This window comes from Corynebacterium mastitidis DSM 44356 (assembly GCF_000375365.1).
GTDB classification, from domain to species: domain Bacteria; phylum Actinomycetota; class Actinomycetes; order Mycobacteriales; family Mycobacteriaceae; genus Corynebacterium; species Corynebacterium mastitidis.
Window position 1 is genome coordinate 1 of record NZ_AQXB01000002.1, and the last position, 114,866, is coordinate 114,866.

96 protein-coding genes, 1 tRNA gene, 1 rRNA gene and 2 pseudogenes are annotated in these 114,866 nt (G+C 69.6%); 59 read left to right on the plus strand and 41 right to left on the minus strand.

Translation table 11 applies throughout. The features are described from left to right. Positions 1-59 precede the first annotated feature (59 nt). Positions 60-178 (plus strand): 5S ribosomal RNA (gene rrf, locus B140_RS0102400). A gap of 134 nt (positions 179-312) precedes the next feature. Here the strand turns inward: rrf and B140_RS0102405 are convergent. Then, positions 313-1,251 (minus strand): pseudouridine synthase, encoded by a 939-nt coding sequence (locus B140_RS0102405; RefSeq protein ID WP_018117756.1) that lies wholly within the window; start codon positions 1,249-1,251, stop codon positions 313-315. A gap of 60 nt (positions 1,252-1,311) precedes the next feature. On the opposite strand from B140_RS0102405, the gene B140_RS0102410 reads away from it, so the two are divergent. From B140_RS0102410 to B140_RS0102420, 3 genes are all read left to right on the plus strand, one after another. Next, positions 1,312-2,205 carry a universal stress protein gene (locus B140_RS0102410; protein ID WP_018117757.1) on the plus strand — a complete coding sequence of 298 codons (894 nt, stop codon included), beginning with the start codon at positions 1,312-1,314 and terminating at the stop codon, positions 2,203-2,205. Positions 2,206-2,222: 17 nt separating this feature from the next. Beyond that, positions 2,223-2,483 carry a GlsB/YeaQ/YmgE family stress response membrane protein gene (locus tag B140_RS0102415; RefSeq protein ID WP_040425869.1) on the plus strand — a complete coding sequence of 87 codons (261 nt, stop codon included), beginning with the start codon at positions 2,223-2,225 and terminating at the stop codon, positions 2,481-2,483. A gap of 141 nt (positions 2,484-2,624) precedes the next feature. After that, positions 2,625-3,260, plus strand: a complete 636-nt coding sequence (locus B140_RS0102420; protein WP_018117759.1) for a TetR/AcrR family transcriptional regulator — start codon at positions 2,625-2,627, stop codon at positions 3,258-3,260. 114 nt (positions 3,261-3,374) lie between these two features. Here the strand turns inward: B140_RS0102420 and yidC are convergent, their stop codons facing one another. Then, positions 3,375-4,655: a membrane protein insertase YidC gene (gene yidC, locus B140_RS11680; protein ID WP_018117760.1), complete on the minus strand. Its 1,281-nt coding sequence runs from the start codon at positions 4,653-4,655 to the stop codon at positions 3,375-3,377. Between the two features lie 87 nt (positions 4,656-4,742). On the opposite strand from yidC, the gene B140_RS0102430 reads away from it, so the two are divergent. After that, positions 4,743-5,954, plus strand: a complete 1,212-nt coding sequence (locus B140_RS0102430) for a sensor histidine kinase (RefSeq protein WP_026165903.1) — start codon at positions 4,743-4,745, stop codon at positions 5,952-5,954. A gap of 30 nt (positions 5,955-5,984) precedes the next feature. Continuing rightward, positions 5,985-6,635, plus strand: a complete 651-nt coding sequence (locus B140_RS0102435; protein WP_018117762.1) for a LuxR C-terminal-related transcriptional regulator — start codon at positions 5,985-5,987, stop codon at positions 6,633-6,635. A 60-nt stretch (positions 6,636-6,695) separates the two neighbouring features. Here B140_RS0102435 and B140_RS0102440 read toward each other — a convergent pair whose 3' ends face one another. Then, positions 6,696-7,034, minus strand: coding sequence for a histone-like nucleoid-structuring protein Lsr2 (locus B140_RS0102440; protein WP_018117763.1), 339 nt, complete (start codon positions 7,032-7,034; stop codon positions 6,696-6,698). Positions 7,035-7,210: 176 nt separating this feature from the next. Continuing rightward, positions 7,211-7,846, minus strand: a complete 636-nt coding sequence (locus B140_RS0102445; RefSeq protein ID WP_018117764.1) for a DUF6474 family protein — start codon at positions 7,844-7,846, stop codon at positions 7,211-7,213. A gap of 124 nt (positions 7,847-7,970) precedes the next feature. On the opposite strand from B140_RS0102445, the gene B140_RS0102450 reads away from it, so the two are divergent. Beyond that, entirely contained in the window at positions 7,971-9,452 is a 1,482-nt protein-coding gene (locus B140_RS0102450) for a TM0106 family RecB-like putative nuclease (protein ID WP_018117765.1), read from the plus strand. Here the strand turns inward: B140_RS0102450 and B140_RS0102455 are convergent. Further along, on the minus strand, positions 9,449-11,107 hold the full coding sequence (locus tag B140_RS0102455; protein WP_040425873.1) for a cupredoxin domain-containing protein: 1,659 nt from the start codon (positions 11,105-11,107) through the stop codon (positions 9,449-9,451). The two genes, B140_RS0102450 and B140_RS0102455, sit on opposite strands and share 4 nt — an antisense overlap. A 69-nt stretch (positions 11,108-11,176) precedes the next feature. Between B140_RS0102455 and B140_RS0102460 the strand changes: the two genes are divergently transcribed. After that, a complete protein-coding gene (locus B140_RS0102460; RefSeq protein ID WP_018117767.1) occupies positions 11,177-11,782 on the plus strand; it encodes an LURP-one-related/scramblase family protein in 606 nt (201 codons plus the stop codon). Between the two features lie 92 nt (positions 11,783-11,874). Here the strand turns inward: B140_RS0102460 and B140_RS0102465 are convergent, their stop codons facing one another. Continuing rightward, the gene (locus tag B140_RS0102465) at positions 11,875-12,477 is read right to left on the minus strand and encodes a superoxide dismutase (protein ID WP_018117768.1); all 603 of its coding nucleotides are present in this window, start codon (positions 12,475-12,477) and stop codon (positions 11,875-11,877) included. 201 nt (positions 12,478-12,678) lie between these two features. Here B140_RS0102465 and msrA point away from each other — a divergent pair, with 201 nt between their 5' ends. The 8 genes from msrA (at position 12,679) to B140_RS0102505 (ending at position 17,364) form a co-directional block, all read left to right on the plus strand. Then, positions 12,679-13,332, plus strand: a complete 654-nt coding sequence (msrA, locus tag B140_RS0102470; RefSeq protein WP_018117769.1) for a peptide-methionine (S)-S-oxide reductase MsrA — start codon at positions 12,679-12,681, stop codon at positions 13,330-13,332. Positions 13,333-13,447: 115 nt separating this feature from the next. Continuing rightward, complete coding sequence (locus B140_RS0102475; RefSeq protein WP_018117770.1) at positions 13,448-14,392, plus strand: L-lactate dehydrogenase; 945 nt, start codon at positions 13,448-13,450, stop codon at positions 14,390-14,392. A gap of 57 nt (positions 14,393-14,449) precedes the next feature. Next, positions 14,450-15,157, plus strand: a complete 708-nt coding sequence (locus tag B140_RS0102480; protein ID WP_026165907.1) for a glycerophosphodiester phosphodiesterase — start codon at positions 14,450-14,452, stop codon at positions 15,155-15,157. 4 nt (positions 15,158-15,161) lie between these two features. After that, entirely contained in the window at positions 15,162-16,082 is a 921-nt protein-coding gene (locus B140_RS0102485; RefSeq protein WP_018117772.1) for a DUF5926 family protein, read from the plus strand. Between the two features lie 15 nt (positions 16,083-16,097). Beyond that, the gene (locus B140_RS0102490; protein ID WP_156801624.1) at positions 16,098-16,373 is read left to right on the plus strand and encodes a hypothetical protein; all 276 of its coding nucleotides are present in this window, start codon (positions 16,098-16,100) and stop codon (positions 16,371-16,373) included. Between the two features lie 109 nt (positions 16,374-16,482). After that, positions 16,483-16,836, plus strand: coding sequence for a hypothetical protein (locus B140_RS0102495; protein ID WP_018117774.1), 354 nt, complete (start codon positions 16,483-16,485; stop codon positions 16,834-16,836). Further along, complete coding sequence (locus B140_RS0102500) at positions 16,829-17,056, plus strand: hypothetical protein (protein WP_018117775.1); 228 nt, start codon at positions 16,829-16,831, stop codon at positions 17,054-17,056. Before B140_RS0102495 ends, B140_RS0102500 begins: the two co-directional genes overlap by 8 nt. Continuing rightward, on the plus strand, positions 17,056-17,364 hold the full coding sequence (locus B140_RS0102505) for a hypothetical protein (RefSeq protein ID WP_156801625.1): 309 nt from the start codon (positions 17,056-17,058) through the stop codon (positions 17,362-17,364). Before B140_RS0102500 ends, B140_RS0102505 begins: the two co-directional genes overlap by 1 nt. A gap of 85 nt (positions 17,365-17,449) precedes the next feature. On the opposite strand, the gene B140_RS0102510 is transcribed toward B140_RS0102505, so the two are convergent. From B140_RS0102510 to B140_RS0102525, 4 genes are read right to left on the minus strand one after another with little or no spacing between them, the layout of a single operon-like run. Next, positions 17,450-17,794: a hypothetical protein gene (locus B140_RS0102510; RefSeq protein ID WP_018117777.1), complete on the minus strand. Its 345-nt coding sequence runs from the start codon at positions 17,792-17,794 to the stop codon at positions 17,450-17,452. A 58-nt stretch (positions 17,795-17,852) separates the two neighbouring features. Beyond that, entirely contained in the window at positions 17,853-19,244 is a 1,392-nt protein-coding gene (locus tag B140_RS0102515; protein WP_083912206.1) for an LCP family protein, read from the minus strand. Positions 19,245-19,259: 15 nt separating this feature from the next. After that, positions 19,260-19,982: a CPBP family intramembrane glutamic endopeptidase gene (locus B140_RS0102520; protein WP_018117779.1), complete on the minus strand. Its 723-nt coding sequence runs from the start codon at positions 19,980-19,982 to the stop codon at positions 19,260-19,262. Continuing rightward, the gene (locus B140_RS0102525; protein WP_244874373.1) at positions 19,960-21,213 is read right to left on the minus strand and encodes an amidase; all 1,254 of its coding nucleotides are present in this window, start codon (positions 21,211-21,213) and stop codon (positions 19,960-19,962) included. Before B140_RS0102525 ends, B140_RS0102520 begins: the two co-directional genes overlap by 23 nt. On the opposite strand from B140_RS0102525, the gene pheA reads away from it, so the two are divergent. Genes pheA through B140_RS11685 form a run of 3 tightly spaced genes read left to right on the plus strand, consistent with a single transcriptional unit; the run spans position 21,212 to position 23,200 of the window. Next, positions 21,212-22,135 (plus strand): prephenate dehydratase, encoded by a 924-nt coding sequence (gene pheA / locus B140_RS0102530; protein ID WP_018117781.1) that lies wholly within the window; start codon positions 21,212-21,214, stop codon positions 22,133-22,135. The genes B140_RS0102525 and pheA overlap by 2 nt on opposite strands. Then, positions 22,132-22,794 (plus strand): histidine phosphatase family protein, encoded by a 663-nt coding sequence (locus B140_RS0102535; RefSeq protein WP_018117782.1) that lies wholly within the window; start codon positions 22,132-22,134, stop codon positions 22,792-22,794. The genes pheA and B140_RS0102535 overlap by 4 nt, the downstream gene beginning before the upstream one ends. Beyond that, entirely contained in the window at positions 22,787-23,200 is a 414-nt protein-coding gene (locus tag B140_RS11685; RefSeq protein ID WP_018117783.1) for a GtrA family protein, read from the plus strand. Before B140_RS0102535 ends, B140_RS11685 begins: the two co-directional genes overlap by 8 nt. Before the next feature lie 13 nt (positions 23,201-23,213). Here the strand turns inward: B140_RS11685 and B140_RS0102545 are convergent, their stop codons facing one another. From B140_RS0102545 to B140_RS0102555, 3 genes are read right to left on the minus strand one after another with little or no spacing between them, the layout of a single operon-like run. Continuing rightward, a complete protein-coding gene (locus B140_RS0102545; RefSeq protein ID WP_018117784.1) occupies positions 23,214-23,561 on the minus strand; it encodes a metallopeptidase family protein in 348 nt (115 codons plus the stop codon). Next, on the minus strand, positions 23,558-24,649 hold the full coding sequence (locus B140_RS0102550) for a septum formation family protein (protein WP_018117785.1): 1,092 nt from the start codon (positions 24,647-24,649) through the stop codon (positions 23,558-23,560). The genes B140_RS0102545 and B140_RS0102550 overlap by 4 nt, the downstream gene beginning before the upstream one ends. 5 nt (positions 24,650-24,654) lie before the next feature. Continuing rightward, positions 24,655-25,413: a GntR family transcriptional regulator gene (locus B140_RS0102555; RefSeq protein WP_040425876.1), complete on the minus strand. Its 759-nt coding sequence runs from the start codon at positions 25,411-25,413 to the stop codon at positions 24,655-24,657. 52 nt (positions 25,414-25,465) lie between these two features. Here B140_RS0102555 and serS point away from each other — a divergent pair, with 52 nt between their 5' ends. From serS to glpK, 6 genes are all read left to right on the plus strand, one after another. Further along, positions 25,466-26,722 (plus strand): serine--tRNA ligase, encoded by a 1,257-nt coding sequence (serS, locus tag B140_RS0102560; protein ID WP_018117787.1) that lies wholly within the window; start codon positions 25,466-25,468, stop codon positions 26,720-26,722. A gap of 286 nt (positions 26,723-27,008) precedes the next feature. Next, on the plus strand, positions 27,009-28,130 hold the full coding sequence (locus B140_RS0102565) for an alpha/beta hydrolase (protein ID WP_018117788.1): 1,122 nt from the start codon (positions 27,009-27,011) through the stop codon (positions 28,128-28,130). 96 nt (positions 28,131-28,226) lie between these two features. Next, a complete protein-coding gene (locus B140_RS11690) occupies positions 28,227-30,134 on the plus strand; it encodes a 1-acyl-sn-glycerol-3-phosphate acyltransferase (RefSeq protein WP_040425878.1) in 1,908 nt (635 codons plus the stop codon). Between the two features lie 183 nt (positions 30,135-30,317). Beyond that, positions 30,318-32,048 (plus strand): glycerol-3-phosphate dehydrogenase/oxidase, encoded by a 1,731-nt coding sequence (locus B140_RS0102575; RefSeq protein ID WP_018117790.1) that lies wholly within the window; start codon positions 30,318-30,320, stop codon positions 32,046-32,048. Further along, positions 32,048-32,785: an MIP/aquaporin family protein gene (locus tag B140_RS0102580; RefSeq protein WP_040425880.1), complete on the plus strand. Its 738-nt coding sequence runs from the start codon at positions 32,048-32,050 to the stop codon at positions 32,783-32,785. Before B140_RS0102575 ends, B140_RS0102580 begins: the two co-directional genes overlap by 1 nt. Before the next feature lie 116 nt (positions 32,786-32,901). After that, positions 32,902-34,434, plus strand: a complete 1,533-nt coding sequence (glpK, locus tag B140_RS0102585) for a glycerol kinase GlpK (RefSeq protein WP_018117792.1) — start codon at positions 32,902-32,904, stop codon at positions 34,432-34,434. A 54-nt stretch (positions 34,435-34,488) separates the two neighbouring features. Here the strand turns inward: glpK and B140_RS14280 are convergent, their stop codons facing one another. The 4 genes and pseudogenes from B140_RS14280 to B140_RS13185 all read right to left on the minus strand — a co-directional run bounded on the left by B140_RS14280 (position 34,489) and on the right by B140_RS13185 (position 38,423). Beyond that, positions 34,489-34,764 (minus strand): hypothetical protein, encoded by a 276-nt coding sequence (locus B140_RS14280; protein ID WP_156801626.1) that lies wholly within the window; start codon positions 34,762-34,764, stop codon positions 34,489-34,491. Between the two features lie 279 nt (positions 34,765-35,043). Continuing rightward, positions 35,044-35,334 (minus strand): annotated as a pseudogene (locus tag B140_RS14285) (GAF domain-containing protein); the annotation flags it as partial. Beyond that, complete coding sequence (locus B140_RS0102595) at positions 35,309-36,811, minus strand: FAD-dependent monooxygenase (RefSeq protein WP_026165912.1); 1,503 nt, start codon at positions 36,809-36,811, stop codon at positions 35,309-35,311. The pseudogene B140_RS14285 and the gene B140_RS0102595, both read right to left, overlap by 26 nt. A gap of 79 nt (positions 36,812-36,890) precedes the next feature. Then, complete coding sequence (locus tag B140_RS13185; protein ID WP_083912207.1) at positions 36,891-38,423, minus strand: MFS transporter; 1,533 nt, start codon at positions 38,421-38,423, stop codon at positions 36,891-36,893. Positions 38,424-39,147: 724 nt separating this feature from the next. Between B140_RS13185 and B140_RS0102600 the strand changes: the two genes are divergently transcribed. The 7 genes from B140_RS0102600 (at position 39,148) to B140_RS0102630 (ending at position 44,554) form a co-directional block, all read left to right on the plus strand. After that, on the plus strand, positions 39,148-39,981 hold the full coding sequence (locus B140_RS0102600) for an HAD family hydrolase (protein WP_018117795.1): 834 nt from the start codon (positions 39,148-39,150) through the stop codon (positions 39,979-39,981). Between the two features lie 221 nt (positions 39,982-40,202). Beyond that, positions 40,203-42,284, plus strand: coding sequence for an ABC transporter permease family protein (locus tag B140_RS11695; RefSeq protein ID WP_156801627.1), 2,082 nt, complete (start codon positions 40,203-40,205; stop codon positions 42,282-42,284). After that, positions 42,272-42,922: an ABC transporter ATP-binding protein gene (locus tag B140_RS0102610; RefSeq protein ID WP_018117797.1), complete on the plus strand. Its 651-nt coding sequence runs from the start codon at positions 42,272-42,274 to the stop codon at positions 42,920-42,922. The genes B140_RS11695 and B140_RS0102610 overlap by 13 nt, the downstream gene beginning before the upstream one ends. Before the next feature lie 340 nt (positions 42,923-43,262). Continuing rightward, positions 43,263-43,523: a hypothetical protein gene (locus B140_RS0102620; RefSeq protein WP_026165914.1), complete on the plus strand. Its 261-nt coding sequence runs from the start codon at positions 43,263-43,265 to the stop codon at positions 43,521-43,523. 265 nt (positions 43,524-43,788) lie between these two features. Then, positions 43,789-44,076 carry a type II toxin-antitoxin system RelB family antitoxin gene (gene relB / locus B140_RS13190; RefSeq protein ID WP_083912208.1) on the plus strand — a complete coding sequence of 96 codons (288 nt, stop codon included), beginning with the start codon at positions 43,789-43,791 and terminating at the stop codon, positions 44,074-44,076. After that, positions 44,073-44,339 carry a type II toxin-antitoxin system RelE family toxin gene (locus tag B140_RS13195; protein ID WP_083912209.1) on the plus strand — a complete coding sequence of 89 codons (267 nt, stop codon included), beginning with the start codon at positions 44,073-44,075 and terminating at the stop codon, positions 44,337-44,339. Before relB ends, B140_RS13195 begins: the two co-directional genes overlap by 4 nt. A 26-nt stretch (positions 44,340-44,365) precedes the next feature. Continuing rightward, entirely contained in the window at positions 44,366-44,554 is a 189-nt protein-coding gene (locus B140_RS0102630; RefSeq protein ID WP_018117800.1) for a hypothetical protein, read from the plus strand. A 254-nt stretch (positions 44,555-44,808) separates the two neighbouring features. Here the strand turns inward: B140_RS0102630 and B140_RS0102635 are convergent, their stop codons facing one another. Continuing rightward, on the minus strand, positions 44,809-46,551 hold the full coding sequence (locus B140_RS0102635) for an N-acetylmuramoyl-L-alanine amidase (protein ID WP_018117801.1): 1,743 nt from the start codon (positions 46,549-46,551) through the stop codon (positions 44,809-44,811). 183 nt (positions 46,552-46,734) lie between these two features. On the opposite strand from B140_RS0102635, the gene B140_RS0102640 reads away from it, so the two are divergent. The 15 genes from B140_RS0102640 (at position 46,735) to B140_RS0102720 (ending at position 69,084) form a co-directional block, all read left to right on the plus strand. Further along, a complete protein-coding gene (locus B140_RS0102640) occupies positions 46,735-47,178 on the plus strand; it encodes a VOC family protein (protein WP_018117802.1) in 444 nt (147 codons plus the stop codon). Between the two features lie 140 nt (positions 47,179-47,318). Next, entirely contained in the window at positions 47,319-48,530 is a 1,212-nt protein-coding gene (gene glf, locus B140_RS0102645; protein WP_018117803.1) for a UDP-galactopyranose mutase, read from the plus strand. A 1,270-nt stretch (positions 48,531-49,800) separates the two neighbouring features. Beyond that, positions 49,801-50,028: a hypothetical protein gene (locus B140_RS0102650; protein ID WP_156801628.1), complete on the plus strand. Its 228-nt coding sequence runs from the start codon at positions 49,801-49,803 to the stop codon at positions 50,026-50,028. Positions 50,029-50,268: 240 nt separating this feature from the next. After that, the gene (locus B140_RS0102655) at positions 50,269-52,242 is read left to right on the plus strand and encodes a glycosyltransferase (protein WP_280512653.1); all 1,974 of its coding nucleotides are present in this window, start codon (positions 50,269-50,271) and stop codon (positions 52,240-52,242) included. Continuing rightward, positions 52,232-52,750, plus strand: a complete 519-nt coding sequence (locus B140_RS0102660; RefSeq protein WP_026165916.1) for a phosphatase PAP2 family protein — start codon at positions 52,232-52,234, stop codon at positions 52,748-52,750. Before B140_RS0102655 ends, B140_RS0102660 begins: the two co-directional genes overlap by 11 nt. Then, a complete protein-coding gene (locus B140_RS0102665) occupies positions 52,747-53,730 on the plus strand; it encodes a decaprenyl-phosphate phosphoribosyltransferase (RefSeq protein WP_018117807.1) in 984 nt (327 codons plus the stop codon). Before B140_RS0102660 ends, B140_RS0102665 begins: the two co-directional genes overlap by 4 nt. Positions 53,731-53,879: 149 nt before the next feature. After that, positions 53,880-54,902 (plus strand): alpha/beta hydrolase, encoded by a 1,023-nt coding sequence (locus tag B140_RS0102675; RefSeq protein WP_018117808.1) that lies wholly within the window; start codon positions 53,880-53,882, stop codon positions 54,900-54,902. A gap of 299 nt (positions 54,903-55,201) precedes the next feature. Further along, positions 55,202-56,209: an alpha/beta hydrolase gene (locus tag B140_RS0102680; RefSeq protein WP_018117809.1), complete on the plus strand. Its 1,008-nt coding sequence runs from the start codon at positions 55,202-55,204 to the stop codon at positions 56,207-56,209. A 205-nt stretch (positions 56,210-56,414) separates the two neighbouring features. Next, positions 56,415-58,346: an alpha/beta hydrolase-fold protein gene (locus B140_RS0102685; protein ID WP_018117810.1), complete on the plus strand. Its 1,932-nt coding sequence runs from the start codon at positions 56,415-56,417 to the stop codon at positions 58,344-58,346. Next, positions 58,346-58,897 (plus strand): DUF732 domain-containing protein, encoded by a 552-nt coding sequence (locus tag B140_RS11700; protein ID WP_018117811.1) that lies wholly within the window; start codon positions 58,346-58,348, stop codon positions 58,895-58,897. Before B140_RS0102685 ends, B140_RS11700 begins: the two co-directional genes overlap by 1 nt. A gap of 27 nt (positions 58,898-58,924) precedes the next feature. Continuing rightward, entirely contained in the window at positions 58,925-59,845 is a 921-nt protein-coding gene (locus B140_RS0102695; protein WP_026165917.1) for a cutinase family protein, read from the plus strand. A gap of 83 nt (positions 59,846-59,928) precedes the next feature. Beyond that, on the plus strand, positions 59,929-61,764 hold the full coding sequence (locus B140_RS0102700; protein WP_018117813.1) for a FadD32-like long-chain-fatty-acid--AMP ligase: 1,836 nt from the start codon (positions 59,929-59,931) through the stop codon (positions 61,762-61,764). A gap of 115 nt (positions 61,765-61,879) precedes the next feature. After that, complete coding sequence (locus B140_RS0102710; RefSeq protein ID WP_018117814.1) at positions 61,880-66,778, plus strand: type I polyketide synthase; 4,899 nt, start codon at positions 61,880-61,882, stop codon at positions 66,776-66,778. Continuing rightward, complete coding sequence (locus tag B140_RS0102715; RefSeq protein ID WP_018117815.1) at positions 66,778-68,325, plus strand: acyl-CoA carboxylase subunit beta; 1,548 nt, start codon at positions 66,778-66,780, stop codon at positions 68,323-68,325. The genes B140_RS0102710 and B140_RS0102715 overlap by 1 nt, the downstream gene beginning before the upstream one ends. 237 nt (positions 68,326-68,562) lie before the next feature. Beyond that, on the plus strand, positions 68,563-69,084 hold the full coding sequence (locus B140_RS0102720) for a hypothetical protein (protein WP_018117816.1): 522 nt from the start codon (positions 68,563-68,565) through the stop codon (positions 69,082-69,084). Between the two features lie 101 nt (positions 69,085-69,185). On the opposite strand, the gene B140_RS0102725 is transcribed toward B140_RS0102720, so the two are convergent. Genes B140_RS0102725 through trmB form a run of 4 tightly spaced genes read right to left on the minus strand, consistent with a single transcriptional unit; the run spans position 69,186 to position 73,715 of the window. Continuing rightward, positions 69,186-69,548: a DUF3054 domain-containing protein gene (locus tag B140_RS0102725; protein WP_018117817.1), complete on the minus strand. Its 363-nt coding sequence runs from the start codon at positions 69,546-69,548 to the stop codon at positions 69,186-69,188. After that, on the minus strand, positions 69,545-70,567 hold the full coding sequence (locus tag B140_RS0102730; RefSeq protein ID WP_018117818.1) for a lysylphosphatidylglycerol synthase transmembrane domain-containing protein: 1,023 nt from the start codon (positions 70,565-70,567) through the stop codon (positions 69,545-69,547). Before B140_RS0102730 ends, B140_RS0102725 begins: the two co-directional genes overlap by 4 nt. Position 70,568: 1 nt before the next feature. After that, positions 70,569-72,875 (minus strand): MMPL family transporter, encoded by a 2,307-nt coding sequence (locus B140_RS0102735; RefSeq protein ID WP_018117819.1) that lies wholly within the window; start codon positions 72,873-72,875, stop codon positions 70,569-70,571. A 6-nt stretch (positions 72,876-72,881) separates the two neighbouring features. Beyond that, positions 72,882-73,715, minus strand: a complete 834-nt coding sequence (gene trmB / locus B140_RS0102740; protein ID WP_018117820.1) for a tRNA (guanosine(46)-N7)-methyltransferase TrmB — start codon at positions 73,713-73,715, stop codon at positions 72,882-72,884. A 497-nt stretch (positions 73,716-74,212) separates the two neighbouring features. On the opposite strand from trmB, the gene B140_RS0102745 reads away from it, so the two are divergent. Beyond that, on the plus strand, positions 74,213-76,042 hold the full coding sequence (locus B140_RS0102745) for a phosphoenolpyruvate carboxykinase (GTP) (RefSeq protein WP_018117821.1): 1,830 nt from the start codon (positions 74,213-74,215) through the stop codon (positions 76,040-76,042). A gap of 70 nt (positions 76,043-76,112) precedes the next feature. On the opposite strand, the gene B140_RS0102750 is transcribed toward B140_RS0102745, so the two are convergent. From B140_RS0102750 to B140_RS0102780, 7 genes are all read right to left on the minus strand, one after another. Continuing rightward, positions 76,113-77,225: an esterase-like activity of phytase family protein gene (locus tag B140_RS0102750; protein WP_018117822.1), complete on the minus strand. Its 1,113-nt coding sequence runs from the start codon at positions 77,223-77,225 to the stop codon at positions 76,113-76,115. 70 nt (positions 77,226-77,295) lie between these two features. Next, positions 77,296-77,919: a response regulator transcription factor gene (locus tag B140_RS0102755; RefSeq protein WP_018117823.1), complete on the minus strand. Its 624-nt coding sequence runs from the start codon at positions 77,917-77,919 to the stop codon at positions 77,296-77,298. After that, on the minus strand, positions 77,916-79,142 hold the full coding sequence (locus tag B140_RS12890; RefSeq protein ID WP_156801629.1) for a sensor histidine kinase: 1,227 nt from the start codon (positions 79,140-79,142) through the stop codon (positions 77,916-77,918). Before B140_RS12890 ends, B140_RS0102755 begins: the two co-directional genes overlap by 4 nt. A gap of 10 nt (positions 79,143-79,152) precedes the next feature. Beyond that, entirely contained in the window at positions 79,153-79,920 is a 768-nt protein-coding gene (locus B140_RS0102765) for an ABC transporter permease (protein WP_018117825.1), read from the minus strand. Between the two features lie 15 nt (positions 79,921-79,935). Next, positions 79,936-80,859, minus strand: a complete 924-nt coding sequence (locus tag B140_RS0102770; protein ID WP_018117826.1) for an ABC transporter ATP-binding protein — start codon at positions 80,857-80,859, stop codon at positions 79,936-79,938. Positions 80,860-80,954: 95 nt separating this feature from the next. Next, entirely contained in the window at positions 80,955-81,326 is a 372-nt protein-coding gene (locus B140_RS0102775) for an META domain-containing protein (RefSeq protein WP_018117827.1), read from the minus strand. 8 nt (positions 81,327-81,334) lie between these two features. Continuing rightward, entirely contained in the window at positions 81,335-82,117 is a 783-nt protein-coding gene (locus B140_RS0102780; RefSeq protein WP_018117828.1) for a class I SAM-dependent methyltransferase, read from the minus strand. Between the two features lie 99 nt (positions 82,118-82,216). On the opposite strand from B140_RS0102780, the gene B140_RS13205 reads away from it, so the two are divergent. Then, complete coding sequence (locus B140_RS13205; RefSeq protein WP_026165920.1) at positions 82,217-83,371, plus strand: glycosyltransferase family 4 protein; 1,155 nt, start codon at positions 82,217-82,219, stop codon at positions 83,369-83,371. Here B140_RS13205 and B140_RS11710 read toward each other — a convergent pair. Continuing rightward, a complete protein-coding gene (locus tag B140_RS11710; protein ID WP_018117831.1) occupies positions 83,259-84,839 on the minus strand; it encodes an MmpA family trehalose lipid delivery protein in 1,581 nt (526 codons plus the stop codon). The two genes, B140_RS13205 and B140_RS11710, sit on opposite strands and share 113 nt — an antisense overlap. Next, positions 84,829-85,872 carry a porin PorA family protein gene (locus B140_RS0102795; RefSeq protein ID WP_018117832.1) on the minus strand — a complete coding sequence of 348 codons (1,044 nt, stop codon included), beginning with the start codon at positions 85,870-85,872 and terminating at the stop codon, positions 84,829-84,831. Before B140_RS0102795 ends, B140_RS11710 begins: the two co-directional genes overlap by 11 nt. Positions 85,873-86,016: 144 nt before the next feature. Between B140_RS0102795 and B140_RS13210 the strand changes: the two are divergent. Further along, positions 86,017-86,949: pseudogene (locus B140_RS13210) on the plus strand (acyltransferase family protein); the annotation flags it as partial. A 30-nt stretch (positions 86,950-86,979) separates the two neighbouring features. On the opposite strand, the gene B140_RS14615 reads toward B140_RS13210, so the two are convergent. Next, a complete protein-coding gene (locus tag B140_RS14615) occupies positions 86,980-90,198 on the minus strand; it encodes an alpha-(1->3)-arabinofuranosyltransferase domain-containing protein (protein WP_018117834.1) in 3,219 nt (1,072 codons plus the stop codon). Then, positions 90,182-90,379 (minus strand): DUF2613 domain-containing protein, encoded by a 198-nt coding sequence (locus tag B140_RS0102810; RefSeq protein ID WP_018117835.1) that lies wholly within the window; start codon positions 90,377-90,379, stop codon positions 90,182-90,184. The genes B140_RS14615 and B140_RS0102810 overlap by 17 nt, the downstream gene beginning before the upstream one ends. A 121-nt stretch (positions 90,380-90,500) precedes the next feature. On the opposite strand from B140_RS0102810, the gene B140_RS0102815 reads away from it, so the two are divergent. The 3 genes from B140_RS0102815 (at position 90,501) to B140_RS12900 (ending at position 94,319) form a co-directional block, all read left to right on the plus strand. Beyond that, positions 90,501-91,724 carry a glycoside hydrolase family 3 N-terminal domain-containing protein gene (locus B140_RS0102815; protein WP_051069226.1) on the plus strand — a complete coding sequence of 408 codons (1,224 nt, stop codon included), beginning with the start codon at positions 90,501-90,503 and terminating at the stop codon, positions 91,722-91,724. A gap of 136 nt (positions 91,725-91,860) precedes the next feature. After that, the gene (locus tag B140_RS0102820) at positions 91,861-93,495 is read left to right on the plus strand and encodes a VanW family protein (RefSeq protein WP_018117837.1); all 1,635 of its coding nucleotides are present in this window, start codon (positions 91,861-91,863) and stop codon (positions 93,493-93,495) included. Between the two features lie 23 nt (positions 93,496-93,518). Next, a complete protein-coding gene (locus B140_RS12900; RefSeq protein WP_018117838.1) occupies positions 93,519-94,319 on the plus strand; it encodes a J domain-containing protein in 801 nt (266 codons plus the stop codon). Between the two features lie 36 nt (positions 94,320-94,355). Here B140_RS12900 and B140_RS13215 read toward each other — a convergent pair whose 3' ends face one another. From B140_RS13215 to B140_RS0102840, 3 genes are all read right to left on the minus strand, one after another. Next, positions 94,356-97,247: an FAD/NAD(P)-binding protein gene (locus B140_RS13215; protein WP_018117839.1), complete on the minus strand. Its 2,892-nt coding sequence runs from the start codon at positions 97,245-97,247 to the stop codon at positions 94,356-94,358. After that, positions 97,244-98,251: a pyridoxal-phosphate dependent enzyme gene (locus B140_RS0102835; protein ID WP_026165923.1), complete on the minus strand. Its 1,008-nt coding sequence runs from the start codon at positions 98,249-98,251 to the stop codon at positions 97,244-97,246. Before B140_RS0102835 ends, B140_RS13215 begins: the two co-directional genes overlap by 4 nt. A 161-nt stretch (positions 98,252-98,412) precedes the next feature. After that, positions 98,413-98,483: transfer RNA gene (locus B140_RS0102840), tRNA-Gly, on the minus strand. Positions 98,484-98,573: 90 nt separating this feature from the next. On the opposite strand from B140_RS0102840, the gene dcd reads away from it, so the two are divergent. From dcd to B140_RS0102870, 6 genes are all read left to right on the plus strand, one after another. After that, entirely contained in the window at positions 98,574-99,131 is a 558-nt protein-coding gene (dcd, locus tag B140_RS0102845; RefSeq protein WP_018117841.1) for a dCTP deaminase, read from the plus strand. A gap of 80 nt (positions 99,132-99,211) precedes the next feature. Further along, positions 99,212-100,537, plus strand: coding sequence for a UDP-glucose dehydrogenase family protein (locus B140_RS0102850; protein ID WP_018117842.1), 1,326 nt, complete (start codon positions 99,212-99,214; stop codon positions 100,535-100,537). A 220-nt stretch (positions 100,538-100,757) separates the two neighbouring features. After that, positions 100,758-101,744, plus strand: coding sequence for a GDSL-type esterase/lipase family protein (locus tag B140_RS0102855; protein WP_083912213.1), 987 nt, complete (start codon positions 100,758-100,760; stop codon positions 101,742-101,744). A gap of 13 nt (positions 101,745-101,757) precedes the next feature. After that, positions 101,758-101,910, plus strand: a complete 153-nt coding sequence (locus B140_RS13675) for a hypothetical protein (protein WP_018117844.1) — start codon at positions 101,758-101,760, stop codon at positions 101,908-101,910. Positions 101,911-102,063: 153 nt separating this feature from the next. Then, on the plus strand, positions 102,064-105,297 hold the full coding sequence (locus tag B140_RS0102865; protein WP_018117845.1) for a bifunctional cytochrome P450/NADPH--P450 reductase: 3,234 nt from the start codon (positions 102,064-102,066) through the stop codon (positions 105,295-105,297). 61 nt (positions 105,298-105,358) lie between these two features. Next, positions 105,359-107,044, plus strand: coding sequence for an AMP-binding protein (locus tag B140_RS0102870; protein WP_018117846.1), 1,686 nt, complete (start codon positions 105,359-105,361; stop codon positions 107,042-107,044). A gap of 60 nt (positions 107,045-107,104) precedes the next feature. On the opposite strand, the gene B140_RS0102875 is transcribed toward B140_RS0102870, so the two are convergent. The 5 genes from B140_RS0102875 to B140_RS0102895 all read right to left on the minus strand — a co-directional run bounded on the left by B140_RS0102875 (position 107,105) and on the right by B140_RS0102895 (position 113,913). After that, a complete protein-coding gene (locus tag B140_RS0102875; protein ID WP_018117847.1) occupies positions 107,105-108,355 on the minus strand; it encodes a YibE/F family protein in 1,251 nt (416 codons plus the stop codon). 270 nt (positions 108,356-108,625) lie between these two features. After that, the gene (locus B140_RS0102880) at positions 108,626-109,897 is read right to left on the minus strand and encodes a pyridoxal phosphate-dependent aminotransferase (protein ID WP_018117848.1); all 1,272 of its coding nucleotides are present in this window, start codon (positions 109,895-109,897) and stop codon (positions 108,626-108,628) included. A 124-nt stretch (positions 109,898-110,021) separates the two neighbouring features. After that, a complete protein-coding gene (locus B140_RS11725) occupies positions 110,022-110,633 on the minus strand; it encodes a DUF1707 SHOCT-like domain-containing protein (RefSeq protein ID WP_051069227.1) in 612 nt (203 codons plus the stop codon). Positions 110,634-110,660: 27 nt separating this feature from the next. Continuing rightward, a complete protein-coding gene (locus B140_RS0102890; protein WP_018117849.1) occupies positions 110,661-113,462 on the minus strand; it encodes a (Fe-S)-binding protein in 2,802 nt (933 codons plus the stop codon). Positions 113,463-113,709: 247 nt separating this feature from the next. Further along, positions 113,710-113,913 (minus strand): hypothetical protein, encoded by a 204-nt coding sequence (locus B140_RS0102895; protein ID WP_156801631.1) that lies wholly within the window; start codon positions 113,911-113,913, stop codon positions 113,710-113,712. Between the last annotated feature and the right edge of the window lie 953 nt (positions 113,914-114,866).

Sequence of the window (114,866 nt, forward strand, 5' to 3'; positions counted from 1 at the left end):
CGTCTGCTGTGCAGTGTCTGGCATGACACGCCCCCTGGTTTGGGTGGGGTTGTGGTTGTGTTGGTGGTTGATGGTGGTGGGGAAACGCCCGGTCCCTTTTCGAACCCGGTAGCTAAGCCCATTTCATGCTGATGGTACTGCACTCGTTGGGGTGTGGGAGAGTAGGTTGCCGCCAACACTAAAACTTCATCAAAAGGGTGGGGTAGGGAAACTCGTGATGGTTTCCCTACCCCCCTTTTTTTGTGTGTATAGGTGTGTGCGCGTGCCGGAGGCGCACACCAAGCAAGGGGCAGCAGGGAAACCCCAGCCCCGCTAAACCCGGAACACCCGCTCCTGCCCACTGAGCGGATCGGTAAAGGAAAGCTCCACGGCGCGCAGCCGTAGCGGTCGGTCGAAGTCCTCCGGCCCGGGGTCCACCGCGGGGTACAGGGGGTCGCCCTCGATGGGAACGCCGGCCTGGGCCATGTGCACGCGCAGTTGATGGGTCTTTCCCGTGTGCGGCCGCAGCACATACACCCCCCGGTCTCCCTGGGGCAGGGGGCGAATACTCAGCACGGTGGTGTGTGCGTTGGGCTCCCTGTCCGGCCATACCCTGGCCTGGAGGTCGCCGGGCGTCTTGGTCATGTGGGAGGCCCACCGCAGCCCGGAGGTGGCGCAGAGGTGGGCCAGGTGGGCGTCGTAACGCGCCACGGCCTCGTAGGTCTTGGCCACCCGCCGGGCGGCAAAGAGTTCCTGATAGGCCCCGCGTACCTCGGGGCGCTTGGTGAGCAGGAGCAGGCCGGAGGTGAGCCGGTCCAGGCGGTGCGCAGGTGTGAGGTCGTTGTTGCCGGTGTTGCGGCGTAGCCGCACGGTGGCGGTCTCGGTGATGTGCTCGCCGCGTGGCATGGTGGCCAGGAACGGGGGCTTGTCCACGACCAGTAGGGAGTCGTCCTCGTGGACGATTCTCACCTGGTGGGGCACCGGGGTTTCCGGGGCGGGGGTGCGGTAGAACCACACGTCAGCTCCGGGGCGGAGGACGTCCTCGGGGGCGAGGGGCGTGGCGTCGCGCAGCCGGACCTCGCCCTCGTCGAAGCGCCGCAGGATCGCCTGGGCGTCGTCCTGCGGGTGGCGGTGGCGCTGGGAGCCGATGAGGTGGCTGAGGAACTCGAGCGCCGTGAGGCGGGTGCCCTCGGGGACGCGGGCGCGGGAGGGGTTGAGCCCATCCCGGATGGGGAGGGGCGGGGGTGTCCGGCGTCGTCGAATAGCAGCCATGAGGCCACTGTAGAGGGGTAGGATGAGGGGTGTTGAGTCCAGTTGAGGAAAGGGGACGCGATGAGCGCTGAAGGAATCATCGTCGTTGCGGTTGATGGCTCGGAGGCCTCGAAGGTGGCGGTTCGGTGGGCCGCCAATACCGCCCAGAAACGCGGCATACCGCTGCGGCTGGCGTCGAGCTACACCATGCCGCAGTATCTCTACGCGGAGGGCATGGTGCCCCCGCAGGAGCTTTTCGACGACCTCCAGAACGAGGCGATGGAGAAGATCGACGAGGCCCGCGGCATCGCCCACGAGGTCGCCCCGGAGATCAAGATCGGTCACACCATCGCGGAGGGCTCGCCCATCGACATGCTCCTGGAGATGTCCAAGGACGTGACCATGATCGTGATGGGCTCGCGCGGCCTGGGCGGCCTCTCCGGCATGGTGATGGGGTCGGTCTCGGCGGCGGTGGTATCGCACGCCTCCTGCCCCGTGGTGGTCGTGCGCGCGGATAACCCGGTGGACGAGAACACCAAGTACGGCCCCGTGGTGATCGGCGTGGACGGCTCCGAGGTCTCCCAGCGGGCCACGGAGTACGCCTTCGCGGAGGCCGACGCCCGCGACGCCGAGCTGGTGGCGGTGCACACCTGGATGGACATGCAGGTGCAGGCCTCGCTGGCGGGCCTCTCCGCGGCGCAGCAGCAGTGGGAGGAGGTGGAGGCGGAGCAGCGCGAGCTGCTGGATTCCCGCCTGGCGCCCTTCATGGAGCGCTACCCGAACGTGGAGGTGAGCAAGGTCATCACCAGGGACCGCCCGGTGCGCGCGCTGGTGGACGCCGCGGAGAAGGCACAGCTCTTGGTGGTAGGCTCGCATGGACGCGGTGGTTTCAAGGGCATGCTCCTGGGTTCCACCTCGCGTGCTTTGTTGCAATCCGCGCCGTGCCCCATGATGGTCGTGCGGCCGGATAAGTAGACATAAGGAGTGTCAATATGAGTCTGAGCTTGGGCTTTTTAGGCTGGATCATCATCGGTGGCCTGGCTGGCTGGATCGCCTCCAAGATCAAGGGCACCGACGAGCAGCAGGGCCTGGTCCTGAACGTCCTGGTGGGCGTGGCCGGCGGCCTCATCGGCGGGTTCCTCCTGGACCTCATCGGCGTGGACGTGGCCGGGGGTGGGAAGATCTTCAGCTTCCTCACCTGCCTGCTGGGTTCGGTGATCCTGCTGACGATCGTGAACAAGATTCGTCGCTAGCCCGGCAACCGGGCGGCATCATGCCCGGCCCCTCGTGTGGAAAGCAGCACAGGGGCCGGGCCTCGTTCGTCTCAACGGACAGATTTGTCTATTATGTGGGGGTAAGCAACCCCCGTTGCCCGCAGGAAGGATAGGAGATTAGTGGCCACCACCAAGGGGCGAAAACCGGCGTCAGGTACCTCGCGGCGGCGCAGCCGTCCGAGCCCGAGGGAGCGGCTGCTGACCTCGGCGACCAACCTCTTTACCACGGAGGGCGTGCGGGTCATCGGCATCGATCGCATCCTGCGCGAGGCCGACGTGGCCAAGGCCTCCCTGTACTCGCTCTTCGGCTCCAAGGACGCGCTCGTGGTGGCCTACGTGGAGCAGCTCGACGCCGAGTGGCGTAAGGCGTGGCGGCAGCGCACCCAGGAGATGACGGAACCGGACGCCAAGATCCTCGCCTTCTTTGACCAATACATTGAGCAGATGCCGGGGGAGAACTACCGGGGATCGCACTTTCTCAACGCCGTGTGCGAGTACCCCAAGCCGGAGACGGAGGCGGAGCACAACATCATCCGCGCGGTGATGAAGCACCGCCGCTGGTGCCAGGACACCCTGACTCAGCTCCTCACGGAGCGCAACGGCTACCCCAGCGCCACCCAGGCCGGGCACCTGCTCATCTTCCTCGACGGCGGGGTGGCGGGCTCGCGGGTCTCGCGGACGGTCGAGCCCTTGGAGGCGGCCCGCACGCTGGCCCGCCAGATGCTGGCGGAACCCCCGGCGGATTACTCGATTTAGGGGCTGCGTTCGTTGTCTGGGCCGGGTTTGGGCCACTAGACCGCACCGTCTGCTCCCCTGCCGTGCTCGGGCCCCAGGGGGAGCAAGTTGTGAGGGACTCACTGGGTAGAACCCCTACTCCCCTCGGCGGTGCCGCCCCCCGCTGCCGCGCCGCTCCGTGGGCACCTCCACCCGCATGCGGCCCGCCCACTCGCGGTCGAGGGAGTGCCGCTCGTCGCGCTGCCCCGCGGGCGACGCGGCCGGGACGGCGCCCGCCGCCGTGGCCCCACCCGGGGCTGCCTGCCCGCCGCCCTTGGCGGCCCTCTTCGCGGCCTTGGCCTCGGCGATAATGCCGCGCCGGGTCTCCTTCTTCGCGCGGGCGATGTCCTTGCGGTGCTTTTTCTCCGAGGCGCGCTGCACGCGCCGCAGCTCGGCCTTCTCCACGGCGCGTTTCCGGTGTTCGGAGGAGCCCACGCCCTTGAGCCGCAGCGCCCAGATCTCCCGGCTCTGGGCGCGCTCGCGGTTCCGGATGGCGTGGTGCTCCTCGCGCTGCCGGTGGAAGTACGCGCGGTGATCGGCCTCCAGCGGAAGGCGGCGGCGCAGCAGGAGGTGGATGAGGGCGTTTTGGCTCAGCGTCCAGAGGTTGTTGCCAAACCAGTAGACGATGATGGCCACGGGCAGGGGGCCGAGGAGCCCGGCGGTGACCAGCATGATGGGGATCCAGACGGCCAGCAGCAGGGTGACCTTGTAGATGTTGATCGCCAGGTCGGAGGCGTAGTTGAGGGACTGGCGGCTCCGGTGTAGGGAGAGCGCCATGTTGAGCACCGTAAAGACCACGGCCAGGAGGAGGAAGGGCAGGATGAGCCCGGTGACCTCGGAGCGGGTGGTTCCCAGCTCGGCCAGGCGCTCCGCGGGCATGGCGCGGTAGGCGGGCAGCGGTACCCCGAGGAACGTGGTGTCGAGGAAGGAACTCACGTCCTGGGCGCTCAGGAAGCCGATGCGGTGGTGTTGCGCGTCGAGCCCCTCGGCGGGCCGGGCGATGCGCAGCAGGAGGCGGTAGAGGCCGATGAAGGCGGCGAGCTGGATCAGCGGGGGGATGCACCCGGCGGCGGGCTTGTACTGAAAGCGCTTGCGCAGTCGGCTGGTCAGGGCCATCTCCTCGAGCATGCCCCGGCGGTCGGTGCGCTCGGCGTAGGCGCGGCGCACGGCGTCGAGATGCGGGCGCATGAGCACGGATATGCGGGCCGCCCGGTACTGCATCCAGGCGAAGGGGGCGATGAGGGCGCGCACCGCCACGATGAGGCCCACGAGGCTCAAGAGCCAGGCGTGATGCTCGTTGATTCCCAGCAGAGAATGGAAGAATAGGTGCCACATCTTCATGACCCCCGAGATGGGGAGGACAAAGAGGTTGAGCACGTCCGCCGCCTTTCTTTATGCCTTATGCGCCTCGCGGGGCACATGCCTTGACGCTGGGAAACTGCTGCTAAGCGTACCGTGTGGAGTATGACAACGGTGGAACGCCCGGAGCGCCCGGGGGAAAATAGCCTGACCAATGGCGTTCATGTATTGACCTCTGTACTGCTCATCGTCACGGTCAGCGCCTCGGTGCAGTTGGAGCTGCGGATGGCCGCCGTCAACGTGATTATCTGCGCGCTTTTTGCCTTTCTGTACTTCTTCGGCTCGGACCTGTGGGAGGGCTGGCCCCTGGTGGCGCGGCTGACGTGGCTGCTGGGCCTGTCCGGGCTGTGGGTGCTCATGCTGCCGCTGGCGGACGTCGGCGTGTACCTCCTGCTCTCCCTGTTCTTCCTGTATCTGAGGGTGCTGGACGATTATCGCGGCGTGGTGGCCGTGGTGGTGGCCACGGTGATCTCCATCGGGGCGCAGATCCCCAAGGGGCTCACGGTGGGGGCGGTCATGGGGCCCACGGTCTCCGCCCTGGTGGTGGTGGCCATCTACTACGCGTTCCGCACGCTGTGGCAGGTGAGCGCGGAGCGCCAGGAGCTGATCGAGCAGCTCATGGACACCCGCACGCAGCTGGCCGCCTCGGAGCACGCGGCGGGCATGGCGGCGGAGCGCCAGCGCATCGCGCACGAGATCCATGACACGGTGGCCCAGGGCCTGTCCAGCATTCAGATGCTCCTGCACGCCGCCGAGCGCGATCTGGGAAAGACCGGGCTGAGCGAGGAGGAGTCCGCGCCGGTGCGCACGCGGATCGACCAGGCGCGGCGGAGCGCCTCGGAGAACCTCGCGGAGGCGCGGGCCATGATCGCGGCCCTGCAGCCGGCGGGGCTGTCCTCCACCTCCCTGGAGGCGGCGCTGCGCCGGGTGGCCACGAGCTTCGGCGCGAGCGCGGACATGAGCATCGAGGTGGACATCGAGGGGGAGGTGTACGACCTGCCGATGAGGGTGGAGGCGGTGCTCCTGCGCGTGGCTCAGGGTGCGGTGGGCAACGCGGTGAAGCACTCCGGGGCGCAACGCGCCCGGATCACCGTGACCTATGGGCAGGGGGAGGTGCGCCTGGACGTGGTGGATAACGGGCGCGGCTTCGATCCCCAGGCGGTGGCGCAGCGCCCGGCGGGGCTGGGGCACGTGGGGCTGGACGCCATGCGACGCCGCGCCGAGGAGATAGGCGGGCGGCTCACGGTGGAGTCCTCCCCGGGCGCGGGAACGGCGATGTCGGCGGCTATTCCGGTGGAAAGCGGCATACTAGAATGAAAACCCAGCGCGGAAGGGAATGAGGGATAGATGGGACGCTCGACGATTAGGGTTCTCCTTGCCGACGATCACCAAATCGTGCGCATGGGGCTGCGCGCCATCCTCGACGGCGCGGAGGACATCGAGGTGATCGGCGAGGTGGCCACGGCGGACGCCGCCATTTCCGCAGCCTACGCCGGGGGAATAGACGTGATCCTCATGGACCTGCGCTTTGGCCCTGGGGTGGAGGGGGCCAAGGTCACCACGGGGGCGGAGGCCACGCGCGCGATCAAGCAGGCGATGGCCCGCCCGCCCAGGGTCTTGGTGGTGACCAATTACGATACCGACGCGGATATTCTCGGGGCGATTGAGGCGGGCGCCGTGGGGTATTTGCTCAAGGACGCCCCGCCCGCGGAATTGCTGGCGGCGGTGCGGTCTGCGGCGGAGGGGGATTCCGCGCTTTCCCCCGTGGTGGCGGATCGCCTGATGACGCGCGTGCGCACCCCGCGCACCTCTTTGACGCCCCGCGAGTTGGAGGTATTGGGGCTGGTGGCGGACGGCTGTTCCAACCGGGAAATAGGGCAGCAGCTTATGCTTTCTGAGGCCACGGTGAAGTCCCACCTGGTGCACATTTACGACAAGCTCGGGGTACGTTCACGTACTTCTGCGGTGGCCTGCGCCCGGGAGCAGGGCGTTATTTAGGGGAAACAAAAGCCGGTTTTTGCCCCGGCGGGGTAAAAAACCGGCTTTTTGCGTAAAAAATTAACGGTGCGCCTGATTATAGGCCTCGATGACCTCGGAGGGGATCTTGCCGCGCAGGGCGATGTCCTTGCCCTGGTCAAGGGCCCACTGGCGGATCTCGCGGGCCTTGCTGTTGCGCGCCGCGCCGCTGTTGCGGCGCCCGCTGACCGGGGCGGCGTGCTTGCGCGCCACCGCGAGGTAGGGGCGGAACATCTCGCGGAACTTCTCGGCATTCTCGGCGGAAAGGTCGATGATGTAGTCCGTGCCGTCGAGGGCAAAGCGGACCACGTTCACCTCATGGGATTCCAGCGGAGTGCCGCTCAGATCGTCAAAGTACTGGGTGATTTCCTTGCGTGCCATGGGATAACCCTTCTCGTGCTTGGCCAGAATAACCCAGAGTAGCTGCGCTCTTCCGGCCCATATTGTTCATGGTTGGTACTACTGTACATCGTATTGTGCGTAACTACTAGTTGCGAACCCAAGAACAAGAAGGAGTTATCTATCTACCCAGAAAGTACCGTGGTTACCGTGCGGGATTAGCGTTGTTTGATGCGTCCCTGAATTTCATTAGTCACCTGGTCAATATCGTGAGAGATGCTGGAGTGGGCGCGGCGGCGCTGCTCCTCCGTCATATATTCCGCGTTATCCACGGCGGCGGAAAGCTCTTCCAGCCGGTCCTCCACGTCGTGCACGAATCCAGAGGGCAAACCCGTACCTTCCAGGGATTGCTTGATCCCGTGAATACGGGCCTTCAGGGGCGCGCCATAACCGGAGAACTGCGCCATCTGATCCGTGGTCACGCCGAGCTTCCGGGCGCGGGCGGAGTTCATCTGCTCGCGCAGCGCGGTAAGGCCCCGGTAGATCAGGGGCAGCGCGATGGGCGCGAGCAGCCGGGCGGCGCCCGTCCAGCGCTTGACGTTATCGGCGTTAAACTTCCCCGCCTGAATCTGCGCGAGCTTATTCTCCGCCATCTTGCGCTCGTGCTTGTGCTTGGCCTTCAGCCCCTTGTGCTCCGCCTTCAGCAGCCCCTTCTCCTGCTTGGCCAGGAGCTTCGCCTGGCGCTGCCGCGCCTTGGCCTGCGCCTTGACCTCGGCCTTGGCCTTCGTCTTGGCGGCCTTGATGTGTGCCTTGGAGCGGGCGCGCCGCTTGCTCAAGCTCTTCAGGATTCCCATTCTTCCGTGATCCTTCGCGGTCGTTGATGTTCACCTTTGCCGCCTCAACCTTACCCGCGCGCATGCCCTATGCTCTTATTTCATTGTGGAACAACGGTCGCGGATAACCCCAGCCCCGGTACGAGTGCCGGACCTGCTGGGGTGTGGCTACAAGCAGGTGCAGCGGCGTCGCTTTCCCGCCACGCCGCCCACGGACGCCGCGCGGCACCGGCACCGGCGGCGCCTCGACGCCGTGGCGGCGGTCTTAGCCCTGCTGCCCACCGGCCCGGCCATCGGGGATGCTCGCGCGCGCCGCTTTTGCCGCCTCGCCGTGGACACCTCCGACGCGGACGCCGACCTCGATACCCTCGAGGCCCTGGCCAAGGGGGCCAACCTCGTGGAGGGAGCGGTGTTTACCGGTACCCACGAGGGGGTGCCCTGGGTGGCGGAGGTGGACCTGCTGGCCCTGCTGCCCGACGGCACCTACCTGCCGGTGGCGGTGAGCAATCACCGGGTGGGCCGCCCGCGCGCGGGCGCTCGGGCCGAGGTGATCCCCACCGCCCGCCTGGGCCTGGGCCAGCCGCACCCGGAGGAATACGCCCTCAAGCACCACTCCTCCGATAGCTTCCGCCTGGCGCTCGCCGCCCGCGCCCTGGCCGAGTACGGGCTCGGGGACGGCCGCGCGGGGCTGATCGGGCAGGATCGGCGGCGGGTGTTCCTCCTTAACGCCGGGGTGTTCCAGAGCGCCGTGGACTCCGCCCTGGGGCGGCCCGAGCCCGCCGGGCCCCGGCGGCTCAAGGAGTGCGCGGACTGCCGCTTCTGGGCCCACTGCGAGCCGGAACTGCGCGCGGCCGACGACCTCAGCCTTTTCCTCCCCGGGGATCGGGGCGAGCGATTCCGGCGGCGCGGGATACACACGGTGACCGCCCTGGCGGACGCCGGGCTGGGCGAGGCCTCCGCGCTGGCGCGCGCCTGGCAGCGTGGCACGCCCGTGCTGCGGCGGCCCACCCTGGACGCCCCGCCGCGCGCGGACGTGGAGGTGGACATCGACGTGGAGGCCTACCTGGATCAGGGGGCCTACCTGTGGGGAACCTACGACGGCCGGGACTACCGCCCCTTCGCGACCTGGGAGGGGCTCGGCGGCGAGGCCGAGGCCCGCAACTTCGCGGCCCTGTGGCGGTGGCTCATGGACACGCGGCAGCGGGCCCGCGAGCGGGGCCTGACTTTCCGGGCCTACTGCTACGCCCGCCACGGGGAGAACCACTGGCTGCGCTCCTCCGCGCGGAGGCTTCCCGGTGGCCCCACGGAGCGGGAGGTGGAGGAGTTCCTGCGCGGCCCGGAATGGGTGGACGTCTTTGACTCGGTCAGGGCCTCGCTGGCGGGGCCCTTCGGCCTGGGCCTGAAGGTGGTGGCCCCGCAGGCGGGATTCCGCTGGCGCGACGAGGGCTTTGACGGCGAGGAGTCCGTGAACGCCTACCGGGTGGCGGTGGGGCGGGACCCGGGGGACGCGGAGGCGGCGCGACGGCTGCTCCTGCGCTACAACGGCGACGATTGCCGCGCCACCGCCGCCGTGCGCGCCTGGCTGTGCGAGGGCGCGCCGGGCGCGCGGCCCCTGAGCGGCGCCTAGTCCTCCACGAGGACGTCGAAGTTCATGCCCCTGCTGTGGTGCCCGGCGATGGTGCACCAGCCGGGAACATCGGCGGTGATGATCCCGGCGTCCACCGTCGCCTCCCGGCCCGGGGTGACCCGCCCGGACCTGGCCCCGTTGGTGAGCTTGAGGTCATGGGCCCGGGAGTCCTCGTTGCGCAGCTCGATGACGAGGCGATGGCCCCGGGGCACGGTCACGGTGGCGGGCTCAAAGGCCATGTCGCCCGCGCGCACGGAGACCCGCGTCTCGGGCCCGCTACCCGGCCCGGAGCCGGGAGCCGTCCCGCCGGGGCCCGCGAGGCCGCCGCAGAGGGCCGTGACCAGGGCGAGGAGAGACAGCCCCAGCGCCACCTGGCCGGTGCCGCCGCGGGCGTGCTGAACCTCCGGAACCTCCGGGGTCTCCGGGATCTCGGAGAGCGAGGCCGCCTGAGTGTGCCCGCCCACCTGGGCGCGCACGGCGCGAACCATCAGCGGGAGGAAGGCCGCCAGGCCCAGGACCGCGAGGGCGCTGGCCGCCACGCGCAGCCACGAGTAATCCGCCAGCAACCACAGGGCGAGGCCGCCGTTGGTGAGGGTGACGCGCAGCATGCCGGCGCGGTACGTCTCCCGCAGCCCCCAGGCGGAACGCACCCGCATGGTGACCGGAAGCAGGTAGCTCATCATGCCCACCAGCAGTTGTCCGCCAAAGCCCACGAGAAGGGCGGTGATGGGCGGGGCCGCGTGGGCGCCCTGGCGCAGCACGTCCACGCAGAACCAGACCAGGCACCCGAGCAGCCACGCCAGCGCCGCCGTCACGGACACCGAGCCGTAGGTGGCTGCCTTGGGACCCGCGCTCAGCGCGATCCGGAACCACGGGGCGCAGGCGAGCAGCCAGCCGACGGTGTAGAGCGCCAACCCGGCGAAGAGCACCCAGGGGTGGTCGAGCAGGGCGCCGGGGACCGCCGCGCACAGGCCGCAGAGGTGCAGCCCGAGCACGACCCAGGGATGCGCGCCCGGGGCGTCGCGGCGGGGCGGGCGGCCCCAGAGGGCCGGAAAGAGCACCGCGAGGGTGGCCGAGGCGGCCAGCCCGAGGAAGTCGCCGAGGTTGAGGATCAGGTGCGCCTGCATTAGGCGATCGTGCGTGGCCCCCTCCGGCGAGGAGGCCAGCAGCGCGCCGATGGCCGCGCCCACGGTCAGGCACAGCGCGGAGGCGACGTAGCCGAGCACGCAGGGAAGAAGCGGCGCGCCGCGCCGTCGCCGGGCCTGGGCGCACAGCGCCCAGGCGTGCCAGAGGAGCGCGGCCGCCACGATTCCCGCGCCGAGGTGCGTCACGGCGGTCACGGCGGCGACCTGCCCGGCCAGGGTGCCCACGACGCCGAGGTTGAGCAGCGCTATGCGGCGTAGCTGCGGAGGCCGGGCGGCGTGGTCAAGGCGCTGATCGAGGAAGGACTCGGTGAAGTGCTGGGACCACACCACGATGGAGTTTGTCACCGCCCCCAGAGTGAAGGTGTGAATGAGCACCCAGCGGTAGTCCGGGATGGCGCTGTGCGCCAGGCCCACCAGCACGAGGACGACGAGCCACACCGTCACGGGACGGCTCGCGCGGCGGTGCCACGAGCCGCTCTGCGCCCTCGGCGCTCTCGGTGAGATCCCCATGGCTTCATGCTAGGACTCGGGGGTGGCGTGGGGGTGCGCAGCGGCGCGTGGTGAGGCATCATCGCACTCATGAACGATATTCCCGCCCCGGAGCCCGAGCCCGCGTCCCCCTCGCCCTCGCTGCTGAGCCGCGATCACCTCGTCATGCAGCAGGTGACCGGCCTGATGAGCAACGACTTTGACATCCTCGATCCCCAGGAGAACCCGGTGGGCAGGGTGCTCACCTCCGGCTCCCTCATGGGGCGCATGATGATGGGCCACCGGAGCCTGACCGTCGCGGAGCCGGACGGCACCCCGCTGGTCAACCTCACCGACACGGTGAACCTTCTGCGCGAGACGATGGAGCTTACCCGCCCGGACGGCGCCGCCCTGGCCCACCTGCGGCAGCGCTGGAGCTTCTTCCGCACCCGCGTGGACATGCACCTGGCGGACGGGCGCACGGTGGAACTCACCGGGAACCCCTGGGACTATGACTATCAGTTCGTGGTGGAGGGCGCGGAGGTCGCCCGCGTGACGCGCTCCTGGGGCGGCCTGGGGCGCGCCCTGCTCGGTCATTCCCGCTACAACCTGGTGTTCGCGCCGGGCGTTCCGCAGGAGGTGCACGCGGCGGTGCTGGGCGGGGTGGTGGCGCTCGACCTCATCCGGGCGAAGCGCAGGACGGCGATCGGCAGCTAACAACGACCACGCGCCGCCCTCCCGCGGGCGCGGGGTGGGCGGCGCTGTGTTTGTGCGGTCCGTGCGGACCGTGCGGCTGTGCGCGCGGGGAGTTACTTCTGCGCGGCGGCGAAGCGGGCGGCCACGTCCTCCCAGTTAAAGACGTTCCACACGGCCTTGACGTAGTCCGGCTTCACGTTCTTGTACTGGAGGTAGAAGGCGTGCTCCCACATGTCCAGCATGAGCAGCGGGGTGAGGTTCGCGGAGACGTTGCCCTGCTGGTCGGTGAGCTGCTCCACGACCAGGCGGCCCGCGATGTGGTCGTAACCCAGCACGGCCCAGCCGGAGCCGTGCAGGCCCAGGGCGGCGGAGGAGAAGTGATCCTTGAACTTCTCGAAGGAGCCAAAGTCCCGGTCGATGGCCTCGGCCAGCTCGCCGGTGGGCTCGCCGCCGCCGTTGGGGGAGAGGTTCTTCCAGAAGATGGAGTGGTTGGTGTGGCCGCCCAGGTTGAAGGCCAGGTTCTTGGACAGCGCGCGGATCTGATCCGGGTTGGTGCCCTCCTCGCGGGCCTTCTCCAGGGCCTCCAGGGCGGCGTTGGCGCCGGCCACGTAGGTGGCGTGGTGCTTGGAGTGGTGCAGCTCCATGATCTCCGCGGAGATGTGGGGCTCCAGGGCGTCGTAAGCGTAATCAAGCTCGGGAAGCTCGTAGACAGCCATGAGATGTAAGTCCTTTCGTCTAAATGCCTAAATGCACTGTAGCTGCGCGCGCGGCGCGTGCCACCCCATGATAGGAACTTTCCGCACATCCGCAATGTTTTTGTTCGCTCAAGCAATGGTTCGGGCGCACGCGGGGCGGGAATGCGCCGAGCGCGCCTATCGTTGGGGCTGACAACGGCGACGCGAAAGAGAGGCACGCGCATGGGCTGGCTGATAGGCGGCACCCCCGAATTGCTCGAACCCGGCGAGGCCCTGCCCGGCCGCGCCACCCCGATCCTGGCGGACCCGCCGCCGCACGCGGTGCTGGGAACGCCGCTGACCGGCCCCTGGCGCGCGGGGCAGCGCAGCGTGCTCGTGGGTATCGGCTGCTACTGGGGCGCGGAGAAGATGTACTGGGGGCTTCCCGGGGTGGAGTCCACGTCGGTGGGCTTTGCCGGCGGCGTGACCCCCAACCCCACCTACCGGGAGGTGTGCACCGGGCGCACCAACCACGCCGAGGTGGTGCAGGTGGTCTTTGATCCTGAGCGGGTGACCCTGGAGGAGATCGTGGCGGCGGCGCTGGAGGCGCACGACCCCACCCAGGGATACCGCCAGGGCAACGACGTGGGAACCCAGTATCGCTCCGCCTTTTACACCGAGACCCCCGAGGAGGCGGAGCGGGTGCGCGAGGTCGTGCGCGGCTACGGCGCCCGGCTTGCCGACGCCGGGTTCGGCCCCGTGACCACCGAGGTGTCCGCGCTCGCGCAGACCCCGGCCGGGGCGTACTACCTGGCCGAGGAGGAGCACCAGCAGTACCTGCACAAGGTGCCCGGCGGCTACTGCCCGCACCACGGGACGGGCATCGCCTGCGGGTGAGCGGCGCGCCGGGGAGACGCGCGACACAAAAGCGGAAACAATCCCACTTAAACGGGCATAATGGGAAGGGAAGGTCGCGCGGCTTTACAAGTTCACACACGTAGGGAGACAGGCAGTGAAGCAGACCATCGGCAACAAGGTCGTTCTCATCGGCGCGGGCGACGTGGGGGTGGCCTACGCCTACGCCCTGGTCAACCAGGGGACCATCGACCACCTGGCGATCATCGACATCGACGAGAAGAAGCTCGAAGGCAACGTCATGGACCTCAACCACGGCGTGGTGTGGGCGGGCTCGCGCACCCGGGTGACCAAGGGCAGCTACGAGGACTGCGCGGACGCCGCCCTGGTGGTCCTCTGCGCCGGCGCCGCCCAGAAGCCCGGGGAGACGCGCCTGCAACTGGTGGACAAGAACGTGGCCATCACCAAGTCCATCGTCACGGAGGTCATGGCGCACGGCTTCGACGGCATCTTCCTGGTGGCCTCCAACCCCGTGGACATCCTCACCTACGCCACCTGGAAGTTCTCCGGGCTGCCCACCCAGCGCGTGATCGGCTCCGGCACCGTGCTGGACTCCGCCCGCTTCCGCTACATGCTCGGCGAGCTCTACGAGACGGCCCCCAGCTCCATCCACGCCTACATCATCGGCGAGCACGGGGACACGGAGCTGCCGGTGCTCTCCTCGGCCACCATCGCCGGGGTGTCCATGCGCAGGCTGCTGGAAAAGGACCCCGCGCTGGAGGGCCGCCTGGAAAAGATCTTCGAGCAGACCCGCGACGCCGCCTACCACATCATCGACGCCAAGGGCTCCACCTCCTACGGCATCGGCATGGGCCTGGCGCGGATCACCCGCGCCATCCTGCACAACCAGGACGTGGCGCTGCCGGTGTCCGCCTACCTCGAGGGCGAGTACGGCCAGGAGGACATCTACATCGGCACCCCGGCGATCCTCAACCGCGGCGGCATCCGCCGCGTGGTGGAGCTGGAACTCTCGGAGCGGGAGCAGGAGCGCTTTGCCCACTCGGCAAACACCCTGCGCGAGATCCAGGGGCAGTTCTTCTAGGCTCCTCTCGCCGCCGCTCACCCAGCGCGCCGGGGCGCGGCGGCGTAACCTGTGGGCGTGAAAATCATCGCGCACCGCGGCTACTCCTCCCGTTACCCGGAATCCACGGAGATCGCCTACGCAAAGGCCTTCGAGCTTCCCATCCACGGGGTGGAATGCGATATTCGCCTGACCAGGGACGGGGAGGTGGTGTGCATCCACGATCCCATCCTGGATCGGGTGTCCAACGGCAGCGGCAGGGTCTCCGTGCGCACCCTCGAGGAGCTGGGGCGCCTGGACTTCGGCACCGAGGAGCACCCGCAGCGGGTGCTCACCCTGAACCGGCTCCTGGAGATGGCTAAGGGGTGCGATCACCACCTCTACATCGAGACGAAGCACCCCCTGCGCTACGGGCGCATGCTGGAGGAACAACTGGTGCGCGCGCTGACCTACCACGGGATGCTGCGCGACCCGCGCGTGCACGTGATCAGCTTCGCCGGGGCGTCGATAAGCAGAATGCACGCCCTGGCCCCGCAGGTGGACAGGATCTACCTGCGGCGCTCCTGGCACAGGCTGCTGCACCCCTGCGACCCCACGGTGGGAGCGCCCACCGGCCTGGGGATGTCCATCGAGAGGGCCCGCCAGCACCCGGGTCTCGTGGGCGCGCGCGGCCTGCCCACCTACGTCTGGACGGTGGACGAGCCGGGGGACATGGAGTGGGCGCGGGATCACGGGGTGGACATGCTGGCCACCAATAAGCCGGAACTGGCATTGACGTATCTTTGAGGGCATGGCCAAGAAAAATAAGAAGAACGACGACCTGCCCGAGGGAATGAGCCGCCGCCAGGCCAAGCTCGCCAAGCGCGCCGCCGAGCGCGCGGCCCTGGAGAAGGACCCCCGCCCCTACACCGGCTTCGCCGCAGAGGCGGACCTGGTGGCCCTCCAGGAGTTCGTGCCCTCGGCCACCGCCGCCGTGAAGGTCGCCGGTGCCACCCGCCCCGTGCGCCTGGTGACCGTGCTGCCCGGCGCCGCCGCGGCCCTCGTGCGCGAGGAGAAGCACGGCGGCGAGGCCCTCGTGGCGCTCCAGGTGCAGGCCCGCTCCCACAACCCGGGCCGCGACCTCGCCTACGCTCTGAGCTGGGCGGCCACCGCCGGTCCCGGCGAGACCCTGATGTCCACCGCCGCCGACGGCACCCAGCCCGCCCTGAGCGAGGTGCTCGACCCCGAGGCGGAGCTGGACATCGAGGAGCACCAGGACTTCTCCTGGTGGATCCCCGAGACCATGACCGGCGACGCCACCACCATGCGCGGCCTCCAGGCCGCCAACGAGGCCATCGTGCCCTCCCACCGCGTGAACGCCGAGGTGCCCGGGGCCGTGTGGTGGGTGCACCCCGGCGGGGACAAGGCGCACATCCGCTGGGTGCGCACCGAGGACAACGAGGAGCGCCTGCTCGCCGCCCTGGCGCGCATCGCCGCGCGCGGCGAGCTGGACCTGGGCGAGGGCAGCCGCTTCGCCGGGACCTTCCGCACCCACGGCCTGGTGGTCCCGGTCTTTGACCTTGACCCCCAGCGCGGGCACGAGACCTACGCGGAGGACCTGGCGGCCCTCAACAAGGCCATCGAGGCCGAGGTGGCCAACGAGGCGCAGCTCAACGCCGAGGAGCGCAAGCAGCTACAGAACATCAAGTCCCGCCAGGTGACGATCCGCTAGGAGAAGGGGGCGAGCATGCGGCGAGGAGTGGAAACGATCCGCGACGGGTGCGTGATCGCCTGCTGCCTCGCGGGCCTCGCCCTGTTGGGCGCGCTGGCCGGGGCCGCGAACAACGTGTACGTGGCGCACCGGCACGCGCAGACGATGGACGCCGCCGTGGCCGGGCCCGAGCTGGCCGCCAAGGCGGAGCGGGCCTGGGAGTTCATGCAGGCGGCGGGGTGCTGCGCGGTGCTCCTCGCGGCGCTGGTGGCGGGAGTGATCGCGCTGAACCGGGTCGTGGCGCGGGGGTGATCGGTGCGCATGGGTGAGGCGCGGGCCGGGGTTGTGGAATAAGGAGGTTATCCACAGGGGCGAGGGCGCGGGGCGGCGGCGGAGCCCGGGGCGAGCCATAGTGAGGGGCATGAGTGCTGCGCTGTGGTTGTGCCGGGTGGATGGGGAGGCGGTGATCCGTCTCCTGCAGGTGGTTATCGCCGGGGTGGGCCTGGTGATCGCGCAGCGGGGGCTGCGGAACACGGTGCGGGGCCTGGTGCAGAAGGCCGAGAGCGATAATCGCGCCGAGTGGTGGAAACGGTACACCTGGGCGATGGAAAAGATATACGATGAGCGGGAAGAGGTGACGTCCACGGGGTGGGAGCTTCTCGGGTTTCTCAGTCAGAGCCCCTTGGCCACGGACACCGAGGTGGAAATTATCAATCGATTGGTCATGCGACGCTCTGGTACACGGAATCTGAGGAGGGATGATACCGATGTCTGAATCCTACTTTTGGGAGGGAGAGACCCCGCTTGTGGCGGCGTCGAGGGCCCGCGCGACCATCAAGATTCGGCACCGCCTGGGGAAGTTCCTGCCGCGTTGGTATTACGAGATCGCCGGGCAGCCCGTGCCGCCGGAGGTGATAGAGGCGGAGGAGAAGGGCATTCCCGTGGAGGAGATAGACGCCGTACCGCCGCGGCCGGAGCTTATAGACTGGATCTGATGATAGGCATAGCGGCGAGTCTGGAAATGAACGGCAGAAATCCGATGCTGCCCATGTGGTACGACCTGGTCTGGACCGGGGTGATGGTGGTGTCCTTTGCGGTCTTCATCGCGCTGGTGGTGGACATTGTCAGGCTGCCCGCCTCCGTGACGGAGACCGTGGCCTTGATCCTGCTGGTGCTGCTGGCCCCGGTGGTGGGGTGGGTGGTCTATTTTGTGCTGCGGCCCAGGATCACGGCGCGGCGGAAAGCCCAGGGGGACTGCGTGCAGGAAAAACCGCGCGCGGGTGGGCGCGGCTCTTTGTCATAGCCGCGAGGCCTCACCCCGTACCACGGCTGGGCTCTTCGCTGCCCTAGAGGCCCTGGAGGTCGTGGTGCGCTGAGAGCGGGTGGGATCAGGGCGAGAAGAATTGCCCCTGGAAGCTTCCCGTGAGTTCCGGCCCCTCCGGATACTCCCCGGCGAGGATGATGAGGCCGGGGTATTCCATGCCCAGGAAGTTTTTCCGTGGCTGGGGGAGAATGAGGGCGGAGTGCCGTCCCTTGGCGTGGGCTAGTCGCCAGTCATTGGCCTCGATAACGGAGGCGGCTCCCTCCAGGGCGAAAGATTCCCGCTGATAGTGCTTCTCCCCATCGAAGAGTACCTCCGCCCAGAAGAATACGTAGTAGGTGGGGTTGATGTCCTCCGGCGGGTAGACGTTGTGGCGGACGATAATTTTTCTACATTCATGAGATACGGGCACATCCTTCTCGGTGGGGGGACAAGAAAAGGGGGCGGAACTGGGCCGGAGGGCCTCGGCCCTACCGCAGGGAGGCCCACAGCTCCTCGGCTGCGGCATCGTCCCAGAGCACCACGTTGCCCACGTCGTAGTCCGCGAAGCCCGCGTAGGGCACGGTCACGGTCTCCACGCCCGAGCGCATGGCGAGGGCCACCCGGGCGAGGTTCCACACGTGGTCGGAGGAGCCCACGGTGAAGGAGGAGGCGGTGTCCGAGATCAGGGGGATCATGCGGAAGGGGTTGAGCAGGGTGCCCGCGCTGGTGGTCTGGTTGAGCAGCCCGGAGAAGAACTCCCGCTGACGCTGCACGCGGTCGAGGTCGCCGCCCGCGGTGGCGCGGGTGCGCACGTATCCCAGGGCGGTGGGGCCGTTGACCTTCTGGCACCCGGCCTGGATGGAGAGCTGGGCCAGGGGGTCGTCGATGGGCTCCTCCGGGCAGACCTCCACCCCGCCCACGGAGTCCACCACGTTGGCCAGCCCTCCCATGCCGATCTCCGCGTAGTGGTTGATGCGCAGCCCGGTGGCCTGCTCCACCGTCTCGGTCAAAAGCTGCGGCCCGCCGTAGGTGAAGGCGGCGTTGAGCTTGTCCATGCCGTAGCCGGGCACGGAGACGTAGGAGTCGCGGGGCAGGGAGACCAGGGTGGCCTTGCCGCCACGGGGGATGTGCAGCAGCATCACGGTGTCGGTGCGACCCACGCCGATGTCCCCGCCGGTGCCCAGGCGCTCCACGTCCTCCTCGGTGAGGCCCTGGCGCGAGTCCGAGCCCACCAGCAGCCAGTTGGTGCCCGAGGTCTTGGCCACCTGCTGCTCCGGCAGGGCCTCCACCCGGGTGAGCTTGGCGTCGGACCAGAGGGTGAGCACGATGGTGAGCACGAGGAGGATCGCCAGCGGCCACCCCACGCAGCCGAGGCACCCCATCCGGGGAAGCCGCCTGGCGCCCCGGCCGCCGCCGTGACTACCGCGACCGTTCCGACCCCCGCCGCGCCCGCCCCGATCCGGGCGGGCAGGCGCGGGCTGCGCGGCCCGGGGGATCGGGGGGCGGCGCGGGGGGCGCCAGTCCTCTCCCCACGCCCCTCGGCTCTCCGCCGCGGCGGGCACCGGGGGAACGTACTGGCGGGTGCCGCCCACGGGGGACGCCCCGCGCGGGGGCACCTGACGGGGGGCGGGCGCCTGGCGGGTTGGCGGCACCTCCCGGCGGGGCGGAACGCGGCGGCCGCGCGGCGGGTCCTGGGGAGCCCCGGAGCCGGTGCCCGAGCGGCGGCGCACGGGGCGGCCGTAGCGGTCGGTCAGCGGGGTGCCGTCGGCGCGCAGCACGTAGTCACCCCGGGGACCGGGCCGCGCCCCGGGGCCGCGGCCGTGCTCGCGCCCGCCGTATCCGCGATTCCGGCGATGCTCGTCATAACCCCTGGAATCCATGGGTACCACACTAGATCACAAGCCCAGCCAGCCGAGCCTGCCGCCGAGGAGGGCGTAGCCAACAAAGGCCACGGCGTCGATGAGAAAGTGCCCGATCACCAGCGGCCATACCCGCCCCGTGCGGCGGAAGAACCGGCAGAAAACCAGCCCCATGAGGGCGTTGCCCGCCCCCGCGCTGAGCCCCTGATACAGGTGGTACGACCCCCGCAGCAGCGCCGAGGCCCCCGCCACCGCCCACCAGGGCCACCCGAGCTGGCGCAGCCGGGTGCACAGCCACCACACCACCACCAGCTCCTCCCCGAAGGCGGTGGCGGCCGCCGCCACCAGCAGCATGAGCAGGCTCAGCGGGCCGCTCGACGACGCCGGGACGACCTCCCTGCTCAGGCCCGCGTGCAGCGCCGCCGCGTAGAGCGCCAGCCCCGGAAGGCCGATGACGGCGGCCAGGAGCGCGCCCCGGAGCGGGTCGCGCCGGGCGTAGCCGAGGGGGTGGACGCCATCCCGGGCGAGCAGGAACAGGGCCAGCCCGCCCCAGGAGAAGAGCACGGCGGCGGAACACGCCTGGAGGCCCAGGGCGAGCCAGGGGTGCGCGGACTGCGGCGCGTTGAGGGCCACCTGTTGCTCGGAGAGCGCGGTGCCGGAGGCGAGGGCGTCGAGAAGCCGCAGCGCGGCGCGCACCCCGGCGGTGCCGAAGGTCAGCGCTAGCACGAGGACGATCTCAGCGCGCAGGCGCGACCTCATCGCACACCTCCCGCGCCAGGGCCAGCAGCGCGGAGGGTGGGACCGTTATGGCCCCCAGGTGCACCGAGGCCCCGTCGCCCCCGCAGGGCACGCTCACCGCCGCCTGCCCGTTCATGTTGAACCAGGAGGCCCAGGGGGTCCAGCGGGTCTGCTCCCAGAAGTCCTCCTGCGGGGGCAGGGCGGAGAAGTGCCCGATGCGCGGCGGGTCCCACGCCAGCGTGGGGCTGAGCACCACGTCCGCGTCCGCCAGGGCGGGCATGGTGGCCTGGACGCGCTCGGCGCGGCGCACCTCCTCCGGGCCCAGCGCCGCTCCCCGCTCGCGCAGATGATTGACCATGGCGCTGCCCAGGGCGGCCTCGGGGACGCGCGCCGCCCGCGCGGTGAAGATGGTGCGAAAGGCCGCAAAGACCTCGGGTGCCGCCGCCGGGGCGGGGACCGGGAACACGGCGTGGCCCGCGCGGGAGAGCAGCCGGGCGGCGTGCTCGGCGGCCGCGCCCCAGCGCTCGGCCACCTCCGTGCGGGCAAAGAGCGGCTCGGTGAGCAGCCCCACCCGCAGGCGCGGGGTGTGCTCCGGCAGCGCCACGCCGTGCAGCGCCGCGCTCAGCCCCACGCTGCGGGTGATAAACCCCTGGGTGGCGAGTATCCCGCCGAGGGAATCGTGCGGGGGCTTATAGCCCACCACGCCGCAGGCCGCCGCGGGAATGCGGATGGAGCCGCCGCCGTCGGAGGCGTGGGCGGCGTCCACGAGGCCGCGCGCCACCGCCACGGCCGCCCCGCCGGAGGAGCCGCCGGGGGTGCGCCCCGGCCACCGGGGGTTGTCCACGGCGGGCAGGCCCACGGGCTCCAGGTAGGCCGTCATGCCCAGCTCCGAGGTGGCGGTCTTGCCGGGCACCACCGCGCCGCGCTCCAGGAGGTCCCGCACGAAGGGCTCCGTGCGGGTGGCCAGGCGCGTGCGGGCGCGCGAGCCGAAGGAGGTGGGCAGCCCGGCGACGTCGTAGAGGTCCTTGACCGGGATCACCATGCCGTGCAGGGGGCGGGCGCACAGGCAGGAGGCCCGCTCCAGCGCCCTGGCGCGGGCGCGGGCCCGCTCCACGCACAGGTGGGCAAAGCCGTGCTCGGAGGCGTCGAGGCCGGAGACGGCCCGGGCGAAGCGCTCCACGGCCTCCACCGGGGAGCGCCCTGAGGGATCGGGGGCGTAGGGCATGCCCATCAGGATAGGCTGGGTTCCCATGAGCATCACCGTGGCGTACCTGGGCCCCGCCGGCACCTTCACCGAGGCGGCCCTCTGGCAGCTCGTCCGGGAGGGCGCCTTTGGCGACCCCGCCCCGCGGATCGAGCCCCTGCCCGTCACCAGCCCCGCCGAGGCCGTGGACGCGGTGAGCCAGGGCCGGGCCCGCTACGCCTGCCTGGCCATCGAGAACTCCGTGGATGGCCCCGTCACCCAGGCCTTCGACGCCCTGCGGCGCGCCAGCGTGCAGATCTACCGGGAGACGGACCTCCACATCGCGTTTAGCCTCATGGTCCGCCCCGGCACCGACCTCGCGCGGGTGCGCACCCTGGCCACGCACCCCGTGGCGCACCAGCAGATACGCGGCTGGTTGTCCCTGAACCTCCCGCAGGCGGAGTTCGTGGCGGCCGCCTCCAACGCCGCCGCCGCCCGCGCCGTGGCCGACGGCGAGGCCGACGCCGCCGCTGCCCCCGCGCGCGCCGCCGAGATCTGGGGCCTGGAGATCGCGGCCTCGAAGATCGCGGACGTGCCCGGGGCCCGCACCCGCTTCGTCCTGGTGGGCCCGCGCGGCGTGCCCACCCCGCGCACCGGGCGCGACCGCACCTCCGTGGTGTTCACCCTGCCCAACCAGCCGGGCACGCTCGCCGCCGCCCTGGGCGAGTTCTCCCGCCGGGGGGTGGACATGAGCCGCATCGAGTCCCGCCCCACCCGGGACGCGCTGGGTGCCTATCACTTCTACGTGGACCTCGTGGGGCACATCGACGACACCCCCGTGGCCGAGGCCCTGCGCGACCTCTGGCTGCGCGCGGAGACCCTTACCTTCCTGGGCTCCTGGCCCAACGGTTCCGTCGCCGCCGAGCCCGGCCCCCGCCCCGCCACCCTCGACTGGGTCGCCGCCGCCCGCACCGGAAAGGACCTGCCATGACCTCCCACCTGATCCTGCTCCGCCACGGACGCACCTACAGCAACGCCTCCCGGCTCCTCGACACCCGCCCGCCGGGCGCCGAGCTGACCGAGATCGGCAGGGCGCAGGCCCGGGAGGCGGGGCGCGAGCTGGCCGCGCGGCCGGGACCGATCCGCGAGGTGGTGACCTCCGTGGCGCTGCGCGCCCAGCAGACGGCGATGATCGCGGCCGCCGCCTACGAGGAGGCCCGGGGCCTGGCCCCCGGCTCCCTGCCGGTGACCGTGCGCGCCGGGCTGCACGAGGCCTTCGTGGGCGAGATGGAGATGCGCGGCGACGACGCCGCCCACCGCGCCTACCAGCGGGCCTTCCACGGGTGGTTGCGCGGGGAGGAGGCGGCCCGCATACCGGGCGGCGAGGGCTACCGCGACATCCTCGGCAGGTTCCGGCCGGTGCTGGAGGAGATCGCGGACTCCCTGCGCGCCACCCCGGAGGCGGGCGACGTGGTGGTGGTCAGCCACGGCGGGGCCATCCGCACCGTGGCCACCCACGCCGCCTCCGTGGACCCGGAGGCCGCCTTTGAGGCCTACCTGGCCAACTGCCGGTACGTGGAGCTAGACGCCGCCGGGCGGGAGTTCGGGGCGTGGGCCGTGGCGCGCTGGGACACGCTGCGCGATGCCTAGCGCCAGCCTGTGGCGGTTCATCGCCGTGGGGATCGTCGGCGCCTGCTGCGACTACGGCTCCCGCATGCTGCTGTTCTGGGCGGGGGTGGGCGGGGTACCCTCGCGCGCCGGGAGCTTCCTCGTGGGCAGCACGGTGGCCTACCTGCTCAACAGCGCGGTGACCTTTTCCGGCAGGCGGGATACCGGGGAGGTGGCGCGCGCGGGCGTGGCCTACGGGGCGAGCTTTGCCACGGCGGTGGCGGTGGACGCGCTGTGCCGGGCCTACGCGTACTCGGGGCCGTGGCACGTCACGGCGGCCTGGGTGGCCTCCCAGGCCTGCGCCACGGCGCTGAACTACTGGTTGCAGTCCCGGTGGGTGTTCCGGGGCGGCGGTGATACCCGGGCGCGGCGACGCCCTGGCCTGTAGCCTCCTAGGCCTCCTACCCCCACCCCAGGCGGTGCAGCTGCTCCTCGCTCATGCCAAAGTAGTGGCCCACCTCGTGCATGACGGTGACGTACACCTGCTCCTCCAGGTCCTCCTCGGAGGTGCAGTAGTCCATCAGCGCGCCCCGGTAGAGCGTGATGGTGTCCGGCAGGTGCCCGGTGTGGGTGAACTGGCGGCGGGTCAGGGAGACCCCCTCGTAGAGCCCGAGGGTCTGGGAGCTGCCCTCCCGGTAATCGCGCACGAGGATCACCACGTTGCCCATGCGGTCCGCGAACTCGTCCGGGATGCGCGCCAGGGCGGAGTCCACCAGCTCGTCGAAGCGCTCGTCGCTGACGTCGATCACTGCGGGGTTCCCTCGGCGGCGGGCGCGGCGGCGGGAGCCCCCGCGGCCGGGTTGGTGGCCGGGTCGGAGCCAGGGGCGGGGGCCGGGTTGGCGGCCTCCGGCCTCTCCTCGGGGGCGGGCGGCGCGCCGTTGATCGTGAACTCCCCGGTGGCGCTGCCGCGCAGGGAGTTGAACCCGCTCTCCCCGTGGGCGCTGATCAGCGAGCAGTTGACGCTGTGGGAGCCGCCGATCCAGGACTCCGAGGGGATGCTGCCCCAGTAGATCTGGAGGGTGGTCTTTTCCAGGTTCTCCGGGCCGCCCAGGTAGTCCTCTGCGGCCTTGGTGCACACCTCCCGGAGGTGCTTGTCCTGATCCTCCACGCTGGGCACCCCCTCGGGGAAGGTCTCGAGCAGGTTGACCACGGAGGTGGTCTCGAGCTGGTGGTCCTCGCCGCAGTCCACCACGCCCAGGGAGTTGGAGGCGTTGACGGACACGCACTGGCCCGGCTGCGTCACGCGGGCCTGGTCCTGGCTGCCCACGGTGCCGTGGGTGACCTCGGGGGTGCCGGCGGCGTCGGTGGATTGCAGGCCGCAGAGCATGGTGCGGTCGCCCGCCGCCCAGGCCTCGGCGGGCGGAAGGATGGAGGCGATGGAGTAGCGCCCGGAGGGGTCGAAGCGCCCGTCCAGGTAGCGCAGGGTGGGGTTGTAGCACAGCTCGGAGCGCAGTTGGGCCTGGCGGGTGAGGTCCGGCGGCGCGGCGGCGTCCCCGAACTCGGAGGAGGGGTAGGTGCCCAGGTCCTGGCGGGCGGAGACCTCGAAGCGGTGGTCGCCCTCGCAGGGGGCCTGGGCGAAGTTGCTCACGGAGCCGTCCTCGGCCACGTCCCAGCTCAGGCAGCTTCCCGCTCCGGCGTCGGTGAAGGGGGCGGCCTCCTTCTTCTTGGTCTTGCCGTGTTCCTCGGTGGTGGCGGGTCCGCTGTCCGCCGCGGGGGCGGGGTTATCCTCGCGCTGCGCGGCGTAGCCGAAGGAGGTCAGGCACACGGCGGAGGCCAGCGCGCCGACGAGTCCGGTGCGCACGGCGAGGGAGGTACGCCAGGTCTTAGTAAGGCTCATAACAGTCACCCACTGTAATCGTCTCGGGCGCGGGACACGCGCGCCCGCATCCGGTAGCGGTCCGTACGGTACACCGAGGAGCAGTATTCCACCCGGGCCTCCCCGGCCCGGGACTGCCGCTCGATGCTCAGCAGGGCGGTCTTGGGCGGGACGTCGAGCAGCGCGGCCGCGCCGGGGGTGGCGCCCACGGCGGTGATGGTCTGGGTGGCGTCGGTGATGCGCAGCCCGTAGCGCTGCTCCAGGATGGTGTACACCGAGTGGTAGACCTCGGTTTCCAGCAGGTCGGGGGCCAGCCCGGCGTGGTACCAGGCGTCGTCGATGGCGTAGGGCTCGTCGTTGCCCAGGCGCAGGCGGCGCAGGCGGATGTGCGGCTGGTGTTCGGGGGTGCCGAACCAGCGCGCGACCTCCGGCGGCGGGGTGCCGCGCTCGGCCAGCAGGATGCGGGACGACGCCGCCACGCGCTGCGCCCGCATCTCCGAGGAAAAGGAGGCGAGGTGGGGGCGCGAGACCAGCGGGCTGGGGGCCACGAAGGTGCCCTTGCCGCGCTCGCGGCGCAGCCTGCCCGCCGCCACGAGGTCGCCCAGTGCGCGCCGCACGGTGATGCGGGATACCCCGTAGGCCTGCTCGATGTCGCGCTCGCTGGGGAGCATGTCTCCGGGGGCGAGTTCCGTGGCGCAGTAGTGTTCGAGGATCTCCCGCAACTGGGTGTGCTTGGGGGAGTCTCCGCCGCGCACCTCGCCGGGGGGCAGCGCTGGACGTGACATGGCACTGAGTGTACGTGCTGAGGGGGCGGCCGTTGCCGGTAGGCTGGTGCCTGTGATTGATCTGAAATTCCTCCGCGATAATCCCGATGTTGTCCGCGCCTCGCAGGTCACGCGCGGGGACGATCCCGCGCTCGTCGATGCGCTCCTGGAGGCCGACGAGGCCCGTCGCCAGGCGATTAAGGCGGCCGACGAGCTGCGCGCTGAGCAGAAGGCCTTTGGCAAGAAGATCGGCCAGGCCAGCCCCGAGGAGCGCCCCGCGCTGCTGGAGGGCTCCAACGAGCTCAAGGAGCGGGTCAAGGCCGCCGAGGAGGCGCAGAAGGCCGCCGAGGAGCGCGTGCAGGCCGCGCAGATGCGCCTGGGCAACGTGGTGGAGGGCGCCCCTGCCGGGGGCGAGGATGACTACGTGGTGCTCGAGCACGTGGGGCAGCCCCGGGAGTTCGACTTCGAGCCCAAGGACCACCTGGACCTGGGGGAGTCCCTGGGGCTGATCGACATGAAGCGGGGCACCAAGGTTTCCGGCTCCCGCTTTTACTACCTCACCGGCGACGGCGCCCTGCTGCAGCTCGGCATGCTCACCCTGGCGGCGCAGAAGGCGCGCGACGCCGGCTTCCAGGTGATGATCCCGCCGGTGCTGGTGCGCCCGGAGATCATGAACGGCACCGGCTTTTTGGGCGAGCACTCCGACGAGATCTATTACCTGGAGCGCGACGACCTCTACCTGGTGGGCACCTCCGAGGTGGCGCTGGCGGGCTACCATGCGGACGAGATCATCGACCTTTCCCGGGGGCCGGTGAAGTACGCCGGGTGGTCCTCCTGCTTCCGCCGCGAGGCGGGCTCCTACGGCAAGGACACGCGCGGCATCCTGCGCGTGCACCAGTTCGACAAGCTGGAGATGTTTGTGTACTGCAAGCCGGAGGAGGCCGCCGCGCAGCACCAGGCGCTGCTGAACATGGAGCGCGAGATGCTCTCCGCCGTGGAGGTGCCCTACCGCATCATCGACGTCGCGGGCGGCGACCTCGGCTCCTCGGCGGCCCGGAAGTTCGACACGGAGGCCTGGGTGCCCACGCAGCGGACGTACCGGGAGCTGACCTCCACCTCCAACTGCACCACGTTCCAGGCGCGCCGCCTCTCCACCCGGTACCGGGACGAGAACGGCAAGCCGCAGGTGGCGGCCACGCTCAACGGCACGCTGGCCACCACGCGCTGGCTGGTGGCCATCCTGGAGAACAACCAGCGTGCGGACGGCTCCGTGGTGGTGCCGGAGGCGCTGCGCCCCTTCGTGGGCAAGGAGATCCTGGAGCCGCGCTAGCGGCCCCGGCGGCGCGGCTGGTCCCGCCCGGGAGGCCATTAAGGTACAGAGAAGTTCCCCAATAAATCCCCACCGTATTGCCGGTGGGGATTTATTTTTTACCATAAACAAATATATGTTCTAATACACCCGAATAGGGGTAGGCAAAGGGGGCTTACCAGGACTTTCTAAAGGTCGCCTCGCGGGCGTCGTTTATGAGTGGAGGGGACGTCGTTATGCTTGTCCTGAATGCCGGACGAGTAGTTGTGCGTCACAGGCTGTACGTCAGAGAAGAAAGAGGAAACTCATGATCTCCCAGCGCAGTACGTCCCTCCGCGTTGTTGCCGCAGGCTCGGCTCTGGGCCTCGCCCTGGCGGGCCTGACCCCGGCTGCCGCCGTGGAGCCCCAGCAGGCACCCGCCAACCCGGCCGTGGCCGCCCCGCAGGCCGCCGTGAACGAGGGGTTCTTCACCAGCACCGACGGCAAGGGCACCCAGGTGTACTGGAAGTCCCAGACCGTGCCCAACGCCAAGGGCAACGTGATCGTGGTGCACGGCGCCGCCGAGCACTCCGGCCGCTACGACTACGTGGCGGACCGCCTGCTGGCCGACGGCTACAACGTGTACCGCCTGGACCACCGCGGGCACGGCAAGACCGCCGAGGCGGGCAACTCCGTGGTGCGCGGGCACATCGACGACTTCCACTACCTCGTGGACGACGTCCACACGCTGACCCAGCAGGCCAAGGCGGAGAACCCCAACGTCAAGACCTTCATGCTCGGGCACTCGATGGGCGCCCTGGCCGCGCAGTTCTACGGCATCAAGTACCCCGGCGACGTGGCGGGCATCGTGACCAACGGCGGCGGCGCTCCCATCAACCTCTCCGGGCGCAACGAGGCCGGCCCCGTGGTCACCCCGGAGGAGATCACGCAGAAGCAGCGCGAGCTGGACCCCACCCTCTCCGAGCGGCTGCCGCTGACGCAGCTCACCACCTTCAACACCATGCTGGCCCAGCAGGTGCTGCCGGGCCGCGCGGACGTGCACGTGCCCTCGCTGCCGCTGTCCGATCAGATCCAGGTGCCCAACGCCTTCACCGACGGCGTGGCCTCCGACCCGGAGGTCTCCGCGCAGTACCAGAACGATCCCCTGGTGAACCAGAAGCTCAGCCTGGGCATGGTGCAGCAGATGGCGTTCGCGGGCTTCTACGACGGCGTGAACGCGGACCTCTTTAACACCCCCACCCTGATCATGCACGGCACCAAGGACGGCCTGGTTCCCAGCTACTTCGCGCAGGACTGGTACAACGGCATCTCCTCCCCGGACAAGGAGATCGTGTACTGGGAGGGCCAGATGCACGAGGTGTTCAACGAGCCCGCCAAGGGTCAGGCGATGGACAAGGTTATCGACTGGCTTAACGCACATAACGCCTAAACCGGCGGCAACCGGGCCGCGTTCGGGCCGAAAAACCCCGCACACGCGGCGGAAATGACGCGCCCCGCGCACGCGGGCTGAACTATACTCCACAGCATGGTGCTGCGGGATATGGTTTATCGGGGAATTGTGCGCGTGGGGCGCGTGGTCATCGCCCTCCAGGGCTTGCAGATGCACGTGGAGGGCCAGGAGCGCATCCCGCGCAAGGGGGGCGCGGTGCTGGTGATGAACCATACCGGCTACATGGACTTTGTCCTCGGGGGCTTCCCGCCCTATCGGCGCGGCCGCCTGGTGCGCTACATGACCAAGGCCGCGATCTTTGACAAGCCGGGGGTGGGGGCCCTCATGCGGGTCATGGGCCACATCCCCGTGGATCGCATCGACGGCGCGGCGTCCTTCGAGGAGGCGGTGCGCAAGGCCGCCGAGGGGCAGATCGTGGGCATCTTCCCCGAGGCCACGATCTCCCGCAGCTTCGAGATCAAGAACCTGCGCACGGGTGCCGTGCGCATCGCGCAGGCGGCGGGGGTGCCGGTGATCCCGATGGTGTGCTTTGGCTCGCAGCGGCTGTGGACCAAGGGCGGGAAGAAGAACCTGGGGCGCAGCCGCGCCCCCATCTACCTCTCTCTCCTGGAGCCGTGGGTGCCGGAGGGCTCCCCGGAGGTGGACACGGAGCGGCTGCGCGCGCAGATGCAGGCGGGCCTGGGGGAGGTCTGGGCCCGGTACCGGCGCGACTACGGTGAGTTCCCGGCCGGGGAGTTCTGGGTTCCGGCCCGCTTTGGCGGCGGGGCGCCCTCCCTGGAGGAGGCGCAGCGCGAGGACAGCGCGGTGGAAAAGGAGCGCTACCGCGTGCGCAAGCTCAACGAGGACCTCGCCGGGCTGAGCGAGAAGATCAAGGAGGTCAGCCGCAACCTGGTGGCGGGGGCCTACGAGGCGTACGACTCCGCCCAGGGCAGGCTGGCCCAGGCGCAGGAGGCGCAGCGGGAGCAGAAGGAGAAGGCGCGGGACGAGGAGCGCACCGCGATGATGGTGTGGCTCAAGAACAACATGGACGAGCTGGCCACCGAGGTCTCCCAGGGGGCCAAGGAGGGAAGGGAGCGCATCGCGGCCTCCATGGAGCAGGCGAAGAACAACGCGGCCATGCTCTATTCGCAGCTCTCCAGCAGCGGCTGGGAGCGCTACGAGGGCTCGCGCCTGGACGAGGCGCTCACTCGCCTGGCGGCCCAGTCCAAGCAGATCGTGAGCAAGCTGCCCCACCGGCTCGGCTCGCAGTTTAACGGGATCCCCGCGGCCATCGTGTGCAACATCGAGGGATCGCTGCTGGGCACGGACGGCGCGGTGCACGAGCGCGACGCCGCGGCCCTGCGCCGCGCCGCGAGCGAGGGTGCCAGCGTGGTGCTGACCACCGAGTTTGGCCCCGAGGAGTGGCGGCGCGCCGCCGAGGAGGTGGGGGTGCGCACGGTCGGGGTGTGCTATGACGGCGCGGTGGTGCTGGGCGAGGACGGCGAGGTGCTCAGCCGGAGCTTCTTTGACGGGGAGGCCGTCGAATCCGTGGAGCGCACGGTGCGTGCCCTGGGCGCGGAGGTGTCGTTTGGGTGGCGCACGGACTCCGATAGTGAGGAATATCATAGGGTGATGGGCGTGGTGAAGGTGCCGGGGGAGCGGCTCGGAAAAACCGCCTCTCACCTGGCGAAAGACCTCAAGGGGGTGGCGGAGGTGGTACTCACCCCGCGCCGGGGCTTCCATCTCCTTCCGGCGGGATCAAACAAAGGTCTAGGCGTTTTTCGGGCCCTCGACGCCCTGCACATCACCCCCGAACAGGCGGTGGCCTTCGGGGCGGTTCCCTCGGACATTCCGGTGCTGGAGGCGGTGGGCAAGGCCGTGGCGATGGCCGACGCCCCCTCTGAGGTGCTGAAAAAGGCGAGCAGCGCCACGGCGGTGAGCGACGAGGCCGGCGTGGCCGAGGTATTGACCCCCCTTCTGGACGCGGCCGCCGAGGGGGAGTGATCGGGGAACTAGACACCCCCGAAAAACTCACGTGTATCGCAGGTCAAAGCCGTGATGTGGACATTTTTACCGGGGCTTTTTTGCGCACCTTTTTGATACTGTGAACCCGTATCACGAGCGAGAACACATGGCCTTAAGGCCATCCGCATACTGTGAAAAGAGAGGGTTAGGTAGCTACTACTAATGGCTTCCACAAGCAAACAAACTTTCAATCCCGAGTCCTATGAGAAGGCGTGGAAGCGCTTCGGGGACGAGGAGTTCGACGTCGTGATCATCGGCGGCGGCTCGGTGGGCGCGGGCGCCGCCGTGGACGCGGCGACCCGCGGCCTCAAGGTCGCCGTGGTAGAGACCCGCGACTTTGCCGCCGGCACCTCCTCGCGCTCCTCCAAGATGTTCCACGGCGGCCTGCGCTACCTGGCGATGTTTGACTTCCGCCTCGTGGCGGAGTCGCTGCGCGAGCGCGAGCTGAACATGTCCACCCTGGCCCCGCACCTGGTCAAGCCGCTGCGCTTCATCTTCCCGCTCACCCACCGCATGTGGGAGCGCGTGATGATGTTCGGTGGCTTCACCCTGTACGACCTCATGGGCGGTGCCAAGACCGTGCCCATGCAGAAGCACCTCACCCGCAAGAGCGTGCTCAAGCGCAACCCCGGCCTGCGCGAGGACGCCGTGGTGGGCGGCGTGCGCTACTACGACACCCAGGTGGACGACGCCCGCCACACCATGATGGTGCTGCGCACCGCCGCCGAGTACGGCGCCGTGGTGCGTCCCTCCACCCAGGTCACCGGCCTGGACAAGGTCAACGGCCGCGTGGTCTCCGCCCGCCTGCGGGACACGGACACCGGCGCGGAGACCACCATCCGAGGCTCCGTGTTCATCAACGCCACCGGCGTGTGGAACGACGAGATCGAGAAGATGGCGGGCACCAAGGGCAAGTTCTCCGTGCACGCCTCCAAGGGCGTGCACATCGTGGTGCCCAAGGACGTGCTGGAGGCGGATTCCGCCCTGACCTTCGTGACCGAGAAGTCCGTGCTCTTCGTCATGCCGTGGGGCGACTACTGGATCATCGGCACCACGGACACCGACTGGGCCAAGACGCTGAGCAAGCCGGACCCGGCCCCCACCCGCGCGGACATCGACTACATCCTCACCGAGGTGAACAAGCGCGTGCGCCGCCCCATCGTCCACTCGGACATCGTGGGCGTGTACTCCGGGCTGCGCCCGCTCCTGGAGGGCAGCTCCGACTCCACCACCAACCTCTCGCGCAACCACGCCGTGGCGCGCAACGTGCCGGGCCTGGTCTCCGTGGCCGGCGGCAAGTACACCACGTACCGCGTGATCGGCAAGGACGCCGTGGACCTGGCGCTCCAGGACGTGCCCAAGAAGGTCTCCGAGTCCATCACGGACCAGACCCCGATCCTGGGCGCGGACGGCTACCACGCCCTGTCCAACCAGGTGCCCGCCCTGGCCGCGCGCCACGGGCTGACGGAGAAGCAGATCGAGCATCTGCTGGGCCGCTACGGCTCCCTCTACGAGGAGGTGCTCGCGCCCGCCGCCGAGGACAAGGACCTGCTGTCCCCCCTCCCGGCCGCCGAGGGCTACCTCAAGGCCGAGGCGCTCTACGCCGTGACCCATGAGGGCGCGCTGCACCTGGAGGACGTGCTCGGGCGCCGCCTGCGCGTGTCCATGGAGTACGCGCACCGCGGCCTCGACTCTGCGGAGGCCGTGGCGGACCTCATCGCCCCCGTCCTGGGCTGGGACGAGGCGGCCAAGAAGAAGGAGATCGAGACCTTCCGCGGCCGGATCGAGGCGGAGCTCGCCGCAGAGAAGGCGCTCACGGATGAGGACGCGAACACGATCGTCACCGAGGCCGCCGATTCCCGACATTCCATTGATACCTCCGTGGAGGACTGATGCTTACTGCTACTGATGCTTTCTTGTGGGAGTTCCTCGGAACGACCCTGCTGTTGCTCCTGGGCAACGGCGTGTGCGCGGTGAACGCGCTGCGCACCTCCGGCGGCAAGGGCGCCGGCTGGATCCTTATCGCCTTCGGCTGGGGCATGGCCGTGTACGTGGGTGCCAGCGTGGCTGACGTCTCCGGCGGCCACCTCAACCCGGCCGTCACCGTCATGCTCGCCCTCAAGGGCGCCGTGGCGTGGTCCCTCGTCCCGGCCTACGTGGCCGGGCAGCTCCTCGGCGCCATCTTCGGCGCCGTGCTGGCCTGGGCGGCCTTCAAGCAGCTCTTCGACGCCAACAACGTTGACGAGCGCGGCAACGTCACCGGGGCCAACAAGGACACCGGCGGGATCTTCTTCACCGGCCCGGCGGAGCCGAACAACGCGTGGAACACCGTCACCGAGTTCATTGCCACCTCGGTGCTGCTGATCTTCATCGCCTTCGGCCCCACCGGCGGCGAGCTCGGCCCGCTGACCTACTTCGGCGTGGCCTTCGTGATCGTGGCCATCGGCATGTCCCTGGGTACCCCCACGGGCTACGCGCTGAACCCGGTGCGCGACTTCGGCCCCCGCCTGGCCTACGCCTTCCTGCTGCCCATCCCCGGCAAGGGGAACCCCAACTGGGGCTACGCCTGGGTGCCCGTGGTGGGCCCCATGCTGGCTGCGGTGGCGGTGGGTCTGCTGGCCGCGCTGTAGAGCGGCTAAGGTGATGAGGGAGACCTACGGCGGAAAGCGCAGTAGCAGTAACCCGGCCCCCACCGGGGGCCTACCCGTACAGCACTACGGATAGAAATAACGGAGCAACTGAACCAATGAGCCAGAACAAGTACGTTGCGGCCATCGACCAGGGCACGACTTCGACGCGCTGCATTCTCTTCGACCACGACGGCAACCAGGTTGCCTCGGGGCAGTTCGAGCACGAGCAGATCTTCCCCCAAAAGGGGTGGGTGGAGCACGACCCCGTGGAGATCTGGGACAACACCCGCCGCGCCGTGGGCAGCGCCCTCGCGGACAGCGACGTGGCGAGCCACGACATCACCGCCGTGGGCATCACCAACCAGCGCGAGACCACCGTGGTGTGGGACAAGAACACCGGCGAGCCGGTGTACAACGCCATCGTGTGGCAGGACACCCGCACCAGCGAGCTGTGCGCGGAGCTCTCCGGCGAGGAGGGCCCCGACCGCTGGCGCAAGACCACCGGCCTGCGCATCAACTCCTACCCCTCCGGGCCCAAGATCAAGTGGATCCTGGACAACGTGGAGGGCGCCCGCGAGCGCGCCGAGGCCGGGGACCTCCTCTTCGGCACCATCGACACCTGGCTGCTGTGGAACCTCACCGGCGGCGCCGAGGGCGACGAGGGCGAGCCCGCCGTCCACGCCACGGACGTGACCAACGCCTCCCGCACCCTGCTCATGGACCTGGAGACCCTCCAGTGGGACCCCGAGCTGTGCAAGGCCATGGACATCCCCATGTCCATGCTTCCCGAGATCCGTCCCTCCCTGGGCGACTTCCGCAAGATCCGCGCCCGCGGCTCCCTGCCGGGCGTGCCCATCCGCGCCGTCCTCGGCGACCAGCAGGCCGCCATGTTCGGCCAGGGCTGCTTCCGCCCCGGCGACGCCAAGAACACCTACGGCACCGGGCTGTTCCTGCTCCTCAACACGGGCACCACGCCCAAGTGGAGCGATAACGGCCTGATCACCACCGTGTGCTTCCAGATCGAGGGCGAGCGCCCCGTGTACGCCCTGGAAGGGTCCGTCTCCATGGGCGGCTCCCTGGTGCAGTGGCTGCGCGACAACCTCCAGATCATCCCCAACTCCGGGCAGATCGAAAACCTCGCCCGCGAGGTGCCGGACAACGGCGGCGTGTACATCGTCCCCGCCTTCTCCGGGCTCTTCGCCCCGCACTGGCGGCCCGACGCCCGCGGCGTCATCGTGGGCCTGACCCGCTTTGCCAACCGCAAGCACCTGGCCCGCGCCGTGCTGGAGGCCACCGCCTACCAGACCCGCGAGGTGGCCGACGCCATGGTGGCGGACTCCGGCGTGGAGATCACCGATCTGCGCGTGGACGGCGGCATGACCATGAACGAGCTGCTCATGCAGTTCCAGGCGGACATCCTGGGCACGAACGTGGTGCGCCCGAAGAACATCGAGACCACCGCGACCGGCGCCGCCCTGGCGGCCGGCATCTCCGTGGGCTACTGGGACAGCCTCGACGTGCTGCGCCAGGACAAGGACTCCACCACCGTGTGGAAGCCCAAGATGGAGCAGGAGCAGGTGGACACCCTCTACGCCGAGTGGCAGCGCGCCGTGAAGCGCTCCCTGAACTGGGAGTACGACGCGGACTAGGGTTTTGCCCTCTTGAAAGTGCCGCCGAGCGAGGGGAGCCTCGGAGGCACTTTTCTATCGGGGGATGGTAGCGAGCACGATGCCCGGCGCCGCCGGGAGTAGTGTGTGCTCGGCGGGAAGCTCGGGGAGGGGGCCAAACCCGTGGAGCATGGCCTCCGGCAACTCTGGCCGCTGCGCGGAAAGCCAGGCGAGGACGCGGCGGGAGGAGGCGTCGATGAAAGCGGGTGCGCACCCCTGTGCCTGAGCGGTGTGGTCGAGCACGCTGCGGGCAACGGTGTCCGCGTCGTCGGGAGCAGTTTTCTCGGGTAACGTGACAGAAACGCCTACCACCCGGGTCCCCTCAAAAGTTTTAATGCACCGCATCGTATATTTGTGGACGAATCCGTGCGCGTCAAGGTATTCCCCCGTGCATCGTGAGCCGGGCTGCGCCGTACGAATCTGTTGGGCCAAGCACAGAACATCGGCTGGACGGGAGAGCTGGGATAACCAGTCGGTAAGAGTTTGTCGCGGGGTAAAGGGGTTTTTCTCCTGGGTGACCGTGGTGGGGATGATGGGATCGGTGAGGTCCCATTCCCATGCCTGCGTTTCAGGCTCCCGGGGGAGGCTATCGGTAGGGTCACCGACCCACATCAGTACGCCATGAACGTGGCGGGCAACTCCGAGAACGGGGAAGGCTATTGCCAAGCGAGGCCCCGCAAGATCCACAAGTACCTGAGATTGCTTGAGATTATTGAGCACAGTCTCCACAAGGCGCACCACAGTGGTGCGCACGGAACCGCGAAACTCGTTGGATAGCGGGCGCCATTGCTTCGAGCGATTCCCAATACGCAGCACCGCAGGGGACTTCCCCACGGTGTCTACCAGAAACCAACCCTCAGCCATGCAGCTTTTCCTCGGCATTGACGTTCAATGAAAAGCACGTACGCAGGCAGGATAGCATGGCTGCTTCCTCATCGACGCCGCCTGCCCAAGCAACGTATCCGTCCGGGCGAACCACAATGACGTCGGGAAAATCCTCAGGAAGGCCGCTACTAACGGCAACAGCATCGGTGAACGGAGGGACTGAGAGCTTCCCCAGGGCATCAGGAGAAGCAATGAGAAGAAACTTTCCTCGTTGCAAGAGCCTACCGATGCTGGTGATCTCTCCGGATACCGCGACCTCCAGGTCGGGCATGAACGTTCCATCAAGTGCTGGGTAGCGTTCCAATCCCACGCTGTACTGAGTAGAAACTCCATTGATCCGGTCGGCCAGCCAATCGTGTGTCTCCTCGGAGCAAAGAAGCTCGGCTATAAAGTTCCGGAGAGGGTCATAGATGGGCGCAGGATTCATCATCAGAGATTGCAGCCGGGTGTTATTGATCAACCATTGCCCCGCTGGCTCACGCTCTTGGCCGTATGTGTCGAGCAAATCCTCATCGGCCGCGCCGCTGAGAACGGCGCTGATTTTCCAACCCAAGTTGATAGCGTCAAGGATTCCCGTGTTGAGACCCTGGCCACCAAGAGGATAGTGAATATGAGCGGCATCGCCGGCAAGGAAGAGTCGGCGATCGCGATAGCGCTGGGCGATCCGGCTGTAGTCGCTAAACCGATTGAGGTAGTGCGGAGACTCAAGCTCTACGGGGCTACCGACTACGCGCTCAACTGCGGCGGAGAATTCCTCGGGGGTGACGGGGGCCTTACGATCCGACGCCGGACCATCGAACTCAAAGACGATGAGCCTGCTCTCCCCATAGGGGTTGTAGTTAAGGAGGCTCCATCCCCGCGGAGTGTGTGACCATCCATTAGGTATCTGATCGGGCTGCGGGAGGGTGACCAAACCAAGCATGGCCCGCATGGTGGGAGCATGTTCCTGAAAGAAGAAATCCCCTGATCGCCGGACTATGCTCTGCCCACCGTCTGCGCCGATGACATAGTCCGCACTAACCTCATGGATCTTCCCCTCGGCATCGACGGACCGGACGGATACCCCCGCCTCATTCTGTGAGACATCGGTGACGCAGTGCCCTCGTAGCAGGTGGGCTCCGCAGCCCTCTGCGTGGCGGGTAATCGCACGCTTCAAGTCTGCTTGGGCTATACCCAGCATGACGGGCCCGTCAATCGTCCGTGAGCGGAGCCGTAACCACGGGTATCCCGCGAACTGGAACGGCTCGATTGTGTTCGCTAAGTGATCGTTCGTGCGGCGTGGAGAAGCGACTATCCCGCGCCTAATAAGAGCAGATATGGCTCGTGCATGGTAGGTACCGGCCTTCGGATATTCGCTGACCGTATGACGCTTTTCTAGGACCACGGAAGAGATACTGTGCAGTGCAAGCTCGTTAGCGATCAACATCCCTACAGGGCCGCCGCCGACGATCACTACATCGTAATGATGATTCATGATGGCATGATCCTTTCTAGGTGGAGGCGTGAGAGTCTACGAAGTCTTACTCTTCGTTCATCTCGAAAAATTATTTCCATTAAGGTGTGGTTGATCCACTATCGCTATGGGTGGACTCCGCGTTTGATCTCCGTAGTAGTGCGGTGACCATGACTGATAAAGCTATAGTTAGTGTGAATATGGACCATAGGAGTGAGCTAAACCCTTCCAGCAGCGTTGTTTTTAGAAGGTGTGATGAAACCCCCGGTGTGTCTATACCGGATATTTCCCCGGTAGTAACAGCATTTAATATCGCTTCCTTTTCCTCTTGACTGAAGCTGCTGAGAAGGTATTCCTGGACTCTTAGCCCGATGATCGTGTTTAGTATGCCGCCGAATATTGCAACCGCTATCGCCTCGCTTCCTAGCCGGACGGTGGAGACGAGGCCTGATGCCATTCCCGACTTTTCCTCGGGTACCGATCCGATAGCTTGGCTATCGACGAGGCCCACGCCTAGTCCGAACCCGAGCCCGATCATTAGGAAGGAGATCACTAAGGAGGGTGGGTGTGGGGTCAAGCCCTGGAAGGTGAGCAGAGCGGAACCGATCGAAAAGAAGGAGATGCTGCCGCCGAGGATCGTCCAAGAGGGGATGCCACGGTCGTGAAGTTTTCCGGCGATGAGTGGACCGAAGATAACGGGGGCGGTCATGATGAGCATGGTCATTCCCAGTGCTCCTGGCGATAGCTCCCATGCTCCGGTGAGAAGAATGGGGTAGTAGGTGAGCAGAGTGACAAATCCTATTGCGCCTGCCGTCGGGACGAGGAGAAGCCCGAGGAGCTGTGGTGATCTGAGAAGGCCGAAATCAAGAAGGGGATGCTGGACGCGCCGCTCAATCTGGAGGAATCCAATAAACAGAATGATGCCGAGGAGGAGGGTGGTGAGGGTTCTAGGGGTAGACCATCCCCAAGCGTTGCCTTGAGATATCCCGGTGATGGTGAGGGTAATGGAGGATGTAAAAATAAGCGCCCCCACGTAGTCTATCTTGGTTGCGGTGGGGTTTGGGGCGTCTTTAACGCGAGAGTAAAGGATTAGAGCTATTGATAGGCTCATCGCTGCCGCGCTAAACCAAAATATTCCAGACCATCCCGTCACAGCGATTGTCAGCGATGAGACGGTGGGGCCAAAACCCAGGCCCACTCCGGCGGCTGTGCCAAATAGGGAAAAGGCGCGTGCTGAGGCCTTTCCTGAAAAAGTGATAGCCAACAGCGCTCCCGAACAGGAGAATACGATAGCGGCACCTACTCCCGCTAGGGCGCGGGCGACATCGAGGAACATGAGGTTTGGTGCTACTGCACTGAGCGCTGCCGAGAGGGTGAAGATGAACGACCCGACAATGAGTCCGCGCGTTCGTCCAAAATGATCGGCGAGGGAGCCTGCTACCAGGCTGAACACTGCGAAGGTGAGGTTAAAGGCATTGACCACCCACTGTAGTTGAGTTGGTTGTGCTCCCAATTCTGAGGCTATATGGGGAAGAGTCACTCCGGTTCCGGATACGCCCATCGGTACGATGGTGACGCTGAGGAGGATGGCGGTGAGAAGAATATTTGGTTTTTCTTGAAGTTTATTGTCCATAATTTAACCTGGTATTCCCATTTTGAAAATCGGTGACCGATCCTGTGCATACTTCCGGAGTGGGCCGGGGATTTTGGAAATCGGTTTGTTAGTTCCCATAGTGTTTGCGTGCTAGCGCCTGGGGGAAAAGGGGAAATGATGATAAAAGACATCGGCGCGACGGTTGGTGGGGAATCTGAGATGCGTGTGCTCGCGCGGTGTGAGTGTGGGAAGAGCTGGGTTGAATCCAGGTGCAAGAATCATGGTGGCCCCTTGGTGTACCTCTGTTCGAACTGAAAGACGCCCGCTCTGGCGATGGCCGGAGTGGCGTAGATGAGGTCTGGGCTTGTGGGCAAGGGGCCTACGAAGCAACTCTCTATCTGATGATCACATGATGGGCAGGTTTGCTCTTTTTTGCAAGCGATGTGGCCGGTAGGTCCTGATGGTGTGAGCGGTTGCGTTGAAAAAGTAGAGTTCAGGAGGCATTTCGGGTATGCAAGGTGTGATATTTCACATTCCGCTGTGAGCGGGTGATGTCGTCCGTGCATCGGCGGCGCGTCTCTGGCGTCCTGTGATCCCTCTGTTCCCTGTGTTTGGGTGGGACTGCCCCGATGGTTCGTCACTTGTTACAAGACCATTACCTTTTGTTTTGTGCATACATTCTTTTTTTGGTCGCAGTAGCCTTTGTTGCGGCCACCGTGGCAGCGGCGAGGGATGGTGCCGAAACCCGGTTACAATCAACTCCGTGACCACCCCACCACCCCTGCTCATCGTCAGCGACATCGACGGCACGCTCATCACCTCCGAGGAGCGGGTACCGGAGCGCCTGCGGGCGGTGCTGGGGAGGGCCGTCGAGAAGCGGTGCGCCGTGGCGCTGGCTACGGGCAGGCCGCACCGCTGGCTCTTTCCGGTGCTGGAGCAGCTTCCCGTGCGCCCGGTGTGCGCCACGGCCAACGGCGCGGTGCTCTACGACCCCGCGGAGGACGCCATCCTGCGCGTCCGCGCCCTCGCTCCGGACACCATGCGCGACGTGGTGGCGCGTGCCCGCGCGGCGTTGGGGGAGCGCGGGGAGCCGCTGAGCGTGGCGGCGGAGCGCTGCGGGGCGTCCGCCTTTGACTCGGAGGAGGAGCTGTTCGTGGTGAGCCCGCGCTACGTGCACACCTGGGAGGCGCAGGGCTACGCCGTGCGCTCGGAGGACGAGGTGATAGCGGAGCCCGCCGTGAAGCTGCTGTTGCGCAACGAGCGTATGACCTCCGCGCAGATGTATGAGGCGATCGCCCCGGCCCTGGATCCTCGGGTGGCGCATCTGACCTACTCCATGCCGGAGGGATTGCTGGAGGTGGCGGCGCCGGGGGTGACCAAGCAGGTGGCGGTGGCCGACCTGGCGCGCCGTCATGGCGTGCCCCGGGAGCGGGTGGTGTGCTTTGGGGACATGCCCAACGACGTGGAGATGCTGCGCTGGGCCGGGCTGGGCGTGGCGATGGGCAACGCGGCCCCGGAGGTGAAGCGCGCGGCGGATCGGGTGACGGGCACGAACGACGAGTGCGGGGTGGCGCAGGTGCTGGAGGAGTGGTTTTAGGGAGCGCGCCGTGTTTGCGTCCGCTGAACAACCCCCGTAGACGGGAGGAGTTGGTGATGAAGAAAGCGGTGCCTGTGGCCGGGGCCGCGAGGCCGGGCTCGTCGTTCTCGTGGCTTCCCGGTCCCGAGGGGGCGCGGTCGGTGAGGGCTCGCGCGGGGCGCGTCGGGCAGGGGCTTGGAGGGCTGGGGCGTCGCGCCCGCGCTTCCCGGTTCTCCTTGGTGGTGCTTTTCCTCGCCGTCTCGATCCTTGGGCTTGCCAGCGCCGGGCTGGGTGCGATGCACGCCGCGTATTCCGGCATCGAGGGGCGCGACGCCGCCCGCTCCCCGGTTTCCGCCGCCGAGGGGGAGTCGGCCGCCTTCCTGTACCGCGAGGTGCATGACTCGATGGTGGGCACCCCGCTGGATGCCTCCGTGGTGTATCTGTGGCCCCTGGTGGAGGACGCTCCCCTGCCGCCCGGCGTGGCGCAGTGGCCCGCCCCGGGGGAGGCGGTGCTTTCTCCCGCCTTGCGGGAGATGGCCGCCGAGGAGGGATTGGATTCCAGGTATGGCCGGGTGGCGGGCACCATCGGGCCGGAGGGGTTGGCTACGGGCGGCGAGCCCCTGGCCTACGTGGTGCCCCGCGAGATGCCGGGGGAGGTCCGGGAGAACTTTATGACCGCCAGCGTGGGCTACGGGGCCGGGGGCCGGGGAACGGGGGAGGTCGTGGAGATGGCACCCTTCCCGCTGGCGGCCTCGGCCTACGTTCTCACCGTGGGCGTTTCCGCCGTGATCCTCGGGGTCATCGCGGTGGCGCAGGGCCGCGAGGGCAGGCAGCGGCAGAACATGCTGCTCTTCACCCTGGGCTACACCTGGCGGGAGCGCCTGCGGTGGATGGCGGCACAGGTGCGGCTGCCCCTGCTCGGGGCGGTAGCGCTTTCCGGGACGGTGGTGGCTCTTGCGGGAACATGCGGCCTGCGCCTGCCGGGCATGAACACGGGGGTCTCCGCCGGGGATCTGCGGGCGGGGCTGCCGGTGATCCTCGGGGCGATGCTGCTTGCCTGGCTGGCCTTCCTGGTCTATTACTTCCGCACCTGCCTGGTGGTGCCCAGAAACCTCGCGGCTAACAGGCCGCGCGCCCGGGAGCAGGAGTTCAGCCCCCGCCGTGCGCTGGTGTGCCTCCTGGCGGCCCCGGCGGCGGTCGGCGTGCTCGTGGCGGTGCAGCGCACGGGGTCGGAGCTGCTCTTCTTTGTGTACCTCGCCGCGCTGTTGGTGGTGGTGTTCACCCTCTTCGACCTGGTGGGATACCTCATGCTGCGGGTCTCCGCCGCGCTGCGGAGGTGGGGAGGGCGTCGGCGCAGCCCCGCGGCCATCGTGGGCGCCGCGGGCATCGTGCACCGCATCCGCCCCGTGGCGGTGCTGGGCGTGAGCGTGGCCGCCTGCCTGCTCGTGGGAACGCAGGTGCAGGGCTTCCTGGTCTCCTGGGCGGAGGGCTCCCGGGTGGCGCGGGTGGCGCACGAGGAGTTCCGGGACTCCGTGGTGGAGATCTCTCCCCAGATGGGTTTCTACGCGGGGTCGGAGGCGCTGCTCCCGGAGCTTGCCCGGCAGGCCCCCGGGGCCACTATCATGCTCACCCAGACCGCCTGCGGGGAGAGCGGGTGCGTGCCGCGCTCCGCGCTGTTCGAGCGGGGCGACGCCCCCGTGGAGCGGGCGTACCTCCGCTATCTCTTCGGGCCGCAGGAGCCGCAGCAGGCGAGGCTCGAAGATCTGCTGGCCGATCAGGATCGGGGAGAGGTGCTGATCTCCGTGGTGTACCCGGAGGGCCGGGCCGCGGACCTCCGCGGGGTCAAGGAGACCGTGGCCCGCGAGACCGTGCCCATGTGGCGAACCTGGAGCCCCGCCACCTCGGACTACTACGGCGCGAGCATGGGGGCGCGCCAGGCCGCCTGGGTGGGGTACTTCGGCCTCATCGCATTAGGCGTCATGCTCTGCGGCATCCTCGTCGTTCTCCTCTCGGACGTGACCGCCACCATGAGGCGCATGGGCCCGCTGGTGGTGCTCTCGGACTCCGGGGGCGTGCTCCGGGGCGTGGCGCTGGTGCGCCTGGGCGTCCCGGTGCTCCTGGGCTTTGCCGTGGGCGGAGGCATGGCGCTCATGCTTTCCTCGGCCCTGGCGCTGTCCTTTGGCTCCTCCCTCTCCTACGCCCTGCCCTTCCTCCTGCTGCGCGCGGTGGTGGTGGGCCTGGGGCTGGCGGTGGCCGCCGCCGTGTCCTTCTACCGCGCGCGAACGATCATGAAGGGTTGGAAGGTGGGAACATGGGTGTCCTAAAAATCTCAGGGCTGCGTGCCGACGTCCCGGGGCGCACCCTTTTCTCGGGCCTGGACGTGGAGGTCCGGGCCGGGGAGGCGTTGGCCGTGGTGGGCCCCTCCGGAGTGGGCAAGTCCACGCTGCTCAACCAGGTGCTGGGCCTGGCCCCCGCCCCGGTGGGCGCGATCGAGGTGACCGGTAGGCGCATGAACGGCGTGCCCCGCGCCCAGGCCGCCGCGGTGCGCCGCGAGGCCATCGGCGTGATCTTCCAGGACGGGGAACTGCTCCCCGAACTCTCCGCGCGGGACAACGTGGCGGTGGCGCAGATGATGATGGATGGCGCGGGCGCGGAGCCTGGGCGCGCCGGGCGGCTCCTGGCCATGCTGGGGGTGCCGCCGGAGACCCTGGCCCGGGACCTCTCCGGCGGGGAGCGGCAGCGCACCGCCATCGCGAGGGCCCTAGTGACCGACCCCGCCGTGATCCTCGCGGACGAGCCCACCGGGGCGCTGGACACGCTCACCCGGGACGAGGTGGCGGATCAGCTCTTCTCCCTGGTGCACGAGCAGGGCAAGGGCATGCTCGTGGTCACGCACGACGAGACCATCGCGCGCCGGGCGGACCGTGTGCTCAACCTGGCGGACTACGCGCCGGGTCGCTGAGGGGGTGGGGCTGGGCTCCCTCCTTCCCGCGCCGATGACGATGTGGGTATGGTTTTAAAGGGAGCGCCATGATGGGGGTGGTGTGAGGATCGGGGGTATGACTCATGCGGATATTGGATTCGGCCCTGCGGCACGGGATTCGGCCCGCCGAGATAGTGAGGGCCCTCGCGTTGTCGGTGTACAGTGGGCGGATACGGGATGACCCTCCCAAGTACCTTGTGATCGGTTTCGACTCCGCTCGGCGCTTGTTGGAGATCGTTTATGTAACGAACGCCGCCGGTGACATAACCGTTATTCACGCGATGAAATTACGCAAGAAGTATTATTCTTTGTTGAGGGGTTGAAGATTATGCTGGCGGAAAAGTCCGTGGAGATAGTCGATCGCGTCGAGGGAATGACCGACGCCGAGGTGGCCCGGTTGGTGGCCGAGGCTGAGGCCGGTTATCCCCTCGAGTCCCTGGCCGAGGGGGCACGGGGGCCGGCTGCGGCTTTGCTCGATCTGCCGGAGGACGTACGCGGGGAGATCATCCGGGTATGCCTGGAAAGCGGCGCCTCTCCTCGGCATGTGATCGCGCAGATTCTTGCGGAGCGCTCCTCTTAGGACACCGCCGAGACAATAGAGCGGGTCCGCTCGTGGATCGGGGAAGATGGGAGGCCTAGAGGTCAGCCGCGCCCGCCTGCTGCGTCTCCCCGGAGGCGTCGGTGGCCTGCCGGAAGGGTGCCGGTGGACGAGCCTCGCGGTGATGTCCTGTGGCTTTGCCATATCAAGGCGGCACCGCAGGTACGTATCGGTTGACGCGGACGGCCGTTTGTGCAGATAAACGTAGGGTTGATCGCGGGGGTTATGCAGTGTAATCATTGTTTACATGACGACGAGTGAGACTCCCTCCCAGCGGTTCGGCGCCGCGCTTGCGGTGCGGCTTCCTGATGATTTGCGTGCGCGGGTGGACGTGTTGGCTGCTGCGGGGCGGCGTTCTCGTAGCGATGTTCTCCGAGAGGCGCTAGAGCGCGAGATCGATCAGCTTGAGTGGGAGCACCGGGTGGTTGAGACCGCAGCGGATATTCGTTCAGGGCGTGAGTCCACGGTGTCGCTGGCGGAATTGAATGCGCAGTTGGGTGATCCTGGTGAGCCGGACGTGGATGATCTGCATTGAGGTGGAGCGTTGAACTCTCCCGGGATGCAGCACGGGTATTGCGCAAACTCGACCCGCAGACCTCGCGGAGAATCCGTCGCGCGCTAAAGGCGATTGAGTCCCTGGAGGATCCGCGTGCGCGAGGAAAAGCACTCACGGGGCGGTTAGCGGGGTTATGGCGGTACCGCGTCGGGGATTATCGGCTGGTGTGCGATCTCGTGGATTCTCGTTTGGTGGTCGTGGTCATCGAGGTCGGGCATCGCAGCCATGTTTATGACTACTAAGGTGTGCTTCCACTGGGGAAGAAGTGATGAAACGGATCTATGATGACGCGGAGCTAGAAGCGATGGCTGCTGATTTTGAGGGTGGTCTGAGCGAGAAGCAGTTATCCGGCGCGGTGTGGACTGAGGGGCCGATGGTGTGGCTTCTGGACGTGATGGGCGACGATTGGGAGGCGTTCGCGCAGAGGGCACGGGAGGAAAATTATGGCTGCGGCTGATCTCGTGCGTAAAACGGCGCGGCGCTGCTCTTATGGAGAGCACACTGCCGCGTAGCAGAACCGGGGGCTTCGAGGAGCTGTTGCAGGTGGCGCTCGCGCTGTGTTCTCGAGCTTATGCTCTTCCTACGGCGGGGTGTGCCGCTGACGTTGTCGAGGAAGTGCGCGGCAGCGAGATTTGCTCCTCTTAGGACACCGCCGAGATAAGAAAACGGGCCCCGAGGGGCCCGCTCGTGGATCGGGGAAGATGGTGAGGTCTAGAGGTTAGCCGCGCCCGCCTGCTGCGCCTCCCCGGAGGCGTCGGCCTCCTGCTGGGTTGCCGGAAGGACGCCGGTGGCCTGGCCCTGAGCGCCCGTTCCCGCCGCGCCGGGCTCCGCTACCGTGGGCTCGGAGGCCTCCGCACCGGCACCGACCGTGGCGCTCTCGGTGTTGCCTGAGGTTGCGCTCTCCGGGGCCGTGGAGGAGGTCGCGGGCTCGGTAGCGGTCGAGGCCGGGGCCGTGGAGCTGGCCGGGGCCGAGCTGGTCTCCGTCTCCTCGCCGCTCAGCTTGTCCGCCAGGGAGTCGTAGGTTTCCTTGGCGATCTCGCGGATCGTGTCCATCTGCGCGTAGCCAGCGTCGCCCGGGCAGGTAGTCAGGCCGACGTCGCGGTGCGCGAAGATGTTGGGCAGCGTGACCTCGGTGCCATAGGCGTACTTGGTGTAGGAGGTGCCCTCGGAGTAGTGGATGTCCTCCCCAGTGGGGTCGAACCCGGCCAGGGCGGCGCGCCACCCGGCGAGCCTGCCCACGGCCTCCAGCGTTGCCTGCGGGGGAGTGACGGTCTCGTAGTTGCCCATCATGGAGATTCCCCAGGTGTTCTGGTTGAAGCCTCCGGCGTGAGCGCCCTGCACCGCCTCGTTGAGGCCGCCGTAGCGCCCCTCGTAGATCGTGCCGAACTTGTCCACCAGGGCGTTGTAGCCGATGTCGCACCAGCCGAGGGTCTGGGCGTGGTACTGGTAGATGCCGCGCACCACGCCGGGGGCCTGGGCCTGGGTGTAGTTGTTGGACCCGGCGGTGTGGTGGATGGTCAGGGCGGACACCTGATCGTCCACGGTGGGGTCCTGGCAGCGGATGGACTCGTCGGCGCCCCAGCCCGCGCGGGAGACCACCTCGGGCATGCCGTAGCTGTCGGATTCGGCGGCGAGCTGGGTGCCGCCGTCCTGGGCGTTGCCGTCGATGAACACGGCCTCGATGTCGTCGGCGTCGGAGACCTCGGCCACGGGCTTGATGTCCCCGTAGTTGGTGGGCAGCGGCACCCCGCCGCCCTTGGGTGCGGTCTGGCCGTTCTGTCCGGTCGGCTCGGGGGCGGCGGGCGCCGGGGCTTCCTGGGTGTCCGCGGGCGCGGCGGAGGGGGCCTCGGGCTGGGTCGGTTGTTCGGGAGCGGGAGCCTCGGGCTGCGCGGCCTGGGGAGCCTGCCTCGCCGGGGTAGTCTCCGGTGCGGCCTCCGGGGCGTTGGCCCCGGCGTTCTCCGCCTCGGGGCCTTGGTTCTCTCCGAGCACGTCCACGCCGGAGACGGACACCTGCACGCGATTGGTGGGCTCCACGTAGATCAGCTCGGTGCCGGTGGTGCCGCTGGGGGAGGTCTCGTCCAGCGGCTCGGCGTTGTACCAGGGGCCCCAGGAGCCGTCGGCGGCCTGGGCGCGCACGAAGGCCGCGATGTCGCGCGTGCCGTTCCAGGTGAGCGCGAACATGGAGAACTGCTCGTCGCGACTGAACTCCTTGACGGTGCGGGCGGCCTCGCCCTCGCCCTGGGTGGCGATGGCGGGGTCGTCCACCACGACGTTGCTGCCGCTGGCGAAGGAGGCGGTGGCCTCGGAGGCCGCCACGGGGGTGGCGCCGGCGACGTCGGTGGGGATGATTCCGGTGCCCACGCCCAGGGTGGCGGTGGCCACGAGCGCGGCGCTTAGGACGGCGGCGAGGACGGGCTTGCGCGGGGGCGCGATGAGGCGGCGTCGTTGCGGCACGGTGGTTGTTCTCCTCAGCGTGTTGCGTGTGGGCGAGGTATAGATGTCCATCATCGTAAACAACTGAGGCTAAAGAAGCCAGTGTGTAGCTTGTTTTAGTTGTTGCTGGATGGTATTTGTGCGTTTCATGTGAAGGCGGATGCCGTACCCGATCCCGTGCCTGAGTGCCGTACCCTGGTTGCAATGACGGACAAGATCCTTTCCTACGTGTCCCTGCCCGAGTACCGCACCGAGGAGGCCTTCACGCTGTGGCACTCCATCTTCGGCGGCGATCTTGAGATCACCAAGTACGGCGAGCAGCAGCTCAAGGGCATGCCGTTCACCCCGCCCGCCGAGGCAGTGGCCCATGCCACGCTGATCACCGAGACCTGGGGCGTGGCCGGGGCGGACCAGATGAGCCTCGAGGGCGAGGAGTACCCCCTGCGCGGCACGGCCTACTCCCTGCTGGCGGAGGTGGAGTCCCCGGAGCGAGGACGGGAGATCGTGGAGAAGTTCGTGGCCGCGGGCGGCGAGGTCAACATGCCCTTCGCCAAGGCGCCGTGGGGGAACTGGTACGGCCAGGTGTTTGACCCCTACGGCGTCATGTGGTCCGTCAGCACGGCGCAGGCGGACGCGGCCCGGGGCTAGGGGCGGGGCCGCAGCGCGGCGAGAGGGGTTGGAAAGGCCGACGCCCACCCGCGCCGAGGCCGCCGCGCCCGCCGTGGCCCCGCGCGGCCCGAGCGCGTGGCGCCCCCGCGCCCGCCGTGGCGTCGATTACCCTGGTGCTCATGACCCAAAACCAGGCTCAAACCTATGACCTCATCGTGGTGGGCTCCGGACTGTTCGGCCTCACCGTGGCCGAGCGCGCCGCCAGCCAGCTGGGCAAGCGCGTGCTCATCGTGGAGCGCCGCCCGCACATCGGGGGCAACGCCTACTCCGAGGCGGAACCGGAGACGGGCATCGAGATCCACAAGTACGGGGCGCACCTCTTCCACACCTCCAACAAGCGGGTGTGGGAGTACGTCAACCAGTTCACGGACTTCACCGATTATCAGCACCGCGTGTTTGCCATGCACGGGGGCACCGCGTACCAGTTCCCCATGGGGCTGGGGCTGATTAACCAGTTCTTTGGCCGCTACTACTCCCCGGAGGAGGCGCGCGCGCTCATCGCGGAGCAGACCGACGGCCTTAACCCCGCCGAGGCTGCCAACCTGGAGGAGAAGGCGATCTCGCTCATCGGGCGCCCGCTCTACGAGGCCTTCATCCGGGATTACACCGCGAAGCAGTGGCAGACGGATCCCAAGGAGCTGCCCGCCGGGAACATCACCCGCCTGCCCGTGCGCTACACCTTTGATAACCGTTACTTTACGGATACCTACGAGGGGCTCCCCGTGGACGGCTACACCGCGTGGCTGGAGCGCATGGCGGAGCACGAGCTTATCGACGTCTCCCTGGACACGGACTGGTTCGAGGTCCGCGAGGAGCTGCGCGCGGCCTCCCCGGAGGCGCCCGTGGTGTACACCGGGCCGCTGGACCGCTACTTCGACTACGCCGAGGGCAAGCTGGGCTGGCGCACCCTGGACTTCGAGGCCTCCGTGGAGCCGGTGGGCGACTACCAGGGAACCCCGGTGATGAACTACAACGACGCCGACGTCCCCTGGACCCGCATCCACGAGTTCCGCCACTTCCACCCCGAGCGCGCCGACCGCTACCCCAAGGACAAGACGGTCATCATGAAGGAGTACTCGCGCTTTGCCGGGGAGGGCGACGAGCCGTACTACCCCATCAACACCCCGGAGGATCGCGCCACGCTGGAGGCGTACCGACGCCGCGCCGCCGCCGAGTCCCGGGAGAACAGGGTGCTCTTCGGCGGGCGCCTGGGCACCTACCAGTACCTGGATATGCACATGGCCATCGGGGCGGCGCTGTCCATGTTCGATAACCACCTGGTGCCCTTCTTCGAGGAGGGTGCGCCGCTGGAGCAGGCGCGGGGGCACTGAGGGGGTGCGTTTCCGTGCGGTTGTGGGGTTGACGAATCGTGGTAAGAGACTTTACTCTCTTACCTAGAGAAGGTAAGGACAAGGTCCCTTGCCATGAGACTGGGAAGGTCCGCTAGACGAATGCGCTAGCGGGCTTTTTCTCTATACTAGGGGCGCTTGCGTAGAACGCTTCTTACCGTACTTGTTCCGCTGAGCCATTCCCGTACATGCGGATTGATGCTTTCCACGAGGTCAAAAGCCTCGTTTGTGCGGTCGTGGACGTTGGTATTAAGCAGGCTATCCATGTGGGACACGCGATTCCGTAATTCGTGCAGGTGGAAGACTCTCCAAAAAGTACGTGCCCCATCGTGGTCTTGTGTGTAGGGGAAGGCCTGGTGGATCGCCTCATCCCATAGCCTTATCCGGTTTCTATTTCCTTCTCTTTGGGGGTTGGCTTCGGGGAGGTGGTCCTTCCACAGGCCGAACATTGTGTGGGCAAGAACGTCATCGTGGGTAATACGCTCGCCGTAGCGGGGATGGTTGGAGCTGCGTCTCTCTGCGGCTTTGCGTGCTCGGCGTAGCGCTTCCTCCCTTTTCCTGGAGGTGAGCGAGCGAAGAGGGGCGGCGGGAGGCTCAAGCAGCCAGCTCCTTTCTTGGCCGTATTGAGCGCTGTTCATTGTTGGAGGGTGTTGTCGATTGCGTTCCGGAGTATAACCTCCGTGGGTCCAAGGACCGCTTGCACTGCTGTGGACAGCTCGATGCTCCAGCGGTAGAGCCTGAGTGCGTGCTTCTTGTTTCCACCCGCTTCTACCAAATATGGTTGTAGTCGCGCTTCTCCCAGTGCCTTGATGATAGTGTCGCGTTGATCCATGAGTGTAATTTTGCACATTCGAGGGGGTTCTTGGGTGGATTTTAAGGCGTGTGGGCTAGGTTTCCGCGGCTAGGTCCGCAGGGACCCCTCTACGTTAACCATTTGTTTACCTACTGTTAGGGATGGCGCCGGAAAGGCGTCACTCCCGGTGTCGGTCGAGGCTCCTTGTGGGGGCGCTCCACCTTTCATGGGGTGTGACGATCCTCTCTTTTCTTCCGTGCGGGGTGCGCGGGGTAGGTAAAACATGGCCTTGAGCTGCCCCTTTCCTCTCGCGCACCATCGCCGCGCCCCTTCCTCCTGGGCGGAAAAAACCGTTTGAACCTCCCATTATTTGAAGCGCCTTGCGTTGGTCGGGCGGTGACGCTAAGGTTAACGAACAGTTAACAGAGCAAGTCTCCGACGTGAACGAAGGAAAGGATCGTGAGCGCCATGACCAAGATTGATCGCCTCTGGAGCGTGCGGATGGACCTTCACGCCCGATTCGGCGCGGAACTGCCCATTGGCCTGATTGACGCCATCCTCGACGGGGTGGCCCGCCGCTGGGAGTCCAGCCCGGCCTTCTTCCGCACCGTGCTCATCGAGCGCGAGGCCGTAGAGGAGCTGGAGCACCGCCTGCACGGTGGCATGACGAGTTCCCTCGCCGCCTAGTGCGCATAGCGCCCGGGAAAAGGCCCTGACCGGTAAGGTTGGGGCCTTTTCTCATGCGCGGGCTTAGCCGTGGGCCCCTGCGCGCGCCCGGTGTGCGCCGCGATCGCAGGGAGGCCGCCGCGACGTGGGCTGCCTCACCCTACCGTGTTCCCTCCCCGCCGGGCTGGGTAACCAATTAATCTAGAGGGGCGATAATAGCCCAAAGAAGAACGGCCACAAGGGAAGGCAAAGACCAGTACCGTGAGTGCAACTACCCAACCGACGCCCTCGGCGCAGCAGACGGCGGCCGTGGAGCAGCTACAGCGCCTGCTCATGCCCAAGCGCGGGGAGCCTGCCGACGTGCGCAGCCTCTACTACATGGAAACCCAGAGCGCGCAGGAGCGCATCACCTGCCCGGACCGCCTGAACGTGGAGATCCCGGCGGGCGCGGAGCTGAGCTTTGAGACGTACTTTAACGCCTTCCCGGCCAGCTACTGGCGCCGCTGGTCGCAGCTCGACTCCGTGGTGCTGCGCGTGGAGGTCACCGGCAGCGCCCGCATCGACGTCTACCGCTCCCGCTTCGACGGCGGGCGCATCGCGGTGGAGGCCGCGCAGGTGAGCGACGACGCCGTGGAGTTCCGGCTCTCCCTGGCCCCCTTCGAGGACGGCGGCTGGTACTGGTTCGACGTCACGGCGGAGTCGGCGGTGACGGTGGCCGGGGGCTGGTACGCCCCGCAGGCGCCCGGCCCGCAGACCATGCCGGACGGCACCCAGGTGGGGCCTTTCGACAAGTCCGTCACGGTGGGCATTCCCACCTTTAACCGCCCCAAGGACGCGGTGGCGGCCCTGGAGGCTCTGGCGTCCGACCCGGAGGTGGACGCGATCATCGACGCCGTGCTCATGCCGGATCAGGGCAACCAGCACCCGGCGGATGAGCCCGGCTACAGGGGCGTGACCGAGCACTTCGGGGAGCGCTTCTTCGAGTTCCGCCAGGGCAACCTGGGCGGCTCCGGCGGATACTCCCGCATCATGTACGAGGCGCTGGGGGATGCCACCCCGAGCAGCCCCTACATCCTGTACATGGATGATGACATCGCCATTGAGCCGGACGCCATCCTGCGCGCCGTGCAGGTGGCGCGCTACGCCGCGCGCCCGATCTTCGTGGGTGGGCAGATGCTCAATCTCCTGCAGCGCTCCGAGCTGCGCACCATGGGCGAGGTGGTCAACCACGCGGACTTCATGTGGTCGCCCGCCCCCAACGTGCACTACGATCACGACTTTGCCCAGCACCCCATGAACGACCTGGGCAGGCACGGCGATCCCCTGGGCACCGTGACCTCCCGCGACATCCATCGCCGCATCGACGTGGACTACAACGGCTGGTGGATGTGCCTGTTCCCCACGGTGGTGGCGGAGAAGATCGGGCAGCCCCTGCCGCTGTTCATCAAGTGGGATGACACGGAGTACTCCCTGCGCGCCAAGGAGGCGGGCTTCCCCACGGCCACCTGGCCGGGCGTGGCCATCTGGCACATGTCCTGGGCGGACAAGGACGACGCGATCGATTGGCAGGCGTACTTCCACCTGCGCAACCGCCTGATCGTGGCCGCCATGTACCACCGGGGGGACGTCAAGGGCATCATCAAGTCCCTGCGCAAGTCCACCTTCAAGCACGCCATGTGCCTGGAGTACTCCACCATGGCCATCCAGATCGAGGCCCTCAAGGACTTCCTGGCGGGCCCGGACCGCCTCTTCGAGATCCTGGAGAGCTCGCTGCCCAGGATCAACGCGATGCGTAAGCAGTACCCGGACGCCCAGGTGGTGCCCTCGGCGGCGTCGCTGCCGGACCCCTCGGGCCTGCCGGGCGGGGTGCCCATCCACGACATCGGCGGCCGCCTGGCCCCGGTGAAAAAGCTGCGCTGGCTGGCCAAGAGCCTGGCGCACTCCGCGCGCCCCGCGCAGGCCGAGCACCACGAGGTGCCGCAGGCCAACCTGTCCCGGCACGAGGCCCGGTGGTTCTCGCTCTCGCGCCTGGACAGCGCCACGGTTACCACCGCAGACGGCAAGGGCGTGACGTTCCGCAAGCGCGACCGCGAGCAGGCCAAGGAGCTGCTGCGCGAGACGCTGCGCCTGCACAAGGAGCTGGCCGAGCGCTTCGAGGGGCTGCGCGGGGAGTACCGCGCGGCGCTGCCCAGGCTGGTGAGCCGCGAGGCGTGGGGAGAGGTCTTTGATGCGTAACGAGGCGGACGTATTGGTGGCGCTGCAGTCCGCGGCCGCGGATCGGCCCGGGGTGCTTCCCGCCGCGCGGGCGCTCAGCGCCTTCGGCGAGCACGCGCTGGGGTGGATGGGCCTGGCCGCCGCGGGCGCGGCCCTGGACTCCGGGCGCCGCGCGCGGTGGCTGGGGGTGGGGGCCTCGGCGCTGGCGAGCCACGCGGCGTCGATAGCCATCAAGCGGGTGGTGCGCCGCAGGCGGCCCCACGACCCGAGGATTCGCGTGGGCGTGTCCACCCCCTCCCAGCTGAGCTTCCCCTCCTCGCACGCTACCTCCACCACGGCCGCGGCGGTGGCGGCGGCGGAGGTGACGCGGCGGCGCGGCCCGCTGCTCATTGTGCCGGTGATGATGCTCTCGCGTATGGTGCTGGGGGTCCATTACCCCACGGACGTGCTGGCGGGGACGGCGCTCGGCGCGGCCACCGCCAAGTTGGTGATGTCGAGGGTAGCGAGGAAGGAAAGGCGCACCGCGTGACGGAGCAGAACACGGGCATTTTTGGCTCGGAACCGCATACCGAGGGCATTGATAACACGAGGAAGCGCAAGCCGCCGAAGAATCTCCTCGACGGCATGATGAAGGCGCTGCGGCCCAAGCAGTGGGTCAAGAACGTCCTGGTGGTGGCGGCCCCCGCCGCCGCCGGGGCGGACGCGCTGCTCAACCAGCGCACGCTCGTGGACGTCGCCTTGGCGTTTATCGTGTTCTGCCTCGCGGCGTCCTCGATCTACCTCATCAACGACGCCCGCGACGTGGAGGCGGACCGCCAGCATCCCACCAAGCGCTTCCGGCCCATCGCGGCGGGCGTGCTGCCGGTGTCCGTGGCGTACGCGATGGCGGTGGCGCTCATCGCGGCGGCGGTGGGTGTTTCCTTCCTGGCCTCCTCCGGCTACGGGCTGGCCGTGGTGGTGGCGGTGTACATCGCCCTGCAGCTTGGGTATTGCTTCGGCTGGAAGCACCAGCCGGTGATCGACATCGCCCTGGTCTCCTCCGGCTTCATGCTGCGCGCGATGGCGGGCGGCGTGGCTGCGGGCATCGCGCTGTCCCAGTGGTTCCTGCTGGTCGCGGCGTTCGGCTCGCTGTTCATGGCGGCGGGCAAGCGCTACTCGGAGCTGCTGCTCGCGGAGCGCACGGGCGCCAAGATCCGCAAGTCCCTGCGCGGCTATACCCCCACCTACCTGCGCTTCGTGTGGACGCTCGCGGCCACGTCCGTGGTGATGAGCTACGCGCTGTGGGGCTTCGAGATGTCCAGCAGCGTGGAGGCCGCCTCGGGCGTGTGGTACCAGATCTCCATGGTGCCCTTCGCCATCGCGATCCTGCGCTACGCCGCGGACGTGGATAGCGGCGACGGCGGCGCCCCCGACGAGCTGGCGCTGTCCGACCGCGTGCTGCAGGCGCTGGCGGGGCTGTGGATCCTGTGCATAGTGCTTGCGGTGTACGTGATGCCCGCTTTCGTCTAGCCTTATGAGGGCATAAAGGCGCTGTGGCCTCAATGATTTTTTCTTGTGTAACGGCGCCGTGATCTTTGGCGATGAACAAAAAGAACACGTGGTGCGCCAAGCGGGCGCGCCTCTCCCGCGAGGGGAAGATCAACGAGAGGTTTTGAGCTATGAACTCTAGCTTGCGCTCCACGCCGCGCGCCCTGGTGGCCCTGCTCGCGGCCCTGCTCACCGCCGTGGCCGGGGTGGCCGTGGGGGCCGGTGAGGCGCACGCCGCCAACCGCGACGAGCTGCGCCCCGACGCCACCGGCACCTGCGAGTGGGACCCCCACGGCCACTGGGTGCAGCGCTGCGACGTGTGGTCGCCCTCCATGGGGCGCAACATCGCGGTGCAGATCCAGCCCGCCGGGCGCGGCGGCGATGCCGGCCTCTACTTCCTGGACGGCCTGCGCGCCACGGAGGAGACCAACGGCTGGATGAACGTCCCCAACGCCCCGGCGGTGTTCGAGAACGACAACATCACCCTGGTGATGCCCGTGGGCGGCCCCGGCTCCTTCTACGCGGACTGGGCCGCGCCCGCCAAGTTCGACGTCACGGACCCGGTGAACTACCAGTGGGAGACGTTCCTCTCCAAGGAGCTGCCGCCGTACCTCCAGCAGCACTTCGGGGTCTCGCCCGCGAACAACTCCGTGCTGGGCATCTCCATGGGCGCCACCGGGGCGATGAACCTGGCGGCCAACCACCCGGAGCAGTTCCGTCAGGTGTTCTCCCTGTCCGGCTACCTCACCAACACGCTGCCGGGCGCGCAGACGCTGATGCGCGTGGCGCTGCTGGACGCGGGCGGCTTCAACCTCAACGCCATGTACGGCTCCGTGATCAGCCCCCGCCGCTTTGCCAACGACCCGCTGCTGAACATGGACGGGCTGCGCGGCACGGATGTGTACCTGGCGGCGGCGTCGGGTCTGCCCGCGCCCGCGGACCTCCAGCTTCCCATCCAGGACATCATCGCGGGCTCCCCGCTGGAGACGCTCTCGCGCGGCTCGAGCCAGATCTGGGCTGGCAAGGCCAGGATGAGCGGCATCAGCGTGACGGAGAACTACCCCATGCTGGGCCTGCACAACTGGAACCTGTGGGTGGACCAGCTCAATAACCACGTGCGCCCCCGGGTGCTCGAGGTGATGGGCGCGGCCTAGCCTCCGCGATCCCGCCGGTTCCGGCGGGAGGAGGGCCGGCGCCGGGTGTGTGCGTAAACTCCCGGCGCCGGCCCTATGTGTTCTACAATGGATGTAACCGTCACCCGTGTGGTTCATGTGAACCATGTGAAAATTGTGTTATATACTTTCGGATAATGCGTCGCACGAACGCCTCCCGCCGGGATTCGGCCCGGGGGAGCGGGGCGCCCGGGCCGCCGCCGTGCGGATGGTTGAGCTTTAAGGAAGAAGAAATAATGCGCAGTGCACACGCCGGGGCATGGTCCCGCAGGGAGTACCGAATGGACCGAGTGGTGGCCGCCGTCATGGTGGCCGTGGTCACCGCCGTGACGATGATGGTGGCGGGGCCCGCGAGCCCGGCGCACGCGGGCAACCGCGACTGGCTGCGCCCCGATTCCACCGGCACCTGCGAGTGGGACCCCGCGCTGTACTGGATCCAGCGCTGCGACGTGTGGTCGCCCTCCATGAACCAGCACGTGGCCGTGCAGATCCGCCCCGCCACCCAGGGCGGCAACGGCAGCCTGTACCTCCTGGACGGCCTGCTCACCGAGAACATCAATAGCTGGACGGTGAACTCCAACGTCCGGGAGGTCTTTAACGGGGACGACGTCACGCTGGTGATGCCCACCGGCGGGCGCGGCTCCTTCTACGCGGACTGGGAGGCCCCGGCCAGCCTGCTGCCCACCCCGGCCGCCCCCATGGTCAACCCGGACTACCGCTATGAGACGTTCCTGACCAAGGAGCTGCCGCCGTACCTCGAGGCGAACTTCGGGGTCTCGCGCAGCAACAACTCCATCATGGGCATCTCCATGGGCGCCACCGGCGCGATGAACCTGGCGGCAAAGCACCCGGATCAGTTCAAGCAGGTGCTCTCCCTGTCCGGCTACCTCACCCTCACGGTGCCGGGCGCCTACACGCTCATGGGCCTGGTGCTGCTCAGTTCCGGCGGGTTTAACATCAACAACCTCTACGGCTCCATCATGAGCCCCAAGCGCGCGGAGAACGATCCCTACATGAACATGGGCGGGCTGCGTAACTCCGACGTCGTGGTGGTGGCGGGCAGCGGCTTCCCCCGCGCCGATGACCCCAAGGACCCGCAGAGCCTGATCGTGGGCGGCGCCCTCGAGCAGGTCTCCCGCGTGTCCACGCAGATGTGGGGCGCCAAGGCGCGCGCCGAGGGGCTGGTGGACACCGAGGTCTACCCGGAGTTCGGCGTGCACAACTGGCCGATCTGGAACGAGGCGGTGCGCCAGAACCACGATCGGATCCTGCGGGCCCTGGGGGCCTAGCGGGTCCGGCGCCGTGATGGCGCGGGGACGGGGAGCGCGCGTGCGCGCCCTTGTCCCCGTTATTTCTTTGTGTCCGCGCGGAGTGTCCCCCGCGAAAAGTCTCAAGTTCAACTTAAACTTGACTAGACTGTGCGTAGGCGGAGCGACGGGAGAGGGGAACTCCCGCCGCTCGGCGGAAACCATAAAAAGTAAAGGACAAGGACACATGCGCGACACCGCATCCCGTGCGCCGCGGCGCTCCTTCAGGATCGCCGCTACGACGATCCCTACCGCCGTGGCTCTTGCCCTCGGCGGCATTGCCCCGGCGGGAGCCCTGCCCTCCCTCCCCATCAGCGTCTCGGACTACATCAGGCCCGGCGACTCCCACCAGCCCGAGCCCACCCGCACCGACACCCCGCAGATCCAGGGGCTGCCGGAGGGCGTGAGCGTGGACCGCGTGGAGTGGCTGAGCAGCCGCCGCGTGGCCGTGTACATCAACTCCCCCTCCATGCCGCAGAGCCCGGTGCAGGTGCAGATCCTCCTGGCGCGGGACTGGCACTCCCAGCCCGACCGCACCTTCCCGGAGGTGTGGGCGCTGGACGGCATGCGCGCCCGCGACGACGAGAACGGCTGGACCAGCGCCACCAACCTGGAGCAGTTCTACTCGGACAAGAACGTCAACGTGATCCTGCCCGTGGGCGGGGAGTCCTCCTTCTACTCGGACTGGCTGGAGGAGGACAACGGCAAGAACTACCGCTGGGAGAGCTTCCTGATCAACGAGCTGATCCCGGTGCTGGACAAGGGCTTCCGCTCCAACGGGAAGCGCGCCGTCACCGGCATCTCGATGGGCGCCACGGCCGCCGTGAACCTGGCCGCCCACAACCCCGGGCTCTTTAGCATGGTGGGCTCCTTCTCCGGCTACCTGGACACCACCACCCCGGGCATGCCCGCGGCGATCAGCGCCGCGATGTCGGACGCGGGCGGGTACAGCGCCACCAAGATGTGGGGCGCCTACGGCTCCGAGGGGTGGAAGAACCACGACCCCAAGCGCGGGCTCGACGCCCTCAAGGGCACCCCGGTGTACGTCTCGGCGGGCTCTGGGCGCGAGGAGAACGGCAAGGTGACCGTGCCGGAGCCCACCGCCCGCATGACGGGCATGGGCCTGGAGGCCGTCTCCCGCATGACCACCCAGACCTTTGTGAACCACGCCAAGAAGGCGGGCGTGGACGTCACCGCGCGCTTCCGCGACGCGGGCATCCACTCCTGGTACTACTGGCAGTTCGAGATGACGCAGGCCTGGCCCATGATCGCGGACGCCCTGGGCGTGCAGGACGGCGACCGGGGCGCGGAGTGCGCCCCGGTGGGCGCCATCGCGGAGGCCACCGCCTCCGGGGCCATCGGTACCTGCGTGAACAACGAGTACGACGTTGCCGACGGCGCGGGCAAGGCGCAGGACTTCCAGGGCGGAACCGCCTACTGGTCCGAGGCCACCGGCGCCCAGGTGCTCTTCGGTCGGATCAACGCCCGCTACGCGGAGCTGGGCGGCCCGGCGTCGTGGCTGGGCTTCCCGCGCAGCACGGAGCTGAGCTCCCCGGACGGCAAGGGCAAGTACGTGCTGTTTGAAAACGGCGCGATCTATTGGTCCGAGGCCACCGGCGCCTTCCCCGTGAGCGGCCCGGTGATGGACGCCTGGGGCGGGGCCAACTACGAGACGGGCGAGCTGGGCTACCCGGTGGCGGACGCCGTGCGCTCCGGGGACTCCCAGGTGCAGCAGTTCCAGAACGGCGTGATCGTGAGCACCGGCGAGGGCAAGGACGCCAAGGCGTTCCGCCTGAGCGGGCCCATCGGGCAGAAGTACGCGGAGCTGGGCGCGGCCACCTCGTGGCTGGGCATGCCCACCTCCAACGTGATCCGCATCCCGGGCGGGACGCTGCAGCAGTTCGAGCAGGGCAACATCTACCACTCCGAGGCCTCCGGCGCGCACGCCATCCGCTACGGCGCCATCTTCGACGCCTGGGGCGAGGACAAGTGGGAGCAGGGGGCCTTCGGCTGGCCCACCGCGGACCAGGCGGAGATCCCGGCGGGCGGCGAGTACGTGCAGTTCCAGCACGGCAAGATCAGCCAGGTCAACGGCAAGATCGAGAAGGAGCGCTCATAATGAGGCACCGCGGAGTAGCCCTGGCCGGGCTGGTCCTGGCCGCGGGCGCGGGCCTGGCGGCCTGCGGCGGCACCACCGTGGAGGGCGAGGGCGGAGACACCACCGTGGCCCCGCTGACGCGCAGCCAGTCCGCCACGGCCTCGTCCGGCTCTGAATCCAGCACGGAGTCCAGCGCGGAGCCCAGCGCCTCGGGCTCGGCCGACGCCTCGAGGGGCGAGAGCGAGAGCGCCAAGCCGGGCCGCACCCAGGCCCCCGCGCAGGATCGCGGGGCCCGCGAGATCGAGTCCCTGCCCGAGCCGCAGGGGGCCACCACCCCGGAGGAGCGGGAGTACCTGGACCTGGTGGGCAAGGGCGGGGTGGACACCGGCAAGGTCTCCGACCAGCTCATCGCGGCCGCGCAGTCCGTGTGCACGGCCTCCACGGAGGGCGGCGAGGGTGACGCCACGGCGCAGGCCATCGGCGGCCAGCTCGTGGAGCAGGGCTATACGGACATGGACGCCGCCAAGGTGGCGGAGCTGATCGAGTCCTCCGCCCGCGAGGCCTACTGCTAACCCAGCGCGGGCGCGTATCCTGGCAGAATGCGCAAGGTATTGACGGTTCTCGCGGCGCTGGCCGTGGTGGTGGCGATCGTGGCGGGCGCGGCCAACTGGGCGCTGCACCGCGGCGGCCCCGGCGAGCAGCCGCCCGCCGCCCTCGCGCCGTCGGTAGAGCAGCCCGCCTGGTGCCCCGAGGTGGAGGTCATCGCCGCGCCCGGCACCTGGGAGTCCGGGCCGCAGGACGATCCCATCCACCCGCACGCCACGCCCCTTTCCTTCCTGCGCACCGTGACCGTCCCGTTGCAGGAGCGCTACCCGGAGGACCGGGTGAAGGTGTGGACGCTGCCGTACGCCGCGCAGTTCCGCAACATCAACGCCCCGGGCGAGATGAGCTATGACGACTCCCGCAACCAGGGCATCGACCGCGTGCGCGCGGAGATGCGGGAGACGCACGGGCAGTGCCCCGCCACGGACTTTGTGCTCACCGGCTTTTCCCAGGGGGCCGTCATCATGGGGGATCTGGCGGAGGAGCTGGGCGGCCCGCAGCCCTTCGTGCCCGCCGAGCGGGTGCGCGGCATCGCCCTGGTGGCCGACGGCCGCCGCGTGCCCGAGCAGGGCGTGGCCGTGGGCAACCCGGTGAGCGGGGTGGGCGCGGAGGTGGCGCTGCAGCCGCTGAACGCCGTGGTGCAGCCCATCGTCCCCGGGGCCACCATGCGCGGCCCCCGCGAGGGCTTCGGGGCGCTCAACGACCGGGTGTACCAGGTGTGCGCCCCGGACGATCACATCTGCGACGCCCCGCGCGACGTGGCCAACGCGCTGGGCCGGGCGCGGGACATGATCGCGGCCGGGGGAGTGCACGCCCAGTACGGCACCAACCCCAACGTGTTCCCCGGCACCACCACCGATCGGTGGCTGGTGGACTGGGCCGTGGGGCTGATCGAGGGCGCCGCCCCCGCCCCTTAGTATTTCCCGCAAAAGTATTGGGTGCGGTAGATTCCTTAACTGGCATGGCGCACCCCGCCCGACACGCGACAGTAAGGAGAATCATGGACCTCAACGCGGCCCTCGCGGCGTTCTTCAACGAGAAGGGCGAGATCACCATCGATCCCCGCCTCACCCTCCCCGGACTCTCCGAGGTGCTCTACCAGAAGGAGCTGGCCGCGGGCGGGGGAGAGCGCCGCGCCCTGCGTTACTGGGACTACCAGGGCACGGGCGGCCCCGTGGACTACACGCGCAACCAGGTCAATACCCGGATCAAGGCCGTGGCGGCCCGCCTGCAGCAGGTGGCGCAGCCGGGGCAGCGCGTGGCCCTGCTCATGGGCAACGCCCCGGAGTACCTCTTCGGCTTCCTGGGCACCCTGTACGCGGGCATGATCCCCGTGCCGCTCTACGACCCCCGCGAGCCGGGCCACGACGCCCACCTGCGCGCGGTGTTCCACGACTCCAACCCCGGGATCGTGTTGACCAACAAGGTCTCCGCCCCCGCGGTGCGCGCCTACTTCGCGGACCTGCCCGGCACCGAGCGCCCCCGGATCGTGGCCATCGACGCCCTCCCGGACGCCGTGGCCGCCTCCTGGACCAACCCCCTGGACAAGCCCGAGGCCCAGGAGTACCTGAAGCAGCAGCAGGTGGCCCCGCTGGACCTCCCGGCCTTCCTGCAGTACACCTCCGGCTCCACCCGCACCCCGGCGGGCGTGATGCTCACGCACCGCTCGGTGCTCACCAACACCCTGCAGATCTTCGCCGCCGGCCACCTCAAAATGCCCATGCGCCTGGTGCTGTGGATCCCGCTGCACCACGACATGGGCATCATCCTGGCCACCTTCGCCCTCATCCTGGGCTTCGAGACGGAGCTGATGGGCCCGCGCGACTTCATCCAGCAGCCCTCCCGCTGGGTGGAGCAGCTCAGCAAGCGCGGCCCCGAGGACGACCTCGCGGTGTACACGGCGGCCCCGAACTTCGCCCTCGACCTGGCGGTGCGCTACGGCAACCCCGGGGAGGGGACCGACCTCTCCGGCGTGGACGGCATCGTCCTCGGCTCCGAGCCCATCACCAAGCGCTCCCTGACGGCCTTCTACGAGGCCTTCGCCCCCCACGGGCTGCGCCGCTCCAGCCTGCGCCCCTCCTACGGCCTGGCGGAGGCCTCCCTGCTGGTGACCACCCCGCAGACCGAGGAGCGCCCCGTGGTGGCCTACTTCGACCGCGAGGCCCTGACCCAGAGGCGGGCCGAGAAGGTGGAGGCGGATCACCCGGCGGCCGTGGCGCTGCTCTCCAACGGGCAGGCCGTCTCCCCCCAGCGCCTCGCGGTGGTGGACCCCGAGACGCGCCGGGAGGTGCCGGACGGCACCGTGGGAGAGCTGTGGAACCACGGCGCTAACCTCGCCGCCGGATACCTCAACCGCCCCGAGGAGACGCGCGATACCTTCGCCAACACCCTGGCCGGGAGGCTGGAGCGGGGCTCGCGCGCCGAGGGTGCCCCGGACGAGGGCTGGCTGGCCACCGGCGACCTGGGCGCGATCATCGACGGCGAGGTGTACATCACCGGCCGCCTCAAGGACCTCATCGTGATCGCCGGGCGCAACCACTACCCGCAGGACATCGAGTACACCGTGAGCCACGCCACCGGGCAGGTCGAGCCCACCGCCATCGCGGCGTTCTCCGTGCCGGGCGAGGACGTGGAGCGGCTGGTGATCCTGGCCGAGCGCGCCGAGGAGGCCGCGCCCGAGGCGGACGCCGAGGCGGCGGAGGCGATCCGCGCGGCGGTGAGCGCCGCCCACGGCGTGACGCCCACGGAAGTAAAAATTATGAAGGCGGGCAGCATCGCCAGGACGTCGAGCGCCAAGATCGCCCGCCGCGTGGCGCGCCGGAACTACCTGGCCTGACCGGCGACGTTCGTCTATCGCGGTCGCGCGGTGGGGTGCGGTGCGAGTACCCTACGGGGACGGCGATAGTAGCTATTTCTTTTCACCGATGACGCACTGTAGGGAGAAACCTCGCATGGCAGACAGCCCCAATGCCTCCACCACGATGACGGCCGCCCAGCTCAGGCAGTGGCTGCGTGAGTGGGTGGCGGGAGCCACCGAGGTCCCGGTGGAGGAGGTCACCGACGACCGCCCGCTGGAAAACCTGGGCCTCTCCTCCCGCGACGCGGTGCTGCTGTCCGGGGAGCTGGAAAACCTCCTGGGCCGCAAGCTGGACGCCACCGTGGTGTACGAGCACCCCACCATCGGGGAGCTGGCCACCCACCTGCTGAGCGCCCGGCCCGGCACGCGGGCCGATCAGCGGCCGGTCCAGGCCGCGGCCCCCAGCTCCGCGCCCGAGGACCACGACATCGCGGTGGTGGGCATGGCCGCGCGCTTCCCCGGTGCGGAGGGCCTCGACGAGCTGTGGAGCCTCCTGGTCGAGGGGCGCGACGGCACCACCGCCCAGCCCCCCGAGGGACGCTGGGCGGAATACCAGGGCGACCCCGTGGCCCGCGCCAAGATGGCGGAGCAGAACCTCGCGGGCGGCTACCTGAGCGACATCTCCTCCTTCGACGCGGAGTTCTTTGGTCTCTCCCCCCTGGAGGCGGCGAACATGGACCCGCAGCAGCGGATCATGCTGGAGCTGTCCTGGGAGGCGCTGGAGCACGCCGGGCTGCCCGCCAACGAGCTGCGCGGCACCCCCGTGGGCGTGTTCTACGGCTCCTCCAACAACGACTACGGCATGCTGATCGCCGCCGACCCACAGGCCGCCCACCCGTACGCGCTCACGGGCACCTCGAGCGCCGTGATTCCCAACCGCGTCTCCTACGCCCTGGACTTCCGGGGCCCCTCGGTGGCGGTGGACACCGCCTGCTCCTCCTCCCTGGTGGCGGTGCACCACGCCATTCGCGCGCTGCGCGCCGGGGACGCCACCGTGGCGCTGGCGGGCGGTGTGAACATCATTGCCTCGCCCTACGTGTCCACCTCCTTCGGGGAGCTGGGGGTGATTAGCCCCAGCGGGCACATCCACGCCTTCTCCGACGACGCGGACGGCTTTGTCCGCGCCGACGGCGCCGGGGTGTTCGTGCTCAAGCGCGTGGCGGACGCCGTGGCGCACGGGGACACCATCCTGGCGGTGCTGCGCGGCTCCGCGATCAACTCCGACGGACACTCCAACGGCCTGACCGCCCCCAACCCCGAGGCCCAGGTGGACGTGCTGCGGCGCGCCTACGCGGACGCCGGGGTGGACCCGCGCGACGTGGACTACGTGGAGGCCCACGGCACCGGCACGGTGCTGGGCGATCCCATCGAGGCCACCGCCCTGGGCGAGGTGCTCGGCGCCGGACGCGACGCCGCCAGGCCCACCCTGCTGGGCTCCGCCAAGTCCAACTTCGGGCACTCCGAGTCCGCGGCGGGCTCCGCCGGGCTGGCCAAGGTGATCCTGGGCATGACCCACGACGTGCTCCCGCCCTCGATCCACTACGCGGGACCCAACCGCTACATCGACTTTGACGCCGAGCGCCTCGAGGTGGTGGAGGATCCCCGCGAGTGGCCGGAGTACTCCGGGCGCAAGATCGCGGGCGTGTCCGGCTTTGGCTTCGGCGGCACCAACGCGCACGTGGTGGTCAGCGACTACGACCCGGCGGACTACCCCGGCCTAAACGGCGGGGTGGAGGCGCTCCTGGACGACCCGGAGGACCCCACGGTGCTGCTGCCGGTCTCCGGGCACCTGCCCTCGCGGCGTCGGGCGCAGGCCGCCGCGCTGGCGGGCTACCTGGAGGGTAAGGAGGACTCCGCGCTGCCCGCCCTGGCGCGCACCCTGGCCGCGCGCAACCACGGGCGCTCCCGCGCCGTGGTGCAGGCGGCGTCCGTGGCGGAGGCCGTGGCGCGCCTGGGGCGCGTGGCCGAGGGCAAGAAGGCCACGGGCATCGCCGTGGCGGATTCACCGGCGGTCGCCGGGCCGGTGTTCGTGTACTCCGGCTTTGGCTCCCAGCACCGCAAGATGGCCAAGGACCTCGTGGCGATCTCCCCGGCGTTCCGCGACCGCCTGGAGGAGCTGGACTCCCTGGTGCAGTACGAGTCCGGGTGGTCCATGCTCGCCCTGATCCTGGACGACGCGCAGACGTACAACACGGAGACCGCGCAGGTCACCATCACCGCCATCCAGATCGCGCTGACGGACCTGTTGGCGGACATGGGGGTGCGGCCTGCGGGCGTGATGGGCATGTCCATGGGCGAGATCGCGGCGGCCTACGCCTCCGGCGGGCTCACAGCCACGGAGGCCATGCGCATCGCCTGCCACCGCTCCCGCCTCATGGGCGAGGGCGAGAACTCGCTCGCGGAGGACGAGCTGGGCGCGATGGCCGTGGTGGAGCTGTCCACCGAGGCCCTGGCGGAGCTGGCCGCCGAGGACCCCCGTTTTGCCAGCATCGAGCCCGCCGTGTACACCGCGCCGGGCATGACCACCGTGGGCGGGCCGCGCGCGGACGTGAGCGCCCTGGTGGAGGTGCTGGAGGAGCGGGGCAAGTTCGCCCGCCTGCTGGCGGTGAAGGGCGCCGGGCACACCAGCGCCCTGGACCCGATCCTGGGCGAGCTGTCCGCCGAGATCGAGGGGCTGGCCCCGCGCCCCCTGCACACCACGCTCTTTAGCTCCGTGGACCGGGGCCGGGTGTACCGGCCCGGTGAGGTGGTGCACGATGCCGACTACTTCCTGCGCTGCACCCGCCACGCCGTGTGGTTCCAGGACGCCACCGAGGCGGCCTTCGACGCCGGACACACCGCGCTGGTGGAGATCGCCCCCAACCCCGTGGCCCTCATGGGCATGATGAGCACCGCCTTTGCCGCGGGCAAGCCGGACGCGCAGCTACTCTTTGCCCTCAAGCGCAAGGTGCCCGCCGCGTCCTCCCTGCGGGACCTGCTGGCCACCCTCTACGTGGCCGGGGCCCCCGTGGACTTCCGCGCGGTGCGCGGCCTGGGCGGCACGCTTGCCGACGCCCCCGGCACCCAGTGGAAGAAGCAGGAGTACTGGACTTCCGCGCGGCCCTCCGCCGGGGCCAGCGGCCTGCCCGGCGCCAGGGTGACGCTGCCGGACGGCCGCGTGGCCTTTGGAGCGGACGCCGCCCAGGCGCCCTCCGGCCTGGCGCTCGTGGAGGCCGCCGTGGCGGCGGTGGACCCGCAGGCGCGGCTCGTAGCCAACCGGGAGCACGGCCCGCTGCCCGCCAGCGGGGAGGTGACCACCGTGGTCACCCGCCACCTGGGCGGGCTCTCCGCCTCGGTGTACGCGGCGGGCAGCGCCGAGGCCCTGGCCGAGGGCTTCGCGGCGGGGGCCTCCCTGCCGGCGGGCGAGGCGGCCGCGCCGGAGCCGGCCGAGGCCGCGCCCGCGAACCCCGCGCCCGCGCGGGCCACCGGCATGCCCGGGGCGCGCGGCGACGTGGAGGTGGAGGCCCGCCACTGGGACCCCGCCTCCGGGGAGAGCGTGGAGGACCGGCTGCGCGCCATCGTCTCGGAGTCCATGGGCTACGAGGCCGAGGACCTGCCGCTGGAGCTGCCCCTGATCGACCTGGGCCTGGACTCCCTGATGGGCATGCGGATCAAGAACCGCATCGAAAACGACTTCCAGATTCCGCCGCTGCAGGTCCAGGCGCTGCGCGACGGCTCGGTGGCCGACGTGATCCGCATGGTGGAGCAGGCCGTGGCGGACAAGGACGCCGCCGGGGATTCCGCCGACGCCGCCCGTGCCGAGGCCGAGCCTGCGGCTGCGGCCGAGGCCCCCGCCGCGACGGAGGAGCCGGAGGAACAGGCGGCGACCGAGGGGGCGTCGGACGGCGCCGGGCAGGGCGTGGGTGTGGCCCCGCGCGACGCCTCCGAGCGCCTGGTGTTTGCCACCTGGGCGGGCCTGACGGGCACCGCGGCGGCGGGCGTGACCAGCGCGCTGCCCGAGGTCACCGCGGAGACGGCCGAGGCCATCGCGCGGCGGCTCAGCGAGCGCTCCGGCGTGGAGATCGCCGCCGAGCAGGTGGCGGCGGCCCGCACCCTGGAGCCGCTGGCCGACCTGGTGCGCGAGGGGCTGGAGACTGAGGTGGAGGGCAACATCCGCGTGCTGCGCGCCCGCCCCGAGGGCTCCCAGGCCCCTGCGGTGTTCATGTTCCACCCCGCCGGGGGCTCCTCCGTGGTGTACCAGCCGCTCATGCGGCGGCTGCCGGAGGCCGTGCCGGTGTACGGCGTGGAGCGCCGCGAGGGGCCGCTGGAGGAGCGCGCGGCCGCCTACCTCGACGAGATCCGCGAGTACGCCGAGGGGCACCCCGTGATCCTGGGCGGGTGGAGCTTCGGCGGGGCGCTGGCCTACGAGGTGGCCCACCAGCTGCGCGCCGCGGGCGGCGTGGAGGTGGCCACCATCGCGCTGCTGGACACGGTGCAGCCCGCCGAGCCGATCCCGGACACCCCCGAGGAGACCAGGGCCCGCTGGGAGCGCTACTCCGCCTTTGCCAAGAAGACCTACGGCCTGGACTTCCCGGTGCCCTACGAGCTGCTGGAATCCGCCGGTGAGGAGGCCATGCTTGGCATGCTCACGGAGTTCTTGAGCAGCACGGACGCCTCCGAGCACGGTCTGGCCGCCGGGGTGCTGGAGCACCAGCGCGCCAGCTTCGTGGACAACCGCATCCTGGACAGCCTGGACATGCGCCGCTGGGCGGACGTGCGGGTGCCGGTGCTGCTCTTCCGCGCCGAGCGCATGCACGAGGGCGCGATCGAGCTGGAGCCGGCTTACGCGAACATCGCCCGCGACGGCGGCTGGGCCGCCATCGTGAGCGATAATGACCTGGAGATCGTGCAACTACGCGGCGATCACCTGGCCGTGGTTGACGAGCCGGAGATCGCCACGGTGGGGGCGCACCTGACCCGCCGCATCGAGGACCTTGAAAGGGGCCGCAACTAGTGTCCACCACAGCGCAAAAGCTCGCCGACCTCCAGGAACGCCTGGACAAGGCGCAGGACCCCGGCAGCGAGCGCGCCCGCGCCAAGCGCGACGAGGCCGGGCGCACCACGCCCCGGCAGCGCATCGCCGCGCTGCTGGACGAGGGCTCCTTTGTGGAGATCGGCGCCCTGGGCAAGACCCCCGGCGACCCGGACGCGATCTACTCCGACGGCGTGGTCACCGGCTACGGCCGCATCGACGGCCGCCCCGTGGTGGTCTACGCCCACGATAAGACCGTGTACGGAGGCTCCGTGGGCGTGACCTTTGGCCGCAAGGTGGTGGAGGTCATGGACATGGCGATCAAGATCGGCTGCCCGGTGATCGGCATCCAGGACTCCGGCGGCGCGCGCATCCAGGACGCCGTGACCTCCCTGGCCATGTACTCCGAGATCGCGCGGCGCCAGATGCCCCTCTCGGGCCGCAGCCCGCAGATCTCCATCATGCTGGGCAAGTCCGCCGGCGGCGCGGTGTACGCGCCCGTGACCACGGACTTTGTGATCGCCGTGGACGGCGAGACGGAGATGTACGTGACCGGCCCGGCGGTGATCCGCGAGGTCACCGGCGAGGACATCAGCTCCGCCGAGCTGGGCGGCGCTCGCCAGCAGGAGGCCAACGGCAACATCTCCGCCGTGGTGGGCAGCGAGGACGAGGCCTTTGACCTGGTGCGCGACCTGCTGGAGCACCTGCCCTCGAGTTGCTTCGACCCCGCCCCCGTGGTGGAGGCCCCCACCGACGAGGAGGTGGCGGACACCCGCGCCCTGGACACCTTCATGCCGGACGACACCAACGCCGGGTACGACATGATGGACCTGCTGGCCAAGCTGGGCGACGACGAGGACCTCATCGAGATCCAGGAGAACTTTGCCCCCAACCTGATCTGCGCCTTCGGCCGCATCGACGGGCGCACCGTGGGCTTCGTGGCCAACCAGCCCATGCACTATGCGGGCTGCATCGACGCCGACGCCGCCGACAAGGGCGCGCGCTTCATCCGCACCTGCGACGCCTACAACATCCCCGTGATCTTCGTGGTAGACACCCCCGGCTACCTGCCCGGCGTGGCGCAGGAGAAGGAGGGGCTGATCCACCGCGGGGCCAAGCTGGCCTTCGCCGTGGTGGAGGCCACCGTGCCCAAGGTGGCGCTCATCGTGCGCAAGGCCTACGGCGGCGCCTACGCGGTGATGGGCTCCAAGAACCTCACGGGTGACATCAACCTCGCCTGGCCCACCGCGCAGATCGCCGTGATGGGCGCGGCGGCGGCCGTGGTGATGATCCAGGGCAAGCAGCTCGCCGCCGTGCCCCCGGGGCCGCAGCGCGACCAGATGAAGAAGCTCTTCATGGACTTCTACGACCAGAACATGACCTCCCCCTACGTGGCGGCGGAGCGGGGCTTCCTCGACGCCATGATCCAGCCGCGCGACACGCGCCTGGAGCTGCGGCGCGCCCTGCGGCAGCTGGCCGATAAGCGCGACGGTGACCTGCCCAAGAAGCACCCGATCGCGCCGATGTAGGCGGCCTCGGCGGCGGCGCGGGGTGGGCCACCGGGGCTGGGCGTATCGCCGGACAAGGCGATACGCCAGTGTGCCCTCGGTAACGGGGACGAGGCTAATGGTCTACCCTCACCTAGGCTTGCGTACCAATGACAACGGCGGGTAAGGTCTGCCAGGTACTTGTTATGAGCCTCCCCAGCGGTGAGGCCAGGCGCGGCCCCCGTGGGCGCCCATAATTGCAATCAGAGGAGAACCCCCATGATCATGACCTTCACCAAGGGCATCGCTCTTATTTCCAGCCTGCTGCTGGGCGGCGCGCCCTTCGGCTCCAGCGAGGAGGTCCCGCAGGAGACCGTGGCCGCCGCTGCCGCCAACCAGGGCGCGGCCGCCGTGGACGCCACCGGGGATCCGATCGTGCTCGACCTGGAGGAGTTCCAGCTCACCGGCAAGGAGCGCGAGCAGGTTGCCGAGTCCTCCGTGAAGACCATCGAGGACAAGGCCGGGCACGACCTGGTGAACATCGAGTTCAACGACGACACCGTGGTGCTGCGCCCGGTGGAGTCCTTCGACGAGCAGAACGATCAGGAGTACTTCAGCGAGATCATGGATGCGCTGAAGACGCTCGGCTACGACAAGATCGCCGCCGTGGGCAAGCCGGTGTACGTGGAGGAGGCCCCGGAGTTCGACCTGGAGTCCCTGACCGCCGAGAAGGACATCGACATTGAGGCCGTGGCCCTGCCCGAGGTGGACCCGGCGTTCAGCCACGTGATCCGCGCGTAATAACGGGCTGGATAAAAAGAGCAGGTGGCGTTCCACCTGCTCTTTTTGCTTGCCGCGTAATGCTAGGAAGCGAGGCGCGGGCTGCGCCTCGTGCTACATCCCTACCCGCGCGCCCTCCGAGCCGCGCGGCCTGCCACGGCGCGCCAGGCCGCCATGAGCACCCCGGAGCTGACGGTGGCCACGATGATGAAGGACCAGTGCGGCACCGCGCCGTGGCGCAGCCCCCAGATCGCCAGGCCCACGATCACGGCGCAGGGCCAGGCCGCGAGCATGCTGCCCCAGAGGGAGGATCGCCGCCCCAGCGCCAGGCCGCCCCAGGCTAGGGCCACGCCCAGCAGGAAGGGCCACAGGGTGCCCAGCCAGCCACCTACCGTCAGCGGCATGTCCTCGCTGCGGTGCGCCACCCGGGCGAGCAGGGCGAAGAGGGCGATCGCGGCGGCGTCGTAGGCAAACCAACGGGTCATTGCTTCTCCTTAGATTCTGGGGAGGTGCGGGCGCGCAGCACCCAGCACCAGAGGAACACCACCCAGCCTACGGCCGCCAGCAGCACGAAGGTGAGCATGCGAAACACGATCGCGGCGGCCACGGCCAGGGAGGTGGGGATGCTGCCCAGGGCCACCAGGGTGGAGGTGAGCATGACGTCCACCGGGCCGAGGCCGCCGGGGGTGATCTGGGCCTGGCCCACGAGCTTCGCGGCGAGGAAGGAGAGCGCCACCCCCGCGACGTCGGGGTGTCCGCCCACGGCCACCACGCAGGCCCAGAGGCACACGATCTCCGCCACCCACTTGAGGGTAGCCCATATCAGGGGCATGACCAGGCGGGAGAGGGGAATGTCCACGGCGCGTAGCTGGGTGCGCAGCCCCGAGAGCTTATCGGTCCAGCGGTCCTCGGGGGCGCGGACCAGCCGGTTGAAGCGGCGCAGCGCGGCCAGCAGCCACGCCTCCACGGCGGCGGGGTTGCGCGCCGCCCAGCTCACCGCGTAGAGCACGGCGGCCAGCCCGGCGATCGACGCCCCGAGGGTCACCGGGTGCACCGAGGCCCCCAGGAAGAACACCGCGATCAGCCCCAGCAGGGCCATGCCCGCTGCGGCGAGCAGCCCCGAGACCACCATGTACCAGCTTGCCACCACGGCGCTGGCGCCCCAGGCCATCTGCTCGCGGAAGATCATGGCGGCGGCCACGGCGGGGCCGCCGGGCAGGGTGGCGGACCAGGAGTTGGCGGCCAGCCCCAGGGCGTTGGCGCGCCCCCGCCCGCAGGGCACGCCGGTGGCGTGCAGCAGGCTGACCATCATCTCGGCCTGGAAGATCATGGTGACGGCGGTGAAGAGCACGGCCACCGCGATGTAGCGGTTGTCCGCCCGCTTCAGCGCCGCCCAGCCCTCGTGGAGGAAGTGGGCGTTGTCCCGCAGCGCGTAGGCCAGGCAGGCCAGCACGATCGCCACGAGTCCGTAGCGGACCCACGGGCTGCGCAGCCAGGACCACACGTTACTTCTCCAGCCTCTCGACGAGGTCCTTGAAGGGCACCAGCTTCTCGTCCTGGGTGGTGGTGCGCCCGCCGCGCGCGGCCTCGGTGTCCTCGATCACCACGGCCTCGTCGATGTTGATGGGCGCGTGCGGCGCCGCGGCGGAGGGGCGCGGGGCGTCCTCGGGCCTTTCCGCCGTCGCGCCGTGGTCCAGCCGGGAGTAGGCGCGGCGCAGCCAGCGCGGCGCCCACCAGTTGTCCTCCCGCAGCAGGTGCATCACGGCGGGCACGAGCATCATGCGGATCACGGTGGCGTCGATGAGCAGGGCCGCGATCATGCCGAAGGCGATGTACTTCATCATCACGATCTCGGAGAAGCCGAAGGCCCCCGCCACCACGATCATGATGAGCGCGGCGGCGGTGATGATCCCGCCGGTGTGCGCGGTGCCGTACTTAATGGCGGTGTCCGTGCTGGCCCCGCGATCCCGGGCCTCCACCATGCGGGATACCAGGAACACCTCGTAGTCCGTGGACAGGCCGTACACGATGGCCACGATGAGCACCAGCACGGGGCTCATCAGCGGGCCCGCGGTGAAGTTGAGCGCCCCGGAGCCCACGCCGTCCACGAACATGAGGGTGAGGATGCCCAGCGTGGTGCCCAGCCCCAGGATGGTCATGATGATGGCCTTGGCGGGCAGGATCAGGGAGCCGAATACCAGGGCCATGAGGAGGAAGGTGGCCAGGACGATGTAGAGCGCCATCCACGGCAGCGTGTGCAGCAGCGCCTCGATGGACTCCACCTCCATCGCCGGGGTGCCCGCCACGTACACGGACACCCCCTCGGGGGCGTCGATGTCCCGGAGCTGCTCCACCACGCGATGGTTGTCCGCGCGGTCCTTAATCCCGGCGGTGAGCACCGTGGTGCCGTCCTGGCTGGGGTGGGAGGGGCTGAACCGGCCGGTGAGGCCCTCCACCTCGCTGGCCTGGCGGAACACGGAGCTGAGCTGCTGGTTGTCCGCGCCCGTGACCACCAGCTTGATGGGCTCGGTGCGGAAGGCCGGGAAGGCCTCGTTGAAGGACTCCTGGGCCTGGCGCGTCTCGTTCGTGGGCGGCAGGTACGTCTCGTTGATGCCGCCGAAGGTGATGTGGGTGAGCGGGATCGCCAGGGCCAGCAGGCCGCCGGCGATGACCACGGTCACGGCCTTGGCGTGCCGCATGGCCCAGGCGGGGATGCGCCACCACAGGGTGTCCTCCAGGCGCCTGCCGCGCCGGGAGGTGCGGCGCAGCGCCCAGCGGTCGATGTTGGTGCCGAGTAGCCCGAAGAGGGCGGGCAGCACCGTCACGGAGAGCAGGGCCGCCAGGCCCACCGCGGAGATCGCCCCGTAGGCCACGGACTTGAGGAAGGCCTGGGGGAAGATCATGAGCCCCGAGAGCGCCACGGCCACCATCGCGGCGGAAAAGACCACCGTCTTGCCCGCCGTGGCGGTGGTGGCCGCCACCGCCCGGGGGATGGGGGTGCCCTTGTCCATCTCCTCGCGGAAGCGGGACACCATGAACAGGCCGTAGTCGATGGCCAGGCCCAGGCCCAGCAGCGTGACCACGGACTGCGCAAACACGTTGACCTGGGTGCCGCCCGCGAGGATGGACAGGATGCCCAGGGAGCCCAGGATGGAGAGCACGCCCACGATCAGCGGCATGGTGGCCGCCACCACGGAGCCGAACACCACGAGCAGGAGCACCGCCACCACGGGCAGGGCCACCAGCTCCGCCCGGGAGATGTCCCCGGCCATGCCCTCGTCCAGGGAGTCCGCCACGGCGGTGGCCCCGGCGAGTTCCAGGGTCACGCCCGTGGGCAGGTCCTGGCCGCGCAGGGCGTCCTCGATGGCGCGGTAGTCCTTGAGCGTTTGCTCGCCGTCGCCCGCCAGCCCGATGGCGGCGAAGGCCCGGGTGCCGTCCGGGGAGATCATCTCCGGGGTGCGGTGGGAAAAGTAGCTGGTGATGTGCCCTATCTCGGAGGGGTACCGGGCCTTGAGGGCGTCGAGCTGGCCCTGGATCGCCGAGGCCACGGCGGGGTCGCTCAGGCCGCCGGGGGCGGCGGGGTCCAGCGTGTAGAGGGCGATCACGTCCCCGCTATCGTCGCGCCCGAAGGTCTCCTGCTCGATGCGCGCGCCCACGGTGGAGTCCGCCCCGGGGTCCTCCCAGCCCTCCTGGCTGAGCCGGTCGCCCAGGCGGAGCCCGAAGATCCCGTAGAGGGCGAGGATGGCGAGCACCACCAGGGCGGGGATGAGGCGGCGGTGGCGGTAGGAAAATTGACCCCAGCGCAGGAACACGGGCGGTTATCCTTCCTGCTCGGGGGCGGGCGCGGTGCCTGCGGTGGCGCTCGCGCCGCCCGGGTGCTCCGGGGCCGCCACCTTTTCCCAGAGGAACTCCGTGATGGTGTGCTCCATGCGCAGGCCGCGGCCCTCGAACTTGGTGCGCACCTGGCGGTCCGTGAGCACCGGGCACTCCGGCCACGGCCAGCCGCGGTAGCGCAGCATGGGCTCCACGTCCACCAGCTCCCTGATCCACTCCGCGTACTCGGCGTGGTCGGTGGCCACGTGCAGCACCCCGCCGGGCTTAAGCCGGGTGGCGATCAGCCGCAGCGGGCCGGACTGGATGATGCGGCGCTTGTGGTGCCGGGCCTTGGGCCAGGGGTCGGGGAAGAACACGCGCACCCCGTCCAGGGACTCCGGGGCAATCATGCGGTTGAGCACCTCCACGCCGTCGCCGCGCACCATGCGGATGTTATCCACGCCCTCGCGCAGCGCCGCCCCCATCATCTTGGCCAGGCCGGGCTTGTACAGCTCCACGGCGATGATGTTGGTGCCCTCCTCCAGCGGGGCCATGGCCACCGTGGAGGTGCCGGTGCCGGAGCCGATCTCCACGATGGTGGGGTGGCCGCTGCGGCCAAACCACGCGTCCACGTCGATCCGATCGTCGCTCATCACGCGGCCCAGGCGCGGCCAGTGCTCCTCCCAGGTCTCCTGCTGGTTGGGCGTGAGCGTGCCGCGGCGGAAGGAGACGGTGCCGAGGCGCGGGTAATCGAGGCCGTCGTCGAAGGACGATTGCAGGGGCCTGCCGTGCGGTAGGTCACCGAGGCTCGGGGCATGGGAGGAGGCAGAGTTTTTCATCCCCTACAGCATATCCGGGCAGGGGGTTGCGTATCGACGTCCCCCGGGCGTCGGGCAGCCCCCGGCCGAAAGGTTATAACCATCGCGGGCCGACGGGGCGCGTCGTGGCGGAGTGTGGCGAAGGCGACGTGTGGGGTGGGTAACGCGCTCGGGCGCGCGAGGGCGGAGCGCGGCCCCGGTTCTGAGTGGGTGATAGGTACTGGGAACGCCGCGACGGGGGAGCCCTCGCGGGCGGGAATGGGGACGTGGCGGGCCGCTCGGGGCGCGCGTGCGGCTTTTTGTTGCGAGGGAAAAGTGGGGGACCGCCCCCGAAAGGGGGTGCGGTGCGCGGGTGGCCTCGCGCGCCGAGATTGCGACGTGCCAGGTAGGAGGGCGGGCGCGTAAAATGTTATGACCACTCGCGCGGGGGCTCGGGCGAGGGAGGTGCCTTTCTTCCTCCCGGATGGATACCCTAGAGGGGCATCGCAGAGAAAGCGACCGAAGATCAGGAGTAGGTTATGACCGCTGCCATCAAGGGTCTGCAAGGACTGGCGCCCACGAAGAACGAGGAACTGCTGAGGTGGATTGCCGAGGCCGTGGAGCTTTTCGAGCCCGAGCGCGTGGTGTTCGCGGACGGGACGCAGGAGGAATGGGAGCGGCTGACCTCGGAGTTGGTGGAGGCCGGGACGCTGATCCGCCTGAACGAGGAGAAGCGCCCCAACAGCTTCCTGGCGCGCTCCAACCCCTCGGACGTGGCCCGCGTGGAATCCCGCACCTTCATTTGCTCCGCCACCGAGGACGGCGCCGGGCCCACCAACAACTGGGCCCCGCCGGAGGAGATGAAGGAGGAGATGCGCGGGCACTTCCGGGGAGCCATGCGCGGGCGCACCATGTACGTGGTGCCGTTCTGCATGGGCCCGATCAGCGACCCCGAGCCCAAGCTCGGCGTGCAGCTCACCGACTCCGCCTACGTGGTGCTCTCCATGCGCATCATGACGCGCATGGGCAGCGAGGCCCTGGAGAAGATCGGGGATGACGGGGACTTCGTGCACTGCCTGCACTCCGTGGGTGCGCCCCTGGCCCCCGGCGAGCGGGACGTGGCCTGGCCCTGCAACGATACCAAGTACATCACCCAGTTCCCGGAGACCAAGGAGATCTGGTCCTACGGCTCCGGCTACGGCGGCAACGCGATCCTGGCCAAGAAGTGCTACGCCCTGCGCATCGCCTCCGTGATGGCCAAGGAGGAGGGCTGGATGGCCGAGCACATGCTCATCCTCAAGCTCACCTCCCCGGAGAACAAGACCTACCACGTGGCCGCCGCCTTCCCCTCGGCCTGCGGCAAGACCAACCTGGCGATGATCACCCCCACCATCCCCGGCTGGAAGGCGGAGGTCGTGGGCGACGACATCGCCTGGCTCAAGTTCGGTGAGGACGGCCACCTCCACGCCATCAACCCGGAGAATGGCTTCTTCGGAGTGGCCCCCGGCACCAACTACGGCTCCAACCCCATCGCCATGAAGACGATGGAGCCGGGCAACACGCTGTTTACCAACGTGGCGCTCACCGACGACGGCGACGTCTGGTGGGAGGACATGGGCGAGGCCCCCGAGCATCTCATCGACTGGCTGGGCAACGACTGGACCCCGGAGTCCGACGGCCTGGCCGCGCACCCCAACTCCCGCTACTGCGTGCCCATCTCCCAGTGCCCCGTGGCCGCGCCCGAGTTCGACGACTGGCGCGGAGTGAAGATCGACGCGATCCTCTTCGGCGGGCGCCGCCCCGACACCGTGCCGCTGGTCACCGAGTCCTACGACTGGGAGCACGGCACCATGATCGGCGCGCTGCTGGCCTCCGGCCAGACCGCCGCCGCCGCCGAGGCTACCGTGGGCGCGCTGCGCCACGACCCCATGGCCATGCTCCCCTTCATCGGCTACAACGTGGGCGACTACCTCAACCACTGGATCGAGATGGGGCGCAAGGGCGGGGACAAGATGCCCCCCATCTTCCTGGTCAACTGGTTCCGCAGGGGCGAAGACAAGCGCTTCCTGTGGCCGGGCTTTGGCGAGAACTCCCGCGTCCTCGCGTGGATCGTGGACCGCATCGAGGGCCGCGTGGGTGCGGAGGAGACCGTGGTGGGCCACACCGCCCGCGCCGAGGACATCAACCTCGACGGGCTGGACACCCCCATCGAGGACGTGCGCGAGGCGCTCACCGCGCCGCCGGAGCAGTGGGCGGGCGACCTTGAGGATAACGCCGCCTACCTGAAGTTCCTGGGCGAGCGCGTGCCCGAGCAGGTCTGGGAGCAGTTCCGGGCGCTGCAGCGGCGCGTGGAGGAGGCCTCCGCGTAGGGCTGTTTGCCCCGGTTAGAAGGTGGTTCTTCGAGCGGAGGACCACCTTCTGTTTTATTCGGAGCGACCGCTACCCCAGCGCGATCCGGTGCAGCAGGGTCCGCTGCTTATCGCTGAAGTTGTCGTCGGAGGCGACCAGGAGCTGCGCGCGGCCGTCGGCAAGCCGGGGAGCCCAAGCCAGGGCCTCGATGTTGTCCGGGTGTTCGGGCAGGGAGGCGAAGTCGAACACCAATTCCTTGCGCGCGGGCGTTTCGGAGCCGTCGAGGGCCTCCTTGCCCAGCACGTTCGTGGCTCCGTCCAGCGTGACCCGGTAGATCTCGCCGCGGTTCCCCCGCCCCTCCACGTAGCCGCGCTCTATGACGTAGAGGCTGCCGTCCTCGCCCGCGATGATCTCGGAGACGCCCCGGTCGCGGGCGCCGGGGTAGAGCGGGCCGATCTCCAGGGGATACTCCGCGAGCGGCTGGCCGGTGCCCAGGGAGTAGTGGGTGAGGCGCACCCGCATGCCGCGCTCCTCCGAGTTCATGGGGCCGTCCTGCACAAGGGCGCCCTCGTTGGCCGTGATGAGCGCGTCCTCCCCGAGGACCGCCAGGCCCTCGTTGGCCTTGTTGTGCCGCACGCCGCGCGTGCCCTCGGGATCGGGGGCGTGGTAGGAGGGCACGGAGAGGCGCCCGATCTCCTTACCGGAGGCGTCGCTGAGGACCACGGCGGGGGAGCGGAAGTTCCCCTCCTTGGCCCAGCCCTCGGAGGTCCACGCGAAGTCCCCACCGGGGAGGCGGCGCACGGACTCCGGGTCCACGGTCTGCGGGGCGTAGGGCTGGCCCGAGGGGTCGCGTAGGATCGTCGCACCCGTGACGGTGGGGCGCGCACCCGAGGCGGGATCGGAGGGTATGGACAAGCGGTACGCGCGGGCGGGGCCGTGCTGCGCGGAGTCGTCGGAGAGCGCCACGTAGTCCTCCGCCCCCACGCGCTCGAGGCCGGAGACGCCGCCGAAGGGGGCGCTGGGGCCGAGCGCGTCCGCGACCTCGGCAGAACGGGGAGCTTCGGAGAGGTCCACCGCGCCGAGATACTGGCTGGGGAGGGCGGGCGCCGGGGCGCCCGACTGTGCGGCGGCGGGGGAGAGGGGAAGAAGAACGGTGGCGGCGAGGAGAAGGGCGCCGACGCGGCGGGAACGAAGGAAGCGCATGGTGGCGCAGCGTAGCGGTTCCGGGAAACGCGGGGGTGTCGGGCGGGTAACGGAGGGGTGAACGGGCGGGCTACAGCCAGCCGCGCTCCCGGACGATCATGTAGGCCTCGAAGCGGTTGCCCGCGCCCACCTTGCGCATGGCGGAGCTGAGGTAGTTGCGGGTGGTGCCGGGGGCGAGGCGAACCTCCTCCGCGATGTCCGTGACGCTGCCGCCGCGCCCGGCGGCCTCGATCACCTCGGTCTCCCGCTCGGTAAGCGGGCAGTCTCCCGTGGCGATCGTCCACGCCGCCAGCTCCGGGTCGATGGAGCGCTCGCCCGCGTGGAGGGCGCGGATCGCGGCGGAGAACTGCTGCGCCGTGGCCGTCTTGGGGAGGAAGCCGCGCACGCCGTTCTCCAGGGCCCGCCGCAAGCCGCGCGGGCGAGCGTGGCTGGTCACGATGAGCACGGCGAGGCCCGGGGCGAGGGCGCGCAACGCGCGGGCGGTGGCGATGCCGTCGAGATCCTTCATGTGGAGATCCACCACGGCAACGTCCGGCAGCGGCCCGCCCAGCGCGTCCTGCCTGCGCCACCAGCGCAGAATCTCCTCGCCGGACCCCGCGGTGGCGAGGATCTCGACGTCGTTTTCCAGCCCCAGGAGCGTGCCCAGGGAGGCGGCCACGAGGGCCTCGTCGTCTACCACCGCCACTCGGATCATTGTGCGTCCTCCTTATGCGTGAGGAGTTTCACGTGGAACTCCTTGTCCGTGGAATCAACGATGAGCAGCGCGCCCTGGCGGGCGGCGCGCCGCCGCAAGGCGTCGAGCCCGCCCGCGCGCGGGGAGCCGAGGCGCGTGCCGGGGTTGTTGTTGCCGATGGCGAGGCATGCGTCGCTTATGCGAAGCGACGCCACGGTGGCCTCGGAGTGCCTGAGAATGTTGGTGGTGGCCTCGCGCACCAGCCAGGCGGCCAGCTCGCGGTGCGCCTCCGGGAGGTCGTGGGGGTGGCCTTCGACGGAGAGCGCGATTCCCCCGGCGCGGAGGAGGCGGCGCGCCTCCTCTATCTCCGTAGCGACGTCGATGTCTCGGTACCCCCGCACCACATCGTGCATCTCGGAGACGGACGTTGCGGCGAGCCCGCGCAGCTCGGAGAGCTCGGAGCGGAAGCGATCGTCGTCGCGCCGAGCGAGGGCGAGGGCCAGCTCCGCCTTGATGTTGATGGCGGCCAGGCGCTGGCCCAGGGTGTCGTGCATCTCCTGGGCGAAGCGCAGGCGCTCCTCGGCGAGGATGAGGTGGCGCTGCAGCTCGGCGGCTCGCTCGGCCTCGGAGATGAGACGGATCGCCCACGCGCTGCTGAGCGTGGAGAAGACGTAGAGCGGAGGGACGAGCAGGGAGACCGCGAGGGAGATCGAGGGGCCCTGGGGAATAACCTCCCGGGGCAAGGGCCACCAGGCGGCGGTGTTGAGGGCGGTGACCGCGCCGGTGAGCAGCCACGTGCGGCGCAGGAAGGGGAGGTAGCACAGGCAGAGGATCGACGCCGCCGCAAAGCCCAGCGCCGTTCCGGGAACGAAGCCTCCCAGCGTGCCCGCGAGGTTTCCAAGGCACCACAGCACGAGCGTGACCGATAGCCCCCACGCGAAGAGCCGTGGGCGCCGCCCGGACGAGCGGGGGTTGAGTGCCGGTGCGCGGGAGGAAAGAATAAGCCCCCACGCGGCGGTCACGACGACGCCGAGGAAGCACAACCAGGCCGACGCCGCGTGCGCGCCGGAATGGCGCTCCGAGTAGGCCCAGGCCGACGCCCCCGTGAGGGAAAGGGGAAGGACCAGGAGGAATTGCGTGGAGAGGCGGATATAGAGGGCAAACTTGGCGGACCCCGGCAGCGCCGACCAGGCGCGCGGAGGGCGAAGGAGCGAGGAGAAAAGCCCGCCTAAGCGATCTGCCATGAGGAACACGTTACCGGCGCTCGTCCCACCGCATGCGGGTTACTCCGGCCCAGCAACAGCCGATCGTCCAGGCGATCAGGATCAGCAGCGGGCGCGCCCACTCCGTGGGGGAGGAATACTCCCCTAACCAACCCCCGTGCACCAGGTCCGCGACGGCGGCAAAGGGCGTGTACTGCATCCGATCGGACAGCCCCTCGGGAAAGGACGCGCGCGTGGTGGCGGCGGAGAACATAATCATGAAGGCCACGGGCATGCTGGTCATCTGGGCGGCCTCCGCGTTACGGGTGAACACGCTGGTGAGCAGGGCCAGGCCCCAGCACAGCGCGATCCCCAGGGCGACGGCGAGGAGAACCAGGACGGGCTGACGCGGGGCCCCGCCGCTGAGCAGCATCACCAGGAACGCCCCGAGCAGAACGGGCACGGCGCAGAGGCAGGCCGTGGGCAGCGCCGGGGCCGCGAGGATCTCCGCGTCCGAGCATTCCCCCGCCCGCAGCCGCTTGAGCACCTTCTCATCGCGGCGCGTGGTGAGCATGGACACCAGGGGATAATAGGCGCAAAACAGGAGGGAAAACTGCACGAGGTAGTCCACGGACATGGCCGACAGATCGGCCTTGTTCCCGGGAAAGGCCCGGTAGATAAGAACCACGAACGCAATGGGCAGCGCGGCCATGAACATGAGGGTGCGGTTGCGAAGGAGCTGGCGGCCCTCCGCCAACCCCAGGCTGGCAAGGCGCGAGGGCGCGGTGGAGCGAGGTGCGCGCGGCGTGGTGGTAGTCATGGGTTTTCCTTTTTTCTAGGGCGTTGGGGTGGACGGGAGGCATTGCGCAAGGGAGAGGAATACCGATTCCAGCGTGGCCGGCTGGGCGCTGAACTCGCTGAGCCCGATCCGCTCGGTGCGCGCCCATTCCAGGGCCGCGAGGGCGTCGCGCTGGAGGTCCCGGGTGCGTACCTCGTGGAGGGTTCCGTTGCGGGTGCAGGTGCCGGAGAAGATGTCGGGCGCGGCGACGGGCGAGCGGAAGGCGAGCCGGGAATCCTCCTCCGCCACGAGGTCCGTCAGCGTGCCCGTGCGGACGATCTCCGAGCGGTGCATGAGGGCGATGCGGTCACACAGGAACTCGGCCTCCTCCATGTAGTGCGTGGTGAGGATCATCGTCGTGCCGTGCTCCCGGAGCCGCTTGAGCAGCTCCCACGAGTGGCGTCGGCTCTCTGGGTCAAGTCCCGTGGTGGGCTCGTCGAGGAATATCACGCTGGGGTTTCCCGCCAGCGCGCAGCCGAGGTCCAGGCGGCGCTGCTCCCCGCCGGAGAGCGCGCCCACCCTCACGTCCATGCGGTGCGAGAGGCCCACGGCCTCGGAAACCTCCGTGACGGGCAGTGGCGTGGAGAGCGTGCCCGCCCACATGGCCAAGGTTTCCCGCACGGTGAGCTGTTGGGGCAGCCCTCCCGACTGCAGCATGATCCCCACCTCCGGGCGCAGCCGCCTGCGCTCCTTGTAGGGGTCGAGGCCGTAGATGCGTACCGTTCCCGAGGTGGGCGGCGCCAGGCCCTCGACCGCCTCCAGCAGGGATGTTTTTCCGGCCCCGTTGGTGCCGAGGAGCCCAAGGATCTCCCCTCGTTGCACCCGGAACGTGGCGTTGCGCACGGCGGTGTAGGGCCGGCGCTTGTCCGCCCCGCCGTAGGAGCGGGAGAGCCCCCGTACCTCGATGATGTTCTGCGTCATGCCCTCATCATGATCCCCCCGCCGCGCCGCCGGTAGAGAGAAAAATAACGAGGAGGCATGACTTTTGTCATGCCTCCTCGAGGTCGGTGGAAGCCTTACCCGACGGCGCTAAAGCCCCACCGGGTGCTCTGAGCGTCGGTCAGGGTGAGGGTATCGCCCTCCACCGCCACGGCGTGGGTGCCGCCGAGGATCCCGGTGAGGGAGGCTTCCCCGTCGCAGAAGCGCATGGTGGAGGCCAGGGGCCCCACGGTGAGGGCGTTGCCGTCCAGGGCGGCCGGTCCGTGGAAGAGGTTGCAGCCGTCGTTCCCGCCGATGGTGGCGTCCTCGTGCAGCACGAAGAAGGTCTCCGGGGCGTCTGCGAGGTGCCATTCGGTGCCGGTGATGGGGGTGGTCTCGGCGGCCTGGGCGGTGGCGGTCCCGGCGAGAAGAAGCACGGCGGCGGCGCTCAGAGGGGTACGAAGAGACATGGGCGTTATCATACCCGGCGCGCCACGATCACCAGGTTGCTCACGGCGAGCTCCCGCACCCCGGGCACGCGGGTGAGCCACCACGCCCAGCCCGGGTGGTAGCGGGGGAACGCCCCCAGCACGCGGGCGCGCCCCGAGTGCTCCAGGCTGCGGGCCCACCCCAGCCCGGCGGCGCAGGAGACGTCGAAGAGGGAGGAGCCAAAGACGTTCTTGGGCGGGTGCCCGTGCCTGCGGGTGTAGCGGTCCCGGGCGTACTCCCCGCCCACGTAGTGCTCCCACAGGCCGGTCTCGTGCCCGCCGAAGGGGCCCAGCCACACCGTGTAGCTGAGCACCATGAGCCCCCCGGGGGCGGTCACGCGCAGCATCTCCTCCCCCATGCGCCAGGGGTCGGGCACGTGCTCGGCCACGTTGGAGGAGTAGACCAGGTCGAAGGCCCCGGTGCGGAAGGGCAGGTCCAGGCCGGAGCCGCGTACCGACGCCGCGACCTCGATGCCCGCCGCTGCCATCTCGCCCACGTCCGGTTCCACGCTGACGTAGCGGGCACCGCGCCGCTCGAACTCGGCGGCAAAGTAACCGGGGCCGCCGCCCACGTCCAGGATGTTCTGGTGGCGCAGCGTCCCCCGCCCGGAGTCTCGGTTGAGGGATTCCAGCAGCTCGGCGGTGTCGCGGGCGAGGTGCCCGTAGAAGCGGGCGGGGTCGGGTTGCTCGTAGCGGAAGTCCCTCAGCAGGCCCAGGGAGCGGCGCAGGGTGGCGCGGCGGCGGGTGCGGGGCAGGCTGCGGGCGGTGGGCACGGTCCTCAAGGGTAACAGGGGCTATCGGCGTAGCGGTTCGGCTGGTTTCGGAGAGCGTACATCTGTCTCCGTGCGCCTCGTATAGGCTTAGAACGGCTTATGAAGATTCTCCTGTTGTGCTGGCGCGATACCGATCACCCCCAGGGCGGGGGTTCGGAGCGCTACCTGGAGCACGTGGCCGCCTACCTCGCCCGCAGGGGGCACGAGGTGGTGTTCCGCACGGCGTCGTACACGGACGCGCCCGCGCGCAGCTTCCGGGACGGGGTGCGGTTCTCCCGGGCCGGGGGCAAGTACACGGTGTACCCGCGGGCCTGGGGCGCCATGCTGGCGGGCCGGATGGGCCTGGGCCCGCTGCGCGGGGTGGACGTGGTGGTGGACACCCAAAACGGCATCCCCTTCTTTGCCCGCGCGGTGGCCGGGCGCCCCACGGTGCTGCTCACGCATCACTGCCACCGGGAGCAGTGGCCGGTGGCGGGGCCGGTGATCGCGCGCCTGGGATGGTGGCTGGAATCCACCGTGGCCCCGAGGGTGTATCGCGGCAGCAGGTACGTCACCGTATCTCACCCCAGCCGGGAGGAGCTGGTGGGCCTGGGCGTGGACGCCGGGAGCATCCACCTCATCCGTAACGGCATCGACCCCCTCCCCGAGCGGCTGCCGCGCCTGGACGACGACGCCCGCGTGCACCTGGTGACCCTTTCCCGGCTCGTGCCGCACAAGCAGATCGAGCACGCCATGGACGTGGCCGCCGCCCTGCACCGCAGCCACGGGGTGGTGCTGGACGTGCTGGGCAGCGGCTGGTGGAACGAGCGGCTGCGCGAATACGCGCGGGAGCGCCACCTCGGGGAGGCGGTGGTGTTCCACGGTCAGGTGTCCGAGGACTACAAGCACGCCCAGCTCGCGCGCGCCGCGCTGCACCTCATGCCCTCGCGCAAGGAGGGCTGGGGCCTGGCGGTGATGGAGGCGGCCCAGCACGGCGTGCCCACCGTGGGATACCGGGGGGCCGGGGGGTTGAACGACTCCATCGATCACGGCAGTACCGGGATCCTGGTGGATACCCGGGAGCAGTTGATAGGGGCCGTGCGCGGCCTGCTGGACGATCCCGCCGAGCGGCGTCGCCTGGGGGCCGCCGCGCGGGATAAGGCTACCGCCTTTTCCTGGGACGAGGCCGGGGCCCGCTTCGAGGCGCTGCTGCGCGAGGTGAGCGGGGCCTACGCCCCCACCGGGTCTCCGCGGCCACGGCGGCGGGCGCGATGAGCAGCCAGCCCGCCAGCAGCCCCAGGCCGGGCCGCAGGTCCGGCGCGGGGGCGGCGGTCTCCGCGAGTACGTCCCCGGTGCCGCCGTCGATCACCACGCCCACTCCCAGGCGCTCCAACTCGGGCAGGTCGCCCGCCCGCCACGCCTCGGTGGCGGCCAGCCACCGGGGAGAGGGGGGATCCACCTCTACCCCGTCCACGCTCAGGCCGCCCGGCTCCACGGCGGGGAGGGCCTTCCACCACGGGTTGACCAGCGGGATCCCGCCCACGTCCACGAGCGAGCCGGAGTTCGCCCCCACCACGAGCGCCTCGCGGCCCGCCGCGCGGTCGCGCACGGCGAGCATGGCGGCGGGCTCCACCGGCAGGCGCTCCGGCGGCAGGGGGCGCAGGGCGGCCAGCGCCAGGGGGGCGTCGATAAGCTGCACCGCGCACAGGCCGGTGGCCGCCGCCGCGCGCCCCGGGGCGAGCCCGGCGGCCAGGGCGATGTAGCCGGGCACGGCGAGGATCACGAACTTGTGGGAGTCCCGCAGCAGCCCCCCGCCGGGGACGTTGCCCACCGCCACACCGAGCACCGAGGGCAGCGCCCAGGCGGCCAGCCCGAGCAGCAGGCCCAGCGCCCCCAGTAGGAGGAGGGGGCGGGGGCAGCGGCGCCACCCCGTGCACAGCAGGGCGAAGAGCACCGCGCCCGCCAGCGCCCACCCGGATTCCCGCGCGCCGGGCACGGCGGCGGCGTTCCATATGCCGCCTAGCCCCATGAGGGTGCCGGGGGTACCGGCGAAGGCCTCGGCGCGCGGGGCGAAGGCCGCCACCGCCTGGGTGGTGGAGGTGGTGTCCACCCCGGCGACGAGCCCCGGCACCCACCACGGGGCGCAGAGCCCCGCCCCGATCAGGGCGGTGACCGGGCGCCGGGCGCGCGCCGTGGCCGCGCCCACGAGCAGCGCGCACAGCCCTCCGGTGGGGCTGAGCGAGGCGCCCCACATGGCCAGCCACTGCGCGCGGGGGCGCCCGCTCAGCCCCGCCCAGGCGATCGCGGGCAGCAGCCAGGCGCAGGCCACCAGCGACCAGTGCCCCTGGAGCAGCCGCTCGATCACGGCGGGGTTGGCGATCCCGATGGCCAGGGCGGCGGCGCACCCCCAGGTACTCGCGCCCAGGCGGCGGGCCAGGAGGTAGCTGCCCCACGCCCCGGCCACGGCGGCGCCCACCACGATCCCGCGCATGGCCCAGGAGGCTGGGGCGATCGTGCCGATCAGCGCGAGCAGCCCCTCCTGCGGCGCGCCGCGCGCGGGCAGGTCGCCCCACCCCAGCGCGCCGGGGCTTAGGCCCGGGTGATCGAGCACCATCATGTCCCGCAGCGCGGGAACGCCGGGGCCCAGCAGCGGCAGGGTCACCAGGCCCACCAGGAGGGTGGCCCACGCGCTGAGCAGCGCGGCGGCCGCGTGGGACGGGGGCCGGGGAGCGCTAGCGGGCACGGCGACGGCGGATCAGCAGGACCACGGCGGCGAGCGCCACCACCAGGCGCAGCGCCTTGGACACCCAGGAGAGCACCGCCATGCGCTGCTGGGTGTCCACCACCCGGTTGGCCTTGGCCTCCTGGGCGGCCACGGTGGCGTCGTCCCAGGAGGTGTCGGCCCGGTAGAGCACCCGCCCCTCGGGCTCCTCCACGGCGGTCTTGTGGGCCTCCTCCGCGCTGCGGGCCAGCACCACCACGCGGTGCTCGCGCTTGTCGATGATCTCCCCGGAGGCCGGTTCCACCGTGAGCGTGCGGTTGACGGCGTAATAGGGGGTAAGGGTCACGGGTTCGCGGCCCTGGATGCCCAGGGTGGCGATCTCCTCCGGGGAGTAAAAGGCGCCGGCGGGCCCGCTCAGCGGCTCGGCGCGCAGCAGCGTGGGGGAGTCCGGGGTGAGCGCCACCGGGGCCACGTCCTGGTGGTAGAGGAAGTAGTGCTGGGACTTATCCACGTAGTCGATGGGCGCGGATTGCAGGCTCCAGGGGTCGAAGTAGGGGTAGGACTTCTGCTCGGTGGTGGAGGGGAAGCGGTAGTGCAGCCCCTCGCGCGCGAACTCTCCCGTGGCCCGCCCCGTGAGAGCCCCGGCCAGCGTGCCCTCCCAGGTCACCTCCCCGTTGGGCTCCAGCACCGGGAAGGTGGAGTGGCGCGTCACGCGCACGGTGTCCTCCCACCGGGCCCGGCCCAGCTCGGAGCGCGCCGTGATGATCGCCTCCTTGGGGTCCTCCGCCGCCCCCACCCGCACCTTTGTGGTCTCCGTGACCTCCTCGGTGGTCTGGTAGCAGCGCAGCTCGGGGCAGTCGCCCGGGGCGCGATCCCGCCACGCCTGCGTGTCCAGCACGAGCGCGCGGCTGGGCTTGGTGCGGAAGGTGGCGGAGGCCTCGACGTCCAGCTTCTTCATGGAGGCCAGGATCGCCCGGGGGATCACGTCGCCGCTGATGGTCAGCGCGATGGCGGCCGCGACCAGGGCGATCAGCCACTTTCGGGTACCTGTCACGGTGATCCTTCCACTAGGGTGGGAGCGGTGACGACGCCGCCGAATGCCAGCACAGCCGGGGCCCGACGGGTATCGCATTCATCCTACGCAACGGGCTTTGTGGGGTCCCTGGAGGGGCTGCGCGCCGTGGCCGCCTACGGGGTGGTGCTCACCCACGTAGCGTTTCAGACGCGGCTCGACCCGGCCACCCCGCTCGGCGCGATCGCGGCGCGGCTCGACTACTTCGTGGCGGTGTTCTTTGCCCTCTCCGCCTTCCTGCTGTGGCGCCGCCACCGCACGGACCGGGCCTTCGGCGCCTACTACCTGCACCGCTGCGCGCGCATCCTCCCCGCCTACTGGGTGTGCGTGTGCGCCGTCCTGCTCTTTCTCCCCGAGGCCTTCGGGGCCTTACCCGCCGTGGCGGCCGCGCAGCTCACCCTCACCCAGATCTACCTGCCGCAGGGCCTCGTGGGCGGGCTGACGCACCTGTGGTCGCTGTGCATCGAGGTGGCCTTCTACGCGGTGCTGCCGCTGCTGGCGCTCACGGTGGGGCGGCTGGCCTCGCGCGGGGCGCGCCTGGCGGTCATCGCGGCGGCGGCGTGCCTGAGCCTCGGCTGGGCCTGGATACCCGTGGTGGCGGCCACCCCCGCCAACGGGTGGCCCAACATGCAGATCTGGCCGCCCGCCTACGCGAGCTGGTTTGCCGTGGGCCTCGTCGCGGCGGAGCTGGAGCCCCTCCTGCGCCGCCCCGGAGGTTCCGCCGCCGCGTCCCCGGGCGTGCGCTGGGCGCGTGCCGCGCTGCGCCGACGCTGGCCGTGGTGGGCACTGGCGCTGCTCATCGCCTGGGTGGCCGGGCAGGAATGGTTCGGGCCCCTGGGCCTGACCCACCCCGGCCCGGCGCAGTTTAGCCTGCGGGTGGCCGCAGGCGCGCTGTTCGCCCTGGCGGTGGTGTGGCCCTATGCCCTGGCCCCCTCGCCCCGGGACGCGCTGTCCGCCCCCGCCGCCCGCCTGCTCGGCAGGTGGTCCTACTCCGTGTTCCTGTGGCACGTGGCGGTGCTGGCGGTGGTGTTCCCGCTGCTGGGTGTCCCGCTGTTCAGCGGCAACCCCGCGCACACCGTCCTGGTGGGGCTAGCCACGCTCGCGGCCTCCACGGCGGTGGCGGCGGCGAGCTACGAGCTGGTGGAGGCGCCCGCGCGCCGGGTGCTCACCGCGCGCCGGGGCGCACGCCACCCCCAGCGCCCCGAGCACGCACAGCCCTAGGACGAGGGAATCCCCCGCGTAGCCCGCGCTGGGCCAGGGCGCGCGGGCCAGCCACGCCCCGGCGATGCCCACGGAGGCGGCCACGAGCCAGGCGGGCCGCCACGTGCTCCAGCGCAGCACCAGCCAGGAGACCGCCACCACGGCCAGGCCGGGCGGACCGCCGACCACCACGGCGGTGGCGGCGCAGGGCAGCCACAGGAGGCGTCCGTGGGCATCCGGGCCGGGCGGCCCCGGCGCGCGGCGGGAGTGGGGCGCGCGCACCAGGACGGCCACGGCCCCCAGCGCCGCGATGACCCCCAGGACCAGGCCGCCGAGCAGCCCCCAGCGGTAGGGGCGCTCCCCGGCAAAGCGCAGCGCCACCTCGCCGCCTGCCCCGGCGGGGATCTCGAAGGCCTGGATGCCCGCCTCCACCACGCGCGGGGCGGCCTTCACCCCGCCCACGCTGGCGCGCAGGCCGGGGTTGGCGGCGCGGTTGGTCACCAGCAGGCGCGGGTGATCCGCCGGGGCCACGGTCCCGCTCACCGCCCGGGCCGTGGGGCCGGGAAGGTCCCCCTCGCTCAGGCGCACCCAGGCGGCGGGGGTGCGCAGGCGGTGCACCCCGGCGGCCAGCTCGACCTCCTCGCCGGGGGCGTACTCGGCGGAGTCCAGGGTGATCGGGTGGTCGCCGGGGGCCTCCAGGCGCACCCGCATGTCCCGAGGGGCGGTGAACTCGCGGATGAGCACCCCGGTGTCCACCAGCAGCCGCTGGAACACGAACTGCCGCACGCCGGGCGAGGTGTCCGGGACCGTGACCACCCGCTCTAAGGGCTGCCCCGGCACGGAGACCTCCGCGATGCCCGTCTCCGATTCCAGGGTCAGCCGCAGCGCGTCCTGCGGGGCCTCCCAGCGGAGGGCGGTGGGCTCCCCGGCGCGGGTGGTCACCTCGCGGGAGTTGACGCGCAGGGTGGCGTCCTCGGTGGTGGTGACGGTCGCCTCGCGCAGCGGGCGGTCCGGGGCGATCTCCAGCCACTGCCCGGCCGCCGTGCCCGGCGTGGGATACCAGGCGGTCTCCTCCTGCCCGTCCACGGCGGCGGTGGGTGAGCGCGCCGGGTCCGCCCCGCCGAAGCTGGAGGCGTCCGAGGCCGAGGAGGAGGCGCGCACGCTCCCGCCGCGCTCCTCCACCCTGGTCAGGGGCCCGGCGGAGGGGTAGTCGGGAACCCTGTTGCGCACGTCCGCGCCCTCCCCCGGGTCCGCCAGGGGGGCTGACTGCGCGCCGCGCAGCGTGCCGTAGTTGCGCGCCACGAGCATGGGGGTGTCGGTGACCACCTGGGCGTCGGCGTCCACCAGCTCGTAGGACTCGGCGGTGCCCAGGGCGTCGAGAAGGGCCAGGGACTCCCCGCCCCCGGCCACGCGCACCGGCTCGCCGGAGACCACCCGCATGTCCGGCCGCTCGGGGAGCAGCACCACCTCGACCTCTCCGAAGCGGTGCGCCTCGCCCATGCCGCTCGGCAGCGACAGGTTCCCGCCGGTGGAGGCCGCCTGGTCGTCGAGGTCGTGGCGCACCAGCAGCGCCCCGATGCCCATGCGATGCAGGGCGGCGCGGGCGGCCAGCGGGTCCGCGCGCAGCACGGCCAGGAGGCCGTCGAGCCCCCGGATGGCCTCCGGGTGGATGAGGGGGACGGCGTCGCGCACCGCCCAGGGCACGTCCAGCAGCGGCTGGGCGGGCTCGTCCCGGGTCCACCCCCAGGTCTGCCGGGCGAAGGAGGCCTCGGGCAGGACGAGGGTTCGGGTGCCCTGCGCGTGCTCGTTGAGGAAGTCCGCCGCCTGGCTCCAATCCTCCGGCACCGCCGCGTAGGTGCCCTGCGGCAGCAGCCGACCGCTTAGCGCCGGGGCCGCCGCGCCCAGCAGCACCAGGCAGGCCAGCGCGGCACCGGCGTATCGACGTCCCCGCGCCAGTGAGGCCGGGTAAGGCGCGGGGCGGCCCAGCGCCGCCAGCCCCACCACCAGCGGCAGCCGCACGAGGGGATCGAACTTGTGGAGGTTGCGCAGCGCCGCCCCGGCGGAGTCGAGGAAGCCCCGGTAGGAGGCAGCCCAGGGGGCCCCGGCGGACCACCCGGCGCCGAGGATCGCCACGCCGATCAGGGCCATGCCCAGCCACAGCCCCCGGTGCGGGGCGCGGCGCAGCCCGATCAGCCCGAGGGTCGCCACCGCCAGAGTGACCAGCACGAACACCGGCTCGCTGACCAGCAGGTGCCCCGCCACGCGCTCCGGGCTGGCAAAGGGGGCCCAGCTCGTGGTGCCCCGCAGGATCTCCGCGGGGTTGAGCCACCGGGTGGTCACAAAGGCGGACTCGATGTAGTCCGTGAACGGGGGCGAGTAGCGGCCCAGCACCAGCAGGGGGGCGATCCACCAGGCGCTCACCGCCAGGCAGCCGAGGAGCCACCACGCCAGGGTGCGCGCGGCGCGGGCGTCGCGGCGCAGGCAGCGCCACAGCAGGATCACCCCGGCCGGGGCGCAGGCCGCGAGCGTGGCGGTGGCGTTGACCGCGCCCATCGCCGCCACGGGCAGCACGCCCGCGGCCACCGCGCGGCGGTTAAGGACACCCACGAAGGCGGCGGCCGCCCAGGGGGCCAGCATCACCGGCCACGTCTCAGAGGAGATGGTGGTCAGCGTGCTCAGCGCGCGGGGGCTCAGCGCAAAGAGCAGGGCGGCGCCCCAGCGGCTCGCAGGTGTCCCCACGCCCAGTGTCCGCAGCAGCGTAAGGGTGCCGGAGAACCCCACCCCGAGGACCAGGAGCCACCAGCAGCGCTGCGCCACCCAGTCCGGCAGGGCGTCGGTGAGGGCGAAGAAGAGCCCCTGGGGAAAGAGGTAGCCGTAGGCCTGATTCTGTAGCTGGCCCAGGGTGAAGGTGTCCGTGTAGGCGTGCAGCGCGCCGCGCAGGAAGCCCCAGGGGTTGGCGGCGAGGTCGTGCTTGGTGTCCGCGGCCACCCGGCCCCAGGGCTGGGCGGCGAGGATGACCGCGAGGAGCAGCCACCCCCAGGCGTGGCCCCAGCGCGGGGGAGCCGGGAGGCGGCGTGCGGTGCGGCGCAGCCTAGCCGCGCGAGCCATACTCCGGGCCACCGAGCAGGGAATCCTCCGCGTGGGTGGCGCCCCCGGCCGGGACCGCGTTCTGGCTGCCGAGCGAGGAGATGCCGAGGATGGCGATGACGCCTAAGGCGATGCCCACGACCACGCTGGCCACGGCGGGGCCCAGGGTGCGCCGGGGAAGGGAATCGGATTCGCGTGCCATGTATGCCCACCCTAGCAGGCGGAAGCGGCCGGGTGGCCCTCCCGCGAGGGCGGGGGCGAGGAGAGCGCTCGGGCGGCGCGATCGGTTAACGTGGAGGGCCGGAACGCGAGTGAGGAGGAGAATGCGCTTATTAAGGAGCGGGTCGGCGCGGCCCCGCGCCGCGTGGGTGGCCTGCCTGGTGGCGAGCGCGGCCCTGCTGGCGGGCTGCTCGGAGGGGGGAGACGGCGCTTCCCCGCCCACGGACGAGGCCGCGCCCGCGACGGAGACCGGGGCCGCCCGCGCCCCGGCGTCCTCCGAGGAGCCTGCTGCCGAGGCCTCCTCCGGGGCCCCGGTGTCCGAGCGGGACGCCGAGCGGCGGGAGTCGGAGCGGGCGCTGCGGGAGGAGCGCCGCGCCCTGGCGGCCTCCCTGATGATCGTCGGCGTGACGGACTACGACGACGCCCTGGCGAAGCTGCGCCAGGGCGTGGGCGGCATCTTCATCCCCAGTTGGGCGGACCCGGCGATCCTCACGGAGCCCGGGCGGGACATCGCGGCGCTGCGCGCGGCCGTCCCGCAGGACTTCAGCGTGTCCATCGACTTCGAGGGCGGCCGGGTGCAGCGCCACTCCCAGGTCCTCGGGGACTTCCCCTCTCCCCGGGAGATGGCGGAGACGATGTCCCCGCAGGAGACGGAGGAGGTGGCCTTCCGCATCGGCACGAGTCTGCACGAGCACGGGATCACCGTGGACTTCGCCCCGGTGCTGGACGTGGACAGCGCGGGCCTGGAGGTCATCGGCACCCGCTCCTTTGCCGCCGAGCCGCGGCGCGCGGCGGACTACGCCGCAGCCTTCGCCCGGGGCCTGCACGCCGCAGGTGTCAAGCCCGTGTTTAAGCACTTCCCCGGCCACGGCGCGGCCAGCGGGGACACCCACAAGGAGCCGGCTATCACCCCGCCCCTCGAGGAGCTGGGCCGCCTGGATCTCAGCGCCTACGGCCCGGCCCTGGGCCAGTCCCAGGGCGCCGGGGTGATGGTGGGGCACATGGCCATCCCCGGGCTGAGCACGGGAGATATGCCGTCGAGCATCGACCCCGGGGTGTACGGGCTGCTGCGCAGCGGGGCCTACCCAGAGGGCACGCCCTTCGGCGGCACGATCTACACGGACGACCTCTCGGGGATGAAGGCCATCACCGACCGCATGTCCACCCCCGACGCCGTGGTCTCGGCCGTCCTCGCGGGCGCGGATCGCCCGCTGTGGTCCTCCGGTGAGGCGGTGGAGGAGGCCATCGACAAGGTGGTGGACGCCGTGGAGGAGGGGTGCCTGCCAGAGGAGCGGCTGCGGGCCTCCTCCGGGCTGCCCGAGCAGTGAGGATGCGCGCCCTCGGTGGGTGGGGTAGCCGCCAGCGGCAAAGATGCTTTTCTTAGGGCGGGTGGTTACGCTGAACACCGTGAATGACTCTACTGACCGGCGCGGGGGTCGGCGCGGTCTGAGGATCACCCTGGGGGTGATCCTCGGGCTGATCGCCCTGGCGATCCTCGTGTACGCGGCGGATGTCCTGCTCACCAAGGGCACCGTGCCCAGGGGCGCCACCGTGGGCGGGGTGCAGATCGGGGGCATGGCCAAGGCGGAGGCCGCCCAGCGGCTCGACGACGAGCTGGGGGCGGTGTCCGCCAAGCCCGTCACCGTGCACGCGGGCGAGCTGAGCACCCAGTTTGTTCCCGCCGATTCCGGGGTGTCCCCGGACTGGTCCGCCACCGTGGACGCCGCCGGGGCGCAGTCGCTCAACCCGGTCACCCGGGTGCGCGGGTTCTTTGACGCCTACGAGGTGGACATCGTCAGCCGCGCGGAGGACTCCGCGTTTACCTCCGCGCTGGAGCGGGTGCGCAACGATCTGACCCGCGAGCCCCGCAACGGGGAGGTGCGCATCGAGGGCGGCTCGGTGGCGGCCGACCCGGCGGTGAACGGGCAGAAGATCGACCGCGCCGAGCTGCGCCAGCGCGTGACCGCGGAGTGGCTCAACCCCGCGGGCATCGAGGTCGGGGCCTCCGTGGTGGAGCCGGACATCCGCGACGACGCCGTGCGCAAGGCCGCCGAGGGCGACGCCGCCCGGGCCGTCTCCTCCCCCGTGGTGGCCCAGGGGCGCGACGGCGTGAAGGGCGTGATCCCCGTGGAGCGCATGGGTGAGGTGGTCACCTTCACCCCGGACAAGGGTGCGCTGCGCACGGACGTCAACGTGGAGGCCGCCCAGGCGATGCTGGCCGAGGGCCTGGCTAGCACGGAAAAGACCCGCGCCAACGCCCAGATCTCCTTCAGCGGGGGCGGCAAGCAGGTGACCCCGCACGTGGACGGCGTGACCATCGACTGGGACAAGAGCGCGCACCAGCTCCGCGAGCGCATCGTGGGCAGCCAGCCCCGGCAGTTCGACGTGGTCTACATCGACGAGCCCGCCTCCTTTACCACCGAGCAGGCGGAGGCCGCCACCTTCGACGAGGTGGTGGGAGAGTTCCGCACCGGGGGCTTCTCCGAGGCCTCCGGCAAGAACATCGCGCTGGTGGCGCAGGCCGTCAACGGCGCGCTCGTGCCCCCGGGGGAGACCTTCTCCCTCAACGGCTACACCGGGCCCCGGGGCAAGGCCCAGGGCTACGTGGAAAGCGGCATCATCCTCAACGGCCACGCGGACGAGGCCGTGGGCGGAGGCATCTCGCAGTTTGCCACCACCCTGTACAACGCCGCCTACTTTGCGGGCATGACGGACGTGGCGCACACCCCGCACAGCTACTACATCTCCCGCTACCCGGCGGGCCGCGAGGCCACCGTGTACGAGGGGGCCATCGACCTGCAGTTCCGCAACGATTCCGAGCACCCGGTGCGCATCGACGCCTCCGTGAGCGGCAACGACGTGACGGTCCGGCTCATGGGTGTGAAGACGGTGGACGTGGAGTCCGTCAACGGCGGACGCTGGGCGCAGACCTCCCCGCAGACGCTCAACCTCTCCGGGGACAAGTGCTCCCCCTCGGGCGGCGCTCCGGGCTTTACCACCTCGGACACCCGCATCATCAAGGATCTCTCCGGGGCGGAGATCAGCCGGGAGGAGACCACCACGGTCTACGACCCGCAGCCGATCGTGAGGTGCAGCTAGGCCGCGCTGTTAGGATTTGCCCCATGAGCGAGCACTACAACCTCTACGAATCCCTGGGGCTGAGCCGGGCCGAGGGCAGCGACCAGATCGCCGAGGCCCTGGACGCCCGGCTGTCCGCGCACGTGGAACGCGGCGGGGCCAAGAACGACCCGGCCTACGACGAGGCGGCCACCGCCCGCGCCATCCTGGGCGATCCGGCCAAAAGGGAGCTGTACGACGCCCGCCTGGACGACCCGGAGGCCAGCCCGCTGACGATCACCGCCCTGCGGGAGCTGGCCGGGCAGCCCGCGCCGCCGCGCCGGGTGCAGTATCGCTACGAGCCGGTGGAGGCCCCGGCCCGCTCCCTCGTGGGGGCCTTCAAGGCCGCCCCGGCGGTGGTCTCGGGCACGGCCTTCCTGGCCCTGGGCGGGGCGCTGATCTCGGTGCTGGCGATGGTGCTGCTCTACCTCACCGCGCAGCGGGAGCGCCGGGGCATGGACGCCCTGAGCCAGATGTACGGCGTGGGGCCGGGAGCGCAGGTGATGACGGCGGGCGTGGTGGTGGCCCTGGCCGTCATGGCGTTTGCCAGCGCCCTGTACTGCCTGCACGGGGTCACCGTGGCGGCCATCGCGCTGCGCGGCTCCAACCCGCTGGCCCACGCGGTGGCCGTGCTGTCCACCGTGGTGCTGCTCATGCTCTCCCTGTGGGTATGGCTCATGCCCCTAGACCTCGCCTACGCGGTGTTCATCTACGTGCCCTACCTGGTGGGCCTGCTGGTGCTCCTGCTGCTGCCGGACACGCGGGCCTGGGCGGCGGGGTACCGCCGCGAGCGCGAGGTGATCTAGCGCCCCCTCGGGGGCGCTTGGGGGTTAGGCGTGATGTCAGGGGAGGTCGATGGGGTCCACCTCGAAGTCCAGCTCCCCGGACTCCGCCCCCGGCGCCGTGGCGAGGTTCGTGGCCAGGGGGATCTGGTGGGAGGCGCTTTCCAGGATGTGCATGAAGTACCCGCCGGTATTGGGCAGCGCGATCACGTCCCCCACGGAGATTCCGTGGCTAAAGCGCACGCGCCGCCGCACGATCACCTCGTCCTCGATGCAGTAGGCCCCCACCAGGAAGCCCTCGTAGCCCGCCGGGCGATCCGGCTGCCCGGCGCCGGAGGCGCACGGGATCAGCAGGGGATCGACGAGGATGTCGTCCGCCGTGGTGCGGCACTGGGTGCGGTTCATGTCCAGCCCCACCAGCGGGGTGCCGTCGCTGCGCTCCTTGAGAAAGCTCACGCGGGCGAGGGTGAGCCCCGCCCCGTCCAGCACGCTGCGCCCCGGCTCCAGGTGCAGCCGCAGGCCCCGGCTGGTGAGGGCGTCGGCGGCGCGGGCCACCTCCCCGTGGACCTCCACCGGGCCGGTGAGCACCTCGCGCAGCCACTGCCCTCGGGTGGGGTTTTGGTGGAAGGGATAGACGGTGGTCAGGGGGTCGTTCTTCCAGGTGAAGGACTCCTCCCCGTGGGCCTGCGGCAGTGCGGCCCGGGCGCGCAGGAAGGCCTCCCACTGGGCGGGATCGTCGAGGTAGCTCATGGGCACCCCGCCGCCGAGGTCGATGAAGGAGGGCGCGTGCCCGGCGGCGCGGGCGTGGTCGATCAGCCCCAGGGCCTCCCCGAGCGCCACGCGCCGGTCCTCGGCCCGGTAGCCGTGCAGGTGCACGTGCACCCCCACCACCTCCGGGGCCTGCGGCCCGGCGGGGTGCGCGTCCAGCCAGGCGCGCCACCGCGCGGCCCGGGCGCCGAAGCGCGTGGGCGGCAGCACGGCGGGATCGGGGGCCAGCCGGGGTGCGACGCGGGCGCTGTGGCCCAGCCCGGCGGCGATCGCGGCGAGGCGGTCCGCCTCCTCGGGGGAGTCCGCGGAGACGGCCACCCCCGCGCGCACGGCGCGCTCCAGCAGGGAGTCTGGCTTGATCGCCGCGCTGAGGATGATCCGGTCCCCCGGCACCCCGCGCCCGAGCACCTGGGTGAGTTCGCGCTCGCTGGCCACGTCCACGCCGTGCCCGGCGTTACGCACCGCGTCGATGATGCGGAGCGTCTTGTTGGCCTTGCGGGCCAGGAACACCCGCACGTCCACCCCGCAGTCGCGTCCGGCGCAGATCAGCTCCTCGATGTTGCGCAGCACGGGGGCCGGATGGTGGACGTTGACGGGGGAGCCGTGGTCCTTAATCAGCCCGGCGCAGCGCTCGGGGGATTCCAGCAGCTCCACCATCCAGGGCTCGCACCGCCCGGTCAGCGGCACGGTGGCGGCCGCGCGGGGCGTGCCCACGGCGGTGCGGCGGTGCCGCGCCACCAGGCCGCGCGCCCACCGGGGGATGACGTCGTGGATCTCGCGCGAGAGCGTGTCCGCACCCGGTAGCAGGTGCTCCACGTCGCGCCCGGCCACGGCCAGGCCGGGGTGGCGGGGCAGGGAGCCATCCGGCTCCAGGACCAGGTGCGGGGCCTCGTCGCCCAGGTAGGAGGCCAGCAGCGTGCCCTCCACCAGCCCCGCCGGGGGCAGTACGGCGTCCACCACGATCTCCGCCTCCTCCCACGCCTCCGGGCGGGTGAGGTGGCGGGTGTCCACCACGCCGGCGTCGATGAGCGCGAGCAGCCGGGAGGCGTTGCCCGGGATGGTGCCAAAGGCCACCCGCTCCAGGGTGCGGGCCAGGTCCTCGAAGCCGACGACGCGCGCGCGGTGCGGGTCCGCTACCCGGCGGACCACCTCGGGGTAGAGCTGCCGCAGCGCCTGGGCCACGGCCCACGCGGGCCCCGGCGCGGCCTCGCCCACCGCCACGTCCCGGGAGCGGCGCAGCGCGGCCACGGGGTCCGCTCCGGGCGTCCAGTCGCGGCCCTCGATCACGGCGCGGATGCCCTCGGAGTGGTCGCCGGGAACCCCCGCGGCCTCCAGGAGGGCGGCGGCGTAATCCGCCAGCGCGTCGGTGAGCGCCGCGAGGTCGGGGGACAGCAGCACCCTGGGGCGCGCCTCGGCCAGCGCGGCCTTATGGCGCAGCTCGGCCAGGGCGCCCCGAGGATCGGGCTTGACCTCCATGAACCGCCCGGAGCGCCCCACCGGGACGATCGCGGTGGGCTCCCGCCCGCTGGGGCGGTAGGCGAGGTCGTGGCCGTGGTCGGCGGCTGGGGCAAAGGAGCCGCCCCGGCCCAGGGTGAGGTCCAGGGCGGCGTCGATGAAGGTGAGCGCCGTGCCGCGCACCGCCACCCGGGCACCGGGGGCCACGGGGTCCAGTTGCCCGGTGGGGTACACGCCCAGCACGCGCGGGGTGCGCGGCAGCGCGCCCGGCCAGGTGGCGGCGTGGCCGGTGGCCACCAGCACCTCCGCGTAGGCCTCGCCGTCTATCAGCCATCCCCCGTCCCGGCGCTCGAGCGAGCCCGCGGCGCGCGGGACGTGACGCACCGCGTGCCACGGCGAGGGGTGCTCGATCAGGGCGCGCCACGACTCCCCCAGGAACTCGCCCACCCGGGAGCGCGGCGGGAAGGGATCCAGCGGCTCGGCCTCCCCGTGCTGAAGGCGCCACCGGTCGAAGGACCCGAGCCCCGTGCCCACGATGTGCGAGGAGACGTTGAGCGTCCAGTGCTCCGGCTGGCCCGGTGCGTAGGCGGCCCCGGCGCCCGGGGGAGCGGGGTCCCACACCTCCACGTCCAGGGGGACCCGGTGCGCGCGGGCCTGCGCGCACAGCTCCTCGGTGGCCCACAGCCCGCGCGGGCCGGCCCCGATGATGGCTACCTTTGTTGCGTTCATAAGGTGTTCTCCAGTTCCGAGGGGTCGCCCAGGTGCTCGCGCACCCAGGCGTCGCTGTACACGGTGTCGAGGTAGGCGTAGCCGTGGTCGTGGAAGATCAGCACGGCGTCGTTCTCGGGGGAATCGGCTGCCGGGTCGGCCGGGGACGCGGCGCCCAGCAGGGCCGCCACCACCGCGCCCCCGGAGGCCCCCGGCAGGTAGGCCTCGCGCCGGGCCACGAGGCGCGCCCCGGCCACCGCGCGGGCGGCGTTGATGCGCGCCACGGAGTGCGGCTGGGACTGCGTGGACAGCTCCGGCACCACCCCCGCTCCGAAGCCGGGCAGCGGGCGCTCGCCCCGGCACCCGCCGTAGAGCACGGAGCCCGTGGCGTCCACGGCGGTGACGCGGGTGGCGGCCCGGGTGCCGCGCAGGTACTCCAGGCACCCGCCCAGGGTGCCGGTGGTGCTCACCGCCGCGAACAGGTGGGCCGGGGCGTGGCCGAGCTGCTCGACGATCTCGCGCATGGTGCCCCGCGCGTGGGCGGGAAACACCGCGCGGTTGGAGTACTGGTCCAGGTTCACGGAGCCGGGGAGCTCCTCCAGGAGATCGCGCACCCGGTTGCGCCGCGCGGCCAGCCAGTCGCCCGTGGCGGGGTCGGGCTCGGTCACGCGGTGTACCGTGGCCCCCAGCGCCTCCATGACGGACGCGGCGTAGCGGTTGGTGCGCGGGTCCACCACGCAGTGAAAGCTCATGCCCCGCAGGCAGCACTCGCGGGCCAGGGCCATGCCGAGGTTGCCGGAGCTGGACTCCACCACGGTGCCGCCGGGGCGCAGCCTGCCCGAGGAGAGGGCGTTCTCGACGAGGGCGGCGGCGGTGCGGTCCTTGGCGCTGCCCCCGGGGTTGAAGCCCTCCAGCTTGGCCCACACGGTCAGGCCCGTGCGTTTGCTGAGGTAGGGCAGCCGCACGAGGGGGGTACATCCGATCACGGCGCCGAGGTGGGGCGCTGCTGGCGGTAGGTACGTCATGTTGCTTAAGCATAACGCTCTGGACGGAGGGAGAGGATTGGTCCGGGGGTGAGGGGAGGGCGGCGGGCCGCGTGCCGACGGTGGGGCCGGGGTGCGGCGAGCGCGCCCGAGCAACACGAAAGCACCCGCCCGGAACGCCGTCCGGGCGGGTGCTGCATGGGAGCCGATGACGGGAATCGAACCCGCGTATTCAGCTTGGGAAGCTGACATTCTACCATTGAATTACATCGGCGCTGCGCTGTAGAAAGCGCTGCGGCATACTCTACACCACCGCGGCGGGCCGAGGGAAACGCCCTGGTGGCTTGGCGGTAGACTCGGCCCCGTGCTGCTTTCAGATCGTGACATCCGCCGTGCCATCGACGAGGGGCATCTGGGCATCGAGCCCTACGATGCCAACCTGGTGCAACCGTCCAGCGTGGATGTGCGCCTGGATAGGTTCTTCCGCGTGTTCAACAACTCCAAGTACACGCACATCGACCCCAAGCGGGAGATGGAGGACCTGACCAGTTGCGTGGAGGTGGACGAGGGCTTCGTGCTGCACCCCGGCGAGTTCGTGCTGGGGGCCACCCTGGAGAAGTTCACCCTGCCCACCCACCTGGCGGGCCGCCTGGAGGGCAAGTCCTCCCTGGGCAGGCTGGGCCTGCTCACGCACTCCACGGCGGGCTTCATCGACCCCGGCTTTAGCGGGCACATCACGCTGGAGCTGTCCAACGTGGCCAACCTTCCCATCGTCTTGTACCCGGAGATGAAGGTGGGCCAGTTGGCGCTGTTCGCCATGTCCTCCCCGGCGGAGACGCCGTACGGGGCGTCGGCACTGGGCTCGAAGTACCAGGGACAGCGCGGCCCCACGCCCTCCAAGGCGTACCTGAACTTCCGCTAGGCCCTTTGTGGCCCTCCATGCCGCTTATTGTTCGCCCCCGGTTTAACCCCCGTTCACCCAAGGCGGGTAGGGGTGGTGGCATGAAGCTGAGCGTAATCGGAACCGGATACCTGGGGGCCACGCACGCCGCCTGCATGGCGGAGCTGGGGCACGACGTGGTGGGTGTGGATGTGGACGAGGCCAAGATCGACGCCCTGGCGGCGGCCACCGTCCCCTTCTATGAGCCGGGCCTGCCGGAGGTGCTCGCCCGCAACCTCGAGGCGGAAAGGCTGCGGTTTAGCACCGACTACGCCCGGGCGGCGGAGCACGCGCGGGTGCACTTCCTGGCGGTGGGCACGCCGCAGCGGCGGGGGTCCTACGCGGCGGACCTCACCTACGTGCGCTCCGTGATCGAGGAGCTGGTGCCCCTGCTGGAGGGGGAGCACCTGATCCTGGGCAAGTCCACGGTGCCGGTGGGCACGGCGGCGCAGCTCCAGGAGCTGGCGGATTCCCTGGCGCGCCCGGGGGCCAGCGTGGAGGTGGCATGGAACCCGGAGTTTCTGCGCGAGGGGCACGCGGTGGAGGACACGATTCACCCCGATCGCCTGGTGCTAGGCGCGCGGGAGGGTGCCGAGGATCGGGTGCTCCCGGTGGCGCGGGAGATCTACGCCGCCCCTATCGCGGAGGGCACGCCGTTTCTGAGCATGAACCTGCCTACGGCGGAGCTGGTCAAGGTCTCCGCCAACGCCTTCTTGGCCACCAAGATCTCCTTCATCAACGCGGTGTCGGAGGTGTGCGAGGCCGCGGGGGCGGACGTTACCTCCCTTGCCCACGCCATTGGGCACGACGAGCGCATCGGCCACAAGTTCCTGGGCGCGGGCCTGGGCTTCGGCGGGGGCTGCCTGCCCAAGGATATCCGGGCGTTCATGGCGCGCGCCGGGGAGCTGGGGGTGGATCAGGCGCTGACCTTCCTGCGCGAGGTCGATGCCATCAACCAGCGACGCCGCGAGCGCGTGGTGGAGCTGACGCGCCGGATGTGCGATCACTCCCTGATCGGGGTGCGGGTGTGCGTGCTGGGCGCGGCGTTCAAGCCCAATTCCGACGACGTCCGGGACTCCCCGGCGCTGAACGTGGCGGGGTCGTTGTCCCTAGCCGGGGCGCATGTAACGGTTTATGACCCGCAGGCGATGAAGAATGCGCAGAGGGTGTTTCCCACGCTCGCCTACGCGCCCACGGCGCGGGAGGCGCTGCGGGGCGCACAGGTGGTGATCCTGGCCACGGAGTGGCAGGAGTTCCGCGACCTCGACCCGCGGGACACCGCGGATCTGGTGGAGTGGCGCAACCTCATCGACGCGCGCAACGTGCTCGATCTCGCGCGCTGGCGCGAGGCCGGGTGGACGGTGAGCGCCCTGGGCCGGGCAATGTGACTATTGTTGCTGATGTGACGCCTGTGGTTGGTGTTGCTGGCGTTTTTAAGCCGGCTCCGGCCGATCGGCCGGGTGGTCCGATGAGCGCCGCTGACCTGCGATGAGCGGCAGAACCGCTGCTCGCGGCGGTAAAAAATAGGTACATAGTTGGCGGTTAAGTAGACCGTGGGCTACTTTTGTACCTTAAGTGACAGATGAGAGTGTGAGGAAGGTAGTTTCGATGAAACAACGGGTCTCGATTGCCCTCGCTACCGCGTGCGCGGTCGCCGGCATGGGCCTTGCTGGGGGAGGAACTGCCCTCGCGCAGGAGAATCAGCAGCCCGCCGCGGAGTTCCTCGGTGAGGTGGCCAAGGCGCAGTCGCCCCTCCCGCAGCCCAAGGTGGCGGCCCCGGCCCCGGTGAACCCGGAGGCGAACGAGAGCTACGTCAGCTTTGGCGACTCCGTGGCCGCCAACCCCACGGTGCTGGACATCATGGTGACCCGCGCCCAGCGCCAGGGCCTGGATATTCAGTGGCCCACCATCCGCGAGGGCTTCTGCGCCCAGGGAATCAATAACTTCCCCTCGCAGGTGGCGCGGCAGACCGGCCTGCGGCTTGAGGATTACTCCTGCGGCGGCGCCACCGCCTACATGGAGGAGAACCCCAAGAGCGCCATCCCGCACGACACGATCAACGATCAGGTGAGCAAGGCCATCGGCGCGGGCGCCCTGGACGGGCGCACCAAGCTGGTGAGCGTCTCCATCGGCGTGAACGACCTCTGGCAGCCGGGCAACTACGAGAACGTGGGCCAGGAGCGCCGCAACGCCCTGTACCACGAGAACGTGACCCGCGCGCTCAACCGCATCAGGGAGGCTGCTCCGGAGGCCAAGGTGATCATGCTCGGCATCCCGGATCAGACCGACGGCGCCAACCACACCTGCGCCACGAACCTCCTGGGCATGGTGTCCCACTGGTACTTCCCGGTGGTGTCCTACTACCAGGACGAGCTGCGTAACGCGCAGCGCGCCGCCGCGCAGGGCGGCGGCGCCCGGTACCTGGACATGGTCAGCGAGATCAACCTGGCCAACGACAACAACGGTTGCTCCACCAACCCCAACCGCCTCAGCGCCGCCATCTTCGACGACGCTCCGCACAACTTCACCTTCCACCTCACCGAGGCCGGTCACGCGTACTACGCCAACCGCCTGGTGCAGGAGTACAATTCCTAAAAGGAGAGACCAGATGACGCCCGAGCTGATCACCGAGATCATCAACGATTACCCCCTGACCACCCCGCTGGTGCACCTGACCGGCACGCTGGAGCTGGATGACTTCGTCGAGCGCACGCTGAACGCCTGGCCGGATACCCGCCAGCTCCTCGAGTACTACGCCTAGTTCCCATGTAGCTCACAAGGTGCCTCGATCGCTCCGGACGAGGCACCTTGCCTGTCTCCGCGCCCTGTCGGTTTCGGCCTTTCAGAGGGTCGGCACCGTATTTGTTAACTCAACTCACTTTTTCTGAATAAAAACTAAGGATCGTCTTCTTTTATGACCACCGCTGTTCCCGGCCCCAAGCCCCTTCCCGGAATCGGAACTGCATACTCCATCAACCCGAACAACCTCGTGCAGTCCGCCGTGCAGCTCAGCGAGAAGTACGGCGAGGTGTACGTGCACCACCTGCCCGAGCACAACCCGCTGTACATCATCAGTTCTCAGCGCCTGGTCAACGAGCTGTCGGACGAGACCCGCTTCAAAAAGGAGCTGCACTCCGCGCTGCGGGAGATCCGCGCCTTCGCGGGCAACGGCCTGTTCACCGCGGAGCAGGAGGACCCGGAGTGGGCCAAGGCCCACCGCATCCTCATGCCGGCCTTCAACCCGGTGGCGCTCAAGGCCATGTACGACGGCATGTGCGACATCGCGGATCAGCTCATGCTGAAGTGGACGCGCACCCGCCACGATGACGTGGTGGACATCCCGGCGGACTTCACGCGCCTCACGCTGGACACCATCGCCCTGTGCTCGTTTAGCTATCGCTTCAACTCGTTCTATTCCGAGGACTTCCATCCGTTCATCCAGGCGATGGGCGACGCCCTGGGGGAGTCGGGCCGCCGCGCCCACGCCCTGGAGCTGCAGAAGAAGCTCAACCTGCTGGGGCAGCGGCGCTTTGACAAGGACGTGGACACGATGAGCGAGATCGTGGACGCGCTCATCGAGGAGCGGCGCGCCAACCCCAGCCCGGCGGGTGAGGAGGACATCCTCGACGTGATGATGTCCGCCAAGGACCCGGAGACGGGCGAGGCCCTCTCGGATAAGAACCTGCGCTACCAGTTGGTGACCTTCCTCATCGCCGGTCACGAGACCACCTCCGGCCTGCTCAGCTTCACCATCTTCGAGCTGCTGCGCAACCCGCGCGTATGGCTCAAGGCGCGCAAGGTCGTGGACGAGGTGCTCGGCGGGCGCTTCCCCGAGCACGGGGACATCAAGAACCTGGGCTACATCGACCAGATCCTGCGCGAGGGGCTGCGCCTGTACCCCACGGCGCCGGGCTTTGCCGTCACGCCGTACGAGACCACCACCGTGGGCGCGGACGAGGAGCACGAGGGCTTCGAGGTCAACCCCGGCGATACCCTCTTTGTGATCCTGCCCCGCGTGCACCGCGACCCCAAGATCTGGGACAACCCGGAGGAGTTCCGCCCCGAGCGCTTCGACTTCGAGAACGCCAAGAAGATCCCGCACAACGCCTGGAAGCCCTTCGGCAACGGCCAGCGCTCCTGCATCGGCCGCGCCTTTGCCCTGCAGGAGGCCACGATGGTGCTGGCGCTCATCGTCCAGCACTTTGACATCGAGTTCGCCGATCCCAACTACCAGCTCGAGGTGCTCGACGGCCTGACCTCCAAGCCCAAGGACTTCTACATCCGCATCAAGCCGCGCCCCGAGTGCCCCTACCAGGGCCGGGGCGAGGCCGTGAAGACCACCGGCGTGGACGCGGACGCCTCCGGCATGGAGTGTCCCGTGGCCCATTCCGAGGTCGAGGCGGCCCCCAACGGCCACAGCGTGCAGATCCTGGTGGGCTCCAACGCGGGCACCAGCCGCAACTTCGCGCGCCGCCTGGGCGCCTTTGCCACCGCGCAGGGCTACGAGGTCACCACCCTGGACCTGGACGACGCGGTGGATAACATCTCCGCCGACGGCCCCGTGCTCATCTGCACTGCCTCCTACGAGGGCCTGCCCACGGACAACGCCAAGAAGTTCGTGGAGTGGATCAGCGGCGGGGCGGACATCGACCTCAGTGGCGTGAACTACGCCGTCTTTGGCTGCGGCAACAGCGAGTGGGCCGCCACGTTCCACCGCATCCCCACGCTGATCGACGACCAGATGGCCGCCCTGGGCGCCACGCGGATCGTGGAGCGCGGCGCGGGCGACGTGCGCAGCGACTACGTGGGCGCGTTCGAGGAGTGGGCCGAGGGCCTGTGGGAGGCCGTGGCCGAGCTGGAGGAGGTGGAGCACAGCGCCGTCGACGCGGTGGAGCGGGTGAGCCTGGAGGTCGTGGACGGCGGACGCGGCGAGGCCCTGCGCACGGAGAACAGCGAGGGCTTCGTGCGCGGCGTGGTGGAAGAGAGCTACGCGATGAGCCCCGTCGAGGACGAGGGGCCGATCCGGGCTAAGCACCACGTGTCCATCCGCCTGCCGGAGGGCATGACCTACCGCACGGGCGACTACCTCGAGGTGCTGCCGCGCAACCCGCAGGCGCTGGTGGATCGGGTGCTGGCCCGGTTTAATCTCAACTCCGATTCGCGCGTGCGGATCGAGGGGCGCGAGAGCTTCCTGCCCCTCGGGGAGCCGCTGAGCATCGCGGAGCTGCTGGGTGGCTACGTGGAGCTGACGCTGCCGGCGGGGCGTCGGCACGTGGAGGCGCTCGCGCAGGCCTGCCCCTGCCCGCCGGAGAAGGCGGGCCTGATGGCCCTGCTGGACGCCCAGGCCTACGAGGAGGAGGTGCAGAAGAAGCGCCGCAGCGTGCTGGACCTGCTGGAGGAGTACCCCTCGGTGCAGATCGGCTTCGAGGACTTCGTGAACATGCTGGAGCCGCTGGCGCCGCGCCGCTACTCCATCTCCTCCTCGGCGCTCACGCAGGACGGCAACCGCCCGGCGCTGACCTTCACGGTGATCGACGAGCCCGCCTGGTCCGGCCGCGGGCAGTACGCGGGCATCGCCTCCACCTACCTCTCCCAGCTCCCGGTGGGCGCCTCCGTGCCGGTGAGCGTGGTGCCGGGCACCGAGCACTTCCGCGCGGAGGAGGACGTGACGCGCCCGATGATCCTCATCGGCGCGGGCACCGGCCTGGCCCCGCTGCGCGCCTTCGTGGAGGACGCCGCCCTGCGCGCCGCCGAGCAGGGGGTGACCCCCGGCCGCAGCCTGCTGTTCTACGGCTGCCACGGCAAGGACTCCGACTACCTGTACGCGGAGCAGTTCGAGGAGTGGTCCGAGCAGGGCGCGGTGGATGTGCGCCCGGCCTTCTCCCGGCACCCGGAGGAGGGCCCGGACGGGCTGATCAAGTACGTGCAGGATCGCCTGTGGCAGGACCGCGACGAGGTCATGGCCCTGGTCAAGCAGGGGGCGCGGTTCTACGTCTGCGGCGACGCCGAGCGCCTGGCGCCGTCCGTGCGCCGCACGATCACGCGCATGGTGGCGGAGGCGCATCGCCTGTCCGCCGACGAGGCGGCGGAGTACGTGCAGCGGATGGAGCACGAGGAGTTCAGCTACGTCAGCGACGTTTTTGACTAGGGCACTAAGCAGTACCTTACAATAGGGTTTCAGTACCAAAACGAAATGGAGTGATTAAGGAATGTCGCGTTACACGCTCACCCCGAAGGCCACGCACGGCGTGCCCCAAAAAGAGGTGATGAAGCAGTTCTTCTTCTTCCTCAAGACGATGAAGGACCGCAAGATTCTGGAGACTCCGAAGCCCTCCGAGCTGGGCGGCCAGATCGCGCTGCGCAAGCGCTGGGGCAGCCTGGAGGGCGGCACGCTGGCGATCACCGCGCAGAATCACCCCGATCGCCTGGGCCTGGTGGACGACGAGGGGGAGCTCACCTACGCGGAGTTCTTTGACCGCGTGTACCGCCTGGCGCACGGCCTGATGGACTACGGCGTCAAGGACGGCGACAACGTGGCCGTCATGGCGCTCAACGGCCGCGCCGCGATCTTCCCGCTGTGTGCCCGGCAGATGCTGGGCTACCACATCTTCATGGTCAACGCGAACAGCTCCGGCGCGCAGATCCACAAGGTGCTGGAGTTCCACGAGATCGACGCCTTCATCGTGGACCAGGAGTTCTACGACCGCCTCCTGCCGGAGACCAAGGAAAAGTTCAACATCATCATCGGCCACGTGGACGACGAGGCCCCGGACAACCTCCCCACCCTCAACGGGATCATCGAGGACGCCAAGCTCCTGGTCAACGAGGATCGCCTGCCCAAGAAGCCCACCAAGTCCGCCCACGTGGTGATGACCTCGGGCACCACCGGCATGCCCAAGGGCGTGGTGCGCCGCCAGCTCCTCTCCCCGCAGGGCATCGCCCCGGCCTTCGCCGCGATTCCGTGGCGGCAGGACATGGTGGTGATGCTCCACGGCGTGCTCTTCCACTTCTACGGCTGGGCGAACATGCTGGTGGCCATGCTCACGGGCTCCACCATCATCACGCAGCGCCACTTTGACGTGGACGAGACCCTGGAGATCTTCGACAAGTACAAGGTCACCGCGTGGATCTCCGCCGCCTCCCGCCTGCGCTCCACCATCGCGGAGCTGGACGAGCGCGGCGTGAAGCGCGTGGAGGGCCTGGAGTTCATCTGCTCCTCCGGCAGCCCGCTGACGGAGTACGAGGTCACCCGCGTGGTGGAGTTCTTCGGCCCGATCCTGTGCAACAGCTACGGCTCCACGGAGACCGCCGCCCTGGCCATCTCCCCGCCGGAGATGCTGGCCAAGGAGCCCAGCCTGACTGGGCGCATCTACCCCGGCTACCTCATCGAGATCCGCGACGACGAGGGCAACATCGTCCCGGACGGCGAGATCGGTGAGATCTACGCGGGCTGCTACGACATGTTCGCGGGCTACACCGATCCGGACGTGCCGGTGCGCGTGGTGAACAAGCTGCTGCGCATGGGCGACCGCGGCTACAAGAAGGGCGACCGCCTCTACGTGCTGGGCCGCGCCGACGACCTGGTGATTACCCAGTTCGGCGAGAAGATCTTCCCCTCCGAGCTGGAGGACCTGCTCATCCGCGACCCCCGCGTGGAGGACGCCCACGTGCACGGCGTCAAGGACGCGGAGTTCGGCCAGGCCCTGCGCGCGTACATCATCCGCGCCGAGGGCGTGTCCGCCGAGGACCTGAGCGAGGAGGAGGTGCGCCGCATCATCGTGGAGGAGCTGTCCTCCGCCCACGCCCCGCGCGACGTCTTCTTCATGAAGGACTTCCCGCGCAACCCGATGGGCAAGGTGATCCGCCCCGAGCTGCCGGATCACTCCACGGCCTAGCCGAGGGATAGGGAGCACGGGGCCCGGGCGCGCGGTGGCGCGTGTGGGCCTTGTGCTTTTTTATGCGCGGACTCGGCGGCCCGGTTCTTGGTGCTTCGGTTCTTGGCGATCCGGCACCGTCCATGCGGCGATGAGCGTGGTCAGCGGCACCGCGAGGATCAGCGCCAGGCCACCGATGCCCGAGCGCAGCAGCTCCGTGGCCACCACGTCGCTGCTCAGCGTCTCGGCCAGGGGACGCCGCGCCACGGAGATGAGCAACAGCAGCGGCAGGGCGGCCCCGGTGTAGCTGAGCACCAGCGTGTACACCACCGAGGCGATGTGATCCTGCCCTACCTTCATCGCGCCGAGGAAGAGCCGCCAGGGTCGAGCGTCCGGGTCGAGCGCGGAGAGCTCGTTGATGGTGGAGGCCTGGGCGATCGTGACGTCGTTGAGCACCCCCAGGGTGCCGATGATGAAGCCCGCCGCCAGCAGCCCGAGGACGGAGACCTCCGGCAGGTACAGCAGGATGGTGAGGTTGTCCTCGGAGCCGAGCCCGCGCACCTCGGTGGTGCGCAGCCCAACGGAGGTCAGCCCCGCGGCTACGAGGAGGGCGAGCAGCGTGCCGCCGAGCGCGGCGGCGGACTTCCAGTTCACCCCGTGCACCAGCGGCACCACCACGAGCAGCACCAGCGCCCCGGTGATCACGGCCAGCAGGGAGGAATCCCGCCCCGAGGCCAGGGCGGGAAGCAGGAAGAAGCCGATGACGGACAGCGTCACGCCCAGACCGATCAGGGCGCGCAGGCCGCGCCACCCGGCGAAGAGGAGCAGCGCCAGGACGATCGCCACGCCCCAGGCCGCCAGCGAGCCGCCGCGCTGATAGTCCGCGAAGGACATGGTGACCGCGCCCTCCGGGGTGCGCGTCTCGGAGAGCCGGATGCGGTCTCCCTCCCGAAGCTGCGGCTCCCCGGGCATGTCATGGGTGACGAGCATGGTGCGCTGCCCCGCGAACTCCCCCGAGGTGATGTCCGCCAGCGCCCGACGGCAGGGCTGGGCGGGGGCGGCCAGCGGGGTATCGGGCTGCCCCGAGAACACGGTGCCTATCGACGCCGAGTTGCAGGCGTTGCCATCCACCAGCGTGACGGTGGCGTCCACCAGGGTGCGGTTCAGGGACGAGGAGGCGAAGGTCTCCGATACGTGGGTGCTGTGGGGCGAGGGCCAACTCAGGGCCACGGCGACGGCGGAGGCGAGGCCCGCCAGGGCGATGCCCACCAGGAGCAGGAGGCGGGGCGGGGTGAGGCGGCGGGCGCCGGTGGGGGTGGTGTGCCGTGTCATGGGGTCCCTTCGTTCGTCGTGGAGCGGCTGCGGCCGCTCGCGGGTAATGATTATTATTCCCGATAGAGTGGTGCGAACGGTAGGGGTGCGGTGGTTGGGGGTGTAAATACGCGCTCGTCGAAACTTGTATTTACTCATTTTTACGGCGCTGAGCAGGCGTTATGCGCTAGCGGGTGCGGGGTGAGGGGGAAGTTTCTGCAAAAGTTTCGACGAAGTTTCGACAAAAACTTTTTCAAAAAACTTTCCCCGCGCCCGCCGGGCCGCCGCGGCCTAATGCTTGTAGCTGCTGAGGAAGTTCCCCAGCCGCTCCAGGGCGTCCTCCAACTCCGAGGCCCAGGGCAGCGTGACCACGCGGAAGTGATCCGGGGTGGGCCAGTTGAACCCGGTTCCGTGCACCATGAGGATCTTTTCCTTGCGGAGCAGGTCCAACATGAACTGGCCGTCGTCGTGGATCTCGTGGACGTTCGGATCGAGGCGGGGGAAGGCGTAGAGGGCGCCCATCGGCTTCACGCAGCTCACGCCGGGGATCGCGTTGAGCTTCTCGTACGCCACGTTGCGCTGCCGCAGCAGGCGACCGTGCTCCCCGGTGAGGTCGTAGATGGATTGGCGCCCGCCCAGGGCCACCTGGATCGCGTGCTGTGCCGGGACGTTCGGGCACAGGCGGGTACCGGCCAGCAGTTCCAGGCCCTCGATGAAGCCCCGGGCGTGATTCTTAGGCCCGGTGAGCACCATCCACCCGGCCCGGTAGCCGGCCACGCGGTAGGCCTTGGAAAGGCCGTTGAAGGTGATGGTGAGCAGGTCGGGGGCGAGGCCCGCGATGGAGATGTGCCGGGCGCCGTCGTAGAGGATACGGTCGTAGATCTCGTCGGCCAGTATGAGCAGGTCGTGCTCGCGGGCCACGTCCACGATGCCCTGAAGGATCTCGCGGGAGTACACCGCCCCGGTGGGGTTGTTCGGGTTAATCACCACGATTGCCTTGGTGTTCTCCGTGATCTTGGAGCGAATATCCTCCAGCGAGGGGTTCCAGTTGTCCTCCTCGTCGCAAAGGTAGTGCACCGGGGTGCCGCCCGCGAGGGAGGTGGCGGCGGTCCACAGCGGGTAGTCCGGCATGGGGATGAGCACCTCGTCGCCGTCGTTGAGCAGCGCCTGGGTGGTCATGGTGATCAGCTCGGAGACGCCGTTGCCCAGGAACACGTCGTTGACGTCGAAGTGGGGGAAGTCGTCGATCAGCTCGTAGCGGGTCACGATGGCGCGGCGCGCCGAGATGATGCCCTTGGACGTGGAGTAGCCCTGGGAGGTGGGCAGCGCGGCGATCATGTCACGCATGATGACGTCCGGGGCGTCGAAGCCGAACACCGCCGGGTTGCCGGTGTTGAGCTTGAGAATGCGGTGCCCGTCGAGCTCCATGCGCTCGGCCTCGGCGGCGACGGGGCCGCGGATCTCGTAGAGGACGTTCTTCATCTTCTCCGACTGGTCGAACTCGCGGCGCTTGCGCGGAGCGCGGGCGGAGGGGGCGGGGTGGTTGCAGGATGCGTCAGTCATGTATCCATCCTAGAGCGCCGGGGTGTGGTGCTAGCGACAATCAGGGCCACGCGGAGTGACAAAGCGTGTGTCACTTTGTCACTACACGTGTAACTTCGCGTCAGAAACTTTGTAAATGCGCTGTTCAGAAGCGCAGGATCGGCGCTCGGTGTAGTGACAACCCGCGTGTCATCACGGTGCCTAGCGCCGACGCATGGCGCCGCGCGCAAGGCTGTAGGCGTTGCTCTTGAACTCGTGCTGCAGCTCCAGCCGCTGCGCGCGGCGCTCGATGGCGCGCCCGCTCCGCGTCCTTGATCTCGCGCAGGCGCTGCCGGTTCAGGGCGCGTTGGCTCGGCATGTTCCAGGAGGCGGGGCCGACCTTCAGGACGTAGAGCAGGGTAAAGACGGCGCCGATGAGGAGGAAGCCGGTTATGGCGCTAGAGAAATAGGCACCTATGCCGATCGAGGCGAGCGCTCCCAGCGCCATCAGCCCCGCCTTGGGGTACCGGGAGCTTTGCCGGGCGCGTTCGATCTCCTCGGCGGAGTAGAGCTGCAGGGACGCCCCTGGGTGAACCCGCAGGGAGGAGGGGAGATCGGTAAACACCTGGTCGATCTCGTACTGGTACTGCGCGCCGGCGATGATCTGGCAGCGGGAATCGTATTCCTCTATCCCCAGCCGCCCCTGGGAAAAGGCGGCACCCAGCGCGGACATGGCCTGGGTGCGCTCGTCATCGCTGAGGCGCACGTGGTCGATCATGGCGCCCAGTTTAGCGCAGGGCGGGGCTTATTCGTCCGGCTCCCGGCGGGGTGATGGGGGCTTGGGGACGGCGGAACCCGGGCGAGGAACCGCAGCGCCGGGGGCGGGCGCGCCGCCCGGTGGAGGCACGGCCGCTTGGGGTCGCGCAGTGGCGGTCCCCGGGGCCGGTGGGGTGGGCGTGCTCGGCGCAGGAACCCCGCCGCCGGGAGCGGCCGAGCCGGGGGGCGTGGGCACGGCCCCTCCCGGAGCGGGAGCCGGGGGCACCGGCGGCTTAGGAGGCGTCGCCGCGCCCGGGGTGGGAGCGGAACCGCCGGGAACCGGCACCGCGCCGCCGGGGCGGGCAACGGCGGACCCGGGGGCCTGGGGGGCGTTGCCACCGGGAGCGGGGGTGGCGGCCCCGGGAACCGGCACCGCAGGTCCGGGGGTGGGGGAGGACGGCGGCTGTGCCCCACCGGGCGTGGGAACGGAGGAGGGCGTCGGGACGGCGGCGCCCGGAGTGGGCACGCCCCCACCGGGAGCGGGGGCACCGCCCGGTGCCGGAACCGGGGAGGAACCCGGGGTCGGGGGCGTGGTGGGCGCGGAGCCACCGGGGCTGGGGGGTGTGGCGGGTGCGGAGCTACCGGGGGCCGTCGGCTCCGCCCTCTGGGGGCGCGCGGGCAGCGGCGTGCGCACGGGAGCGTCGAGGAAGGCACGCTCGCGCGGGGCGGGCAGCTCCCCCTCCACCAGCACGGAGTCGCGCAGCATCTGGGCCACGTCGCGCACCCTGGGCGCGGGGGCCTGCTCCTCCCGGAGCGCCTTGACCCCGCCGGTCATCATCGTGTTGCAGAAGGGGCAGCCCACCGCGATCTCCTCGGCGCCGGTGTCGAGCGCCTGGCGGGTGCGGAACTCGTTGATCCGGGTGCCGAGCTTTTCCTCCATGAACATCCGGGCGCCGCCCGCGCCGCAGCAGAAGGCCTCCTCGCGGTTGCGGTCCATCTCCCGCAGCTCCATGCCGGTGGCTCCGAGGAGCGCTCGGGGCGGGTCAAAGACCTTGTTGTGGCGGCCCAGGAAGCAGGGGTCGTGGTAGGTGATGGGCTTGCGGTCCTGCGGCCCGCGCGGCACCGGCACCAGGCGCTTGTCCCGCACCAGGCGGTTGAGGAGCTGCGTGTGGTGGAAGACGTCGTAGTGGCCGTCGAAGTCCGGGTACTCGTTGCGCAGGGTGTTAAAGCAGTGGGGGCAGGTGGTGATGATCTTGCGCTGGCCCGCGGGCACGCCCGCGAAGGCGCCATCGAGCGCGTCGATGGCCTCGGCGGCCAGCATCTGGAAGAGGAACTCGTTGCCCGCGCGCCGGGCGGGGTCGCCCGTGCAGGTCTCCCCGGCGGCGAGCACCGCGAACTTCACCCCCGCGGTGTGCAGCAGCTCCACCACCGCGCGCGTGGTCTTTTTTCCCTCCTCGTCGAAGGCCCCGGCGCAGCCCACCCAGAAGAGGTATTCCGTATCGGAGAAGTCCTTCACGTCCTCTCCCACCACGGGCACCTCCACGCCGTCGCGGCGGGCCTCCTCGATCCAGGAGGCGCGCTCGGCGGAGTTGCGCCCCCAGGGGTTGCCCTTGACCTCCAGGTTCTTGAACATCCCCGCGAGCTCCGAGGGGAAGTCGGAGTCCGCGAGCACCTGGAAGCGGCGCAGGTCCGCGATGTGGTCGATGTGCTCGATGTCCACGGGACACTGCTCCACGCAGGCGCCGCAGTTGGTGCAGCTCCACAGCACGTCCGGGTGGATCGCCTGGTTCTGCCCCACCAGCTTGAGCACGTCCACCCCGGACTCGGAGGCGTCCGCCCGGTACAGGGAGGGATCGCGCAGGTACCTCTCGTTGTCCAGGGCGACGTCGCGCAGCGAGGTCATCAGCAGCTTGGGGCTCAGCGGCTTCTGGGTGTTCCACGCCGGGCACAGCTCCTGGCAGCGCCCGCACTCGGTGCAGGCGGTAGCGTCGAGAAGCATCTTCCAGGGGGCCTGGGGCAGCGTGCCGACGCCCACCTGGTCGTCCTCCTCCACCGTGTCCAGGGTGAGCGGGCGGCCGTCGGCCCCGTGCAGCGGCTTGAGCGGGCCGAGCGGGCGCTCGCGGCGCAGGAAGATGGTGAAGAAGGCCAGGAAGCGGTGCCAGCCCACGCCCCAGCCCAGGCGCAGCCCCACCGCGGCGAGAAACACGAAGCCGCCGAGGAGCTTGACCAGGGCGAGCGCACTGACCAGGGCGGGGGAGGCGGGCAGCAGCGCGGCCAGGCGGACGCTCAGGAAGTCCGCCCAGGGCGAGCCGCCCCCGTAGGCGGCGATCTGGGCGGCCTTGACCAGCAGCATGCCCAGCCCCTCGCAGAACACCACGGCCTCGATCACGCGCGCCGCCGTGGCGTTGGAGCCGTAGAAGCGGCTGCCCTTATCCGCGTGCCCCAGGCGCAGGCGCACGCCGATCAGCAGCGCGATCCCCAGCAGCGTGCCCACCGCCAGGACCTCCTCCGCTAGGCGATAGACCCACCAGTGGTGCAGCAGCGGCCAGCCGCCCGGGGGATAGAACGCCTGGATATACGCCTCGAACCACACCAGGGAGCCGAAGAGGAACCCCACCATCACCAGCCAATGGGCCGCGCCCACCCAGGGCTTGCGCATCATCCGGGGATGCGCGAACACCTCCACCAGGGTGCGGCCCAGGCGGCGCAGCGGGTGGCTCAACCGGCCCGGGGAGGCCGTGCCGGAGGCGACGAGCCGGAAGATACGCCAGGCGGCGCGGCCGAAGAGGAACCACGCGGGCAGCGAGAGCAGCACGCCGAGCGTGCCGAGGACAACGGAGGTGGTGGACATGCGCTTCTTTACCGACGGGAGGGAGACAGTGCTTTCCCCTTACCTTAAAGGGTGGTGGGGCGCCGGTTCCAAGTATTCGATTCGGTGGCTGGTTCCGTGGTTGCGCGACGCTCCTGGTGCGGCGGCGTCCTTGGCGCGACGCGGTGAGGGCCGAGGAGCGGAGAGATCCGGCGGGCTCTGGATAGAGAAAAACCCTGGCGCGTCGCCCTCGTCGGGGAGGGCTACACGCCAGGGAGTGAAGGGACTCTTAGCCCTGGCACTGCTGCAGGGCGCCGTCGATCACGGCGTTCATGTTCTCGGTCTCGCCGTGCTCGAGGCCGTAATGGTAGCCGCACTGGTAGCCGTCCACCATCTCGGAGGAGGTCTCCGTGAGGGGAAGGTGGCGGAGCAGGTCGGCGGTGAAGTCGGTGGCGGTGGTCATGAGGTTCTGGATGATCTCTGCGTCGAACATAAGCATGAGATTAGGCCCTATTGTGGGGTTGCGCAGCGGATTCCCCCATTGTGGGGGAGAATGACGGCGGGCGGGGAAATGGACCATTTGCGCTGGTGGGTTCCTGCTCTCAGGGGTAAGGGGCGTAGTCGGGAGGGGACCAATGGGGGTGCGAGGTTGGCGCAGGCGGGGGTGAGGATCCACGGGTCAATGTTCAAAAGCGAGCACGGTGAGGCGAGGATATGAGATGGAGCAGGTGCCTGGGGCCGTGGAAAAGCTGCGGAAAGAAGAAGGATGACGATGGATGCGGAAAAGTGCACCTATCAGGTCTTTTGGTCGGAGGAGGATCGGGAGTACGTGGCAACGGTCCTGGAGGACGCGGAAGAGAGCGGGGAGGCCATTCCCGTTCCTTTGGGGTGTGGGCCTACCCCGGAAAGTTTCAGGTAAGAACCTCCTATTCCCCTTATCGGGAGCTTGTTTTCGAGGCGGCGCAAGACGTTGTTTCCCTCAACGCGCTTGTGAATGGGAAGTTTTCTTCTGTGTCGTGGGTGTCAGCGTAGTGTCGCGTGAGCCGTGGAGTTCTGGGTAAGTAAGCGGACTTTTCCCGTGGCGGGCAGGTGTCGTCAAGCGTTGACCGGCGGCGTAGGCGGGCGTGCTCTGGAAAAACTCGATGCCGAATGCGAGGTTGACGCATCTGAAAAAGGCGATCCCGTGAGGTGGTGATGGGATTTCGGTGGGGCGATTCGGGATGGGGATTGGTTCTGCCGCATGGGGGATATCTATATTGACGCGAAAACATTTCCACATCGGGCGCGATGTTTATAAATAACCATTAATGTTTCTATTTGGTGCCGCATGGGGTATTCTGGGATGTGTATTAATCGGGTATTTTTAGGGAAGGGTGGCTATGGGGCCTAGGGAGAGCGCCGTTGCTGCGGCCGAACAAGGAGCGTATATGGGGGCAAAATGGTTTT

What these genes read in the sequence shown, in the direction of transcription:
- B140_RS0102535 (WP_018117782.1), top strand. Translation starts at nt 22,132, where the DNA reads ATGACCTCCCACCTGATCCTGCTCCGCCACGGACGCACCTACAGCAAC.
- B140_RS12890 (WP_156801629.1), bottom strand. Translation starts at nt 79,142, where the DNA reads ATGGCAGATCGCTTAGGCGGGCTTTTCTCCTCGCTCCTTCGCCCTCCG.
- B140_RS0102500 (WP_018117775.1), top strand. Translation starts at nt 16,829, where the DNA reads ATGTCTGAATCCTACTTTTGGGAGGGAGAGACCCCGCTTGTGGCGGCG.
- B140_RS0102815 (WP_051069226.1), top strand. Translation starts at nt 90,501, where the DNA reads ATGCGCTTATTAAGGAGCGGGTCGGCGCGGCCCCGCGCCGCGTGGGTG.
- glf (WP_018117803.1), top strand. Translation starts at nt 47,319, where the DNA reads ATGACCCAAAACCAGGCTCAAACCTATGACCTCATCGTGGTGGGCTCC.
- B140_RS0102580 (WP_040425880.1), top strand. Translation starts at nt 32,048, where the DNA reads ATGCTTACTGCTACTGATGCTTTCTTGTGGGAGTTCCTCGGAACGACC.
- B140_RS11685 (WP_018117783.1), top strand. Translation starts at nt 22,787, where the DNA reads ATGCCTAGCGCCAGCCTGTGGCGGTTCATCGCCGTGGGGATCGTCGGC.
- glpK (WP_018117792.1), top strand. Translation starts at nt 32,902, where the DNA reads ATGAGCCAGAACAAGTACGTTGCGGCCATCGACCAGGGCACGACTTCG.
- B140_RS0102770 (WP_018117826.1), bottom strand. Translation starts at nt 80,859, where the DNA reads ATGACGCAGAACATCATCGAGGTACGGGGGCTCTCCCGCTCCTACGGC.
- B140_RS13205 (WP_026165920.1), top strand. Translation starts at nt 82,217, where the DNA reads ATGAAGATTCTCCTGTTGTGCTGGCGCGATACCGATCACCCCCAGGGC.
- B140_RS0102595 (WP_026165912.1), bottom strand. Translation starts at nt 36,811, where the DNA reads ATGAATCATCATTACGATGTAGTGATCGTCGGCGGCGGCCCTGTAGGG.
- B140_RS0102865 (WP_018117845.1), top strand. Translation starts at nt 102,064, where the DNA reads ATGACCACCGCTGTTCCCGGCCCCAAGCCCCTTCCCGGAATCGGAACT.
- B140_RS0102755 (WP_018117823.1), bottom strand. Translation starts at nt 77,919, where the DNA reads ATGATCCGAGTGGCGGTGGTAGACGACGAGGCCCTCGTGGCCGCCTCC.
- B140_RS0102890 (WP_018117849.1), bottom strand. Translation starts at nt 113,462, where the DNA reads ATGTCCACCACCTCCGTTGTCCTCGGCACGCTCGGCGTGCTGCTCTCG.
- B140_RS0102490 (WP_156801624.1), top strand. Translation starts at nt 16,098, where the DNA reads ATGCGGCGAGGAGTGGAAACGATCCGCGACGGGTGCGTGATCGCCTGC.
- B140_RS13185 (WP_083912207.1), bottom strand. Translation starts at nt 38,423, where the DNA reads ATGGACAATAAACTTCAAGAAAAACCAAATATTCTTCTCACCGCCATC.
- B140_RS0102525 (WP_244874373.1), bottom strand. Translation starts at nt 21,213, where the DNA reads ATGGGAACCCAGCCTATCCTGATGGGCATGCCCTACGCCCCCGATCCC.
- B140_RS0102555 (WP_040425876.1), bottom strand. Translation starts at nt 25,413, where the DNA reads ATGTCACGTCCAGCGCTGCCCCCCGGCGAGGTGCGCGGCGGAGACTCC.
- B140_RS0102520 (WP_018117779.1), bottom strand. Translation starts at nt 19,982, where the DNA reads ATGAGGTCGCGCCTGCGCGCTGAGATCGTCCTCGTGCTAGCGCTGACC.
- B140_RS0102870 (WP_018117846.1), top strand. Translation starts at nt 105,359, where the DNA reads ATGTCGCGTTACACGCTCACCCCGAAGGCCACGCACGGCGTGCCCCAA.
- B140_RS0102765 (WP_018117825.1), bottom strand. Translation starts at nt 79,920, where the DNA reads ATGACTACCACCACGCCGCGCGCACCTCGCTCCACCGCGCCCTCGCGC.
- B140_RS0102460 (WP_018117767.1), top strand. Translation starts at nt 11,177, where the DNA reads ATGAACGATATTCCCGCCCCGGAGCCCGAGCCCGCGTCCCCCTCGCCC.
- B140_RS0102745 (WP_018117821.1), top strand. Translation starts at nt 74,213, where the DNA reads ATGACCGCTGCCATCAAGGGTCTGCAAGGACTGGCGCCCACGAAGAAC.
- B140_RS13675 (WP_018117844.1), top strand. Translation starts at nt 101,758, where the DNA reads ATGACGCCCGAGCTGATCACCGAGATCATCAACGATTACCCCCTGACC.
- B140_RS0102515 (WP_083912206.1), bottom strand. Translation starts at nt 19,244, where the DNA reads ATGGATTCCAGGGGTTATGACGAGCATCGCCGGAATCGCGGATACGGC.
- B140_RS0102875 (WP_018117847.1), bottom strand. Translation starts at nt 108,355, where the DNA reads ATGACACGGCACACCACCCCCACCGGCGCCCGCCGCCTCACCCCGCCC.
- B140_RS0102505 (WP_156801625.1), top strand. Translation starts at nt 17,056, where the DNA reads ATGATAGGCATAGCGGCGAGTCTGGAAATGAACGGCAGAAATCCGATG.
- B140_RS11725 (WP_051069227.1), bottom strand. Translation starts at nt 110,633, where the DNA reads ATGATCGACCACGTGCGCCTCAGCGATGACGAGCGCACCCAGGCCATG.
- B140_RS0102415 (WP_040425869.1), top strand. Translation starts at nt 2,223, where the DNA reads ATGAGTCTGAGCTTGGGCTTTTTAGGCTGGATCATCATCGGTGGCCTG.
- B140_RS11690 (WP_040425878.1), top strand. Translation starts at nt 28,227, where the DNA reads ATGGTGCTGCGGGATATGGTTTATCGGGGAATTGTGCGCGTGGGGCGC.
- B140_RS0102835 (WP_026165923.1), bottom strand. Translation starts at nt 98,251, where the DNA reads ATGACGTACCTACCGCCAGCAGCGCCCCACCTCGGCGCCGTGATCGGA.
- B140_RS0102850 (WP_018117842.1), top strand. Translation starts at nt 99,212, where the DNA reads ATGAAGCTGAGCGTAATCGGAACCGGATACCTGGGGGCCACGCACGCC.
- B140_RS13215 (WP_018117839.1), bottom strand. Translation starts at nt 97,247, where the DNA reads ATGAACGCAACAAAGGTAGCCATCATCGGGGCCGGCCCGCGCGGGCTG.
- B140_RS0102775 (WP_018117827.1), bottom strand. Translation starts at nt 81,326, where the DNA reads ATGTCTCTTCGTACCCCTCTGAGCGCCGCCGCCGTGCTTCTTCTCGCC.
- B140_RS0102575 (WP_018117790.1), top strand. Translation starts at nt 30,318, where the DNA reads ATGGCTTCCACAAGCAAACAAACTTTCAATCCCGAGTCCTATGAGAAG.
- B140_RS0102455 (WP_040425873.1), bottom strand. Translation starts at nt 11,107, where the DNA reads ATGGGGATCTCACCGAGAGCGCCGAGGGCGCAGAGCGGCTCGTGGCAC.
- msrA (WP_018117769.1), top strand. Translation starts at nt 12,679, where the DNA reads ATGGGCTGGCTGATAGGCGGCACCCCCGAATTGCTCGAACCCGGCGAG.
- B140_RS0102685 (WP_018117810.1), top strand. Translation starts at nt 56,415, where the DNA reads ATGCGCGACACCGCATCCCGTGCGCCGCGGCGCTCCTTCAGGATCGCC.
- B140_RS0102430 (WP_026165903.1), top strand. Translation starts at nt 4,743, where the DNA reads ATGACAACGGTGGAACGCCCGGAGCGCCCGGGGGAAAATAGCCTGACC.
- B140_RS0102405 (WP_018117756.1), bottom strand. Translation starts at nt 1,251, where the DNA reads ATGGCTGCTATTCGACGACGCCGGACACCCCCGCCCCTCCCCATCCGG.
- B140_RS12900 (WP_018117838.1), top strand. Translation starts at nt 93,519, where the DNA reads ATGAGCGAGCACTACAACCTCTACGAATCCCTGGGGCTGAGCCGGGCC.
- B140_RS0102810 (WP_018117835.1), bottom strand. Translation starts at nt 90,379, where the DNA reads ATGGCACGCGAATCCGATTCCCTTCCCCGGCGCACCCTGGGCCCCGCC.
- B140_RS0102610 (WP_018117797.1), top strand. Translation starts at nt 42,272, where the DNA reads ATGGGTGTCCTAAAAATCTCAGGGCTGCGTGCCGACGTCCCGGGGCGC.
- B140_RS0102710 (WP_018117814.1), top strand. Translation starts at nt 61,880, where the DNA reads ATGGCAGACAGCCCCAATGCCTCCACCACGATGACGGCCGCCCAGCTC.
- trmB (WP_018117820.1), bottom strand. Translation starts at nt 73,715, where the DNA reads ATGAAAAACTCTGCCTCCTCCCATGCCCCGAGCCTCGGTGACCTACCG.
- B140_RS0102675 (WP_018117808.1), top strand. Translation starts at nt 53,880, where the DNA reads ATGAACTCTAGCTTGCGCTCCACGCCGCGCGCCCTGGTGGCCCTGCTC.
- B140_RS0102725 (WP_018117817.1), bottom strand. Translation starts at nt 69,548, where the DNA reads ATGACCCGTTGGTTTGCCTACGACGCCGCCGCGATCGCCCTCTTCGCC.
- B140_RS0102410 (WP_018117757.1), top strand. Translation starts at nt 1,312, where the DNA reads ATGAGCGCTGAAGGAATCATCGTCGTTGCGGTTGATGGCTCGGAGGCC.
- B140_RS0102855 (WP_083912213.1), top strand. Translation starts at nt 100,758, where the DNA reads ATGAAACAACGGGTCTCGATTGCCCTCGCTACCGCGTGCGCGGTCGCC.
- B140_RS0102550 (WP_018117785.1), bottom strand. Translation starts at nt 24,649, where the DNA reads ATGAGCCTTACTAAGACCTGGCGTACCTCCCTCGCCGTGCGCACCGGA.
- B140_RS0102895 (WP_156801631.1), bottom strand. Translation starts at nt 113,913, where the DNA reads ATGTTCGACGCAGAGATCATCCAGAACCTCATGACCACCGCCACCGAC.
- B140_RS0102880 (WP_018117848.1), bottom strand. Translation starts at nt 109,897, where the DNA reads ATGACTGACGCATCCTGCAACCACCCCGCCCCCTCCGCCCGCGCTCCG.
- B140_RS0102485 (WP_018117772.1), top strand. Translation starts at nt 15,162, where the DNA reads ATGGCCAAGAAAAATAAGAAGAACGACGACCTGCCCGAGGGAATGAGC.
- B140_RS11700 (WP_018117811.1), top strand. Translation starts at nt 58,346, where the DNA reads ATGAGGCACCGCGGAGTAGCCCTGGCCGGGCTGGTCCTGGCCGCGGGC.
- B140_RS0102640 (WP_018117802.1), top strand. Translation starts at nt 46,735, where the DNA reads ATGACGGACAAGATCCTTTCCTACGTGTCCCTGCCCGAGTACCGCACC.
- B140_RS14615 (WP_018117834.1), bottom strand. Translation starts at nt 90,198, where the DNA reads ATGGCTCGCGCGGCTAGGCTGCGCCGCACCGCACGCCGCCTCCCGGCT.
- B140_RS0102565 (WP_018117788.1), top strand. Translation starts at nt 27,009, where the DNA reads ATGATCTCCCAGCGCAGTACGTCCCTCCGCGTTGTTGCCGCAGGCTCG.
- B140_RS0102695 (WP_026165917.1), top strand. Translation starts at nt 58,925, where the DNA reads ATGCGCAAGGTATTGACGGTTCTCGCGGCGCTGGCCGTGGTGGTGGCG.
- B140_RS0102700 (WP_018117813.1), top strand. Translation starts at nt 59,929, where the DNA reads ATGGACCTCAACGCGGCCCTCGCGGCGTTCTTCAACGAGAAGGGCGAG.
- B140_RS0102720 (WP_018117816.1), top strand. Translation starts at nt 68,563, where the DNA reads ATGATCATGACCTTCACCAAGGGCATCGCTCTTATTTCCAGCCTGCTG.
- B140_RS0102465 (WP_018117768.1), bottom strand. Translation starts at nt 12,477, where the DNA reads ATGGCTGTCTACGAGCTTCCCGAGCTTGATTACGCTTACGACGCCCTG.
- B140_RS0102440 (WP_018117763.1), bottom strand. Translation starts at nt 7,034, where the DNA reads ATGGCACGCAAGGAAATCACCCAGTACTTTGACGATCTGAGCGGCACT.
- B140_RS0102680 (WP_018117809.1), top strand. Translation starts at nt 55,202, where the DNA reads ATGGACCGAGTGGTGGCCGCCGTCATGGTGGCCGTGGTCACCGCCGTG.
- B140_RS0102445 (WP_018117764.1), bottom strand. Translation starts at nt 7,846, where the DNA reads ATGGGAATCCTGAAGAGCTTGAGCAAGCGGCGCGCCCGCTCCAAGGCA.
- B140_RS0102435 (WP_018117762.1), top strand. Translation starts at nt 5,985, where the DNA reads ATGGGACGCTCGACGATTAGGGTTCTCCTTGCCGACGATCACCAAATC.
- pheA (WP_018117781.1), top strand. Translation starts at nt 21,212, where the DNA reads ATGAGCATCACCGTGGCGTACCTGGGCCCCGCCGGCACCTTCACCGAG.
- relB (WP_083912208.1), top strand. Translation starts at nt 43,789, where the DNA reads ATGACGACGAGTGAGACTCCCTCCCAGCGGTTCGGCGCCGCGCTTGCG.
- B140_RS0102750 (WP_018117822.1), bottom strand. Translation starts at nt 77,225, where the DNA reads ATGCGCTTCCTTCGTTCCCGCCGCGTCGGCGCCCTTCTCCTCGCCGCC.
- B140_RS0102630 (WP_018117800.1), top strand. Translation starts at nt 44,366, where the DNA reads ATGAAACGGATCTATGATGACGCGGAGCTAGAAGCGATGGCTGCTGAT.
- B140_RS0102495 (WP_018117774.1), top strand. Translation starts at nt 16,483, where the DNA reads ATGAGTGCTGCGCTGTGGTTGTGCCGGGTGGATGGGGAGGCGGTGATC.